105 protein-coding genes and 1 riboswitch (1 of these 106 running past the window's edge) are annotated in these 113,018 nt (G+C 65.0%); of the genes, 58 read left to right on the plus strand and 47 right to left on the minus strand.

Going from position 1 to position 113,018, the window contains the following annotated elements; all coding sequences use genetic code 11:
* The 6 genes from HGK27_RS13760 to pspF form a co-directional block, all read right to left on the minus strand.
* Nucleotides 1–605, minus strand: partial view of a DUF448 domain-containing protein gene (locus HGK27_RS13760; RefSeq protein ID WP_206241268.1) — the 5' portion only. Its footprint begins 346 nt before the window's first position; the window shows 605 of its 951 coding nt (coding positions 1–605); it begins with the start codon at nt 603–605; the stop codon falls past the left edge of the window.
* Nucleotides 586–2,256 carry a transcription termination factor NusA gene (gene nusA / locus HGK27_RS13765; RefSeq protein WP_206241269.1) on the minus strand — a complete coding sequence of 557 codons (1,671 nt, stop codon included), beginning with the start codon at nt 2,254–2,256 and terminating at the stop codon, nt 586–588. Before nusA ends, HGK27_RS13760 begins: the two co-directional genes overlap by 20 nt.
* A 3-nt stretch (nt 2,257–2,259) precedes the next feature.
* Nucleotides 2,260–2,832 (minus strand): ribosome maturation protein RimP, encoded by a 573-nt coding sequence (gene rimP / locus HGK27_RS13770; protein WP_206241270.1) that lies wholly within the window; start codon nt 2,830–2,832, stop codon nt 2,260–2,262.
* A gap of 161 nt (nt 2,833–2,993) precedes the next feature.
* Nucleotides 2,994–3,494, minus strand: coding sequence for a hypothetical protein (locus tag HGK27_RS13775; protein WP_206241271.1), 501 nt, complete (start codon nt 3,492–3,494; stop codon nt 2,994–2,996).
* Entirely contained in the window at nt 3,491–4,207 is a 717-nt protein-coding gene (locus HGK27_RS13780) for a ParA family protein (protein WP_206241272.1), read from the minus strand. The genes HGK27_RS13775 and HGK27_RS13780 overlap by 4 nt, the downstream gene beginning before the upstream one ends.
* Before the next feature lie 175 nt (nt 4,208–4,382).
* Complete coding sequence (pspF, locus tag HGK27_RS13785) at nt 4,383–5,426, minus strand: phage shock protein operon transcriptional activator (RefSeq protein ID WP_241127151.1); 1,044 nt, start codon at nt 5,424–5,426, stop codon at nt 4,383–4,385.
* 128 nt (nt 5,427–5,554) lie between these two features.
* On the opposite strand from pspF, the gene pspA reads away from it, so the two are divergent.
* Genes pspA through HGK27_RS13825 form a run of 8 tightly spaced genes read left to right on the plus strand, consistent with a single transcriptional unit; the run spans nt 5,555 to nt 8,996 of the window.
* Nucleotides 5,555–6,517, plus strand: a complete 963-nt coding sequence (gene pspA / locus HGK27_RS13790; protein ID WP_322099035.1) for a phage shock protein PspA — start codon at nt 5,555–5,557, stop codon at nt 6,515–6,517.
* Between the two features lie 4 nt (nt 6,518–6,521).
* Nucleotides 6,522–6,866 (plus strand): envelope stress response membrane protein PspB, encoded by a 345-nt coding sequence (gene pspB / locus HGK27_RS13795; protein WP_206241273.1) that lies wholly within the window; start codon nt 6,522–6,524, stop codon nt 6,864–6,866.
* On the plus strand, nt 6,863–7,240 hold the full coding sequence (gene pspC, locus HGK27_RS13800; protein WP_206241275.1) for an envelope stress response membrane protein PspC: 378 nt from the start codon (nt 6,863–6,865) through the stop codon (nt 7,238–7,240). The genes pspB and pspC overlap by 4 nt, the downstream gene beginning before the upstream one ends.
* 25 nt (nt 7,241–7,265) lie before the next feature.
* Nucleotides 7,266–7,556 carry a hypothetical protein gene (locus HGK27_RS13805; RefSeq protein WP_241127153.1) on the plus strand — a complete coding sequence of 97 codons (291 nt, stop codon included), beginning with the start codon at nt 7,266–7,268 and terminating at the stop codon, nt 7,554–7,556.
* Nucleotides 7,557–7,583: 27 nt separating this feature from the next.
* Nucleotides 7,584–7,856, plus strand: coding sequence for a hypothetical protein (locus HGK27_RS13810; protein ID WP_206241276.1), 273 nt, complete (start codon nt 7,584–7,586; stop codon nt 7,854–7,856).
* A 35-nt stretch (nt 7,857–7,891) separates the two neighbouring features.
* Complete coding sequence (locus HGK27_RS13815) at nt 7,892–8,209, plus strand: hypothetical protein (RefSeq protein ID WP_206241277.1); 318 nt, start codon at nt 7,892–7,894, stop codon at nt 8,207–8,209.
* Between the two features lie 30 nt (nt 8,210–8,239).
* Entirely contained in the window at nt 8,240–8,536 is a 297-nt protein-coding gene (locus HGK27_RS13820) for a hypothetical protein (RefSeq protein ID WP_241127154.1), read from the plus strand.
* 49 nt (nt 8,537–8,585) lie between these two features.
* Nucleotides 8,586–8,996, plus strand: coding sequence for a SufE family protein (locus HGK27_RS13825; protein WP_206243200.1), 411 nt, complete (start codon nt 8,586–8,588; stop codon nt 8,994–8,996).
* Between the two features lie 247 nt (nt 8,997–9,243).
* Here the strand turns inward: HGK27_RS13825 and HGK27_RS13830 are convergent, their stop codons facing one another.
* Entirely contained in the window at nt 9,244–9,780 is a 537-nt protein-coding gene (locus tag HGK27_RS13830; RefSeq protein WP_407674621.1) for a sterol desaturase family protein, read from the minus strand.
* Between the two features lie 311 nt (nt 9,781–10,091).
* Here HGK27_RS13830 and leuC point away from each other — a divergent pair, with 311 nt between their 5' ends.
* From leuC to HGK27_RS13865, 7 genes are all read left to right on the plus strand, one after another.
* On the plus strand, nt 10,092–11,528 hold the full coding sequence (gene leuC, locus HGK27_RS13835; RefSeq protein WP_206241278.1) for a 3-isopropylmalate dehydratase large subunit: 1,437 nt from the start codon (nt 10,092–10,094) through the stop codon (nt 11,526–11,528).
* Between the two features lie 224 nt (nt 11,529–11,752).
* Entirely contained in the window at nt 11,753–11,926 is a 174-nt protein-coding gene (locus HGK27_RS13840; protein ID WP_206241279.1) for a hypothetical protein, read from the plus strand.
* A gap of 25 nt (nt 11,927–11,951) precedes the next feature.
* The gene (gene leuD, locus HGK27_RS13845) at nt 11,952–12,545 is read left to right on the plus strand and encodes a 3-isopropylmalate dehydratase small subunit (RefSeq protein WP_206241281.1); all 594 of its coding nucleotides are present in this window, start codon (nt 11,952–11,954) and stop codon (nt 12,543–12,545) included.
* Between the two features lie 437 nt (nt 12,546–12,982).
* Nucleotides 12,983–13,297 carry a DUF1476 domain-containing protein gene (locus HGK27_RS13850; protein ID WP_206241283.1) on the plus strand — a complete coding sequence of 105 codons (315 nt, stop codon included), beginning with the start codon at nt 12,983–12,985 and terminating at the stop codon, nt 13,295–13,297.
* Between the two features lie 23 nt (nt 13,298–13,320).
* Nucleotides 13,321–13,554, plus strand: coding sequence for a BolA/IbaG family iron-sulfur metabolism protein (locus HGK27_RS13855; protein WP_068088374.1), 234 nt, complete (start codon nt 13,321–13,323; stop codon nt 13,552–13,554).
* A gap of 44 nt (nt 13,555–13,598) precedes the next feature.
* Complete coding sequence (grxD, locus tag HGK27_RS13860) at nt 13,599–13,928, plus strand: Grx4 family monothiol glutaredoxin (RefSeq protein WP_206241284.1); 330 nt, start codon at nt 13,599–13,601, stop codon at nt 13,926–13,928.
* Nucleotides 13,929–14,652: 724 nt separating this feature from the next.
* Nucleotides 14,653–15,435 (plus strand): NUDIX hydrolase, encoded by a 783-nt coding sequence (locus HGK27_RS13865; protein ID WP_206241286.1) that lies wholly within the window; start codon nt 14,653–14,655, stop codon nt 15,433–15,435.
* Nucleotides 15,436–15,546: 111 nt separating this feature from the next.
* On the opposite strand, the gene HGK27_RS13870 is transcribed toward HGK27_RS13865, so the two are convergent.
* Nucleotides 15,547–15,852, minus strand: coding sequence for a PilZ domain-containing protein (locus HGK27_RS13870; protein WP_206241287.1), 306 nt, complete (start codon nt 15,850–15,852; stop codon nt 15,547–15,549).
* 333 nt (nt 15,853–16,185) lie between these two features.
* Here HGK27_RS13870 and HGK27_RS13875 point away from each other — a divergent pair, with 333 nt between their 5' ends.
* Entirely contained in the window at nt 16,186–17,988 is a 1,803-nt protein-coding gene (locus tag HGK27_RS13875) for a gamma-glutamyltransferase family protein (RefSeq protein ID WP_241127156.1), read from the plus strand.
* Between the two features lie 713 nt (nt 17,989–18,701).
* Here the strand turns inward: HGK27_RS13875 and HGK27_RS13880 are convergent.
* A complete protein-coding gene (locus tag HGK27_RS13880) occupies nt 18,702–19,274 on the minus strand; it encodes a GNAT family N-acetyltransferase (RefSeq protein ID WP_206241288.1) in 573 nt (190 codons plus the stop codon).
* Nucleotides 19,275–19,435: 161 nt separating this feature from the next.
* On the opposite strand from HGK27_RS13880, the gene HGK27_RS13885 reads away from it, so the two are divergent.
* From HGK27_RS13885 to HGK27_RS13900, 4 genes are all read left to right on the plus strand, one after another.
* The gene (locus HGK27_RS13885) at nt 19,436–21,301 is read left to right on the plus strand and encodes a methyl-accepting chemotaxis protein (protein WP_241127157.1); all 1,866 of its coding nucleotides are present in this window, start codon (nt 19,436–19,438) and stop codon (nt 21,299–21,301) included.
* 141 nt (nt 21,302–21,442) lie between these two features.
* Nucleotides 21,443–21,802, plus strand: a complete 360-nt coding sequence (locus HGK27_RS13890) for an energy transducer TonB (RefSeq protein WP_241127158.1) — start codon at nt 21,443–21,445, stop codon at nt 21,800–21,802.
* 354 nt (nt 21,803–22,156) lie between these two features.
* On the plus strand, nt 22,157–23,692 hold the full coding sequence (locus HGK27_RS13895) for a DEAD/DEAH box helicase (RefSeq protein ID WP_206241290.1): 1,536 nt from the start codon (nt 22,157–22,159) through the stop codon (nt 23,690–23,692).
* Between the two features lie 175 nt (nt 23,693–23,867).
* Nucleotides 23,868–24,437 carry a hypothetical protein gene (locus HGK27_RS13900; protein ID WP_206241291.1) on the plus strand — a complete coding sequence of 190 codons (570 nt, stop codon included), beginning with the start codon at nt 23,868–23,870 and terminating at the stop codon, nt 24,435–24,437.
* A 109-nt stretch (nt 24,438–24,546) separates the two neighbouring features.
* Here the strand turns inward: HGK27_RS13900 and HGK27_RS13905 are convergent, their stop codons facing one another.
* Together HGK27_RS13905 and HGK27_RS13910 are read right to left on the minus strand one after the other, a co-directional pair.
* On the minus strand, nt 24,547–26,067 hold the full coding sequence (locus tag HGK27_RS13905) for an ATP-binding protein (RefSeq protein ID WP_206241293.1): 1,521 nt from the start codon (nt 26,065–26,067) through the stop codon (nt 24,547–24,549).
* A gap of 303 nt (nt 26,068–26,370) precedes the next feature.
* The gene (locus HGK27_RS13910) at nt 26,371–27,990 is read right to left on the minus strand and encodes an NAD(P)/FAD-dependent oxidoreductase (RefSeq protein WP_206241295.1); all 1,620 of its coding nucleotides are present in this window, start codon (nt 27,988–27,990) and stop codon (nt 26,371–26,373) included.
* A gap of 91 nt (nt 27,991–28,081) precedes the next feature.
* Here HGK27_RS13910 and HGK27_RS13915 point away from each other — a divergent pair, with 91 nt between their 5' ends.
* The 10 genes from HGK27_RS13915 to HGK27_RS13960 all read left to right on the plus strand — a co-directional run bounded on the left by HGK27_RS13915 (nt 28,082) and on the right by HGK27_RS13960 (nt 37,792).
* Nucleotides 28,082–28,507: a MarR family winged helix-turn-helix transcriptional regulator gene (locus HGK27_RS13915; protein WP_206241296.1), complete on the plus strand. Its 426-nt coding sequence runs from the start codon at nt 28,082–28,084 to the stop codon at nt 28,505–28,507.
* A 2-nt stretch (nt 28,508–28,509) separates the two neighbouring features.
* Nucleotides 28,510–29,775 carry an MFS transporter gene (locus tag HGK27_RS13920; RefSeq protein WP_206241297.1) on the plus strand — a complete coding sequence of 422 codons (1,266 nt, stop codon included), beginning with the start codon at nt 28,510–28,512 and terminating at the stop codon, nt 29,773–29,775.
* A 53-nt stretch (nt 29,776–29,828) separates the two neighbouring features.
* Nucleotides 29,829–30,689, plus strand: coding sequence for a bifunctional methylenetetrahydrofolate dehydrogenase/methenyltetrahydrofolate cyclohydrolase FolD (gene folD, locus HGK27_RS13925; protein ID WP_206241298.1), 861 nt, complete (start codon nt 29,829–29,831; stop codon nt 30,687–30,689).
* Between the two features lie 328 nt (nt 30,690–31,017).
* Complete coding sequence (locus tag HGK27_RS13930; protein WP_206241299.1) at nt 31,018–31,386, plus strand: hypothetical protein; 369 nt, start codon at nt 31,018–31,020, stop codon at nt 31,384–31,386.
* Nucleotides 31,387–31,522: 136 nt separating this feature from the next.
* The gene (locus tag HGK27_RS13935) at nt 31,523–32,278 is read left to right on the plus strand and encodes a response regulator transcription factor (protein WP_206243207.1); all 756 of its coding nucleotides are present in this window, start codon (nt 31,523–31,525) and stop codon (nt 32,276–32,278) included.
* Nucleotides 32,275–33,591 (plus strand): ATP-binding protein, encoded by a 1,317-nt coding sequence (locus HGK27_RS13940; protein ID WP_241127159.1) that lies wholly within the window; start codon nt 32,275–32,277, stop codon nt 33,589–33,591. Before HGK27_RS13935 ends, HGK27_RS13940 begins: the two co-directional genes overlap by 4 nt.
* 262 nt (nt 33,592–33,853) lie before the next feature.
* Nucleotides 33,854–34,525: a hypothetical protein gene (locus HGK27_RS13945; RefSeq protein ID WP_206241300.1), complete on the plus strand. Its 672-nt coding sequence runs from the start codon at nt 33,854–33,856 to the stop codon at nt 34,523–34,525.
* 461 nt (nt 34,526–34,986) lie between these two features.
* Nucleotides 34,987–35,682, plus strand: a complete 696-nt coding sequence (locus HGK27_RS13950) for a carbonic anhydrase (protein ID WP_206241301.1) — start codon at nt 34,987–34,989, stop codon at nt 35,680–35,682.
* Nucleotides 35,683–35,720: 38 nt separating this feature from the next.
* Complete coding sequence (locus HGK27_RS13955; RefSeq protein WP_206241303.1) at nt 35,721–37,229, plus strand: SulP family inorganic anion transporter; 1,509 nt, start codon at nt 35,721–35,723, stop codon at nt 37,227–37,229.
* 380 nt (nt 37,230–37,609) lie between these two features.
* Nucleotides 37,610–37,792: a hypothetical protein gene (locus HGK27_RS13960; protein ID WP_206241305.1), complete on the plus strand. Its 183-nt coding sequence runs from the start codon at nt 37,610–37,612 to the stop codon at nt 37,790–37,792.
* Nucleotides 37,793–37,900: 108 nt separating this feature from the next.
* Here the strand turns inward: HGK27_RS13960 and pcaF are convergent, their stop codons facing one another.
* From pcaF to HGK27_RS13975, 3 genes are read right to left on the minus strand one after another with little or no spacing between them, the layout of a single operon-like run.
* Nucleotides 37,901–39,109, minus strand: coding sequence for a 3-oxoadipyl-CoA thiolase (pcaF, locus tag HGK27_RS13965; protein ID WP_206241306.1), 1,209 nt, complete (start codon nt 39,107–39,109; stop codon nt 37,901–37,903).
* Between the two features lie 14 nt (nt 39,110–39,123).
* On the minus strand, nt 39,124–39,774 hold the full coding sequence (locus HGK27_RS13970) for a 3-oxoacid CoA-transferase subunit B (protein ID WP_206241307.1): 651 nt from the start codon (nt 39,772–39,774) through the stop codon (nt 39,124–39,126).
* A gap of 13 nt (nt 39,775–39,787) precedes the next feature.
* Nucleotides 39,788–40,471, minus strand: a complete 684-nt coding sequence (locus tag HGK27_RS13975) for a 3-oxoacid CoA-transferase subunit A (protein WP_206241309.1) — start codon at nt 40,469–40,471, stop codon at nt 39,788–39,790.
* A gap of 112 nt (nt 40,472–40,583) precedes the next feature.
* On the opposite strand from HGK27_RS13975, the gene HGK27_RS13980 reads away from it, so the two are divergent.
* On the plus strand, nt 40,584–41,366 hold the full coding sequence (locus tag HGK27_RS13980; RefSeq protein ID WP_206241310.1) for an IclR family transcriptional regulator domain-containing protein: 783 nt from the start codon (nt 40,584–40,586) through the stop codon (nt 41,364–41,366).
* Nucleotides 41,367–41,496: 130 nt separating this feature from the next.
* On the opposite strand, the gene HGK27_RS13985 is transcribed toward HGK27_RS13980, so the two are convergent.
* The gene (locus tag HGK27_RS13985; protein WP_206241311.1) at nt 41,497–42,429 is read right to left on the minus strand and encodes a glutaminase; all 933 of its coding nucleotides are present in this window, start codon (nt 42,427–42,429) and stop codon (nt 41,497–41,499) included.
* A 219-nt stretch (nt 42,430–42,648) separates the two neighbouring features.
* Here HGK27_RS13985 and HGK27_RS13990 point away from each other — a divergent pair, with 219 nt between their 5' ends.
* From HGK27_RS13990 to HGK27_RS14000, 3 genes are all read left to right on the plus strand, one after another.
* A complete protein-coding gene (locus HGK27_RS13990; protein WP_206241312.1) occupies nt 42,649–45,441 on the plus strand; it encodes a bifunctional diguanylate cyclase/phosphodiesterase in 2,793 nt (930 codons plus the stop codon).
* A gap of 173 nt (nt 45,442–45,614) precedes the next feature.
* Nucleotides 45,615–46,910 (plus strand): sugar MFS transporter, encoded by a 1,296-nt coding sequence (locus HGK27_RS13995; protein WP_241127160.1) that lies wholly within the window; start codon nt 45,615–45,617, stop codon nt 46,908–46,910.
* 445 nt (nt 46,911–47,355) lie between these two features.
* Nucleotides 47,356–48,456 (plus strand): hypothetical protein, encoded by a 1,101-nt coding sequence (locus HGK27_RS14000; protein ID WP_206241313.1) that lies wholly within the window; start codon nt 47,356–47,358, stop codon nt 48,454–48,456.
* 85 nt (nt 48,457–48,541) lie between these two features.
* Here HGK27_RS14000 and HGK27_RS14005 read toward each other — a convergent pair whose 3' ends face one another.
* Nucleotides 48,542–51,562 (minus strand): TonB-dependent receptor plug domain-containing protein, encoded by a 3,021-nt coding sequence (locus HGK27_RS14005; RefSeq protein ID WP_241127161.1) that lies wholly within the window; start codon nt 51,560–51,562, stop codon nt 48,542–48,544.
* Between the two features lie 597 nt (nt 51,563–52,159).
* Nucleotides 52,160–52,247: riboswitch (Fluoride riboswitch) on the plus strand.
* A 23-nt stretch (nt 52,248–52,270) separates the two neighbouring features.
* Here HGK27_RS14005 and HGK27_RS14010 point away from each other — a divergent pair.
* Both HGK27_RS14010 and ypfJ read left to right on the plus strand, forming a co-directional pair.
* Complete coding sequence (locus tag HGK27_RS14010) at nt 52,271–53,623, plus strand: voltage-gated chloride channel family protein (RefSeq protein WP_206241315.1); 1,353 nt, start codon at nt 52,271–52,273, stop codon at nt 53,621–53,623.
* Nucleotides 53,624–53,822: 199 nt separating this feature from the next.
* A complete protein-coding gene (ypfJ, locus tag HGK27_RS14015) occupies nt 53,823–54,743 on the plus strand; it encodes a KPN_02809 family neutral zinc metallopeptidase (protein ID WP_206241317.1) in 921 nt (306 codons plus the stop codon).
* A 64-nt stretch (nt 54,744–54,807) separates the two neighbouring features.
* On the opposite strand, the gene HGK27_RS14020 is transcribed toward ypfJ, so the two are convergent.
* Nucleotides 54,808–55,419, minus strand: a complete 612-nt coding sequence (locus tag HGK27_RS14020; RefSeq protein ID WP_206241319.1) for an opacity protein — start codon at nt 55,417–55,419, stop codon at nt 54,808–54,810.
* Nucleotides 55,420–55,963: 544 nt separating this feature from the next.
* On the opposite strand from HGK27_RS14020, the gene HGK27_RS14025 reads away from it, so the two are divergent.
* Nucleotides 55,964–56,926, plus strand: coding sequence for a hypothetical protein (locus HGK27_RS14025; protein ID WP_206241321.1), 963 nt, complete (start codon nt 55,964–55,966; stop codon nt 56,924–56,926).
* Nucleotides 56,927–57,194: 268 nt separating this feature from the next.
* Here the strand turns inward: HGK27_RS14025 and HGK27_RS14030 are convergent, their stop codons facing one another.
* From HGK27_RS14030 to HGK27_RS14045, 4 genes are all read right to left on the minus strand, one after another.
* A complete protein-coding gene (locus HGK27_RS14030; protein WP_206241325.1) occupies nt 57,195–57,461 on the minus strand; it encodes a metal-sensing transcriptional repressor in 267 nt (88 codons plus the stop codon).
* A gap of 11 nt (nt 57,462–57,472) precedes the next feature.
* A complete protein-coding gene (locus HGK27_RS14035; RefSeq protein WP_206241326.1) occupies nt 57,473–58,372 on the minus strand; it encodes a nickel/cobalt efflux transporter in 900 nt (299 codons plus the stop codon).
* A gap of 127 nt (nt 58,373–58,499) precedes the next feature.
* Complete coding sequence (locus HGK27_RS14040; protein ID WP_206241327.1) at nt 58,500–60,803, minus strand: beta-glucosidase; 2,304 nt, start codon at nt 60,801–60,803, stop codon at nt 58,500–58,502.
* A 153-nt stretch (nt 60,804–60,956) separates the two neighbouring features.
* A complete protein-coding gene (locus HGK27_RS14045; protein WP_206241328.1) occupies nt 60,957–63,443 on the minus strand; it encodes a TonB-dependent receptor in 2,487 nt (828 codons plus the stop codon).
* 241 nt (nt 63,444–63,684) lie between these two features.
* On the opposite strand from HGK27_RS14045, the gene HGK27_RS14050 reads away from it, so the two are divergent.
* Nucleotides 63,685–64,728, plus strand: coding sequence for a LacI family DNA-binding transcriptional regulator (locus HGK27_RS14050; RefSeq protein ID WP_241127162.1), 1,044 nt, complete (start codon nt 63,685–63,687; stop codon nt 64,726–64,728).
* Nucleotides 64,725–65,933 (plus strand): MFS transporter, encoded by a 1,209-nt coding sequence (locus HGK27_RS14055; protein WP_206241330.1) that lies wholly within the window; start codon nt 64,725–64,727, stop codon nt 65,931–65,933. Before HGK27_RS14050 ends, HGK27_RS14055 begins: the two co-directional genes overlap by 4 nt.
* Nucleotides 65,934–65,956: 23 nt before the next feature.
* Here the strand turns inward: HGK27_RS14055 and HGK27_RS14060 are convergent, their stop codons facing one another.
* On the minus strand, nt 65,957–67,378 hold the full coding sequence (locus HGK27_RS14060; protein WP_241127388.1) for a GH1 family beta-glucosidase: 1,422 nt from the start codon (nt 67,376–67,378) through the stop codon (nt 65,957–65,959).
* A 218-nt stretch (nt 67,379–67,596) separates the two neighbouring features.
* On the opposite strand from HGK27_RS14060, the gene HGK27_RS14065 reads away from it, so the two are divergent.
* On the plus strand, nt 67,597–67,773 hold the full coding sequence (locus tag HGK27_RS14065; RefSeq protein ID WP_206241332.1) for a hypothetical protein: 177 nt from the start codon (nt 67,597–67,599) through the stop codon (nt 67,771–67,773).
* 39 nt (nt 67,774–67,812) lie between these two features.
* Here HGK27_RS14065 and proP read toward each other — a convergent pair whose 3' ends face one another.
* A complete protein-coding gene (proP, locus tag HGK27_RS14070; RefSeq protein WP_206241333.1) occupies nt 67,813–69,384 on the minus strand; it encodes a glycine betaine/L-proline transporter ProP in 1,572 nt (523 codons plus the stop codon).
* 328 nt (nt 69,385–69,712) lie between these two features.
* Between proP and HGK27_RS14075 the strand changes: the two genes are divergently transcribed.
* Nucleotides 69,713–70,012: a UvrB/UvrC motif-containing protein gene (locus tag HGK27_RS14075; RefSeq protein ID WP_206241334.1), complete on the plus strand. Its 300-nt coding sequence runs from the start codon at nt 69,713–69,715 to the stop codon at nt 70,010–70,012.
* On the opposite strand, the gene rpiA is transcribed toward HGK27_RS14075, so the two are convergent.
* On the minus strand, nt 70,009–70,704 hold the full coding sequence (gene rpiA, locus HGK27_RS14080; protein ID WP_206241335.1) for a ribose-5-phosphate isomerase RpiA: 696 nt from the start codon (nt 70,702–70,704) through the stop codon (nt 70,009–70,011). The genes HGK27_RS14075 and rpiA overlap by 4 nt on opposite strands.
* Nucleotides 70,705–70,903: 199 nt before the next feature.
* Here rpiA and HGK27_RS14085 point away from each other — a divergent pair, with 199 nt between their 5' ends.
* On the plus strand, nt 70,904–73,006 hold the full coding sequence (locus HGK27_RS14085) for a catalase (RefSeq protein ID WP_241127163.1): 2,103 nt from the start codon (nt 70,904–70,906) through the stop codon (nt 73,004–73,006).
* Nucleotides 73,007–73,067: 61 nt separating this feature from the next.
* On the opposite strand, the gene HGK27_RS14090 is transcribed toward HGK27_RS14085, so the two are convergent.
* Nucleotides 73,068–73,868, minus strand: a complete 801-nt coding sequence (locus HGK27_RS14090) for an SDR family NAD(P)-dependent oxidoreductase (protein ID WP_206241338.1) — start codon at nt 73,866–73,868, stop codon at nt 73,068–73,070.
* A gap of 72 nt (nt 73,869–73,940) precedes the next feature.
* On the opposite strand from HGK27_RS14090, the gene HGK27_RS14095 reads away from it, so the two are divergent.
* Nucleotides 73,941–74,381 carry a winged helix-turn-helix transcriptional regulator gene (locus HGK27_RS14095; protein ID WP_206241340.1) on the plus strand — a complete coding sequence of 147 codons (441 nt, stop codon included), beginning with the start codon at nt 73,941–73,943 and terminating at the stop codon, nt 74,379–74,381.
* A 15-nt stretch (nt 74,382–74,396) separates the two neighbouring features.
* Here HGK27_RS14095 and fghA read toward each other — a convergent pair whose 3' ends face one another.
* Nucleotides 74,397–75,242, minus strand: coding sequence for an S-formylglutathione hydrolase (gene fghA / locus HGK27_RS14100; RefSeq protein ID WP_206241341.1), 846 nt, complete (start codon nt 75,240–75,242; stop codon nt 74,397–74,399).
* A gap of 294 nt (nt 75,243–75,536) precedes the next feature.
* Between fghA and HGK27_RS14105 the strand changes: the two genes are divergently transcribed.
* Nucleotides 75,537–77,924 (plus strand): autotransporter outer membrane beta-barrel domain-containing protein, encoded by a 2,388-nt coding sequence (locus tag HGK27_RS14105; RefSeq protein WP_206241343.1) that lies wholly within the window; start codon nt 75,537–75,539, stop codon nt 77,922–77,924.
* A gap of 249 nt (nt 77,925–78,173) precedes the next feature.
* Complete coding sequence (locus HGK27_RS14110; RefSeq protein ID WP_206241345.1) at nt 78,174–78,980, plus strand: GNAT family N-acetyltransferase; 807 nt, start codon at nt 78,174–78,176, stop codon at nt 78,978–78,980.
* Nucleotides 78,981–79,246: 266 nt separating this feature from the next.
* On the opposite strand, the gene HGK27_RS14115 is transcribed toward HGK27_RS14110, so the two are convergent.
* The 8 genes from HGK27_RS14115 to HGK27_RS14150 are packed head-to-tail and all read right to left on the minus strand — an operon-like array spanning nt 79,247 to nt 86,891.
* Entirely contained in the window at nt 79,247–79,993 is a 747-nt protein-coding gene (locus HGK27_RS14115) for a lysophospholipid acyltransferase family protein (protein ID WP_206241347.1), read from the minus strand.
* 59 nt (nt 79,994–80,052) lie between these two features.
* Nucleotides 80,053–80,421, minus strand: coding sequence for an adenosylmethionine decarboxylase (gene speD, locus HGK27_RS14120; protein WP_206241349.1), 369 nt, complete (start codon nt 80,419–80,421; stop codon nt 80,053–80,055).
* Complete coding sequence (locus tag HGK27_RS14125; RefSeq protein WP_206241350.1) at nt 80,418–82,037, minus strand: NAD(P)-binding protein; 1,620 nt, start codon at nt 82,035–82,037, stop codon at nt 80,418–80,420. The genes speD and HGK27_RS14125 overlap by 4 nt, the downstream gene beginning before the upstream one ends.
* Before the next feature lie 3 nt (nt 82,038–82,040).
* Nucleotides 82,041–83,618: a polyamine aminopropyltransferase gene (locus HGK27_RS14130; protein ID WP_407674622.1), complete on the minus strand. Its 1,578-nt coding sequence runs from the start codon at nt 83,616–83,618 to the stop codon at nt 82,041–82,043.
* A 17-nt stretch (nt 83,619–83,635) separates the two neighbouring features.
* Nucleotides 83,636–83,821 (minus strand): hypothetical protein, encoded by a 186-nt coding sequence (locus tag HGK27_RS14135; protein ID WP_206241351.1) that lies wholly within the window; start codon nt 83,819–83,821, stop codon nt 83,636–83,638.
* Nucleotides 83,818–85,224: a DUF4178 domain-containing protein gene (locus HGK27_RS14140; protein ID WP_206241352.1), complete on the minus strand. Its 1,407-nt coding sequence runs from the start codon at nt 85,222–85,224 to the stop codon at nt 83,818–83,820. The genes HGK27_RS14135 and HGK27_RS14140 overlap by 4 nt, the downstream gene beginning before the upstream one ends.
* Nucleotides 85,221–85,892, minus strand: coding sequence for a DUF4178 domain-containing protein (locus tag HGK27_RS14145; protein WP_206241353.1), 672 nt, complete (start codon nt 85,890–85,892; stop codon nt 85,221–85,223). The genes HGK27_RS14140 and HGK27_RS14145 overlap by 4 nt, the downstream gene beginning before the upstream one ends.
* Nucleotides 85,893–85,901: 9 nt before the next feature.
* The gene (locus HGK27_RS14150; RefSeq protein ID WP_206241354.1) at nt 85,902–86,891 is read right to left on the minus strand and encodes an SPFH domain-containing protein; all 990 of its coding nucleotides are present in this window, start codon (nt 86,889–86,891) and stop codon (nt 85,902–85,904) included.
* Nucleotides 86,892–87,008: 117 nt separating this feature from the next.
* On the opposite strand from HGK27_RS14150, the gene HGK27_RS14155 reads away from it, so the two are divergent.
* The 4 genes from HGK27_RS14155 to HGK27_RS14170 all read left to right on the plus strand — a co-directional run bounded on the left by HGK27_RS14155 (nt 87,009) and on the right by HGK27_RS14170 (nt 92,624).
* On the plus strand, nt 87,009–87,950 hold the full coding sequence (locus tag HGK27_RS14155; RefSeq protein ID WP_206241355.1) for a LysR family transcriptional regulator: 942 nt from the start codon (nt 87,009–87,011) through the stop codon (nt 87,948–87,950).
* 436 nt (nt 87,951–88,386) lie between these two features.
* Nucleotides 88,387–89,874, plus strand: coding sequence for an efflux transporter outer membrane subunit (locus tag HGK27_RS14160; protein ID WP_241127164.1), 1,488 nt, complete (start codon nt 88,387–88,389; stop codon nt 89,872–89,874).
* 54 nt (nt 89,875–89,928) lie between these two features.
* Entirely contained in the window at nt 89,929–91,086 is a 1,158-nt protein-coding gene (locus tag HGK27_RS14165) for an efflux RND transporter periplasmic adaptor subunit (protein WP_241127167.1), read from the plus strand.
* On the plus strand, nt 91,083–92,624 hold the full coding sequence (locus tag HGK27_RS14170) for a DHA2 family efflux MFS transporter permease subunit (protein WP_206241357.1): 1,542 nt from the start codon (nt 91,083–91,085) through the stop codon (nt 92,622–92,624). The genes HGK27_RS14165 and HGK27_RS14170 overlap by 4 nt, the downstream gene beginning before the upstream one ends.
* Before the next feature lie 267 nt (nt 92,625–92,891).
* On the opposite strand, the gene HGK27_RS14175 is transcribed toward HGK27_RS14170, so the two are convergent.
* From HGK27_RS14175 to purU, 3 genes are all read right to left on the minus strand, one after another.
* Entirely contained in the window at nt 92,892–93,527 is a 636-nt protein-coding gene (locus HGK27_RS14175; protein WP_206241358.1) for a CoA transferase subunit B, read from the minus strand.
* Nucleotides 93,527–94,237, minus strand: a complete 711-nt coding sequence (locus HGK27_RS14180) for a CoA transferase subunit A (protein ID WP_206241360.1) — start codon at nt 94,235–94,237, stop codon at nt 93,527–93,529. The genes HGK27_RS14175 and HGK27_RS14180 overlap by 1 nt, the downstream gene beginning before the upstream one ends.
* A gap of 140 nt (nt 94,238–94,377) precedes the next feature.
* A complete protein-coding gene (gene purU / locus HGK27_RS14185; RefSeq protein WP_206241361.1) occupies nt 94,378–95,235 on the minus strand; it encodes a formyltetrahydrofolate deformylase in 858 nt (285 codons plus the stop codon).
* Between the two features lie 171 nt (nt 95,236–95,406).
* Here purU and HGK27_RS14190 point away from each other — a divergent pair, with 171 nt between their 5' ends.
* The 5 genes from HGK27_RS14190 (at nt 95,407) to mtgA (ending at nt 101,138) form a co-directional block, all read left to right on the plus strand.
* On the plus strand, nt 95,407–96,726 hold the full coding sequence (locus HGK27_RS14190; RefSeq protein ID WP_206241362.1) for a thiamine pyrophosphate-dependent enzyme: 1,320 nt from the start codon (nt 95,407–95,409) through the stop codon (nt 96,724–96,726).
* A gap of 14 nt (nt 96,727–96,740) precedes the next feature.
* A complete protein-coding gene (locus HGK27_RS14195; protein WP_206243222.1) occupies nt 96,741–97,751 on the plus strand; it encodes an alpha-ketoacid dehydrogenase subunit beta in 1,011 nt (336 codons plus the stop codon).
* Nucleotides 97,752–97,756: 5 nt separating this feature from the next.
* Complete coding sequence (locus HGK27_RS14200) at nt 97,757–99,028, plus strand: dihydrolipoamide acetyltransferase family protein (RefSeq protein ID WP_206241363.1); 1,272 nt, start codon at nt 97,757–97,759, stop codon at nt 99,026–99,028.
* Nucleotides 99,029–99,160: 132 nt separating this feature from the next.
* Nucleotides 99,161–100,315, plus strand: a complete 1,155-nt coding sequence (locus HGK27_RS14205) for a hypothetical protein (protein ID WP_206241364.1) — start codon at nt 99,161–99,163, stop codon at nt 100,313–100,315.
* A gap of 103 nt (nt 100,316–100,418) precedes the next feature.
* Complete coding sequence (gene mtgA / locus HGK27_RS14210; RefSeq protein ID WP_206241366.1) at nt 100,419–101,138, plus strand: monofunctional biosynthetic peptidoglycan transglycosylase; 720 nt, start codon at nt 100,419–100,421, stop codon at nt 101,136–101,138.
* Between the two features lie 341 nt (nt 101,139–101,479).
* Here the strand turns inward: mtgA and HGK27_RS14215 are convergent, their stop codons facing one another.
* The gene (locus HGK27_RS14215; RefSeq protein WP_241127169.1) at nt 101,480–103,954 is read right to left on the minus strand and encodes a TonB-dependent receptor; all 2,475 of its coding nucleotides are present in this window, start codon (nt 103,952–103,954) and stop codon (nt 101,480–101,482) included.
* Nucleotides 103,955–104,304: 350 nt separating this feature from the next.
* Between HGK27_RS14215 and HGK27_RS14220 the strand changes: the two genes are divergently transcribed.
* Entirely contained in the window at nt 104,305–105,354 is a 1,050-nt protein-coding gene (locus HGK27_RS14220; RefSeq protein ID WP_206241369.1) for a cation diffusion facilitator family transporter, read from the plus strand.
* A gap of 325 nt (nt 105,355–105,679) precedes the next feature.
* Nucleotides 105,680–106,438 (plus strand): CAF17-like 4Fe-4S cluster assembly/insertion protein YgfZ, encoded by a 759-nt coding sequence (ygfZ, locus tag HGK27_RS14225; protein WP_206241370.1) that lies wholly within the window; start codon nt 105,680–105,682, stop codon nt 106,436–106,438.
* Here ygfZ and HGK27_RS14230 read toward each other — a convergent pair.
* Entirely contained in the window at nt 106,416–107,006 is a 591-nt protein-coding gene (locus HGK27_RS14230; protein WP_322099037.1) for a TetR/AcrR family transcriptional regulator, read from the minus strand. The genes ygfZ and HGK27_RS14230 overlap by 23 nt on opposite strands.
* Before the next feature lie 32 nt (nt 107,007–107,038).
* Here HGK27_RS14230 and HGK27_RS14235 point away from each other — a divergent pair, with 32 nt between their 5' ends.
* On the plus strand, nt 107,039–107,977 hold the full coding sequence (locus HGK27_RS14235; RefSeq protein ID WP_274617168.1) for a metal-dependent hydrolase: 939 nt from the start codon (nt 107,039–107,041) through the stop codon (nt 107,975–107,977).
* 10 nt (nt 107,978–107,987) lie between these two features.
* On the opposite strand, the gene HGK27_RS14240 is transcribed toward HGK27_RS14235, so the two are convergent.
* The 3 genes from HGK27_RS14240 to rplU all read right to left on the minus strand — a co-directional run bounded on the left by HGK27_RS14240 (nt 107,988) and on the right by rplU (nt 109,517).
* A complete protein-coding gene (locus tag HGK27_RS14240) occupies nt 107,988–108,554 on the minus strand; it encodes a GNAT family N-acetyltransferase (protein WP_206241373.1) in 567 nt (188 codons plus the stop codon).
* 369 nt (nt 108,555–108,923) lie between these two features.
* On the minus strand, nt 108,924–109,193 hold the full coding sequence (rpmA, locus tag HGK27_RS14245; RefSeq protein WP_206241374.1) for a 50S ribosomal protein L27: 270 nt from the start codon (nt 109,191–109,193) through the stop codon (nt 108,924–108,926).
* Nucleotides 109,194–109,214: 21 nt separating this feature from the next.
* The gene (rplU, locus tag HGK27_RS14250; protein WP_068092539.1) at nt 109,215–109,517 is read right to left on the minus strand and encodes a 50S ribosomal protein L21; all 303 of its coding nucleotides are present in this window, start codon (nt 109,515–109,517) and stop codon (nt 109,215–109,217) included.
* 298 nt (nt 109,518–109,815) lie between these two features.
* On the opposite strand from rplU, the gene HGK27_RS14255 reads away from it, so the two are divergent.
* Nucleotides 109,816–110,424, plus strand: a complete 609-nt coding sequence (locus HGK27_RS14255; RefSeq protein ID WP_206241375.1) for a hypothetical protein — start codon at nt 109,816–109,818, stop codon at nt 110,422–110,424.
* Here HGK27_RS14255 and HGK27_RS14260 read toward each other — a convergent pair.
* Genes HGK27_RS14260 through HGK27_RS14280 form a run of 5 tightly spaced genes read right to left on the minus strand, consistent with a single transcriptional unit; the run spans nt 110,421 to nt 112,843 of the window.
* On the minus strand, nt 110,421–110,882 hold the full coding sequence (locus HGK27_RS14260) for a molybdenum cofactor biosynthesis protein MoaE (protein WP_206241376.1): 462 nt from the start codon (nt 110,880–110,882) through the stop codon (nt 110,421–110,423). The two genes, HGK27_RS14255 and HGK27_RS14260, sit on opposite strands and share 4 nt — an antisense overlap.
* Nucleotide 110,883: 1 nt before the next feature.
* On the minus strand, nt 110,884–111,108 hold the full coding sequence (locus HGK27_RS14265) for a MoaD/ThiS family protein (RefSeq protein ID WP_206241377.1): 225 nt from the start codon (nt 111,106–111,108) through the stop codon (nt 110,884–110,886).
* Between the two features lie 3 nt (nt 111,109–111,111).
* Entirely contained in the window at nt 111,112–112,119 is a 1,008-nt protein-coding gene (gene moaA, locus HGK27_RS14270; RefSeq protein ID WP_206241378.1) for a GTP 3',8-cyclase MoaA, read from the minus strand.
* A gap of 4 nt (nt 112,120–112,123) precedes the next feature.
* Nucleotides 112,124–112,468, minus strand: a complete 345-nt coding sequence (locus HGK27_RS14275; protein WP_241127174.1) for a Rossmann fold domain-containing protein — start codon at nt 112,466–112,468, stop codon at nt 112,124–112,126.
* Nucleotides 112,469–112,471: 3 nt separating this feature from the next.
* Entirely contained in the window at nt 112,472–112,843 is a 372-nt protein-coding gene (locus HGK27_RS14280; RefSeq protein ID WP_068092474.1) for a dihydroneopterin aldolase, read from the minus strand.
* Between the last annotated feature and the right edge of the window lie 175 nt (nt 112,844–113,018).

Here is a 113,018-nt window from a genome sequence, read left to right on the forward strand (position 1 = left end):
CCGGTCAAACCGCTACCCTCAGCCTCACGTCCCACGCGCCAGGCCTGATCCAGCTTGCGGTTGCCATCGGGCGCGGCATCGGCAGCATGGGCCAGCCATGTCACCATCCCGCCACGCGCATGTTCGGCAATCCTGTCAGACCCGGTGAGCAGCTTGCCGCTGCGCATCTCCAGCCCCAGACGATCGGTGACGGCGCGGATCAGCGCGCTCTCGATCATCTCCGGCAAGTCCTGCGGGATCGACAAAGCCGCGCCCTTGAAGGCCCGCGCCAGAGCGCCCTTCAGGCGGCCCTTGGCGATGGCGGTCTCAAGCTCGCTGCGGGTGACGCCGATCCATGCCCCCCGCCCCGGCGCACGCGCCAGAACATCGGGCAGAACCAGCCCATCGGGCGAAATCGCCAGACGGATCAGCCCATCGCGCGCGTCATGCTCACCCGAGAGGATGCAACGGCGTTCGGGGCCATGAGCCCCGTCCGCTTCCTTGCGCTGCGTGTCGCGAAGCGTCTGGCGCTTCCCGGATTTGGTGTCGCGGCCGGGCGTCTTGTCGCGCCCGGTCTGCGTTGCCTCATCCTTGTCGCTCAGGCGATCATTGCGAGGTGTCCGCATCGGCGGCCTCCTCGCTTGCGGGGCCTTCACCAGCCGGTTCTTCATCGTCGAACCAGTGGGCGCGGGCGGCCATGATGATCTCGTTGCCCTGCTCTTCGTTCAGGCCATATTCGCCCAGAACGCCGCCAGCGGCACCTTCCGACTTCTCGCCACGGTCGCGGCGATCGTTGCGCTCGGGACGGTCACCGTCCTTGTTGCGGCGACGCTGCTCGGGGCCGCGCTTCTTGGCGATCAGCTCGTCGGTGGCGAGATCCGCCAGATCGTCGAGCGTCTTGATCCCCGCCTTGCCCAGCGTGACCAGCATGGCCTCGGTCAGATGCGGCAGCTCGGCCAGCGCATCTTCCACGCCCAGTTCGCGGCGCAGTTCGCGGGCGGCTTCCTCGCGGCGCTCCAGCGCTTCGTTCGCGCGGTTCTGGAGTTCCTCGGCCAGCTCCTCGTCGAAGCCCTCGATCGCGGCCAGTTCGGTCAGCTCGATGTAAGCGACCTCTTCCAGCTCGCTGAAGCCTTCGGCCACCAGCAGCTGCGAGAGCGTCTCGTCAACGTCGAGTTCTTCCTCGAACATCTTCGACTTCTCGGCGAATTCCTTCTGGCGCTTCTCGCTCGCCTCGGCCTCGGTCATGATGTCGATCTGGCGACCGGTGAGCTGGCTGGCCAGACGCACGTTCTGACCGCGACGGCCAATGGCCAGCGACAGCTGATCGTCAGGCACCACCACCTCGATGCGGCCTTCTTCCTCATCGATCACCACGCGGCTGACGGTGGCGGGCTGGAGGGCGTTGACCACGAAGGTCGCGGTGTCCTCGCTCCAGGGGATGATGTCGATCTTTTCGCCCTGCAGCTCCTGCACGACGGCCTGCACGCGGCTGCCCTTCATGCCGACGCAGGCGCCGACCGGATCGATGCTGCTGTCACGGCTGATCACGCCGATCTTGGCGCGCGAGCCCGGATCGCGGGCAGCGGCCTTGATCTCGATGATGGCATCGTAGATTTCGGGCACTTCCTGAGCGAAGAGCTTCTTCATGAACTCGGGATGGGCGCGCGAGAGGAAGATCTGCGGGCCGCGGTTCTGGCGCTCGACCTTGAGGATCAGCGCGCGGACACGCTCGCCAACGCGGACGGCTTCGCGCGGGATCTGCTGGTCGCGGCGGATCACACCCTCGGCGCGGCCGAGGTTGACGATCACATGGCCGAACTCGACCGACTTGATCACGCCCGTCACGACTTCGCCGGCGCGGTCCTTGAACTCGGCATACTGGCGGTCACGCTCGGCATCGCGCACCTTCTGGAAGATGACCTGCTTGGCGCTCTGCGCATCGATGCGGCCCAGATCAACCGGGGGCAGCGGATCGACGATGAAGTCGCCGACAGCGGCGCCCTTCTGCAGCTTTTCGGCCTGCTTGAGGTCGACCTGCTTGAAGTAATCCTCGACCACCTCGACCACTTCGACGACGCGCCACAGACGCAGATCGCCGGTGCGCGGATCGAGCTTGGCGCGAATGTCATTCTCGGCGCCATAGCGGTTGCGGGCGGACTTCTGGATCGCCTCTTCCATCGCCTCGATGACGATCGACTTGTCGATCATCTTCTCGGTGGCGACGGCGGTGGCAATCGCAAGCAGTTCGGCGCGGTTGGCGGAAATCGCACTGGCCATGGCTTAGTCTTCCTGTGCTTCGTCTTCAGCGTCGTCGATGTCGTCGGCGTCGCCCATGTCAATCGGCTTGGTGGCGGCCAGCAGCTTGTCGGTGAAGACCAGCTTGGCAAACTCTACATCCGCGAAGGGGAAGGTGACGCGGCCCGACTTCTTCTCGTCGAGCGTGATCACCTCGCCATCCAGCGCGACCAGATCGCCCTGGATGCTCTTGCGGTTGCCATCGACGGGGACGAGCAGCGTGATGCGCGCCTCATGCCCCAGCCAGTTGGCGTAATCCTTCAAACGCGTCAGCGGACGGTCGATCCCCGGCGAGGAGACTTCGAGACGATAGGCCTCGTGGATCAGCGTTTCGCCGGCTTCTTCCAGCGCATCGATCTTGTCGGAGATACGGTGCGAGAGCTGGACGCAATCTTCCATGACGAGCTGGCCAGTCTCGGGGCGTTCGGCCATGATCTGGAGCGTATGCTCTTCGTCACCAACCTCGGTCTTGCCGAACAGTCGCACACGGACGAGATCGAATCCCAGAGCCTTGACCTCGGGTTCGATGATCTCGGTGATGCGCGCGATATCCGCCATGTAAGCTCCGGTTGCTCCAGCAGGAGTTTGGTTTGAAGGCCCCAAACGGCAACAGCTTTGCTTGCCGGCCCCTTTCGGCGCCAGCCCGGCAAAGCGTCACGATGTCGGGATTGATTGGCCATATACGCGCGGTTGCAGCATATGGCAAGGGGGTGGCAGGGTCAGTTTTCCAGTGTAGCGCGGCGGATGAGCACGCGGCGGTAGAAAAACCACCACCAGAAGCCGGTGGGGGCACCGAAGATGGCGCCAACCATAAAGATGGCTGGACCTTCAAAACTCCAACCGGAAAACACAAATGAAATGATCGTCCACAACAGGCCGCCCGCAACACCGCCAGAAAATATACCTAAAAACGCACTCCACCTTGCCATCAACCTGTTCTCAAGGCGGTGCGATAACGGAATGCCGAATATGGCCAGACCCAAGGCACACAGAGCTGCCGCAGGAATAAGAAACCCTACCGCCCCCGCCACCATGTTGACGCCCATACCAATGCGGTAGCCCAATGTAACATCGGGATCGGTGATGACAGTGCCATCCAGAAAGGCGAACCAGCCAACAAAACAAGCGACTGTCGTCGCCGCGCCCGCGATAGATGCCCAGATCACCGCCCGACCGAACCCAGCCTGAACATCCTGCCGATCGGGCGAGAGGTAACTCAACCAACAGCCCCCAGCACCTGCTCCCACACGGCGTGCACCGCCTTGGCCGCCGGGCTTTTCGCCGCGAAAGTGTTCAGAGGCGCGCGCTCCAGCCCCATCTTCTCCACCACGCTGGCATGGGGAATCGCGGGCCAGCCGCCATGCTCTTCCACCATCTCGCGATGCATCGCCTTGCGGCGGTCCACCATGGAGAGCACCGGCAGCATCGGCGGAGCCTTCTTGCCGCGCGCCTCGGTCAGGCGTTCGCGGACTTGCTCAAGGGTGCGTAGCGCCAGCGGAGCGGGCAGCACCGGCACCACCAGCACATCGGCGGCGCGGAAAATCTGTTCCGACAGCGGCCCCAGCCCCGGCGGGCAATCGAGCACCACCCAGTCGTAATCATCGGCCACGCGCGAAAGCAATTTGTGCAGGCGCTTGGGGCCGACCTCGGCCAGTTCGGCGTCGAGGTGGCGCAAGGACAGGTCGGCAGCGATCAGATCCAGCCCGACATAGGCCGTCTGCTCGACCACATCGGCAGGATCGACATCGCGCGAGAAAATCTTCATCGCCTTCCCGCCACTGACCTGCCCCAGCAGGAAGGAGGCGGCACCCTGAGCATCGACGTCCCACAGCAGAGCCTTGCCGGTGCGGGCCGCCTCGAAGGCCAGATTGACGGCCAGCGAGGATTTCCCGACGCCGCCCTTCATGCTGTAGACCGCGATCACCTTACCCATCGACGTCTCCTGTATAGTCCCGCAGGGGTGCCCGCGCGCAGCGCGAAAGGCAACCCCCGGCGCCGCAGGCAACAAAGAGGCTCCCCAAGCACCCAAAAACGACGCCGCGATGACAAACAGGCCAATGCAGTAATGGGGGTGCAGGGGGCGATGGCCCCCTGCCTATCTCTTTTCTTTACAACAACCCGTGCTTCTTCATCGAATGCCGCAGCTGATCATAGGTCAGCCCCAGAGCCTTGGCCGTCTGCCGCTGGTTGAAGCGATTGCCCGCCAGAGCGCCCTCGATGATGCATTTCTCATGGGCATCGACCGCCGCGCGCAGATCGGTCACCGCAATCGCCTCGGGCAGAGCGGGCAAGGCTGGCGCGGCACCCTCTTCCTCCGGCTCGGCGGCGCGCAGGGACTGGGTGGGCTTCCACGGGCTTTCGAAGGGATCGAAGGTGATGTCGGCCACCGGCTCTTGCGCGTTATCCCAGCGGTAGACGGCGCGCTCCACCACATTGCGCAATTCGCGGACATTGCCGGGCCAGCCATAGCGCTCCATGGCGCGCAGCACGCCGGTGGCGAAGCCGGGCCAGCGCTCCCAGCCCAGTTCGCTGGCCATGCGGCGGGCGAAATGCTCGGCCAGCACGGGGACGTCTCCGGCGCGGGCGCGCAGGGGCGGCAGGGTGATGACCTCAAAGCTGAGGCGGTCGAGCAAATCCGCGCGGAACTTGCCCGCCGCCGCCATGCGCGGCAGATCCTCATTGGTGGCCGCCACGATGCGCACATCCACCCGCAGCGGGCGCGAAGAGCCGATGCGCGTCACCTCGCCATATTCCACCGCGCGCAGCAGACGCTCCTGAGCACCCATCGACAGCGTGCCGAGTTCATCGAGGAACAGCGTGCCGCGATCGGCCTCCTCGAAACGCCCGGCGCGGGCGCGGGTGGCGCCGGTGAAGGCACCCGCCTCATGGCCGAAGAGTTCCGCCTCGATCAAAGTCTCGGGCATGGCCGCGCAGTTGAGCGTAATCAGCGGCTCGTCCCAGCGCGCGGAGAGGCGGTGGAGGCGTTCCGCGATCAGCTCCTTGCCCGTGCCGCGCTCGCCGATCACCAGCACCGGGCGGCGCAGGGGGGCGGCGCGACTGGCCCGCTCCATGGCGTCCAGAAAGGCGCCGGATTGGCCGATGAATTGCGCTTCGCGGTTGCCCAGACTTGCCATGGCGAAAGATTGGCACATTTCCCCAAGCCTTGGCAAGAATTCCCACAACCCATCCCATCCACCCACGCGCCGTTTGGCGGATTTCCGGGCTTTTTCGCATTTGGCACGCGCTTTGCTGATACCCTGTCATCCAACAGGACAAGACCATGAACCACTTCGCCCCTCTCGATCCGGAAGCGCCCCTGAACGGCGCGGGAACCCAGTCCGAACTGCCCAAGACCGGCCTGACCCCGCTCGTTGCGACCGGATTCGAGTCCGGACCGAAGCGCGCCTCCACCCCCGGTCGCTCACCTCAGCCGGCGGATTTCCAGCGCGCTTCGGTCCACCCCAATCCTGCACCGCAGCCGGCACGCCGGTTTCGGCTTGACAGCGAGGTGGAAAAGTTGCGCCTCCTGTCGCAAAATTCTTCTCTGAACGGAGCCATGCCCGTGAGCATCTTTTCCCGCACCCGCGACATCATCGCCGCCAACTTCTCCGACCTGCTCGACAAGGCGGAAGACCCCTCGAAGATGATCCGCATGATCATCGTCGAAATGGAGGAAACGCTGGTGGAGGTGCGCGCCAGCGCCGCCCGCACCATCGCCGACCAGAAGGAAATGCGCCGCCACGGCATGAAGCTGGAGCGTCTGCAGGCCGACTGGGGCGAAAAGGCCCAGCTCGCCCTGTCGAAGGACCGCGAGGATCTGGCCCGCGCCGCTCTGGTGGAAAAGCGCAAGGCCGGCGACATGGCCGACCAGCTCAACCACGAGATCTCGGTGCTGGACGACAGCCTCCGCGCCTATGAAGCCGACATCGAAAAGCTGCAGACCCGCCTGCGTGAGGCCCGCAGCCGCCAGACGGCCATTGCCGCCCGCCTCGAAAGCGCCGAGAACCGCGTCAAGCTGCGCACCCTGCTCGCCAGCGAGCGTGTGGATGAGGCCATGGCCCGCTTCGATGCCCTGGAACGCCGCGTCGATTATGCCGAAGGCCGCGCCGATGCGCTGAGCCTCGCCGATGGCAACAACAAGCAGACGCTGGCCGACGAGATCGCCGCCCTCGCCCAGGGCGACAAGGTGGATGAGGAGCTGGAAGCCATGAAGCGCGCCCTGCACACTGGTAAGGAAGGCTAAGCCGATGGAGGATATCGTCGTCCCCGTCGTCGCCCTTGGCTCGCTGTTCGTCGGCCTGCCCTGGATCATCCTTCACTACATGACCAAGTGGAAGACCGCCGCCACGCTGACCAATGGCGATGAGGCCCTGCTGGAAGAACTCTATCAGTTGGCCCGCCGCCTGAGCGACCGGATGGAAACCGTGGAACGTCTGGTCGCCAGCGACCACCCCGATTTCCAGCCCGGCGTGCCGCTGGCCAACCATCCCATCGATCGCTCGCTCGATCATCCTTCCGCTCACAACGCCCTCAACGAGGTTTCCGAAGGCCTCGACCGCCTTCGCGGCCAATTCGAAAGGAATCGCCGGTGAACTCGCTCCGCACAAAGTTCTACAAGGACAAGGCCAACGGCAAGTTCATGGGCGTCTGCGCCGGGATTGCCGACTATACGGGGATCGACATCCTCTGGGCCCGGATCGGCATGCTGGTGCTGATGTGGCTCTCGGGCGGGGTGGTCTTCATGGCCTATCTGGCGCTCGGCATTCTGGCCGAGAACAAGCCCAGCGGCATGTATGCCGACCGCCGCGAGGAAAAGTTCTGGCAGGGCGTGCGCCAGTCGCCCAGCCGCACCGCCCGCGAGGTCCGCGCCGATTTCCGTGACATCGACCGCCGTCTGGCCGCTGTGGAGGCCTATTACGTCTCCTCCAACCCGCGCCTGTCGGACGAAATCGAAAAGCTGCGCTAATAAAATCAACCGGGGGAATTTCATCATGAGTACTGCCGAAATCGGAGCCTTCATCCCGATCGTGGCCATGTGTATCCCGATCAGCGCGATCTGGGCCAAGCACCGCCAGAAGATCGCTGAAATCCAGATCAGCGCCGCCACCACCCTTTCGGCCGAAAAAGCTGCGCAATATGCCCAGCACACCGCCGAACTCGAAGCCCGGGTGCGCGTGCTGGAGCGGATCGTGACCGACGGCGGCTATGACCTCTCCTCCCAGATCGAGGCCCTGCGGCATGAGGAACGCCCCCTGCCGCCCCTGCCCCGCACCGACCACTAACTGCCCTTCCCTCAACGGAGCCTTCCCATGAACTGGGCCGAAGCCATCGTCGTCATCGTTGTCGTCACCTCGGTCGCCCGGGTGGTCCGCGCCAGCTTCCTCTCGCGCAGCGACCGGCACAGCGTGACCTTCGATCACAAGGGCAACCCGATCACCGTCACCCCCGTTCCGCAGCAGGCCGACCCGGCCCTGCGCCGCGAGGTCGAGGAACTGCGCGAGCGCGTCCGCGTGCTGGAACGCATCGTCACCGACGAACGCAAGAGCCGCGACCTTTCCGACGAGATCGAGCGCCTGCGCTGACCCTTTTTTCGCCCTCCCCTCTCAAGGAACATCCCATGTTTCACGAGTTCACTCACGCCCTCGCCCCCTTCATGTGGACCGGCGTCGGCATCTTCTGGGTGGTGATGCACCACCGCCAGAAAATGGCCCGCATCGCCGCCGAACGCGGCTATGATCCCCGCCTGCGCGGCCATCACCTCACCGAGCTGGAAGCCATGGCCGCATCGCATGCCCGCGAGCATAATTGCGACCACGCCCGCGAAGTGGCCGAATTGCGTGAGCGCGTCCGCGTCCTCGAACGCATCGCCACCGATGAGGCCCGCCAGACCCCCGCCCGCCAGCTTGCCGCGCAGATCGACGCGCTCAAAGACTGACGCCCCTTTCCGCAACCGGGAACATTCGTCATGGAACCGCTTGTCACCGCCCCCGCCCTGATGGCCCCGCACGCCGTGCCGACCATCGCCCTTTCCGCCCTGCTCGCGCTGGCGATGCTGACCGCCGCCGCGCTCAAAGGCTGGCAGGGCTGGCTCTCGCTCAAATCGCGCGAACTGGACCTGCGCGCCGGGCCTGCCGCCCACGCCCCCCATGATGCCAGCTATGAGCCCGATGTCGGCCCCGCCACCGTCGCGCGCATCGAACTGGCCGATCTGAAGGAACGCATCCGCAAGCTGGAGGCCATCGCTTCGGGGGTGGATCTCTGAAGGATGGATTTGCCGCGCAAGGCAGGCTATCGGCCCCCGCATGACCGACTTGCGCACCCTCGCCGATATCCATGAGGAATATGACTTCCTCGACGCCGACGAACGCTATCGCCTGCTGATCGACCTCGGCCGCAGCCTGCCCCCCATGCCCAAAGCGCTGAAAACCGACGCGACTCTGGTGCGCGGCTGCTCGGCCAGCGTCTGGGTCTACCCCGTGCCCGGAGACGCCGGAACGCTGACCTTCCTGGCCGATTCCAACGCCGCCATCACCAAGGGTATCATCGCTCTGGTGCTGGCAGCGGTGCAGGGCAAGCCCGCCGCCGAGGTGGCCGATATGGATATCGCCGGGGCGCTGGAGCCCTTCGATCTGAAGAACCAGCTTTCCAGCAACCGCACACAGGGCGTGCCGAATATGATCGCTTTGATCAAGCAGCATGCGGGGCGGATTTCAGGGCAGTAAGTAAGGGTAATGCGAGGGTGTTACACCCTCGCGCTCCCATGAATGTCTGCGTTGCGCTTCGGGTTCGGCCAAAGAGCAACGTCGCCGCGCCGCAGGCTTTAGAGTTCATAGCCTGGTCGAGCATTGACTGCCTGCGGCGCTCCAGTTTGCGCAGGTGGATAGGCTGGGCACAACAATGCGGCGCCGCTGCGCTATCGTCGGGAGACGTTTTGGGAGCGCGAGGGGGTAACCCCCTCGCATCTTCCTTTTAAACCCCTTCAGCTTCCCGAATAACGGCAACCCCGGCCTTCCTCTGCTCGGCCAGTTCCCGCTTCAACACGGCAGGATCGCGGGCGAACACAAAGCCGAAGGACACGCCGCCCTCCTTGCCCACTGTCGCGTGATGCAGCTTGTGCGCCTGCACCAGACGCTTGGCGTAGCCCCCCCGCGGTACGTAGCGGAACCAGCGCTGGTGGACCAAGCCGTCGTGGATCAGCGTGTAGACCACGCCATAAGCCAGCACGCCCAGCCCGATCCATGTGCCGGGCCACCATGCCTGCGCGCCCATCACCAAAGGGCTCCCCACGCTGAACGCCCCGATGCTGATCGCGGCGCCGAACACCGCGTAGAGATCGTTGCGCTCAAGGAAACCATCGTGGGGTTCATGGTGATCGCGGTGCCACGCCCAGCCGAAGCCGTGCATGATGTATTTATGCGCGCTCCATGCGATCGCTTCCATCGCCAGAAAGCTGGCGATCACGATCAAAATGGCAAGAACGGCGGGCTGGCTCATCGCGAAGAGCATAGGCCCCCTGGGTGTTGCAGCAAAGCCCCACTTTGCGGCTTTCCTGAAAAGTCCATGAAACCAATCCTCTTTTCGGGAGTCTAGCTGGCATACCCATCCTGACGGTTCTGCTCCCCCGCAGGCCACCGATTCAGGCTCGTGGGGCGGTGTCCGGGCCTTTGTGCCCGGGCACCGACATATTGGATCGACGCCCCTCCACCCTACCATCAGGTGGGGCCACCGATTGGGCGGGGCGTCGGTCTTTTATGATTGCCGGATTTGGCGGCGAGACCTTGCTTTCGCGCCTCCGGATGCCTACGTGGCGAAGCATTATGACCAAACATCCGCGCACGCTGTACGAAAAGATCTGGGACGCCCATGTGGTGGAAACCCGGGATGATGGCACCAGCCTGATCTACATCGACCGCCACCTCGTTCATGAGGTGACGAGTCCGCAGGCTTTTGAGGCACTTCGTGTCTCGGGCCGCAAGGTGCGTCGCCCCGATCTAACCCTCGCGGTGCCGGATCATAACCTTCCCACCACGGCGCGACTCGATGCTTCGGGCCACCGCCTGCCCATCGCAGACGCTGAAAGCGCGCAACAGCTCGCCGCGCTGGAGCGCAATGCGCCGGAATTCGGCGTGCGTCTGATCGGCGCCACCGATGCCGAGCAGGGCATCGTCCATGTCGTCGGGCCGGAGCAGGGCTTTTCGCTGCCCGGCGCCACCATCGTCTGCGGTGACAGCCACACGGCCTGCCACGGCGGTCTGGGCGCGCTGGCCTTCGGCATCGGCACCTCCGAGGTCGAGCATGTGCTGGCCACGCAGACCCTGCTGCTCAAGCGCTCGAAAACGATGGAAGTGCGCGTTGACGGCACGCTGGCTCCGGGCGTCACCGCCAAGGATGTCGTGCTGCATATCTGCGGCACGCTGGGCGCCAGCGGCGGCACGGGCTATGTCATTGAATACACAGGCTCGGTGATCCGCGACCTGTCGATCGAGGGCCGCCTGACGGTCAGCAACATGGCCATCGAGCATGGCGCCCGCGCCGGCCTGATCGCGCCCGACAACAAGACCATCGCTTACGTCAAGGGCCGCCCCTACGCGCCCAAGGGCGAGGCGTGGGACAAGGCCGTCGACTGGTGGCACAGCCTCGCCAGCGACGCCGGTGCGATCTATGACAAGACCATCGTCATCGACGCCGCCGACATTGCGCCGACCGTCACCTGGGGCACCAGCCCGGAAGACACGATCTCGATCAGCGGCAGCGTTCCGGCGCCGGAAGATTTCGCCGATGCCTCCAAGCAGGAAGCCGCGCGCAAGTCTCTGGATTACATGGGCCTGACGCCGGGCCAGCGCATGGTCGATATCGAGATCCAGAACGTCTTCATCGGCAGCTGCACCAACAGCCGCATCGAGGATCTGCGCGCCGCCGCCGCCATCCTCAAGGGCCGCCGCAAGGCCGAGGGCGTGAAATGGGCTATCGTCGTCCCCGGCTCGGGCCTTGTGAAGGCGCAGGCCGAGGAGGAAGGTCTCGACAAGATCTTCACCGAAGCCGGTCTGGAATGGCGTGAGCCCGGCTGCTCGGCCTGCCTCGGCATGAACCCGGACAAGGTGCCCGCCGGGGAGCGCTGCGCCTCGACCAGCAACCGCAACTTCATGGGCCGCCAGGGCCCCGGAGCGCGTACCCATCTGGTCAGCCCGGCCATGGCTGCTGCCGCTGCCGTCACCGGCCATCTGACCGATGTGCGGGATCTCACCGAGGCCTGATACCATGCTGGCGGCGCCCGCAAAGGCGCCGCCAGCACAGATCAGGATTGGTTCGTTCCGGCGAAACTTTCCACCACTTGGACCATCTGCCCACTTGCCCCTGCGGCGAAAAGAGCCTTCGATCCTTGTCCGTCCATACCGGGTACAGGTAGGCCGTAGCACAAAGGGTGGCCCAACCACCCACATTTGCCTGCCCACGCGCAGGGGATCATAGGAGGACAACAGTGACCAAGCAGAACGATACGCAAGCCGAAAAGGCCAGCTGGGCCGGCGCCGCCGCGCTCGCCGGGGCCGCGCTCGGATCGGCCGCTCTGGCCGCTGTCCTGCTCTACTCATCGCGCGGCAAAGGCAAGCCTGCCGCCCCCATCCACCCCGAAGACGCCCCCGAAACGGACTAAGGCGCCGGAAGACCGAGAGACAACCATGACGCCGATTTCGCAGGTGACCGGACGGGCCATCCCCTTCGGACTGAAAAATGTCGATACCGACATCATCATCCCCGCCGCCTTCCTCAAGACCATCACACGGTCTGGGCTGGGCAAGGGCGCCTTTCAGGCGATCCGCGCCGAGCCGGGCAACATCTTCGACAACCCCACCTATGCCGGCTCGCCCACGCTGATCGCGGGCGACAACTTCGGCTGCGGCTCCTCGCGTGAGCATGCCGCATGGGCGCTGCTCGATCTGGGGATCACCTGCGTGATCGCGCCGAGCTTTTCGGACATTTTCTCGGGCAATGCCTTCAAGAACGGCATCCTGACCGTGGTTCTGCCGCAAGAGGCCATCGACCGCCTGATGGAAGTGGCCAAGACCGACGAGATCACCGTCGATCTGGAGACGCAGACCGTCACCACGCCTTTTCAGGACCGCTTCACCTTCGAGATCGACCCGTTCCGCAAGCACTGCCTGATCAACGGGCTGGATGAGGTCGGCCTGACTCTGGCGCGCGACGCGGCCATCGGCGGGTATGAGGCGAAGGCCAAGGGCGCGCTGCCGTTTTTGGCTGTTGTTCAGCACTAAGAAGGTTTGAAGGGGTGAATGCGAGGGTGAGAGCCCTTGCTGGTCGCCTGTCTCAAGAGACATGCTCCGGGCCCTCGCGCTCCCGTTCATGTCTACGTTGCGCTTCGGGTTCGGCCTTGGAACCAGGTCGCGGCGCTGCGGGCTTTAACATTCCAGACCAGTGCAAGGCGCCGGGGCTTTCTGCCTGCGGCGCCTTTCTGTCGGGCAGTTGGAGAGCCAAGGCGCACCGATACGGCTCCCCTGCCCGCGCGTCGGAAGACGTTCCGGGAGCGCGAGGGGGTAACCCCCTCGCATTTTCTTTTCCTCCCCCTGCCTGATCTTCCTTGCACCAAACCAAAGACACCCCCAATGCACCACGCGCATAGCGGGATTGCATCCCGTCTGTTACAATCCTATCTGCCGGGATTACCGCTTTTACTGCGAAGGATTCGCAACGCATGAACAGCTTTGCCGACCGTGAGCGCGCTCAGGGTGCTCAAGAGGCAGAAATGGCCTTTCGCATCCATGCGAGGCGCAACCGGCTGCTCGGCCAGTGGGCGGCTGTCCGCATGGGCCTCTCGCCCGAAGAAGCCGACACCTATGCCCGCAGCGTCGTCCATGCCGACTTCGAGGAAGCGGATGATGAGGATGTGGTCCGCAAGCTGTTGGGCGACCTGCTGCGCGCCGGCGTCGAGGCGGAGGACACCGAAGTCCGCAACGCCATGCATGAGAAAGAGGCCGAGGCCCGCCGCTCGCTGATGGGCCCCGCCTGAACCTTTTCGAGGAATTACAGACAATGCCGATGCTGGCCCAGGATATCGAAACGCTGATCCGCGCCGCCCTGCCCGACGCTCAGGTGACCATCACCGATCTGGCGGGCGACGGTGACCACTACGCCGCCGAAGTGATCTCCGCCGCTTTTGCGGGCAAGCCGCGCGTCATCCAGCACAAGATGGTGATGGAGTCGCTGGGCGGCCGCATGGGCGGCGAACTTCACGCCTTGCAGATCAAGACCGGCGTCCCCACCTGATCTTTCACGTATAGTTTACCCCCAAATCCGAAAGCGAAGCCGCCATGTCCGACACCAACGCCCGCATCGCCGAAATCGTCAACGGCAATGACATCGTCCTGTTCATGAAGGGCACGCCGCTCTTCCCGCAGTGCGGCTTCTCCAGCCGCGCCATCGCGATCCTCGACCGCATCGGCGCGCCCTACCACAGCGTGGACGTGCTGCAGGATCCGGAAATCCGCTCGGGCATCAAGGACTTCTCCGAGTGGCCGACGATCCCCCAGCTCTACATCAAGGGCGAGTTCCTGGGCGGCAGCGACATCATGATGGAAATGTACGAGGCCGGCGAACTGCAGACGCTGGTTGAGGAAAAGGGTCTGGTCGCCAAGGCCTGAGTCTTTCGATTTTAGGTTACGAAGAGCCTCCCGGTGTGATGCCGGGGGGCTTTTTCGTTTCTGAAGAAGCTTTGAAGAGAGGAAATGCGAGGGGGTTACCCCCTCGCGCTCCCGGGTTTTGTCAGCCTTGGCGCTTCGGGTTCGGCCATGGAGCGACGTCGCTGCGCCGCAGGCTTCAACGATCAAGGTGCAGAGGCATTCGCTGCCTGCGGCGCTACACGTAGCGCAGGTGGAGAGACTGGGCGCAAGAATGCGGCGCCACTGCCAATGCGTCGGAAGACGTCATGGGAGCGCGAGGGTGTAACACCCTCGCATCTTCCTTCTTCCAGACCCCGGAATCCGAAAGGGCGAATCCGGAAAGAGACTAATCGTCCGGATTCGCCCTTCATGGGTCGGGTAGACCGGCGGGGCCACAGGAGACCGGGGAGGCCCCGCCTACGGGAACACGGGATCGAAGAGGGTAAGGACTTTGCCGGGAGACTGATCGGCATTGTCCGCTTCGAGACCGTTTAGGTGACACTATCAATGCACACCCCGTGCCAATTCGCGAAAAACCAGCATTTCCGTGAGTTACGACGCAAAGCCCTTTCCTACCCTTCAACCCCACTGTCAAGAATTCCGACAGGCCTGGCCAGAAACACGCCACCAAGGTGGAAAATTTTCCGACAGGTGCCCCGCAGCAGCCCGCTCTTGCCAAGAGCGCCACAAGGCGCAAACTGCCCCGATGACCGAGACCGAACCACCCCGCCCCGCCGCCACGCTGATCGTGTTCCGCCATGCTCGGGGCGGCGGTTCGCCTCAGGTGCTGATGCAGGTCCGGGCGGCAGAGATGCGTTTTGCGGCGGGCGCTTGCGTGTTCCCGGGCGGCGCTGTCGATCCGGCGGATGCGGCGCTGGCCGAAACCCTGCCCGCCCCCGCAGGCTGGGACGGTCTGCCCGATCTGACCGCGCGCATCGCCGCCATCCGTGAAATGCTGGAGGAAACCGGCCTTGCCATCGGCCTGAAACGCGAAGACGGCCAGCCCATCGATGCAGAACAGGCCGCCAGAGCCCGCGCTTTGCTGGGCCAGCACAAGGCGCTTCACCCGGTGCTGGAAGAGATGGGCTGGCAGATCGATGCGGCGGCGCTCACACCGTTTGCGCGCTGGTGCCCGCGCTTCGCCCGCCCTTTCGACACGCGCTTCTATCTGGCCGATCTGGGCACCGGCGCGGTGGATGTGTCTCATGAGGCTCATGAAAGCCAGCAACTGCTCTGGCTTTCGCCCAGCGAGGTTCTGGCTCAGGCAGAGGCTGGCGCGCTGTCCGTGATCTTCCCCACGCGGCGCAATCTGGAGCGTTTGGCCCGCTTCGCCAGCTTCGAAGAGGTCCGCGCCCATGCGCTGGCCAGCCCTCTCGACACCATCACCCCCTCAATCGTCGAGCGCGAGGGCACCGCATGGCTGACCATCCCTGAAGGCATGGGCTATCCGGTCACGGAAGAAAGGCTGGAAACCGCAAAGCGCGGCTAGAGCGGTTTACGAGTCGCGGGGGTGATTTCACCCGGCTTGAAAACGCTTCAAATCAGAGTCCTGCGTGATCGCGTGTTCCTGGCCGCCGGGCTTCACCCGGCTCGAAAACGCTCAGTGCCGCGCGTGGCGCATGCCCAGATTCTCGACCACCGGAGCATAAAGCGGGCTGTCGAATTCGACCCCGGCACCATCCTCGCCCAGCCAGCGCACCACGCCGCTGATGGCTTCCATGCCATCGGGCTTGATCGTCACCCGCATGCCCACCGAGAGGTAGAGCGAGCGGGTTACCATCCGGCAGCCATGGGTGGAGATGTCGCACAGGTAAGCGTCATCCCGCATACCGCCCATTGTGCGGCATTTGGCGGCAAGCGTCACAGGCATCCTGCTGGCTTTGCGCGATTGAACGGGTGTCTCCATGACCTTAATTTACGCCCAACGAGGTTAACACTTTTTACGGTTTTACGGTAAGTAGAATCTTCAGCATAAACTTCCGCAACTTTCTTCCGGCTCACCGCAAAAATCTGCGCCACGGCGCCAGCCCGGTCCGCTGGGGCGACAAGCGCTTCTCATTTGACAGAACCCTGCCCCGCGCCCAGACTTTTTACCGCGCCGCATCGCGCGGGCAACGGGGACAAATAACGGGGTGCCTCGCCCCTGATCCCTGCTATGAAAATCGCGTCCGGGCTTGCTGGCGCCCGGCGCTCCCCATCCGCCAGCGCAGCTTTCGTCCCCCACAGGGAGCCTTCTATCTTGCCTCATTCCGCCCAATCCGGCCTGCGCCGCCCCCTGCTGGCCCGCGCAATCTCTGCCCTGACGCTCGGCGCGATGGTTGCCGCCACGCCGCTGCCCGCGCTGGCCCGCCCGCTTCCCGCCAAGAACGTTACCGTCAGGGCTGACGCCACCGGCCCTGCCAAGCGTGTCCAGTCGGGCGCCTCGGCCCATGCCATGGTGGCTGCCGCCAATCCGCTGGCCGTGGCCGCAGGCATGCGCGTGCTGAAGGCCGGAGGCAGCGCGGTCGATGCCGCCGTGGCGATCCAGGCGGTGCTGGGTCTGGTCGAGCCGCAGAGTTCGGGCCTTGGCGGCGGTTCCTTCATGGTGTTCTACGACGCCAAGACCCGCAAGGTCTCCGCCTATGACGGGCGCGAAACCGCTCCCGCAGGCGCCAACCCCCGGCAGTTCCTCCACCCCGACGGCACGCCCATGACCTATGCCGAGGCGGTGACGGGCGGCCAGTCCAGCGGCATTCCCGGCGCCATCGCCATGCTCGACATGGCGCAGAAGGAGCATGGCAAGCTGCCGTGGAAAATACTCTTCGGCCCGGCCCGTCAGCTGGCCACTGAAGGCTTTATCGTCTCGCCGCGTCTGGCGGGCATGATCACCAGCCGCGCGCCTCAGGCCCATATGGCCGATGCGCAGGCCTATTTCCGCAATGCCGATGGCACGCAGATGAAGGCCGGTGACCGCCTGATCAACAAGGCCTATGCCGACAGTCTCGACCTGATCGCCGCCAACCGCTCCGCCGGGCTGCTGTCGGGCCCGCTGGCCGAGGCGATCCTGCAGCGCATCCACACCGGCCCCGCGCCCTCGCCGATGACGCTGGCCGATATGGCCGCCTACAAGCCGCGCAAGACCGAGGCGCTGTGCCGCCCCTATCGCGCCTATATCATCTGCACGCCTCAAGCCCCCTCGGGCGGCTTGCCGGTGCAGGAGGCCATGGGCATCCTTGCGCATACGGACATCAACAAGCGCAGCGCCAAGGATGAAAAGGGCTGGTATCTGCTCTCGCAGGCCAGCCGCCTCGCCTATGCCGACCGCGACAAATATGAGGGCGACCCCGCCTTTGTGCCCGTGCCCACCGATGGCCTGCTGGCGCCCGACTATCTCGCCAAGCGCGCCGCGCTGATCGGCGAACAGGCCCAGCCCGTCACCTATGGCGTGCCCGCCGGCGCGCCCAAGGTCGGCCCCGACCACACGCTTGAACCGGGCGGCACCAGCCACATCGTGATCGTCGATGCCGACGGCAACGCCCTCTCCATGACCACCACCGTGGAAAGCATCTTCGGCAACGGGCACATGGTTGGCGGCTTCTTCATGAACAACCAGCTGACGGACTCCTCCTTCGCGCCCGACAATGCCGACGGCACGCCTGCCGCCAACGCCGTGGCACCGGGCAAGCGCCCGCGCTCCTCGATGGCGCCGACCATCGTGCTGGACAAGGCGACCGGCCACTTCGCCGCCGCCACCGGCTCGCCCGGCGGCACGGCCATCGTCGGCTATGTGGTCAAGGCGCTGGTCGGCATCCTCGACTGGAAGATGAGCCCGCAAGACGCCGTCGCGCTGCCCAATCTGGTGGCGATGGGCAACAAATACTCCGCCGACAAATTCCCTGACGATATCACTCAGGCGCTGGCCGCACGCGGGGAAGTGCTGGATACGCAGCGGGGTGAAAACTCCGGGCTGCAGGCCATCGTCTATCAGCCCAAGGGTACGGCGGGTATCCGCTACATCGGCGGTGCTGATCCCCGGCGTGAAGGGATTGCGCGCGGGTTTTAAGGTTGGGAAAAGGGATGGTGCGAGGGGGTTACCCCCTCGCGCTCCCATGTTTTGTCTGCGTGGCGCATCGGGTTCGGCCTTAGGGCGACGTCGCTGCGTCGCAGGCTTTTATCGCCTGCACAGACTGTCGATGCTGATGAAGCTGCCTGCGGCGCCTTATGTGATGCAGGTGGAGGGCGTGGGCCTTAGGACAGGAGGCACGGCCTTATTACCGCAAGACGTTCGGGGAACGCGAGGGCCCGGAGAATCTCTCTTGAGAGATGCGACCAACAACGCCCCCCTCGCATTGTCCTGTTCTACTTGAACGCCCTGCCACCGCCCAAAAACGAAATAAGGGCCCGGATCTTGCGACCCGGGCCCTTTATTCCAGCCACCGCTGCGATGACCGGCCGCGGAGAACAAGCCCCCCTGTTCCGCCCGGGGGAAGTGCAGATACGGCGGATCGCATGGCCCCCCATTCGATCGCACCGCATGCCCCCGGCCTTTCGGCACCGATCAGAGCCGTTTGCTGGAATGTTAGTCCAGAAATCCTGCCAGAGACTGGCGGCCCCGATTTTGTTTTTGTCGTTCACCTTGCTGGTGATCAACTGCGTTCAGTTTTGGTGAAAAACGTACTTTCGTCAAATGCATTGTTGAACGAAACGCAGCAAAATGGGGCGTCTGTGTCATCTCAGCACTAAAAATTTCATAGTAATTTTGACAAGCTCGCACCGTTAGGCAAGCGGCAGCTGCCGACGCATGATAAATTCTTCGTCAAACCAATCACCTACCGCAAAGCGGTATTCGCCGACCACCTCAAAGCCTCGCCCGGCATAGACATGGCGCGCACGATCATTGCCCTGCCACACCCCCAGCCACAGAGCACCGGGCCGCCGCGCCGCCATCCAGTCCAGAGCAAGATCCAGCAACTGCTTGCCAAGGCCCGCGCCCTGCGCCGCGCGCCGCAGATAGAGCTGGTACAGCTCCAGATCGCCCTCGCGCACATCCGCATGCGGCAGCTTGGAGGGCCCGACATGGGCATAGGCCAGCAGCTGCCCCTCACCATCCTCGGCAACCCAGCTCATATGGGCCGGGTCGGCCAGTTCGCGCGCCACGGTGGGCTGACCATAGGCCTCGACCTCGAAACGGGCGAGATCGGCGGCGGGATAGGGGATGGCAAAACCCTCGGCACCGAAGGTCTCCCGAAAGCAGGCCAGTTTCAGCGCGCTGAGCGCCGCGGCATCCTCCGGGCGGGCGGGGCGAATCGTCAGGGCAGCGGCGGCGGAAGAAGGAGCGGTCTGGTTCATGGGCCCTGCGATAGCCTTCGCCATGCCCTCAGGCAAACCTTCACCAGCCGCCACCGCCACTCCCGTACTTGCCCCTAGGCGCGCGGGCACAGCTCCTGAGTCATTCTGCTTTACCCATCCTGCGCGTGCTTGAGCATCCGCCGGGGGGCGAACTGGGGAGAATGACGTTGTCGCGCTTTGGGATTTCGACCCGGCTGCTGACTGCCTTTGCCATCCTGCTGGTGGCGATGGCCGGTTTCGGCATCTTTTCGGTGATGAAGATCGGCGAGGTCAACGCCCTCTCGCTGGACATGCGCACCCGCTGGTTGCCCGCCACGCAAGAGGTCGGCCAGATCCACGCCTTTATCTCGCAATACCGCATCCGCCAGAGCGAGATGATCGCCGCACCCGTCAAGGACAAGCCGCGCGCCGCCAAGCTGGTGCGCAACGCCGGCATGGCGATCGACGGGCTGATGATCCATTATGAAAAGCTGATCGACACCCCCCAGCAGCATGACGCCTTTCACCACGTCTATCACAACTGGCTGGCCTATAAGGCGCTGAACGAGAAGATGCTGGCTCTGGACGCCCGTCATGGCGATCAGGACGACACCGCCGTGCGCGACCTGTTCGAAGGCGATGTGCAGCAGAGCTTCTACACGGTCGAGGATTCGATCATGGCGCTGGTCGATGTCAACACGGCTGGCGCGAATGCCGTCTCTGCCGAATCCAACCGCATTCACGAAGCCGCCCGCCGCACCACGCTGATCGCGCTGAGCGCCACCGTCGCGCTGGCGCTGGCGCTGCTGGCGATGCTGATGCAGACCATCGCCCGCCCGGTGCGCCGTCTGGCCGAGGCCGTCACGCGGCTGGTCGATGGCGATATGGATGTGCGCGTCCCCGCCACCAGCCGCAAGGATGAGGTGGGCGCCCTCGCCCGTGCGCTTGATGCCTTCAAGCGGCTGGTCGCGCATGATCAGGCCCGCGCCGCCGCCGAGCTGGAGCATGCCCGCAACACGCAGCTTACCATCGATGCCATCGGCAATGGCCTTGCCGAACTGGCCGAGGGCAATCTCACGCATCGCGTCCCGGAAAACGGCCATGGCGCGCTGGGCGCCCTCCATGTCAATTTCAACGAGGCGGCACAGCGCCTTTCCGATGTGCTGAGCGAGATCGTCGAGGGCTGCGACACGATCAGCCGCGGCACACAGGACATCGCCATGGCCGGCGGCGACCTGTCGCGCCGCACGGATCATCAGGCCACATCGCTGGCCGACACCGCCCGCACGCTGGGCGAGCTGACCGGCATGGTGAAACTCACCGCCGACAATGCCCGCCAGACCTCCACGCGCCTGGCCACCACCCGCCAGACCGCCGGCGGCATGGAGGCCAAGGCCAATGATGCCATTGCCGCCATGCGCGCCATTGAGGACTCCAGCCGCCAGATGGCCGAGATCATCGGCGTGATCGACGGCATCGCTTTCCAGACCAACCTGCTGGCCCTTAACGCCGGGGTCGAGGCGGCCCGCGCGGGTGACGCCGGTCGCGGCTTTGCCGTGGTGGCCACCGAGGTGCGCGCGCTGGCCCAGCGCAGTGCCGATGCCGCCAAGGACATCAAGGCGCTGATCACCACCTCCAACGGCCAGATCGGCGGCGGCGTGGCGCTGGTGGCCTCCAGCGGCGGGGCCTTGCGCCAGATCGTGGGCGAGGTTTCGGCCATTTCCGAGCTGGTGGAGGAAATCGCCCAATCGGCCAGCAAGCAGGCCAATGCCATGGACGGCATCAGCACCATGGTCAGCGAGATGGACGAATTCACCCAGCAGAATGCGGCGATGGTCGAACAAAGCTCTGCCAGCACGGTTAATCTTTCCACTGAGACCGAGCGGCTGGTCAACCAGCTCAGCACCTTCCGCCTGACCGGGCGGCGGCAGGCCGAGGTGATCATCGCGCCATCCCAGCCGCAGCTTCAGGCGCGCCTGCATGCCTTGCCCTCGGCGCGGGGCAATGCGGCGCTCAAGCTGGCCGATGAGGATTGGTCCGCCTTCTGATCCCGCCTCCCCGCAAAACCATCTAGGTATTTCCTACGGGGCTTCGTCAACGCTCCTTTTGGTGCTTTTTCCTAGAATGCTGACGATTGCAAAACCATTGCGATCGATTCGACACACGATGCACGCAGCACCATGAGGCCGATGATGAAGATTGTTCGCCGCTCCGCCCCCGCCCTGCTGGCCTGCGCCATGCTGGCTGGTATCCTGACCGCCTCGCCGGCCATGGCGCAGAGCGACTGGAGCCGTCAGGCCGCGCGCATCATCAGCTCCAAGCAGACTTACCCCACCACCGCCCAGATGCGCGGCGAGGAAGGCACCGCGAAGGTGAAGGTCTATGTCGGCGCCGATGGCAGCGTGCAGCGCACCGAACTGGCCACCGGCTCGGGATCGCCGCTGCTGGACCGCGAGGCGCTGGCCATGCCGACCCGCGCCGGTCGCCTGCCTGCCCCTCCGGGCGGCCCCACCGTGCTGACCGTGCCGGTGACCTGGAAGCTGATTTAAGGGTCAGCGCGGCACCGGCCCGCCCCACCGCCCGGCCAAGCCGGATTTCAACCAAACGTAATTTTCTTGCTATCCACAGCAAAACCGCCTAAGGGCCGCCCCAAGCGTGACCGGCGAACGAGGGCTTCCCCCCAGCCGCAGGCCTCGCCCAGCAGGATCAGGCCGCGTGAAGGCAGCGCCGATGGGAACCCTTTTTCCGGGCCATCGCAGCGCCGTCAGCCTCCCTGCCGGGCAGAGACCGCTCGGTCACATCATCGCCACAGCGCCACCTCGTCACGCAAGGTTGCAGGAACTTCTCCTCACCTTCCCGTGCGTCGCGCGTGCGCGATGCATGGCGCTTCATGAAAGACATCCATGTCCTATTTTTCCGACCTTAACCTGGCCGAGCCCATTCTGCGCGCGCTGGCCGAAAAAGGTTACACCGACCCCACCCCCATCCAGCGCCAGTCGATCCCCTCGCTGATCGAGGGCCGCGACCTTCTCGGCCTGGCCCAGACCGGCACCGGCAAGACCGCCGCTTTCTCGCTGCCCTCGCTGCACCGTCTGGCGATGGACCCCAAGCCGCGCCGCGCCGCCTCGTGCCGCATGCTGGTGCTGAGCCCCACCCGTGAGCTGGCCGCCCAGATCGCGGACAATATGAAGTTCTACGCCAAGCATCTGCCGCTCAGCGTGCAGTGCATCTTCGGCGGCGTGCCCGCGCCCAAGCAGGCCCGCGCCCTCGTCGGCGGCACCGATATTCTGGTCGCCACCCCGGGCCGTCTGCTCGACCTGATCGACCAGCGTGCGCTGACCCTGCGCGACGTGGAAATCTTCGTGCTCGACGAAGCCGACCAGATGATGGATCTGGGCTTTATCCATGCCCTGAAGCGCGTCGCCCGCCTGCTGCCCGCACAGCGCCAGAGCCTGTTCTTCAGCGCCACCATGCCGCAGGACATCGAGGCGCTGGGCCGCCAGTTCATCAACAACCCCGTGAAGGTGGAAGTGGCCCCGCAGTCCACCACCGCCGAGCGTGTCGAGCAGTTCGCCACCTTTGTGTCGCAGGCCGAAAAGCAGGCCCTGCTGACCATCAAGCTGCGCGAAGGCCTGGCCAGCGGCGAGATCGACCGCACGCTGGTCTTCTCGCGCACCAAGCATGGCGCCGACCGCATCGTGCGCTTCCTGACTCCCGCCGGCATCGAGGCTGCCGCCATCCATGGCGACAAGTCTCAGGCCCAGCGCACCGCTGCGCTCAAGGGCTTCCGTGACGGCAAGGTCAAGGTGCTGGTCGCCACCGACATCGCCGCGCGCGGCATCGACGTGACCGGCGTGTCGCACGTCTTCAACTTCGACATCCCCAATGTCGCCGAGCAGTATGTCCACCGCATCGGCCGCACCGGCCGCGCTGGCGCCAACGGCATCGCCCTCTCCTTCGTGGCCGATGACGAAAAGCCCTACATCAAGGCCATCGAGCGCCTGACCGGCGTGAAGCTGACCATGCAGCAACTGCCCGCCAACTTCCTCGTCGAGGCCGCCCGCCTGCCCGCCCCCGCCAAGCGCGGCAATGGCCAGCCCGAGCGCGTTGATCGCGGCGCCAGCGCCGGTCGCGGCGATGGTCGCGGTCGCGGTGGCGCGGGTCGTCCGCAGGGGCAGGGCCGCGATGGTGGCCGTGGCGGCCAGCAGGAGCACAACCGCCACAACAACCGCCGCAAGGACCCGGGCGCGCAGGATCGCGTTACCCGTGACGGCCAGCGTTCCGGCCAGCAGCGCGACAACGACCGCGCCCGCGCCGAGCGCCGCCAGAACGACCCGCGTTCGACCGCGCAGCGTCCTTCCTCGGGCCCGCGTTTCGATCCGCTGAGCGATGCTTCGGGGGATGAGCGCCGGGATCGTTCGGTGCGTCGCGGGCGTTAAGAACTGAAGGGGTAAGTGCGAGGGGGTTACCCCCTCGCGCTCCCATGAATTGTCGGTGTTGGCGCTTCGGGTTCGGCCTTGGGGTAAGGTCGCTGCGGTATAGGCTGTTCATTGCCTGCGGCGCTTTCTTCTGCCCGGGAACGTTGCGTTATTGTCGGCTCAGCACGAAACAGACATGATGCGTGCCATGCATCGTCGCTCTGCCAGCATTTCACACTCAACAGGCTTGCTGCGGCTCAAGGCCGTTCTCGCGCTCGCACCGCTCCTTGTCGGTGGATGTGTCCAGGCACCGGCAATAAATTCACGCGATGCTGATGATGTGCTGGCCCTGACAGCCATTGCAGCAAGCAAGAAACTTGCTCCCGGCTATTGCGTCAGCTCCAGACTGGATATCGCAAAAGCGGAATGGGCTGGTGAAGTCGGGAAAGATGGATGGATTACGTCCCCCGGTGACAAGCCCGTCCGCTATCACCCCCTTGACGCACCAAAAGTCACATCGCTTCCACAGAACGCTCTAGCGGCTTTCACCAAGGCAAAAATCAACACCAATTGCCATCATGTCATTGTCTTCAAGAGACCCCAATTCATTGAATTCAAAACAAAGACTGAAAACTACATCGAAGCAGATGTAGACTTCAGCGATACCTGCGGCCTGTGCGGTTTTGGAGCGCAAGGCCGATTTCGCAAAATCGGCGGCGAATGGAAAATGACATCCAACGGCATCGAAGGCACCTGGATCAGCTAAGCTGGAGAGCCGGGGCATATCGTTGCGGCGCCATTGCCCTTGCGCCGGGAGACGTCATGGGAGCGCGAGGGTGTAACACCCTCGCTTTTCTCTTTTCCGCCTAAAGCCTTTAAACTGCAGCAGTAAACACGCCCAGTTCGGGAATCCCCACCGAACGCCGACCGCCGTAATCGGTCTTCACGACGATATGGCCTTCCTTTTCCAGATGCTCCAGCAACCGGCGGATGCGACCCGAGGAAGAGGTGCCATAAACGCGGGCAAGCTCATTGTCGTCAGGGCAGGCCTCACCCTCCATGGCGGCGCGGGCGAGAACAAGGAACGGCGCCAGCCATTCATCTGACACGGCGCGCGCCAGCCCCATCAGCTCAGCCCAGCGCTCTTCCTGCGGGGCGTAGATGCCCGCGACGGCCATGGCAAAGCGGCGGCGGAACTGCGCCACATCGCCCGCGTGGTGGCCGATGCGCTTCATCCGGCAACGCAGCGTAAAGTCCTGATAGAGCGAGGCGATCTGCTGATAGGTCGCGCCGGGCTCGGTAGCCATGTCCTCCATAATGGACGCGATCATGGCGTTGATTTCATCCGGCGCGATGGCGGGCGGAGCGGCGACGGCGGCAGCGGCGAAGAGGTTATCGCCACCCGCCAGCGGGTCCTCGGGCTCCTGATCGGTGCCCGGCGCCACGGCCATCACATAGGAACCGATCTGCTCCATCAGATCGCCCGCATCGGGCATCGCGGGGCGCGGCGACGGACCGTCCACGGCGGTCAGCTCTTCCAGCGTCGGCGCGGCGTGGAGCAGATCGTGCAGATCCTGCCCCGTGGCGGTCGGTGGCGGCAAAAGCCCCGTGGAAACCGCACGGCTGGTGGTCTGCACCCCGCCGATGCGCACCGCGACAGGCCGCCGCGTGATCGCCGGGCCCAGCGCCAGAAACTGGCCGCGCTCCAGATCGCGGATGGTCTCGGCCTGGCGGCGGTCCATGCCCAGCAGATCGGCGGCGCGCGCCATATCGATGTCAAGGAAGGTGCGGCCCATCAGAAAGTTGGAGGCTTCCGCCGCCACATTCTTCGCCAGCTTGGCAAGACGCTGTGTGGCGATGATCCCCGCCAGCCCGCGCTTACGGCCACGGCACATCAGGTTCGTCATCGCCGAAAGCGACAGGCGTCGCACTTCATCCGTCACATCGCCAGCGGCGGCGGGGGCGAACATCTGCGCCTCGTCCACCACCACCAGAGCCGGATACCACTGATCGCGCGGGGCATCGAACAGCGTGTTGATGAAGGTGGCTGCGCAGCGCATCTGCGCCTCGATCTCCAGCCCGTCGAGCGCCAGAATCACACTCGCCCGGTGCTGGCGCACGCGGTTGGCCAGCCGGATCAGGTCGTTGTTCGAATAGGCCGCGCCATCGACGACGATATGCCCGAAAGGCTCGGCCAGCGTGACGAAATCGCCCTCAGGGTCGATCACCACCTGCTGGACCAGCGCGGCGCTTTCCTCCAGCAGACGGCGCAGCAAATGGCTCTTGCCCGAGCCCGAATTGCCTTGAACCAGCAAACGGGTCGCCAAAAGTTCCTCGATGTCGATTTGCAGAGGTTTGCCGCTCTGCTGTTCGCCGATGATAACCGATGCGCTCACGGTGGCGGGGTTTACCGGTTGGGCCGGGTTGGGCCTAGGGGCGGAAGGCGGGTTTTCCAGAGGTTTTCGGTAGGAGGAAAGAGAAGATGCGAGGGTGTTACACCCTCGCGCTCCCGGGTTTGTCTACGTTGCGCATCGGGTTCGGCCTTGCGCCCAGTTTGCCGCGCCGCAGGCAGGGAAATTGAATGCCTGCGGCGCCTTATGTGGCGCAGGTGGATAGCCAAGGCACAAGGATTCGGCGCCACTGCCCGTGCGTCGGGAGACGTTATGGGAGCGCGAGGGGATAATCCCCTCGCATCTTCCTTACTTCACCAATTCTGCTGCCAAGGCTTCCGCCACCCGAATCCCATCCACCGCCGCAGACAGAATCCCGCCAGCATAACCGGCCCCCTCACCCGCCGGATACAGCCCGCGCGTGTTCAGAGACTGCAAATCCTTCCCCCGCGTAATGCGCAAAGGAGACGAAGTGCGCGTTTCCACGCCGGTCATGATAACATCGGGATGGTCGTAACCGGGCACCTGACGGCCAAACACCGGCAGCGCCTCGCGGATCGAGTCGATCACATAATCGGGCAGACATTCGCGCAGATCGGTCAGGTGGACGCCCGGCTTGTAGCTGGGGATCACCGCGCCAAAATCGCCTGACGAAGCCCGCCCCGCCAGCAGATCGCCCAGCTTCTGCCCCGGCGCCTGATAGTTGCTGCCCCCGGCGATATAGGCCAGATCCTCCCAGTGGCGCTGGAAGGCGATGCCCGCCAGAGGCCCACCCGGATAGTCCTTGCCCGGATCGATCGTCACCACCAGCCCCGAGTTGGCGTTGAATTCCGCGCGCGAATACTGGCTCATGCCGTTGGTGACGACGCGGCCTTCCTCGCTGGTCGCGGCCACCACGCGCCCGCCGGGGCACATGCAGAAGGAATAAACCGTGCGCCCGTTCGAGCATTGATGAGACAGCGAATAGGCCGCCGCGCCCAGAATCTCGTTCCCGGCGCAGGGGCCGAAGCGGGCCTTGTCGATCCAGCTTTGCGGATGCTCGATCCGCACGCCGATGGCGAAGGGCTTGGCCTCCATAAAGATCCCCGCGTCATGCAGGGCATGGAAGGTGTCGCGGCTGGAGTGGCCCACCGCCATGATCACATGGCTGGTTTCAAGGTAACCGCCATCGGCCAGATGCAGACCGCGCAGCTTTCGATCCTCGCCCTCGCCCTGCACATCGAAGCCCGAAACGCGGGTGCTGAAACGATATTCGCCGCCCAGCTTCTCGATGGTGTCGCGCATGCTCATCACCATGGTGACGAGGCGGAAGGTGCCGATATGCGGATGCGCTTCGTAGAGGATATCGTCGGGCGCACCGGCCTTCACGAACTCCACCAGCACTTTGCGGCCCAGATGACGCGGGTCCTTGATACGGCTGTAGAGCTTGCCATCGGAGAAGGTGCCCGCACCGCCCTCGCCATATTGCACGTTGGATTCCGGATCGAGCACGCCCTTGCGCCACAGGCCCCAGGTGTCCTTGGTGCGTTCGCGCACGGCCTTGCCACGCTCGATGATGATCGGTTTCAGCCCCATCTGCGCCAGAATCAGCGCCGCCAGCAGACCGCAAGGCCCAGCGCCGATCACCACCGGGCGCGGGCCCTTGTAATCGGCAGGCGCCATCACCGGGAAGTGGTAGGAGGTGTCGGGCGTGGCCCGCACATGCTGATCCTCGGCGAAACCGGTGAGGATGCCAGCTTCGTCATCCACTTCGACATCCAGCACATAGACCAGCTTGATCGCGCTTTTCTTGCGCGCGTCATTGCCCCGGCGGACCATATGCACGCGGTGCAGCGCTTCGGGTTTGATCCCCAGCCTGGCGCAGACGGCGCGCTCCAGATCCTCGGGGGCGTGGTCGAGCGGCAGGATGATGTCGGAGAGGCGTAGCATCGCCGCCCCATACGCCGCTTGCCCCTTTTTCGCCACCCCTGCCTGATCCTTGGCGCTTGACCGGAAGCCTTGCCACTCATAGATGATGCATATGCATCAAAGACTCTGCGTCTGCACCACCATGCGCCGCGCCACCCGCGCGCTCACCCGCGCCTATGACGAAGCGCTGGCCCCTTTCGGCATCACGGTGCAACAATTCGCCATCCTGCGCGACATCCAGCGCGCCGGCACCATCCCCCTGCCCCGCCTTGCCGAGGGTCTGGTGATGGACCGCACCAGCCTCTACCGCGCCCTGCCCCCGCTGGAGCGCGAGGGCCTGCTGGTGCTGGAAAGCCCATCCCCGCGCAGCCGCACCGCCACCCTCACCCCGGCAGGCCAGCAGCGGGTGGCGGATGCCAACCCGGCATGGGAATCCCTGCAAACCCGCATCCTCAGCGCCATGCAACCGGGCGAATGGGACCAGATGCAATCCAGCGCCGACCGCCTCGCCACCCAGCTTGTCTCAGGAACCATCTGACCATGACCACGCCGCAAACCGCCACAAGCACCAAGAGGCTGGCGATTCAGGTCACCGCGATCACCTTCCTCGCCCTGCTGGTTTCGGCGGGGCTACGCTCGGCGCCCGGGGTGATGATGGTGCCGCTGGGACTGCATTTCGGCTGGGACCGGGCGACGGTTTCGCTCACCTCGGCCATCGGCATCTTTCTCTATGGTCTGGTCGGGCCCTTTGCCGCCGCGCTGATGCTCTCCATCGGCATAAGGCGCACCATGATGGGCGGGCTGGCGCTGATGGCGGCGGGCACGCTGGCCAGCCATTGGATGAGCCAGAGCTGGCACTATCTGCTGACATGGGGCGTCATCTCGGGGTTTGGCAGCGGCGCCGTTGCAAATGTGCTGGGCGCCACCGTCACCAACCGCTGGTTCGCCAAAAGGCAGGGGCTGGTGATGGGGCTGTTCTCGGCCTCCACCGCGACGGGCTCGCTGGTGTTCCTGCCCTTTCTGGCATGGCTGACGCGTGACGGCGCATGGCAGCCGGTGGTGGATACGGTGGGACTCGCCAGCCTGATCATGATCCCGCTGGTGATGCTGCTTTTGCCCGAAAGCCCGGCCTCGCGCGGCATCGCCCGCTTTGGCGAGGCCCCCGGCACGCCCCCGCCGCCCCCGCGTCAGGCCAGCGCGATGCTGGCGCTGGAAGCTCTGGCCCGCGCCAGCAAGTCCGGCACCTTCTGGCTGTTGTTCGGCACCTTCTTCGTCTGCGGGGCGACCACCAACGGCCTCGTCGGCACGCATCTGATCGCTTACTGCGGCGACCATGGCATTGCCCCCGTCGCCGCTGCCGGACTGCTCTCCACCATGGGCATCTTCGATCTGTTCGGCACCACCGCCTCGGGCTGGCTGACCGACCGTTTCGATCCGCGCCGGTTGCTCTTTGTCTATTACGGACTGCGCGGCCTCTCGCTGATCGTGCTGCCCTTCCTCGATTTCGGCCCCATCGGCCTTGGCGTCTTCGCGGTGTTCTACGGGCTCGACTGGATCGCCACTGTGCCCCCCACGCTGGCCATCGCCAACCGCGCCTTTGGCGAGCGCGAGGCCCCGATCATCTTCGGCTGGGTCGTCGCCGGGCACCAGCTTGGCGCCGCCTGTGCGGCGCTGGGCGCGGGCCTCGTGCGGCAGGAATGGGGCTCCTACGGCCCCGCCTTTGCCGGAGCGGGCGTGCTGGGCCTGATCGCGGCGCTTGCTGCGCTGGCCCTGCCCCATGCGCGGACACAGCTTCGCCCGGCTTGATGCAATCGTCCCTACCCCCTAAAGGCACCTCAGCTTTCAGGGGAACGGACACCATGGCACAGATCATCGACGGCAAGGCCCTCGCCGCAAGGCTGATGGAAGACACCCGCAAGGGCGTCGCCGACATCATCGCGGCCACCGGCAACCCGCCCGGCCTCGCCGTGGTGCTGGTGGGCAGCGATCCGGCCAGCGAGGTCTATGTCGGCCGCAAGATCAGCCAGTGCCGCAAGGCCGGAATCAACTCGATCGAACATCGCCTGCCCGCCGACACCTCCCAGGCCGATCTGCTCGCCCTGATCGACAGCCTGAACGCCGACGCGGGCATCCACGGCATCCTCGTCCAACTGCCCCTCCCCAAGGGCCTCGACGCCGCCCCCATCCTCGACCGCATCAGCCCCGACAAGGATGTCGACGGCTTCCACCCCGTAAACGTCGGGCGCCTGTCCACCGGCACCGGCGGCCTTGTGCCCTGCACCCCGCTGGGCATCATGATGCTGCTCGACAGCGTGATCGACGACTATCGCGGCCTCAACGCCGTGGTCATCGGCAAGTCGAACATCGTGGGTAAGCCGGTCTCCATGCTGCTGCTGGAACGCGAGGCGACCGTCACCGTCACCCATATCGAAACCAAGGACCTGCCCGATGTGGCCCGCAAGGCGGACATCATCGTGGCGGCAGCTGGCGCCCCCCATCTGGTGCGCGGCTATTGGGTGAAGCCCGGCGCCGTGGTGATCGATGTGGGCATCACCCGCATCACCGACCACGATGGCACGACCAAGCTGGTCGGCGACTGCGCGACTCACGAGCTGGAGCACGCCCGCGCGGTGACGCCTGTGCCGGGGGGTGTTGGGCCGATGACGATTGCCTGTCTGTTGGCCAATACGGTCAAGGCGGCCAAGATGGGGTTGAAGTAAGAAAAGATAATGCGAGGGTGTTACACCCTCGCGCTCCCATGAATGTCTACCTCAGCGCCACGGGTTCAGCCACAGAGCAACGCCGCCGTGCCGCAGGCAGGACATTCAATGCCTGCGGCGCCTGAGGTGGCGCAGGTGGAGAGCCGGAGCGCAACAATTCGGCCCCCCTGCCCTCTCGTCGGGAGACGTAATGGGAGCGCGAGGGGATAATCCCCTCGCATCTTTCTGCCTTCTTTATCTCCCTCAGAAACACTTCGTCACACTCGGGACGATCAAGGGCAAAGCGCAGGCTCTATCTCCAATTCATCACGGAATTTGGAGCACACCCATGTTGTTCACCCTCTTCGCGACGATGGCGCTGAGCGCCTCCGCCCCCATCGACCAGCCCCTTCAGGCCATTGGCTGCCACCCGCAGCCGGGCAAGGTGATGGGCTGCGTTACCAGCAGCCATGTCGTGGCGCAGCAGCGCGCGATGGGCACCACCCCGGTGGTGGTAGCCAAGGCGGAGAACACCGCCGTCGAGCGCACCATCGCCTGCCACCCCGATCCCAGCCGCAACCGTGGCTGCTTCCGCGCCGCGCCCGCTGCGCAGGTGAAGCCAGCTCTGGCCAAGGCCAAGGCCCAGCCCGCGCAGGAAAGCGCCGAGGCTGACACCGCAACCACGTCCCAGGGCAGCAGCCTCCCCAAGGTTGGCTGATGTCCTGCCGGGCGGCGGTTAAACCGCACCGCCTCCTTCAAGCGTCGTGCCCTGACGTTAGGTGTGGCAGCGCCGCCGCCCGGCTATCTTCTCTTCCCCTTGAAAAGCGAGCGCAAGCGTGACACTTCGTGCCTTGATGCCTGATATCGCCGCCCCTGATGCCATTCCCGGCTCGGCACCCTCGATCTTGCTGGTCGAGGATGACACCGCATTGCGCGTGCTGACGGCGCGCGCGCTCAAGGCCCATGGCTATGACGTGCGCACGGCCTGCAGCGGCGCGGAGATGTGGGTGGCGCTGGAAGCCGCCCCTGCCGACCTGCTGGTGCTGGACATCATGCTGCCCGGCACGAATGGCATCGAGCTGTTCCGCCGCATCCGCAAGACCAGCGAAGTGCCGATCATCTTCGTCTCCGCGCGCGGCAGCGAGGAAGACCGCGTGCTGGGCCTTGAGCTGGGCGCTGACGATTATCTGGCCAAGCCCTTCGGCACGCGTGAGCTGATCGCGCGGATCGGCGCGGTGCTGCGCCGCGGCGGCAACAGTGGCGAGAACACCAGCGGCGAGCGCGACCTGGGCCGTCGCGATGTGGAGTTCGACGGCTGGCGCCTCTCCATGGCCCGCCACGAACTGACCGCGCCGGATGGCACCATTGTGGATCTGACGGGCGCGGAGTTCGATCTGCTCTGCACCTTCGTCAGCCAGCCGCAGCGTGTGATCGGGCGGCAGCGTCTGATCGAACTGTCGCGCACCCGCATCGGCGATTCCTCGGATCGTTCGATTGACGTGCTGGTCAGCCGTCTGCGCCGCAAGCTGACCGATACGGGCGGTACGGCTCCGCTGGTGACGGTGCGCGGCGTGGGTTACATGTTCAACCTGCCGGTCACGCGTTCTTGATCCATCGCCTGCGCCAATGGGCGGGCCATATCGGCCTGTTCGGGCGCCTGCTGGCGCTGCTGGTGCTGGTGATGGCGGTGGATTTCGCCGCCAATGCGCTGATCTTCGAGAAAGCCAGCGACTTCGCCCTGCATCAGGAGGATGCCGCGCGTCTGGCCGAAAGGCTGGTGGTGGCCGACCAGGTGCTGGAGACCGAGCCGCTGATCTCCCGCCCCCGCGTGGCCGGGGAACTGAGCAGCGAAACGCTGAAAATCAGCTGGTCCCCGGCGCGTGAACGACCGCTGGCGGCGCTGACTCTGGCGGCGCTGCAGGGGCAGATCCTGTCCGCCCAGCCGTCTCTGGCGCAGCGCAATCTGCAACTGCACCTCTCGACCTTTTCCGAGGACATCGGCGGATCGCTGACGCTGAGCGACGGATCGCTGGTCAGCTTTCACAACCACAGCCGCAGGGCATGGCCGCTCAAGGCCGGGCGCCTGATCTCGCTGGTGCTGCCCTCGCTGGTGCTGGTGGGGCTGGCGCTGGTGATGATGCAGGCGATCCTCCACCCGCTGCGCCGCCTTGTGCTGGCCACGCGGCGCGTCGGCACCTCGCAATCCTCCGCGCTGGAGCCTGCCGGGCCTGCCGAGGTGCGCAACCTGATTCACGCCTTCAACGCCATGCAGAGCCGCATCGACAGCCTGCTGGCCACCGGCGCCCAGACCATGCTGGCCATCGGCCACGATCTGCGCACGCCTCTGGCCCGCCTGCATCTGCGCCTCGACGAGGCCCCGCTCGACCCCGCCGCGCGTGAGGCGATGCAGGGCGACATCGGCGAGATGCGCGACCTGCTCTCCTCGCTGCAGACCTGCGTGGAGCCGCGCAGCGCCGAGCCGCCCCGCCGCATCGATATCGCCGCCATGGTGCAGACTCTGGTGGACAATGCGCAGGATCAGGGCAGCGATGCCAGCTATGACGGGCCCGACACGCTGGTGGTGATGGGCCGTGCGGTGCCTCTGCGCCGGGCCTTGTCCAATCTGGTGACCAATGCGCTGCATTATGGCGGCAATGCCGAGGTGTCGCTGGCGGTGGTGGGCGGCCATGTCACCGTGACCATTGCGGACCATGGCCCCGGCATTCCCGAGGAAGAGCTGGCCCATGTGATCCAGCCTTTCGTGCGGTTGGATCATGCCCGGTCGCGCGATACGCCGGGCATGGGTCTGGGGCTGGCCATCGTTGAGAAGTCGCTGAGCGGTGAAGGAGCGACGGTGGTGCTGGCCAATCGCGAAGGCGGTGGGCTGGTGGCGACGGTGACTTTGGCCGGTGGGGCCTGTTAGAAGGTTAAAGCGGGCCTCCGGCGGGCAAAGGGCCATCGCCCTTTGCAATCCCTTTCTTGTCTGCCTTGCGTTACAGGTTCGGCGTTAGGTGTTGGCTGTTTCAAATCGCTTCGCGACACAGAGGTGAGTTGAAAGGGTGAATAGCACTCGGGTGTTTTTCACGAATGCTCCCAGGAATTCGTCATCCCGCGCCTGTCTTTTCAGCACGCTTGTAGCTGTCACACATTTGAGCTTTACTCTTGGCAAGACAAGGGGATGACGAATGCGAAGCTGGATCGTTGCCGCGGGTATTTTGATGATTCCGGGAATCGCTTTCGCTCAACAACCATCCAAAAATGCTTTGGCCAGCCTGGGCATCAAGATGGTCGAGCCGATGACGGCAAAGGAACTGGCTGACACCAAACTCCGCATTGATGCCGAGCTGGTGAAATCCGGCGCAGCCGCATTCTTCGATAACGTCAGCGACGCAAATGGCGGCAAGGCCCGGCACCGGGCGTCTGGTCTGGTGTGCGCTCTTGGCAAAAAGGGGCAGCGCGTCCTTACAGCTTCGGTGGACCAGGCATCGTGCGAAACCAAAGATGGCAGCACGATCTATGAAAGAACCGTGGAAAAGGCACCCGAAGGCGCGACCCTCGAAACGGTTGCCGCAAAAGCTCTGGCCGACGCGCGGAGAGAGCCGGGGTATGCCGCCGCGACCGGCGTATCGATCACCGGGCACCCCAGACCGGGGTCTGGTCTGCCAGACCATCAGACTCTGCGCTTTCTAAGCCGAATTGACGGGCACGAACGCGTTAGTCGCCTTCAAATAGGCATTGTGCGGGGCTGGGTCCTCACAGAACGTCAGGAAACCCCAAAAACAAACGCGCAGCCCTCGGGCATGGGCGACGTTTTGGCCGAAGCCACGTTCGGCACGGGAATGACCACGCAACAGTAGGTGCGAAGCCCCCTTCCCAAGGCCTGCGACGACCACTAGCGGGGGCGATGACTGCCACGCCACATGGCGTCGGCAAGGCAGAAGCGGGATGCCCGCTTCCGCTTCATCCTGACGAAAACCCGAGCCGGCCTTGGCGCCGCAGGCAGGCTTATGCCTGCACGTCAAACCACGCCAGCGATGGCAGCACATCTGCCCCGGGAACCCGCAACAAACGCCACAAACAAGGCGCACACGCCGCCATATAAAGGGAGCGCGAGGGCGATGGCCCTCGCATTATATTCTTAATTTCCCTAAAATTTCAAAACACTAACTCCATACCGCACCGCAGCAACACTTCCTTACACATCAGCGGATCGCGGGCAAAACACGCACCCTAAATTCATGGACAAGGCTCGGGTGGGAGTACCCCATTTCCCCTCTCATTCGGGCCGCCCCATTGATAACAAACAAGAGGTGCTACCATGAACGACCTCATCGGCCGCGTGTTCAGCTTCGAAAAGACCACTTTCCCCCAGAGCGGCGAGCTGTTCGCCAAGCTCACCAGCGAAGGGCAGGAGCCCAAGGCGCTGATGATCTCCTGCGCGGATTCGCGCATCGTGCCCGAGCAGATCCTGCAGGCCCAGCCCGGCGATCTGTTCGTCTGCCGCAACGCGGGCAACATGGTGCCCCCCTTCGCCACGATGAACGGCGGCGTGTCCTCCACGGTGGAATATGCCGTGGTGGCGCTGGGCGTGCGTGACATCATCGTCTGCGGCCACTCGGACTGCGGCGCGATGAAGGCGCTGTCCAACCCCGTCGGTCTGGAGGCCATGCCCAATGTCGCCGCCTGGCTGCGCCATGGTTCGGCTGCCGAGCACATCGTCACCACCACCTCGCCGCATCTGCATGACAAGGCCCGCGTGCGCGCCGTCAGCCTTGAGAACATCATCGCCCAGATCGCGCATCTGCGCACCCATCCTTCGGTGGCCGCCGCCATCGCCAAGGGCGAGATGGCGCTGCATGGCTGGTTCGTGGACATCCACGCCGGGCAGGTGCTGGGTCTGGACGGCGACACCGGCCAGTTCGTGCCCCTGCGCGAAGACCAGCCGCTGCCCGTGGCCCTGCATGCCGCCCGCCGCATCGCGACCGACGCCCAATTGGCGGAAGCCGCTGAATGAGCGGGCCCTCCGCCCCCTCCGCATCAACGAAGCCCGGCATGAAAGTGCCGGGCCTTTCGGTGCGTGACCTCACCGCATCCATCGTGGTGTTTCTGGTGGCCATGCCCTTGTGCATGGGCATCGCCATCGCCTCTGGCGTGCCGCCCGAAAAGGGCCTCGTCACCGGCATCATCGGCGGCATCGTCGTCGGCATGCTGGCCGGTTCGCCGTTGCAGGTCAGCGGGCCTGCGGCGGGTCTGGCCGTCATCATCTTCGAATTTGTGCGCGATCACGGGCTTTCGGCGCTGGGGCCGATGCTGGTTCTGGCGGGCGTGATCCAGTTCGTGGCCGGAGTGGCGCGTCTGGGCGGATTGTTCCGCGCGGTTTCGCCTGCCGTGGTGCATGGCATGCTGGCGGGCATTGGCGCGCTGATCGTGGCGGGCCAGTTCCACATCCTGTTCGACGCCAAGCCGATGTCGAACGGGCTGGCCAACCTCTCGGCGATGCCGGGCCGCGTGCTGGGCCTGAACTTCTCCGACATGCATTCCACCGAGATCGCGCTGGGCCTCGGCCTGCTGACCATCGCGGTGATGCTGGGCTGGGAAAAGCTGCGCCCTGCCTCGCTGAAGCTGGTTCCGGGCGCGCTGCTGGGCGTGGTTGCCGCCACGGCGGTTGCCGCCTCGCTGGGGCTGCAGGTCGCGCGCATCAGCGTGCCGGAATCGATCTCGGCGGCCTTTGCCATGCCGGGCGCGGACTTCTTCGCCCCGATCCTCGCCAATCCCGCGATCGCCACCGCCGCCATCGCCATCGCCTTTATCGCCAGCGCGGAAACGCTGCTGTCGGCGGCGGCTGTGGACCGTATGCATGACGGCGTGCGCACCGATTACAACAAGGAGCTGCGCGCGCAGGGCGTGGGCAATCTGCTCTGCGGTCTGGTCGGCGCCCTCCCGATGACCGGCGTGATCGTGCGTTCCTCCGCCAATGTGCAGGCTGGGGCCCAGACCCGCGCCTCGGCGATCTTGCATGGCGTGTGGATTCTCGGCCTTGTCGCGCTGCTCCCCTGGGTGCTGCGTGAGGTGCCCATGGCCGCGCTGGGCGGCATCCTTGTGGTGACGGGCTGGCGCCTGATCAGCCTCAAGCATGTGCGCCATCTCTTCGAGAACTACGGCCCCGTGCCCGCCGGCATCTGGGCCGCCACCTTCGCGCTGGTGATCACCACCGATCTGCTGACCGGCGTGCTGGTGGGCCTTGGCCTCTCGCTGATCGAGGTTGTGCCGCATATCTCGCGCCTCAAGCTGGGGATCGAGCATGGCACGGCGCCTGAAGGCGAGGCGCGTCTGGTCCGCCTCTCCGGCGCGGCCACCTTCCTCACCCTGCCGCGCCTGACCCGCGCGCTGGAGGATGTGCCCGCCGACAAGCCCGTCCACCTCGACCTCGATTCCCTCGCCGGGCTCGACCACACCAGCGCCGAAATGCTTGGCGAATGGCTGGGTCGCCGCCGCCGCGCGGGGCTGGCCGCCTCGGTCAGCGGGCGCGAGGAGATGGTGCGGACCTTTGCCCATGCATGAAGCATCGTGCGGAAAAGTGGGAACCGGTTTTTCGCAAGAACGATGCGACAACATATTGAAATTTCAGAGCTGAACCCGGCACGGCTTATGACCTGCGTCTGAGCCGTCTCGCAACTCAAGGCCATCCCCGCCAGTCCGGGGGTGGCCTTTTTTTTGAGTTCGAAGGGAATGACGCCGGAGGCGTTACGCCCCCCGGCACCCCCGTTACATCTCCCGGCGATATGGTGTGTAGCGCGGTAACCCTGCGCCCTGCCTTTTCGTCAGGCTTTTAGCAGTTCCCTAAGGGGCAGCTTGAGATAAGCCACCAAAATGGCTCTATTTAAAATGAAAGCTGAAACCAAATCCGATTAAATGAGTTAGAAGCTGTAGAGGAGGTTCTTATGCCCGATCGAAAAGCCGTCAGAACACTCATTGGAAGTTCAAAAACCTCCATTGACGGGAATTTCATTCTCCCGCGCTCTGAACGCAAAATTGGCCAGGACGCCGGCGCCCTTGAGCATCTGGGCACCAGCGATCTCAGCATCTCCGCCGCCATGCGCCATTATATGAACTTCCGAAAATAACGTGGCGGGAAGCAGGCGGTGAATGATCCGAAATGATCCGATCATCCTGTTACGCTGACCGCACCATGGCCGCCGGATAAACCGGCGACCATCATCCCGCAAAAGCGTTCAGACCCGCTCGACCGCCAGCGCCAGACCGATGCCGACGCCCACGCAAAGCGTCGCCAGCCCGCGTTTGCCGCCAGTCTTCTCCAACTGATGCACCAAAGTCAGCGCAAGGCGCGCGCCCGACATGCCCAGCGGATGGCCCAACGCGATGGCACCGCCATTGGCATTCACCTGCGGCGCATCGTCGGCCAGCCCCAGATCGCGCATCACCGCCAGTGACTGGCTGGCAAAGGCCTCATTCAGCTCGATGGCGTCGAAGTCATGGATACTCAGGCCCAGCTTCGCCAGCAGCTTGCGCGTGGCCGGGATCGGGCCGATGCCCATCACCCGCGGCTCCACGCCCGCCGAGGCAAGGCCCAGAATGCGCGCGCGCGGCGTCAGCCCATGGGCCTTCACCGCCGCCTCGCTGGCGATGATCAAAGCCGCCGCGCCATCGTTGATGCCCGAGGCATTGCCCGCCGTCACCGTGCCCGAAGGCCCGAACAAGGGCTTCAGACCGGAAAGCGCCTCAAGCGTGGTGTCGGCACGCGGATGTTCGTCCTGCGTGACCTGCATCACCTCACCGCGCTTGCGGCCCGGCACGCTGACCGGCACGATCTCCTCGGCATGGAAGCCAGAGGCCTGCGCCGCCGCCGTGCGCTGCTGGCTACGCAGCGCAAAGGCATCCTGATCCGCGCGGCATATGCCGTAATCCTCGGCGACATTCTCGCCGGTGCGCGGCATGGTCTCGGTGCCATAGGCGGCATTGAGCGCGGGATTGACGAAGCGCCAGCCCATCGTCGTGTCTTCCAGCGTCTGGGCGCGCCCGAAGGCGGTGTCCGACTTGCCCATCACGAAAGGCGCGCGGGTCATGCTTTCCACGCCGCCCGCAAAGGCCAGATCCATCTCGCCAAGGCGGATGGCGCGGGCCGCCTGCCCCACCGCCTCAAGCCCGGAGGCGCAGAGGCGATTGAGCGTCACGCCCGGCACGGTAGAGGGCAGGCCCGCCAGCAGCAGGCTCATGCGCGCGACATTGCGGTTGTCCTCGCCCGACTGGTTGGCACAGCCATAGAAAACTTCCTCGATGGCAGCAGGATCGAGGCCCGGGTTGCGCTCCAGCAGGGCTTTCAAGGGCACCGCACCCAGATCGTCGGCACGGATGCGGGAGAGGCCGCCATTGTAACGGCCGATGGGCGTGCGGATGGCGTCGCAGATAAAGGCTTCGGTCATGTCGGAATGTCCTTTCAGGCGGCCAGAGCGGCGGCGTCCAGCGCCAGACCGGTGGCAGCGCGCGCATCCTCGATGCTGAAACCGGGAACCAGATCCACGATGCCCGCCCCCTGAGGCCCCACGCTGAAGGTGCCCAGATCGGTGTAGACGCGCGAAATGCAGCCGATGCCGGTCAGCGGATAGGTGCAGCGCTCCACCAGCTTGCTCTCACCGCCCTTGGTGAGCAGCTCCATCATCACGAAGATCTGCTTGGCGCCGATGGCCAGATCCATCGCCCCGCCCACCGCCGGGATCGCTCCGGGAGCCCCGGTATGCCAATTGGCGATATCGCCCGTGGCCGAGACCTGAAAGGCGCCCAGCACGCAGATGTCCAGATGCCCGCCGCGCATCATCGCAAAGCTGTCGGCATGGTGGAAGAAGCAGCCGCCATCCAGCAGCGTGACGGGCTGCTTGCCCGCATTGATCAGTTCGGGGTCTTCAAAGCCCGGCGCGGGCGCGGGGCCCATGCCCAGCACGCCGTTTTCGCTCTGCAGAAAGATGTCCTTCTCGGCGGGCAGATAGTTGGCCACCATCGTGGGCAGGCCGATGCCGAGGTTCACATAGGCGCCCTCGGGAATGTCGCGGGCGACGCGGGCGGCCATCGCCTTGCGGTCCAGTCGTTCCATTGTTTCTCTCCCTTCAGGCAGCCAGAGCGGCGGCAGGCACAATCGGCACCACGCGCTGCACGAAGATGCCCGGCGTCACCACGGCTTCGGGGTCGAGGGCGCCCAGCGGCACGATTTCGCTCACCTGCGCGATGGCGGTTTTGGCGGCCATGGCCATGATCGGGCCGAAGTTGCGGGCCGTCTTGCGATAGACCAGATTGCCCCAGCGATCGCCCTGCTGCGCCTTGATCAGCGCGAAATCGGCGTGGATGGGGTATTCCAGCACATAGTCGCGCCCATCGATCTTGCGGGTTTCCTTGCCCTGCGCCAGCTGCGTGCCGAAGCCGGTGGGGGTGAAGATCGCCCCCAGCCCCGCGCCCGCCGCCTGAATGCGCGCGGCCAGATTGCCCTGCGGCACCAGCTCCAGCTCGATCTCTCCGGCGTGATAGAGCGCGTCGAAATGATGCGAATCCGCCTGTCGCGGGAAAGAGCAGATGATCTTGCGCACCCGCTTTTCCCGCATCAGCGCGGCCACGCCGGTCTCGCCGTTCCCGGCATTGTTGCTGATGACGGTGAGGTCGCGCAAGCCGCGCGCGATCAGCGCCTCGATCAGCTCATCGGGCATGCCGGCCGTGCCGAACCCTCCGATCATGATGGAGGCGCCATCCTGAATATCGGCGACGGCAGCGGCCGCGTCGCTCACGCTTTTATCGATCACGGGACTCTCTCCTGAAACCTGTGTCCTTGCCTTCGGGTTCTGCCTGGGCCCCTCTTGAGTCAATCGATAAACGGTATATTGTACGGTAATCGGTTATTGCGAGGACCAAAGTATGATGGAAGAGCTGCTCGAAGTTCCGGGTGATCCGGAGTTCATGGCCTCGCTGGCGCGCGGTCTGGCGGTGATGCGCTGCTTTGCCGAGCAGGAACGCCCGATGACCATCGCCCAGGCCAGCAAGCTGACGGGCCTCTCCCGCCCCGCCGTGCGGCGCTGCCTGCTCACGCTGGTGAAGCTGGGCTATGCCGCGCAGGATGGCAGCCATTATGCGCTGCGGCCCAAGGTGATGACGTTGGGCTATGCCTATCTCTCCTCCACGCCGCTGGCGCTGCGTGCGCAGCCGCTGCTGGATCAGCTGCGGGATGAGTTGGGCGAATCCTGCTCACTGGGCATCGTGGATGACGATCAGGTCTTTTACATCGCGCGGGCGGAGGTTTCGCGCATCATGTCGATCGCGCTGCGGGTGGGGAGCCGGTTACCGCTCTACACCACATCGATGGGGCGGGTGCTGCTGGCCGATATGCCGAGGGAAAAGCGCGCCGCCTATTTCCGCCGCATCGATCTGGCCGCGCACACCGATCTGACCGAGATCGAACCCAACCGCCTGCAAGCCATCTGCGACAAGGTGGCGGAGGAAGGCTATGCGATCATCGATCAGGAGCTGGAGATGGGGCTGCGCTCGGTGGCGGTGCCGGTGCGCGGGATGTCTGGCCGGGTGGTGGCGGCGGTGAATGTGGGGACGCAGGCCTCGCGCGTATCGGTGGTCGATTTGCGCACGCATTTTCTACCCGCGCTGAGGCGCTGCGCCCGCGAACTGACAGCCACCGGCCTGCTGTAACGAGGAGTTCTGGCTGCCAGGTTCCGGCCTGACACAAGCTATCGCCGGGAGACGTAATGGGGGTGCAGGGGAGTCAACCGATTTCTCTTGAGACATCGGCACTCAAAACGCCGCCCCCTGCTTTCAGCCCTTATCCCCCTTCAAACACCGACCACCCCGCCCCGGCAGCCAACCTTTCCAAAGCCAGAGACCCGAGCAAAGAATTCCCCTGAGCGTTCAACCCCGGCGCCCACACCGCAATCGAAGCGACGCCCGGCGCCACCACCAGAATGCCGCCGCCCACGCCAGACTTCCCCGGCAGGCCGACACGGAAGGCGAACTCCCCGGAATTGTCGTAATGGCCGCAGGTCATCATCAGCGCATTGATGCGGCGGGTGCGGTGGGCGGAAAGCACCTGCCGCCCGGTCTCGGGATTGCGCCCGCCCAGCATCAGATAGCGCCCGGCCAAGGCCAGCTGGCGGCAGCTCATGGTGATGGAACAGCAGTGCGAATAGACCCCCAACACGCGGTCGACATCATTGTGCAGATTGCCGAAGGCCTTGGTGTAATTGGCCAGCGCCTGATTGCGAAAGCCGGTCTCCAGCTCGGCGCGGGCGACATGCTCGTCAATGGCAATGGTGTCATCGCCCGCCAGATCGCGCACGAGGCGCAGCACCTGCCCGATGGCCTCGCGCGGTTCGTGGCGGGCAAGGATCATGTCGGAGACGACAATGGCCCCGGCGTTGATGAAGGGGTTGCGCGGCACGCCCTGCTCGTTTTCGAGCTGGACGATGGAGTTGAAAGGGCTGCCCGATGGCTCCTTGCTCACGCGGCGCCACAGCTGGTCGCCCGCCGTGCCCAGCGCCAGCGTGAGGGTGAAAACCTTGGAGATGCTCTGGATCGAAAAGGGCTCCTCGGCATCGCCGCCGGTCAGCACCTGCCCATCGGCCAGCACCACCGCCAGACCGAACTTGTCCGGCGAGACCTGCGCCAGCGGCGGAATGTAATCCGCCACGCGGCCCTTGTCCTCCATCTTGCGCATGTCCGAGACAATGGAATCGATCAGCGGTTGCAGGGCAGTCATGACAGGTTCTTTCACAAGATCAGCCGCGTGATTAAGCCGCCCCAACGCGGCGGATCAAGCGTGAAGCGCGATTAGGGCCAGCAGACCCCTGATGTAAAACCGGTACAAATTCACCATGCCGGGCGAACATACTTTCCCAATTGTTAACCTTCTTAACGGCAGGGTTCCCTATCGGTCCGGCCCGTGCGTGGCGGTGATTCGGCCCTTCGGAACCCCTTGATGCCCTCTGTCTACCTTTGCCTTGTCGATCAGCATCAACCCTCGCTCGTTCTGTTGGCGATCACCATCTGCCTGTTGACGGCAACGGGCGGTCTGGTGCTGCTGCGCCATGCCCATCAGCATGACAGCGACTTATGGGCGCTGGTGGCCGGGGTCTCGACAGGGTTCGGCGTCTGGGCGATGCATTTCGTGGCCATGCTGGGCTATATGCCGGGGCTGGACATGTCCTATCGCCCGGGGCTGACGGCAGCCTCGCTGGCGGTGGCGGTGCTGGGCGTCACAGCCGGGCTGATCGCCGCCTTGCGCTTTCCCTCTCAGCGCGGCATCGCGGCAGCGGCCTGCATCGCGGGCGGCAGCGTGGCCGCCATGCATTATATCGGCGCCAGTGCGCTCAACCTGCCCGCGCGGATGGTGTGGCAGCCTGTCATGGTCGTCGGCTCGGTGGTGATGGCGGTGGGGCTGCTTTATCCGGCGCTGCGTCTGGCCCTGGGGCGCGACCGCTTGTGGCAGGCCTGCCTGCTGCTCAGCCTTGGGGTGACGAGCCTGCATTTCACCGGCATGGCCGCTTTCACGCTGATCCCGCAACGGATGGCGCCCCATGAAGGCCTGCTGCTGATGCCCGAAACGATGTCGGCGCTGGTCGGGCTGGCCACCTGCCTCGTTCTGCTGTCCGCCATGGTAGCGCTACTGCTCAGCCGGCGCGCGGCAGCGGCGATCCACAGCAGCGAACGTGCCTTCTCGATCCTGGTCGAGGGGATTTCCGATTGCGCGCTCTATATGCTCACCAATGAGGGCCGCATCGCCTATTGGAACCCCGGCGCCGAGCGCCTCAAAGGCTACAGCGGCGCCGAGGCCATCGGCCTGCCGCTCTCCTGCTTCTACACGCTTCAGGATCGCGCGGCAGGCCTGCCCGAACGCGCGCTGAGCATTGCCACCACCCAGGGCAAGTTTACCAGCGAGGGCTGGCGCTGCCGCAAGGATGGCAGCCAGTTCTGGGCCCATGTCACCATCGAGCGCATCTTCGACAAGGATGGCGCGCCGCTGGGCTTTGCCAAGATCACCCGCGACATGACGCGGCTGAAGGAAGAGCAGGACGGCCATGCCGCGATGCGCGCCCAGCTCAACACCGCGCTGGACAACATGCATCAGGGTCTGGCGCTGTTCGACAGCGATCACCGGCTGGTGCTGGCCAATTCGCGGCTCTGCGCCATGTGGGGCATTCCGCAAGGCATGCTGCTGCCCGGCACCGGCTGCGGCCCCATCATCGAGCAATTGATGGAAGGCCAGCGCGTGACCGAGCGCAGCGCCATCCGCTCGCTGCTGGAACAGGCGCTTCACACCGCTGACGGCCAGCGCATCATGGTGGAATGCCACGGCGATTTCCATGTCGGCATCACCAGCCGCGCGCTGGAGGATGGCGGCCGCGTCGTCACCTTCGAGGATGTGACCGAACGCCGCCGCAATGAGGCGCGCATCGCCCATCTGGCCGCGCATGACCCGCTGACCGGCCTGCCCAACCGCGCCCGCTTCAACGAATGGTGTGGGCGCGAAATGCCGCATGCCGCGCGCCATGGCCGGCATGTCGCGGTGGTGGCGCTGGATCTGGACCGCTTCAAGGAAATCAACGACCGCCTCGGCCATGCCGCCGGCGACCGCGCCATCATCGAGGCAGCGCAGCGCCTGACCGCGGCCTGTCGCGAAGGCGAGATTGTCGCGCGACTGGGCGGTGACGAATTCGCAGCCGCCTGCCTCTATGACAGCCAATCCGAACTGAGCGATTTCGTCGAACGTCTCTCGGCCTGCTTCCGGGCGCATGAATCGGATATGCCGCTGCGTGCCAGCTTCGGCGTCGCCATCTTCCCCGAGGATGGGCGCGACCGTGAGACGCTGCTCAACAACGCCGATCTGGCGATGCTGCGCGCCAAGACCAGCCGGGGCGAGGCGATCTGCTATTACGAGCAGGGCATGGACGAGCATGCCCGCACCCGCCGCCGCATCGCGGGCGATCTGCACAATGCGCTGGAGCATGACGAGCTGTGCCTGTTCTACCAGCCCCAGCATGCGATCCGCAGCGGCGCGCTGACCGGCTATGAGGCGCTGGTGCGCTGGCGCCATCCGCTGCGCGGCATGATCCCGCCGCTCGATTTCATCCCCGTCGCCGAGGAAACCGGCGCCATTTTCGCCATCGGCGAATGGGTGCTGCGCCGCGCCGCGCGCGATGCCGCGCGCTGGGCCAGCGACATCAAGGTGGCGGTCAATGTCTCGCCGGTGCAGCTGCAACAGCCCGATCTGGCGCAGCGCATCGCCCAGATCCTGATCGATACGGGTCTGCCCGCACACCGGCTGGAGCTGGAAATCACCGAAAGCGCGATCATCGCCGACAAGGCCCGCGCACTGCATGTGCTGCGCCAGATCAAGGCTTTGGGCATCGCCATTGCCATGGATGATTTCGGTACCGGCTATGCCTCGCTGGAAACGCTGCATGCCTTCCCCTTCGACAAGCTGAAGATCGACAAATCCCTGCTGCACACCGCCGCCGCCAGCCCGCAGGGCGCGGCGATCATGCGCACCGTGCTGGCGCTGGGCCGCAGTCTGGAGATCCCGGTGCTGTGCGAAGGCGTGGAAACCGAGGACCAGCTCGACCTGCTGCGCCGCGAAGGCTGCGACGAGGGTCAGGGCTATCTCTTCGGCTATCCCAAGCCGCTGGCCGGGGTGAGCCCCGCGACGGCGATCAGCAGGGTGGATGGCAACAGGGTGGATGAAGGCCTGCCTCAGGCCGATGTCGCTGCCTGATTGCGCTACCTGCAGACCTATTCCTTAGGCAACAAGGCTCTCGCGCCAAGAAAGCTCTGGCCATCCTCTGGCAAACCGGCGATGTGATTGCCGGAAACCGACCATGGACAGACCATGGCGCACAGCATGTTTCCCGGTGGCCTCGCGCCCGCCGGGCAGAGAGGAGTAACCCTGTGGCCCTGATGCCCAATGCATCGTCCAGCACCGATCATGCCGCCAGCGATGAGGGCAATGTCAACGCGCCTCAGCTGCGCATGTTCGTGATGGGCCTGTTCTTCATCTTCGGCGGCATCACCAGCCTGAACGATGTGATCATCCCCAAGCTGAAGGAACTCTTCACGCTTGATTACATGCAGGCCATGTTCGTGCAGACGGCCTTCTTCGCCGCCTATGCCATCATCGGCCTGCCCGGCGCAGCGCTGGTCAAGCGCATCGGCTATATGCGCGGCGCGGTGGTCGGCCTGCTGACCATGACGGCGGGCTGCCTGCTGTTCATTCCCGCCTCGCAGCATGCCACCTATGGGCTGTTTCTGGCCGCGCTCTTCGTGCTGGCCGCCGGCGTGGTGATGGTGCAGATCGTCACCAATCCGCTGATCTCGCTGCTGGGCCCGGCCAAGACCGCGTCGAGCCGCCTGACCTTCGCGCAGGCCTTCAACTCGCTGGGCACGGTGCTGTTCCCGCTGGTGGGCGGCGCGCTGATCCTGGGCCAGCTGGCCAAGGTGAAGGCCGAGGATCTGACCGGCCCGGCGCTCGACCTCTACCGCATCGCCGAGACCCAGACTGTGGTCCACACCTACATCGGCCTCGCCATTGCGCTGGCGGTGGTGGCGCTGGTCGTCTGGGGCAACCGCAATGCGCTGAAGAACGAGCATCACGCCCACAGCAGCTTTGTCGATGGGCTCAAGCTGCTGGGTCAGCCGCGCTTCGCTTTCGGCGCGGCCTGCATCTTCCTTTATGTGGGCGCGGAAGTGTCGGTCGGCTCGCTGATCGTCAACTATTTCCAGCTGCCTTCGGTGCTGGGCGTGACGGCTGCCGCCGCCGCCACCTATATCCCCTATTACTGGGGTGGCGCGCTGGTCGGTCGTTTCGCCGGTTCGGGCCTGCTGCGCATGGTGAGCCCCGCCAAGGTGCTGGCCTGCAACGCGGTGGGCTCGATCCTGCTGATCGTGATCTCGGCCAATGCCAGCGGTCCGGTCGCGGCCTACAGCCTGCTGCTGATCGGCCTGATGAACTCGATCATGTTCCCCACCATCTTCTCGCTGGCCTGCGAAGGCCTTGGCGAGGCCGCTGCCGACGGTTCGGGCATCATCAATGTCGCCATCGTGGGCGGCGCGATCATCCCGCCGCTGACCGGCAAGTTCGCCGACGTCACCCACAGCCTGCAGCTGGCGCTGGCGCTGCCCGCCGTGTGCTATGCGATCATCGCGGCATTCGGCCTGTTTGCCAGCCGGACGCGGGTGCAGAACTGATGCCCCTCTGATCACCATGCCCCGCGTCGGCCACGGCTGGCGCGGGGCATCGATCATCTGTGAACCGATGGCCCCCGAATCACGGGGGCTTTTTTGTGCCCGAAGGCCGCCTGAACCTCTGCTTCATCCCCTTGCGCCCCGTGGCGGGATGGCAGCCTGCCAGATCTGTCCGATAAACCTGATTTATCTCATGTTTTCATTCGGTCCGGGGGATCGCAGCCTGGCCCTCATGCAGATTTCCCAAGACTTACAGGCGATTAATTCTATGACCTGACTGCATCGTAGCAGGCCCGGGCGATTGATCCCCCTCCCTGCGGCGATAGCTCTCTCCCCATCGCAGAAGCGGCTGCCCCCACAGGCCGCGCGTGATCCTGGAGAGTTCGCCATTCGTATCCCCCCGAAGAGGTGCATCAGCACCCTCGTCACCACCCTGGTCGCCCCCACTGTGTTCGCCACCTGTCTCGCCCTGAGTGCTCCTGCCGCTCAGGCCGACACCGCCCCCGCATCCGACGCCATCGCCACCGCCGATGCCCCCGCCCCCTGGGCCCCCGGCGATGGCGCCGCGGCCTCGCCCAACCAGAAGCTGGTGCGCGAATTCGGCGTGATCGGCCTGACCGGCGAGATGAACAGCGACGAGCATTTCGGATCGCTTCAGGCCCGCCTCGGCGCCTACACCGCCCTGCCCGCCACCGACACGCATCCTGATGTCTCGCTGCAAAATCTGGTGATCCCGGCCCATGCGGTCGTCTCGCTGGACAGCGCCGGCCACTGGTTCGTCAAGCTGGGCGCCGCCGCGATCAAGAACTGGGCAGACGACCATGGCAGCTTTCTGGAGACCACCACCACCTTCACCTCGCTGGCGCAGCTGCAATACCGCCCCCGCCCGGGCACGCTGATCGGCCTTGGCCCCACCTATGAGACCAACATCGTCCATCTGGCCGGCGGCGGACGCATCGTGGTGCCGGGCGCGGGCCTGCGCTTCGACCTGCTGCAGCGCATCAGCCCCACCATTGGCTTTGCCGCCAAGGCGACATGGTTCGACGGCACCACCACCACAACCATCCCGCTGGGCGGCGACCTGACCCTGCATGACCGCGCCTCCACCCCGCGCAGCTATCTGCAACTGGGGCTGATCGGCATGTTCCAGCATCAGGACAGCCCGCTGGTCCCCAAGGGATGGAGCCTGCGCCCCGCTGTGCATCTCATCCTGCAACGCACCGCCATCCAGACCTCGACCACCAATCTGGGCACGGTGGAAGCGGGCCAGCATCAGGATTACGGCGAGGTGCTGTTCTCCACCCGCCTGCAAAAGGAAGAGTTCCGCTCGGCTCATCCTGCGCCCTTTGTGGAGCTGGGCGGGGAATTCCAGATCCACAACACACTCCCCACGCCGATCTCCGCCCCCAACACCGCCTATGCCAAGGCCGGGGCGACGATGCGCGTGGGCGGCTGGGGCTTCTTCGACGCCTATTACGCCTGGCGCGATTCCCTGGATGGCACCTATCGCTCCGGCACGGCGGAGGTGCTGCTCAGCGTTACCTACTGAGTGGCGCCGTGGCGCATGAAAAAAGGGGCGGCCCGCAAAGGCCGCCCCTCTCTTTGTGTCCAGTCGTCAGACCGAAGATCGGGCTTTAGAAGTCGATCTTGGCACCCACGCGGAAGTAACGACCGATGAAGTTCGAGTCGTCCCAGGCAGGGTTGAACTGATACAGACCGTAACCAGCAGCCGGATCGTAGACCGGGCCGGAGTTCAGCAGGTTCTTCACATCCATGTAGATGAGGAAGTGCTTGTCGATACGGGCCTGCGTATGCATGTCGATCGTGAAGGTCGGATGCGTCGAGCAGATCACCGGAGTGCCATCGGGATAGCCCACCGTATCGCCCTTGCCGGCGGTGCAGCCACCATAGACCGCGCCGTCATCGGTGGCGCTGTCGGTGTAGCCGCTGGTGTAGTTGCCAGTCAGGGTCACAGCATACTTGCGCTCCGGACCGAATTCCAGCGTGTTCGCCCACACCGCGCGGAAGTGCGGAGCACCCGAGCAAGAGGTGGTTTCGCAGGGACCCAGCGTGCCGTCATAACGGTATTCGACCCCGTCGGCGGTCAGCGCCAGCTTGGTCAGCCACGAGCCGTTCATCTGGCTGGTGAAGCGCATGCCATGGCCCAGCTCGTAGCGCGCGGTGGCCGAGATATCGACGCCCGAGGCCACTTCCGAGTTGGCGTTGGTGTAGGACGCCACGATCGTGCGGGGCAGCGCCAGCGCGGTCGGGTTGGCGGTGTCGATGCCCGCCGAGGTCGCGCTCAGGCCAGGCAGAGTGACCACACCATTGTTGGCGAAATACTGTTCCAGCGCCGGCGTGGTGTCGGTCACCGAGACGATGATGTCGGTGATCTTGGTGTGCCAGAAATCGGCGGTGAAGGTCAGGTGGCGGTTCGGCGTGAAGACCGTGCCCAGCGTGAAGCTGGTCGACTTCTCAGGCTTCAGATTGGGGTTGCCCACAGCCGTCACGCCCAGTGAGTAGCTACCGCTGCCCTGGGTCGGATCGGTACGGCTGGTGCCAACACCGTTGAAATAGCCCGGAGCGCTGGAGTGCGCCGCGCAGAAGGCGGTATAGACCGGATCGCTGCACTGGAAGCCAATCGTCGAGTAACCCGTCGTCGGCAGACCGTTCGACTGGTTGAAGCTGGGGATCTTGAAGCCCTTCGAGAAGGTGCCGCGGATCTTCAGCTGCTTGACCGGCTGGAACTGTGCTTCGAACTTGGGCGAGAAGTTGCTCTGACCGCTCGAATAGCTGTCATAGCGACCATCGGCCTTCAGCTTCAGGAAGGAGAACACCGGCGCCGCGACTTCATAGAAGCCCGAATAGACGCGGCGCGAACCCGACACGGCCACACCGTTGACGCCGAAGTAGCTGTCATCGGGGTTGGCGCTGGGCTGATAAACGCTCTCGAAGCGGTAGGCGGCGCCAACCGCGATGTTGAGCTGGCCGCCGGGCATCTGCAGGAAGTCACGGTTCACCGTGCCCTGGATCTGCGTCAGCTTCGAGCGGTCCGTCGTGTGGACGGCGGGCGCGATGAAGTCGCGGGCAGCCTGGGTGTTCGTGCTCTGGTCACCGAAATTGTAGGTGCCTTCGGCCACCGCAGTCTGGAGATTCACCGCATTGACATAGTTGAGCTGGTTGACATCGAGGTTGATCCACGAGGTCGTGCCTTCAAGGTTGAAGTTCCAGCCCTTGCCGAAGTCGCCGCTGATGCCGCCCGAGAAGCGGTAGGTCTTGGCGTTGGTGTAGGTTTCGGTCGGCAGGTCATAGGTGCCCGAAAGCAGCGCTTGCTGGCCGCTGGCGGCAAACGGGTTGTTCTTGGTGTTGAGCACGCCGTTGCTGGCGTTGCAGTTCACACCCGTCGCGCAGGTGTAGACCGGCAGCAGCAGCTGGGTGGTGTCATAGGTGCCACCATCCGTCTGGGTGTTGAACGATATGGGGTTGCCCGAGCTGAAGGTCTTCGTCTCGGCAAAGTTGAACATGCCGTAGACCTGGATGTGATCGTTCACATTGGCGGTCAGACGTGCATTTGCGCCGATACGGGTGATCTCGGGCGAATACATCGCATATTGCGACGTGCGGTCCTGCTGACAGGCCACACTGGGCGAGGCGGTGTCGGTGGAAGCGAGATGGCCGGCGGTGTTGATCGCGGTCAGCCCCTGGCACCCGGCCGAAGGCGTGATCATCGTCCACTGGCCGGTGCCGCCACCGGCGCCATTGTTGGCGGTTGGATCCCAGGCCTGAGCAAAGCCGACCGGGGTGGCCGACTTGGTCACGTCATAGGCCTTGATCAGGCCGGTCGACTGCACGCCGTTGCGGATGCCATTGTTCAGGCACGAACCCGAAGCGTCGCAGATGGTCGACTGGTTGGCGGTGCCCCAGATGCCGCCGCGCTGGTTCTGCATCACAGCGGCGTTATGCTGATATTCGCCGTTGATGTAGAAGTTGTAGCCGTCTTCAGCGAGGCGGCCCTTGCCGTAGGTGGCATCGAAGCGCGCTTCACCGGCATGGCCCAGCTGCGAAATGCCGCCCGAAGCATTCGCGTGGAAACCGACGATTTCCTTCTTCACGATCACGTTGACCACACCGGCCACCGCGTCGGCGCCGTAGGTCGAGGAAGCGCCGTCCTGCAGCACGTCCACGCGATCGACGATCGATTCAGGAATGGTGTTGAGGTCGACGAAGTTGCGCACGCCGTCGTCAGCCAGCGGATAGACCGCGCTGCGCAGACCATCGAAGGTGGTCAGCGTGTAGCCGTCGTTCAGACCGCGCAGCGACGGAGCGCTGGCGCCGGTGGCGAAGCCATAGCTCGACCAGCTGGTCGGCATGGTGCCTGCGTTGTTGGCCGGCAGAGTCTGCAACGCGTCAGACACGGTGTTGATGCCGCGCTGGGTCAGACTCTCGGAAGACAACACCACGAGCGGCGAGGCCGTGGCGGCCGCCGGATTCTTGGTGATCGAGCCGGTGACCACGATGGTCGGACCGGTGTCTTCGGCAGGCTTTGCCGCCGGAGCCGGAGTCGGCTGGCTGGCGTCCTGCGCGAAAGCCGAAGTGGCGATCAGCGCCGTACCCAGGACAAGCGTAGCGACGCCCGTCTTGAGCACATGATTCATGCGAGTATTCATTGTCACCTCATGAAGTGGATAGAGTCCCAAGTCTCTTTCCGCCCCCTGTTAACCCTCCCCAACTCGTTGAATGATCACGTCCATGCATGTGCCCAGCATGCGGGAGCGAAATCCGAGTCCGTTCAGGTCCGTGACAGCTTCATGGCTTAATCTGATGGACTTACGCCAGCCACTTACAGCGCTGTTAGCAGGTTGGCCTTGTTCATGTTGCGCGTTTAACACAGTGGCCGACATGGCAGTCACAGCAGTCCGACTCGGGTTATTTCACAGAATTGAAATAAAGTTTCCGTGACTTGGTCATTTGTGTGGCAATTTTAGACATTTCGTCCTGAAAATGTCACTTTTGGCCGCTGGAGCACTGTGTAAACTCGGCGATCTTTCGCGCAAGCGGCGCTGTCCATTTGTTGCTGTTGCGTGAAAAATTGCAACTCTGCACAAAATACCAATTGACACCGCTTCACAGGGTGATCCGCCCCTTAGTCGATGAAGCCTGAGTCCGGCAAGCCCTTATTGCACTGCAACATACAAAACACATAGCAACGCCAACGCCCTAACCTTGACGTCAAAGGGCTTCTGGGGCATTTGCGGCCTTACGGCGATGGATTTCCGCCGGGCATCATGCCGAACCGCCTGCCCAGTCAAACCTTGGCAGGCTGATGATTCCTACCTTTCGCCGTCTGGCAACAAGGAGGAATCATGCGCGCTACATTCCAACGTCTTTTCCATGCCCTGGCCCATATCGGGCTGCATCGCGCCCTTGCCGCCTTACGCCTGCTGCTGGTGCTGATCGCGATGGCCGCTGTGGTGGGCTCGCTCTGCGCCGCTTTCCTCTGGAGCCTGGATGCGGCGACCCACTTGCGTTTTGCGCATCCGTGGTTGCTGTTTTTGCTACCTTTGGGCGGTGCGGTGGTCAGCCTGCTCTATCGCTGGCTGGGGCAGAGCGTGGAGGCCGGCAACAATCTGCTGATCGACCAGATCCATGAGCCCGGCGGCGGCGTGCCCTTGCGCATGGCGCCGCTGATCTTCGCGGGCACGGTGATCACCCATCTGTTTGGCGGATCGGCGGGGCGCGAGGGCACGGCGGTGCAGTTGGGCGGATCGCTGGCCAGCACAGCGGCAAGGCTGGCACGGCTCAATGCACGGGGGCTGCGGCTGATGCTGATGGCGGGCATTGCGGCGGGTTTTGGTGCCGTGTTCGGCACGCCGCTGGCTGGCGCGGTCTTCGCGCTGGAGGTGCTGGCGGTGGGGCGGATCGAAATGGCCGCCCTGATCCCCTGCCTGATCGCCGCGCTGGTGGGGGATTGGGTCTGCGGGCTGTGGGGCATTCAGCACACCGCCTATCGCATTCCCTTTATGGCCTGGCCCAATGGCGCGGCGCCGCTCGATCCGCTGCTGGTGATCAAGGCCGGATTGGCGGGCGTGGCTTTCGGCCTGGCGGGGCTGGCTTTTGCCGAGGCCAATCATGCGCTGGGCGGCTGGCTCAAGAAGGCGATGCCGCATCCTGCGCTGCGCAGCATTGTCGGCGGGCTGGCGGTGATCGGCCTGACCTATGCGGTGGGCACAAGGGCTTACCTTGGGCTGGGCGTGTGGTCGCCCGATCCGAACATGCCGACGATTGCCGGCTTCTTCACCGCACCTGCCGGGCCGTGGGATTGGGCGCTCAAAATGCTGTTCACGGTGGTCACACTGTCAAGCGGCTTCAAGGGCGGCGAGGTGACGCCGCTGTTCTTTATCGGTGCGGCGCTGGGCAATGCTCTGGGCGTGGCGCTGGGGGCTCCGGTGGATCTGTTCGCGGGTCTGGGCTTTGTGGCGGTGTTCGCGGGGGCGGCCAACACGCCGCTGGCCTGCACGATCATGGGGCTGGAGCTGTTCGGCGCGACGCATATGGTGCCGATCGCGGTGGCCTGCTTCGTCGCCTGCCTGTGCTCGGGCCATAATGGCATCTATCTCTCGCAGCGGATTGCCCTGCCGAAATTTATGGGCCGCCCGGTGCCGCAAGGCACGACCTTGCGCGACGTGCGAGGCCGCAGACACCGCCGCAAGAGCTGATGGAGCGGTCGGACGGAACGACAGGGCGCCACTGAGGTTTCGTCGGGAGACGTTATGGGAGCGCGAGGGCCCGGAGCATGTCTCTTGAGATATGCGACCAACCAAAGACTCTCCCCTCGCATTTTTCTTCCTTCTTACTTGCCTACCCCTTCGCTTCTTCCCAAACCTGACCCTCCCTCCAATCGCAGGACCTGAACGCATGCGGCTCGACGATTTCGACCCTAACGACGTGGATGTCGAGGATCAGCGCGGCAAAAGCGGCGGCTTTGGCGGCTTCGGAGGCTTTTCCGGACAGGGCTTCCAGCTAGGCGGCGGCAGTCTGGGGATTGGCGGCATTGCCCTGCTGATGGTGGGCGCCTGGGCGCTGGGGATCAATCCGCTCAGCGTGCTGGGGCTGGTGAGCGGCGGCGGCGAGCAGCAAGCCTATGCCCCTGCCCCGCAACGCGCGCCCGTGGAGAGCGGCAAAGACGCCGCCAGCAGCTGCACGGTGGATGCCTTCAGCAAGGAAAGCTGCAATGCGCTCTCCTCGCTCAACAAGACATGGCGCACGCTGTTCGCCAGCCGCAACCACAGCTTCGACAAGCCGAGGCTGGTGTTCTATTCGCAGCGCGGCTCATCGGGCTGCGGCGCGGCGCAGAGCGCGATGGGGCCCTTTTACTGCCCGGCGGATCAGGGCATCTATCTCGACACCGATTTCTACCGCGAGATGGATCAGAAGCTGGGCGCGGGCGGCCAATTCGCGCGCGACTATGTGATCGCCCATGAATATGGCCATCATGTGCAGAAGCTGCTGGGCACCTCGACCAAGGTCACGCGCCTGCAACAGGCCGATCCCGATCAGGCCAATCCGCTCTCGGTGCGGCTGGAGCTGCAGGCCGATTGCTATGCCGGTGTCTGGGCGGCGCGCAACAAGGACCGGATGGAAGCGGGCGATATGGAAAGCGGCCTCAACGCCGCGCATCAGATCGGCGACGATGTGCTGCTGAAGGCAGCGGGCCGCACGCCGGTGGAGGCGGCCTTCACCCATGGTTCCTCGGAACAGCGGATGCGCTGGCTGCGCAAAGGTATGGAAACCGGCGATCCGGGCCAGTGTGACACGTTCAAGGCGGCAGTGCTCTAACCCCGAACAAAGAGAGGCGGCCCGGCAGCAGAACCGGACCGCCTTGAAGGTTGGGGGTATCAGATCAGAAGTGGAAGATCACACCGCCCATCGGGCGCAGGCTGTGGAAGTCCACCGTATCGAGCTGGAGGCGCAGGCGCGGCCCGGCGCGTCCGGTGGCCCCCTTCAGGCCGATGTCCTTGGGGCCGACTTCGACACCCACGCCATAGACCCAGTTGCTGTGGTCGCTGAAACCGCGGTTGCTGTGCGGGTTGATCCACTCGTAACCGGCCGAGACATAGATCAGCCCGCTGTCACCGGCGCGGGCGCCGACACGGCCCTTCACGCCATATTCCCAGTTGATGTCGTTGAAGCCCTTGGTGCCATTGCCTTCAACGCCGACGAACACCGGCCCCAGCGGCACGTTCACACCGGCCACGCCGCTGATCAGCGCACCATTGAGCGTGCCGTGATTGGGCGAAGTGCCGAACTGGCTGCGATGGTCGAAGCTTTCGTAGCCGCCGAGCACGCCGACATAAGGCTCGATGCCAAAAGCCTTGGAGCCGTCGGGCGACCTGGGGCCGCTGTCGTCGGGCGCGGGGGCGTCAGCGGCGGGAGGCGGGGCGCTGTCCTGCGCGAAAGCGGCAGCGGGCACAAGGCTGACGCATGCAGCCGCCAGAAGAGCGAATTTTTTCATTTGCACAACTCCAATAACGCTGAACAATGTCCAGCATCCTGCGAACTATCCAGATCATCTGGTTACATATTGAGATAGAAGGAGAGCGGCCCGATCATCGGCCAATCCTTCCGGCAGGCGCACCTGCAAAACGTCAAACCTATTTCATTCCTTGCTCCACAATCACCGGTTCATCATGGAATCGGTGCGTCGGGTCATCAGGACCGTCATGGGATGAAGCCCAGGGGACAGCGCTGGTTCCCCCTTCAGGCAAAGCCGCGCACAACTGTGACATTTATGCTGCAACTGCAATTTTGACTGAAAAGCTTGGGAAAGTTGGCGCGTATTACCGTGCGAAACCCCCGTTTTCCGGGCGAAAAGGCCGCCTCCCCAACCCCGGCCTGCCACATGCACGGCCGGAATTGTAACCTGAACGGCTCGTTGTCCTGCGCGGAAAGCGCGGCGGATGGATGGAACCTTCCGGCGACAAAGAAAGACGCAGATGAATGATTTGCGACGGATCAGGCGATTGCACGGCGGCGCGGGGCCGGGCATAGCAGGGCTCGTGAAACGCTTTACGCCCCCCCATCGCTCGATGAGCCTGGCCCTGTGCCTGATGGCTCTTTCCGTCACCAGCGGCTGCGCCCATTTCCGCGAGGGCGCCGAGCGCGCGCGGGGGCAAGACGACACCGCAACCCGGCCCGAGGCACAGCCCGAACCGGCACCGGCGCCTGAACCGGCCCCCGTCGCGCCTCCGCAGCAGCCGCGCCGGGCCGAGCCCGCGCCGACGCCTCCCCCGCCCCCTGCTCCTGCTCCTGCGGCACCGGAGCCTGCGCCTGTTACGCCTGCTCCCACTGCGGAACCGGCTCCTGCTCCTGCGCCCGACACCAGCAAGGCCGATGCCGCCGCGCGCAAGGCCGAGGCTCGCGACCGCAAGGCTCAGGCCGCCGCAGACGCCAAGGCCCAGCGCGCTCAGGATAAGGCGGCGCGCCACGCCGAAAAGGCCGCCCCCGAGGCTCCCGCCCCAGTGCGCGAACCCATTCCGGACGCGGCTCCGGTTGCCGCAGCCCCCCCGCCACCGCCCCCCGCTGCCCCGGCAGAGGCAGCCGCTCCGGGCAGCGCCAATGCTATCGTCACTTTCGCCAGCACCCCCGGCACCCATTGCGGCGCCTGCGAGACGCTGAAAATTTCCGTCTCCCCCGGCGGCAAGGTGCTGATCGAGCGCGGGCACTTCTCCGGCGGCAGTGACTGGCGCTATCGCCGCTACACCGCCCGGGTGAAGCCCGAACAGGCCGCAGCCTTCTCCGCCAGGCTGACCGCCTATCGCCCGCAGGGGCGCCAGCTCGCCGCTTGCACCGCTCCGGCAGGGCGCGACAGCGGCGTGGTCGTGGAGTGGTTCGAGATGGGCCGCCATGACCAGCTCAACGTCAGCTTCGCCTGCAATGCGCAGATCGCCGAGGCAATGCGTTCTGCGCCCGATCTGCTGGGGTTGAAGCAGTTGGACTTCCCCTGGAAGCCTTCACGGTAATGAAGTTAGAAGGGTAGATGCGAGGGTGTTACACCCTCGCGCTCCCATGACGTCTCCCGACGATAAGGCAGTGGCGCCGAAATGGAGTGCCCGGGCTCTCCACCTGCGCAACATGGGGCGCCGCAAGCATGAACACCCTAAAGTGTTGCACCATCATGTCCTGCCTGCGGCGCGGCAATCTGGGCGCAAGGCCGAACCCGATGCGCCACGTAGACAGTAAAGGGAGCGCGAGGGTTATGACCCTCGCATCTTCTCTACCTGCAACCCCTTACAGATAACGCGCCAGCTCACCCAGCTTGGCCAGTTCCTCACGCGTAGCCCGCGGCAGCGGCCCGACCAGATCTTCCAGATGGTGTTCGATATGGTCGGTCACCAGCAGCGTCTTGGTCTTGTCCAGCGCCGAGACCACCGCCTGCATCTGCTGCGCGATCTGCAACCCGTCGCGCCCTTCGCTGACCATCTCGATGATCTTGGCGAGATGGCCCTGAGCGCGTTTCAGCCGGTTGAGCAGATCGGGGTTGGCGGCATGGCTCATGGTGGGTCTCGTCAGCGGGGGATATCGAGCCAGCCATGCACCGCGACATAGAGGCCGACAACCAGAATCAGCAGCCCCGAGGCATAGGGCGCGCGGCGCACCAACTCCCCGAAACCATCCCAACGGCGCGCGATATGCTTGATGCTGAGGGCGGCGATCACGCCTGAGCTGACCATGGTGAGCGCAAGGCCGACGCTGAAGCCCAGCACCAGCACCGCCCCCAGCACCAGCCGCTTGAGTTGCAGGCAGAGCAGCAGCACGGTGATCGCGCCGGGGCATGGCACAAGACCGCCGGTGAGGCCGAAGATCACGATCTGGCCGGTGGTGACATTGCGGCTGGCAAAGCGGCGGCGGATATCCTCGGCATGGGCGCGTTCATGGGCATCGGCGTGATGGCCAGTGATGAGTTCGAGGCCGTGTTCCTCATCCGCTGTCATGGCGGAGGCGTGGTGGTGGTCATGATCGTGGTGATGGTGCCCGTGCCCATTATGACGATGGTCGTGCCCATGCGCATGGCTGTGTCCATGGTGGTGGTCATGTCCATGATCGTGGTGGTGATGGCCGTGCTGCTCGCGATGGATACGCCACAACATCCACAGCGCCATTGCCGCGATCATCAGACCTGAGGCGAGCTGAAAATAGGGCTGGGTGCTTTCGGCGTTCAGCCCGCCAAGCAGCCACATGCCGCCCAGCGCCACCAGCCAGACCACCAGCGTATGCGAAAGCGTCGCGGCCAGACCCAGCAGCACCGCCTGTCTCACCGTGCCGCGCACAGCGATGATGAAAGCGGCCATCATCGTCTTGGAATGGCCCGGCTCCAGCCCGTGGAGCGCGCCCAGCAGAATGGCGATGGGAATGAACAGCCAGCTGTGCGTGGCGCCCTGTTGCAGAAGCTCGGTCAGATTCGTCATGCCGGTGGCCTAGCAGCATCACGGCATGAATCCTATCCCCCTGGGGGGGATATATCGATGGGCCAAAAAAACGCTCCGGGGCGGCGGAGGGATGCCACCCCGGAGCGTATTCTGCGCCGCCAGCGCCTCAGCGCACGGCGGCGGGGAGCGTCTCTTGAGCCAGATGCAGCACCTTGCTGGCCTGCTCGTCACCGGCCTGAGCGCCCAGAGTCAGGCGATAATCGCCCGCCTCGATGCGCCAGTTGCGCGTGGCCGCCTGCCAATGGGCCAACGCATGGATTTCGACCGGCAGGGTGAGATGGCGCGTCTCGCCCGGGGCCAGCTGCACGCGGCCATAGGCCACCAGTCGCGCCGTGCCGCCGCCCGGCAGCGTGGCATAGATCTGCGGCACGGCGGCGCCCGCCACCTGCCCCTTGTTGGTGACATCGAGGCTGACCATCGGGCCCTTGGCGCCTTGCGTCACCGCAAAGCCGCCGAAGGCGAATTGCGTGTAGCTCAGGCCGTAACCGAAGGGGAACAGCGGCTTCAGGCCCTGCTTGGCGTACCAGCGATAGCCGACATCGGCGCCCTCGCGGTAATCCACCACGAAGCTCTTGGCCTGACCGCCCGCCGAACCGGCGTTGGAGGCTGCATCATCCGCCTTCACGATCTCCAGACCGATGGGCGCCGGACGCGGAGCCTGCGCCTCGCTGGCCGGGAAGGTGATCGGCAGATGACCCGAGGGATTGACCTTGCCCAGCAGGATGTTGGCGATGGCCTCGCCGCCGCGCTGGCCGGGATACCATGCCGCCAGCACCGCGCTCACCTTGTCGAGCCAGGGCATCAGCACCGGGCCGCCGCTTTCCACCACCACCACGGTCTTGGGCTGGGCGCCCGCAACCTGCGTGATCAGGCCATCCTGATCGCCCGGCAGCTTGAGGTCGAGAATATCCTCGGCCTCGGTGCGCCATTGCGTCGCGAAGACCAGCGCCAGATCGGCCTGCTGTGCAGCCTGAGCCGCCGCAGCCGGATCGCTGCCATCGACATAGGTGATCTGCGCCGAGGGCAGCAGCGCGCGCAGCGCTTGCAGCGGCGAGGAATTGTGCCATGTGGTGCGCGCGAAACCGGCAGCCGGTCCGCCCTTCAGCGGAATTTCCACCGGCACGCCGCCGACCGAACGCACCTGCGAGGAACCGCCGCCCGACAGCACGCCGACATCGGCATGGCCGCCGATCAGCACGATCTTCCTGGCGCTGGCGGCCAGCGGGAGCACACCCGCGTTCTTGAGCAGCACGATGCCCTCTTCCGCCGCCTTCTGCGCCACATCCGCGTGAGCGGTGTAGTCGATGGGCTGGGCCGTCACCGGCGTGGGATTGTCGTAAAGGCCGCTGGCGAAGATGCCGGTCAGCACGTTGCGCGCCATGGCGTCCAGCTGGCTGGCGGGCACCTCGCCCTTCTCCAGCGCGGCCTTCAAAGGCTCGCCGAAGTAGATTTCCTTGTCCAGCTCCTCACCCGACTGCTGGTCGAGGCCGGACATCGCGGCTTTCACCGTCGAATGCACCGCGCCCCAGTCAGACATGACGAAACCCTGATACTTCCAGTCGCCGCGCAGGATGGTCGTCAGCAGCTCATGGCTTTCGCAGGCATGGTCGGTGTTGACCAGATTGTAGGCGCACATCACCGAGGCGGGCTTGCCGCGCGCGATGGCTATGTTGAAGGCCAGCAGGTCGCTTTCGTGAAGCGCGGTCCAGTCGAGGTGCGAATCCGCGATCATCCGCCCCGTCTCCTGCGCGTTGAGCGCGAAATGCTTGACGGTGGAGATGATGTGGTTGCTCTGCACGCCCGCGATGCTCGCCCCGGCAAGGTTGCCCGCCAGCACCGGGTCTTCGCCCAGATATTCGAAGTCGCGGCCACCCCACGGGTCGCGCGTCAGATTGACGCCGCCGGCCAGCAGCACATTGAAGGTTTTCGCGCGCGCCTCGGCGCCAGCCATCCGTCCGCCTTCATAGGCAACGGTGCTGTCAAAGCTGGCGGCGGTGGCAAGGCTGGAGGGCAGAGCGGTGGCGACATCGCCCTTGCGCTGCTCGACCTGGTTGGCGACGCCAAGGCTGGCATCGCTCTCACGCAGGGTCGGGATGCCCAGATGCGGGATGCCCGGCATATAGCCTGCCGAGGGGATCATGTCCGTCGGCATGCCCGGCTTGCCCATGGTGAAGGGCGGAAAATAGGTGCGGACCAGCTGAAGCTTTTCAGCGCGACTCATCACGGCCAGCAGAGCGGTGGCGCGGGCCTGCGCATCCAGCTTGCGGTCCTGCCAGATGGGGTTGGTCTTCGCGGCGGTGGCGGGTTTGGCCGCAACGGGTTTGGCGGCAACCGGCGTGGCGCCAACAGGTAGGGCAATGGCCAAAGCGGCCAGCGCGATGGAGGCGAAAGTGATCGCGGGCAGGCGCATGGTCGGGCCTCATCAGGATGTAAGGAAAAAGCTCTCCGGCCCAGGAAAGGGCCGGAGAAAAGGGCACAGCCACCGCCGACGGGGGGGATCAAAACCGGCGGTGGCTGTGCAGGGCATCCGGGGAAGCTGGGCGCACCCCGGATGCAACATGGCTTAGAAGCTGCCGCGCAGGCGAACGCCCCAGGTGCGCGGCGGCTCATAGTTCGACAGATAGACCGGGCTCAGACCGTTCGTCGGGCCCGACACGCTGGCGCTGGTGCGGATGCGATGGTCGGTCAGGTTCTGGGCAAAGGCCTCAACCATATATTTGCCACCGGGCATGGTATAGGCCAGAGCGATGTCGATCTTGGCAAACGCCTTCTGCTGATCGAAGGCAGTGCCCAGCAGACCCTTGCCCGCCTGATCGGCAGGAGCATAGCGGCTGGCAACGTCACCGTTGAAGTAGGTCAGCCAGCTGCGGGTCTCATAGTGCAGGGTGAAGCGGGGCGTCAGCTTGCCGCCATTGTCCATCACAACATCATGCTCATAGGTCGCGGTTGCGGAGAAACGCGGCGCATGCGGCAGTTCGTTGCCCTTGAGGTTCTCGTAATTGGCCGGATCGTTGTTGTAGATGCGGTTGTCGACGGTGATCAGGTCGTCCAGCTTGGTCTTCTGCACCGTGGCCGCCAGGTTCAGGCGGTCATTGCGGGTGATGTTGGCCGTCAGTTCCGCCTCGATGCCGTAGGACTTGGCGCCCTTGGCATTGGTGGTCACGATCTGGCTGCCCACGATGTTGCCGTTGGCATCACGCGTGGTGATCGCCTGGTTGACCTGATAGCCGGTGAACTTGCTGTAATAGGCAGCAAGGTTCAGCGTGGCGCGGCCACCGAAGAAGCGCGACTTCGAACCGATTTCATAGTTGGTCAGCGTCTCGGGGCCGGCGAGCAGACCGCCGTCCTCGATGTTGCCCGACTTGAAGCCGGTGCTGACGCTGGCATAGGCCAGGGTGGTGTCGGTCACCTGAGCGTCGGCGCGAGCCAGCCACGTCACCTTGTTCCACGAACCATGCGTGTCGTTGGGCGAGATCGACCAGAGGTTGCCATACTGCGAGGTCTGGGCGTTCAACTGGTTGACCACATCCTGCGCATTGCCCGCACCGTTGAGGTCGATGCCGTAGATGCCCTGAATGTTCGGAATGGCAGCGGCGCAGGCAGCGGCCTGAGCGCCGGTCAGGGTCGAGGGGCAACCCGCGAAGGTCACGTTACGGCCGCCGACGTCACGCTTCTGGTCATGCGTGAAGCGCAGACCGCCGGTGAAGTTGATCTTGTCCGTCGCGTGCCAGATGGCCTGACCGAAAGCAGCAGCGGAGTCGATCGAACGGTCGGCCTGGATGAAGGTGCCGGCCCAGTTGAAGGTGCCGTCACGATAGCCGTTGCGCTGGTCGATGTCGAAGCGGATCTTGTTGACTTCGTGGCTGTAGTAGCCACCCAGAATCCAGTCGATGGCGTTCTTGCCGGTCGACTTGATCTGCAGTTCGTGGCTCCAGAAGTCATAGCGCGAGAAAGCCGTGCGGTTCTCGCCATAGGCGTCGACGGGGGCCGTCGGACCGGTGGGAGGGAAAGCGCCGGCATCGGCGTCGGAATCCGCCGTGCCGCCCACGCGCGACCAGCCGGCGATGTAGGTGATGCCGATGTGATCGGTCAGATCATAGCCCATGTTCGAGCGGATGCCGACCGAGTAGCGATCGGTCTGCGGCGCGGTGTCGATCTGGGCCGACCAGAACGACGTGCCGGGGCGCGGCGTCTGCAGCAGCGACAGGATCGGCGAACCATCGTCCTTGTAATATTCGGTGGTCAGATCCCAGTGGAACTTGGGCAGTTCCCAACGGGCGCTCAGGCGGGCCGACTTCTGGTCGCCGGCGTAGTAACGCTTGCCGCTGGTGACATAGGCCGAGGGGTTCACGCCCGGCACGTTGGGGGCGGGCTGATAGGCGATGTAGCCGTCATGACGATCGGTGATGAAGGCCGCACGCAGAGCGAAATTGTCGGTGACGGGGATGTTCAGCATGCCACGGATGCCGAAGCGGTTGTAGGCGCCGCCCACCACTTCAACCTCGGCCGACATCTTGTCGAACTTGGGCTTGGCGGTGACGAGGCTGACCGCGCCGACGGTGGCGTTGCGGCCGAACAGCGTGCCCTGCGGGCCGCGCAGCACTTCGACGCGCTCCATATCATACATCAGCGCCGAGGCGCCCTGGGCGCGCGGGCTGTAGATGCCGTCGACATAGATGGCGACTTCGGGGTCGGCCACTTCGGTGTAGGCGCTGTCGTTACCGATGCCGCGCATGGTCAGCAGGATCGCGCCCTGGTCGCCCTGCTGGGCGAAGTGAAGGCTGGGCACATACTGGGCCAGACCCGTCACATCCTTAACCTGCTGCTTGTTGAGCAGATCCTGGCTGAAGGCCGAGATGGCGATCGGCGTCTTGGAAAGGCTGGTTTCGCGCTTGGTGGCGGTCACCACGATTTCGGCGACCTGCGTGCCGTCATTGGACTGAGCCGAAGCAGGTGCCGTTGCGTTGAGTGTGTCCTGGGCGTGCAGAGCGGGCGTGAAAGCCACAACAGCCGCAAGCGCCGTGCTTGCGGCAAGCATATGCCGAACCATGTATCATCTCCCTGTTCCATGCCCGTTGGCATGTCTGATGGGCGATCTGTCTTGATTTGACATCGATGTCAACATGAGCGCATACGTTTCCGACATCGATGTCAAACATTCGCCACCAAGCGATGCAAAGCTGCCACACCGCTTGCACCGTGCTAGAAAGCGCCTAATCTGGCCCCGCCTGCCCTACAAAGGGCACGGGCGGGCGCCAGAAACGGGTCAAAAGGAAAGCATCGGGTCTATCGTGATCGTTACCATCAAGGATGTGGCGCAGCGCGCAGGGGTCTCGCCCAAAACCGTCTCGCGCGTGCTCAACAACGAGACGCATGTGCGTCCGCAACTGCGCGAGACCGTGCTGCGGGTGATCGAGGAGCTGAATTACAAGCCGAATATGTTCGCGCGCGGGCTGTCGAGTGCGCGTTCCTATCTGATTGGTCTGTTTATCTACGATCCCTATTGGTCGGGCTATGCCACGGATATTCAGCTGGGTGCGCTGCGCCGCTGCCGCGAACTGGGCTACCACCTGGTCATCGAACCGATCGATCCCTTTGTGGAGGGCGCTGCCGAGCAGGTGGTCGATGGCGTGGCCGGGCTGCGGCTGGACGGGGTGATTCTCCCCCCGCCGCTCTGCACCTTCGAGCCGCTGCTCAACCGAATCGAGGAGATCGGCCTGCCCTATGTCCGCATCTCGCCCGGGCAGGAGATGGATCGTTCCGCGCTGGTGGAGATCGATGAATTCGCCGCCGCCCATGATATGACCCGCCATCTGATCCAGCTGGGCCATCGCGACATCGGCTTTGTCGAGGGCATCCCGACTCACGCCGCCGCCGCCCGCCGCTATGCCGGTTTCGAGGCGGCAATGGCCGAGGCGGGCCTCACCGTGAACCGCGACTGGGTGATGCCCGGCATGTTCACCTTCCAGACCGGCTTTGCCGCCGCGGATGAGCTGCTGTCACGCAAGGGGCCCCTGCCCACCGCGCTGTTCTGTGCCAATGATGATATGGCGCTGGGCGCGGTCTCCGCCGCGCGCAAGCATGGGCTGGAGGCGCCTGCCGATCTCTCCATCGTCGGTTTCGACGATGCGCCCGCCGCGCGTTTCTCCTGGCCGCCGATCACCACCATGCGCCAGCCGGTCAGCGATATGGTGGCCGCCGCCGTGGATATGCTGGTCGATCCCAAATATCGCCGCGGCGTCAGCACCCATGGGGGCAAGGATGGCGACAAGCCGACCCCGCGCCTCCAGCTGCCCTTCGCGCTGGTGCAGCGCCAGAGTGCCGCCGCCCCGTGACATCTGCCGAGGCTGCGCCCCCTCCCCGCAAGCTGCGTTTCCTGCTGGCTTTCGCGCTGGCCTATGCCGGGGGCGTGCTCAGCTATATGCCGCTGCTCGGCTTCCTGCTGCCCGAGCGGATCGAGGCCATGGCGCATCAGGGCCGGATCGAGGCGCTCTCCACTGTGCTGGTGGCAGGCGCGGTGGTGGCCAGCCTGTCGAACATCGTGGCGGGCATGCTCAGCGACCGCGCTGTTGCGGCGGGACGCAGCCGGCGCGGCTGGATCGGCATCGGGCTGGCGGGAACGGCGCTGGCCTATGGCTGGGTCTGGGCCGCTCACGGGGCCGCTGAACTGCTGCTGGCGGTCTGCGCGGTGCAGGCGGCGATCAACTTTGTGCTGGCCCCGCTGCTGGCGATGCTGGCCGATGAGGTGCCCGATGCGCAGAAGGGGCTGGCCAGCGGCCTCACCACCGTGGCCCAGCCGCTCTCGATGGGGCTGAGCGCGGCGCTGGTGGCGCTGGAGCTGCATAGCGAGGCGCTGGCCTATCTGGCGCTGACGCTGCTGATCACCGGCATGGTGCTGCCGCTGCTGGCGACGCAGGCAAGATTGCTGCCCACTGCTCCCGCAACCGGGCAGATGCTGCAGCAACCCCTGCAGCAGCAGATCTGGCTATGGATCGCCCGCTTCCTGCCGCAGACGGCGATGAACGTCCTGTCCTACTATCTGATCTATTATTTCGAGGAGGTGAGCCATGGCCTGCCCGCCTCCGCACTGGTCCAGCAGGTCAGCATTCTGAGCGCCATCGCCACCACGCTGGCGGTGCCCTTGTCGGTTTTCGCCGGGCATTGGGCGCGCCAGCAATCACGCCGCCGTTTGCTGGCGCAGATCGCGGTGCTGGCCGCTGCCGCCGGTCTGCTGGTGATGCGTCTGGGTTATGACTGGCACTGGGGCTGGCAGGGCGCGGCCCTGGGCTATGGACTGTTTGCCGTGGGCACCCATGTGTTTCTGGCGATGCATGCCGCGCTGCTGGTGCAGGCCCTGCCCTCGCCGCGCCATCGCGGGCGCGATATGGGGCTGCAGAATCTCTCCAACACCGTGCCCTCGCTGGTCGGCCCGGCGCTGGCGGTGTCTCTGGCCTCAGGCGGGCATTTCGCCCTGCTGCTGGGCGTGCTGGCGCCGATGGTGGTGCTCAGCGCGCTGTCGCTGGGGCTGGCGAAGGTTTAGCACCCGCCAGCCCCGCGCGGGCCTTACACCAGAGCGTTGCGTTTGATCACCTCGCGATACCATGCCGCGCTCAGCTTGGGGGTGCGCTTCTGGGTGGCGAAATCGACGTAATGGATGCCGAAGCGCTTGGTGTAGCCATCGGCCCATTCGAAATTGTCCATCAGGCTCCAGAGGAAATAGCCCTTGAGCGGATAGCCCTCATTGGCGGCGCGGTGGAACTGGCCCAGATAATTGCGCAGATACATGATGCGGTCCACGTCATCCACGCGGCCCTCATGCACCGGGTCATCGGCAGAGGCGCCGTTTTCCGAAATGTAGACCGCCTTGGGCCGCCACATCTCGCTGACCTGACGCACGCCCCAATAGGCCACCTCCGGCCCGACGACCAGCCACGGCGAGGCCATGCGCGGCGAGGAGGCGATATGCGGGATCACCTCGTAACCCTTGGCATTGTCGGCAGCGCGCGCCCATTCCGGGGCGTAGACATTGATCGCCAGAAAATCGAGCGGGCTGCCAATGGCCGCCATATCGCCTGCCTGCACCTTGGGCGCATCCGCCCCGGCCTCGGTCAGATAGGAGTCGAGATAGCGCCCCTCCATGATCGCGGTGAGGAACATGGCATTGCGGTCGCGCGTGGCGCGCTTGGCGGCCTCAATATGCTCGGGGGTTTCGATGGCGGGCACATGGAAGACGGTGTTGTCAGCCAGACCGACCTGCACGTCCTTGGGCGCATGAGCGCGCACCGCCTGCACGCCCAGCCCGTGGGCCAGAATACCATGGTGGCGCACCTGATTGACCAGCTTGGGCGGCAGCTTCAGCCCCGGCGCATGGATGCCGTCCTGATGGCCCAGATCGGTGAAGCAGCGCAACTCGTTCACCGTCATGAAGTTCTTCACGCGGTCGCCCAGCGCCTTGGCCATCACACCGGCGTAATCGGCATAGGCATGGACGGTGTCGCGGTTCTGCCAGCCGCCGGGCAGCGCCTGAGGCAGATCCCAGTGGAACAGCGTGACGTAAGGCGTGATCCCCGCCGCCAGCAGTCCGTCGATCACGCGGTTGTAGTAATCCAGCCCGCGCTGGTTGAGCGTGCCCTTCCCCTCCGGAAAGATGCGCGACCAGGCGATGGACATGCGATAGGTCGACACACCCAGCCCCTTGAGCAGCGCAATATCCTCGCCGAAACGGTGATAGCTGTCGCAGGCCACATCGCCCGTCGAGCCGTCAGCGATCTTGCCCGGCGTATGGCTGAAGGTGTCCCAGATGCTGGGGCCGCGCCCGTCTTCCTTCACCGCGCCCTCGACCTGATAGCTGGCCGTGGCGCAGCCCCAGCGGAACCCCTCGGGGAAGGCCTGAGGTGCGGCGGCCGCAAAGGCACCCGGCCCATCCAGCGCCAGCCCCGCCGCCCCGGCAACACCCAGCGCGCGGGCCATATCGCGGCGGCTCAGCATGGTGGAACGGGCAAAGGTCTCGGGCGGCATATCAGGCATCCTTGTTCTTATGGAAACGGTTCGCCGGATGGCTCTGCGAAACTGACATCGATGTCAAGACTTGATTGGTGTAGAAGGATCAGCCTGTCACCAGCCCCCCGGCAGGAGCGCAAAACCGCTGTCACCTCCTGTTCAGGCCGAGGGTCTAGAAGGCAGTCATGAACGGAGTTCTGTGCATGCGCGGAGTGATCTTTGCCATACCGCTGTCTCTGGCGCTCTGGGCGGTGATCTATGGCATCGCCCATTGCGCCATCCCGGCGCCCGAGCGCCATGCCTTCGTCGCTCAGGCCTATGACGATCTGGCCGTGGCGCGCCATGATATGCACCGGATGCTGGTGCCGCGGGCCTCATAGAAACCGGCCCCGCATGGGCTGCGGAGCCGGTCTGTCAGATCAGGGGCAGAGCGGTGCCAGCGCATCGCGCCGTGGCTCCGGCGCTTGCTCGACCGCCGGCATGGAGGCCAGAACCGGGTCCGGCAGCTCCTCATCCACCGTCACCGGATCGTCGCCGATCACCAGCGCCAGCGCCTCGGCGCGGGTTTCCACCGCAGGCGGCGAGCCACGCAGCGGCAGACCGGCGGTTTCCCGCACCGTCAGCATGGTGACCAGACCGATCAGCGCCGCGCCCATCATGTAATAGGCGGGCATCATCGGATCGCCGGTGCGCTCCACCAGCCAGGCGGTGAAGAGCGGCGTCGTGCCGCCGAACAGCGTCACCGAGATGTTGAAGGCGATCGACAGCGCACTGTAACGCACCGGCGTGTAGAACAGCGCGGGCAGCGTGGAGGGCATGGTGCTGGTGAAGCAGACCAGCGCCAGACCCAGCACCATCAGCCCCAGAAAGATCAACACATCATTGCCCGATGCGATCAGATGCATGCAGGGAATGGCCAGCAGCAGGATCGCCGCGCAGGCGCCGATCACCATCGGGCGGCGGCCCAGCCGGTCGCTGAAGAGCCCGCCCAGAATGTTGAGCGGCATCAGCACCAGCATCACCAGCACGATCAGCAGCAGCCCCTTGCTCTCGGCATAGCCCAGCGTCACGCTGAGATAGTTGGGCATATAGGTCAGCAGCATATAGTCGGTGACGTTGAAGACCAGCACCAGACCCATGCATTTGACCAGCTGAGGCCAATGGGTGGTGAACAGCTCGCGCAGGCGGGGGCGGGTCAGCTCGCGCTTGTCGGCTTCCTCGCTATAGGCCTGAAACGCCGGAGTTTCCTCAAGCTTGAGGCGCATATAGAGGCCCAGCAGACCCAGCGGCCCGGCGATCAGGAAGGGAATGCGCCAGCCCCAGTCCAGCATGTCATGCGTGCTGAGCATCCGCTGCAATCCAGCCACCATGGCCGCGCCAAGGATAAAGCCGCCCAGCGTGCCGAACTCCAGCCAGCTGCCCATCAGGCCGCGGCGCCGGTCGGTGGAATATTCGGCCACGAAGGTCGCCGCGCCGCCATATTCGCCGCCGGTGGAAAAGCCCTGTACCAGCCGCGCGACCAGCAGCAGCACCGGCGCCGCCATGCCGATCCGCGCATAGGAGGGGATCAGGCCGATGGCAAAGGTGCCCAGCGCCATCATCACCATGGTGAGCGCCAGAATCTTGTGCCGCCCATAACGGTCGCCCAGCGGCCCGAAGACGAAGCCGCCCAGCGGGCGGGCGACAAAGGCGGCGGTGAAGGCGCCCATGGTGGCGATCAGCTGGATCGAAGGGCTGCTGGAGGGGAAAAAGACCTTGCCCAGCGTGACAGCCAGATAGCCGTAAACGCCAAAATCGAACCATTCCATGGCATTGCCCAGCGCGGCGGCACCCGCCGCACGGTTGAGCGTTGCGCGATCGACAAGGGTGACTTCATGCAGCTTGAGCTGGTCGCTGCTTTTGAACCAGCCGAAATGGGCGCGCCGTTTCTGGTGCGCAGGCGCACGATGGGCGTGACGTGTCGACACGCTTTGCGCGTGGCTTGCGGACATGCATATCTCCGGTTCCGCCGAAAGCCCGCGCGCAAAGGGCACAGACACATGGCAGAGGGGGCCGAAACAACGACCGTGAATGAAGCGACGCCGAATGTGGCATCAAGCGGTGTGAGCAGGCGCTTAAACCGTTCATCGACCTCATGGGGAAAGAGATGGACGAACTGTGCATCAGGCAGGGCGGGGTGTGCCCAAAAGGCCAAAATCGCGCCCTCGACCCGGTTTTTTGCGGCAATGCAGCAATCCCAAATCGTTTATTTGATGGACAAAGCCGCCCCTCAGCGCGATCCCTTTCGGCACTGCAACCAGCCATAAGCGTTGAAGCCTCATGACCGACAGCATCGAAAGCCTGCAGGCCCGCATGGAGGCCGCCGCCGCTGCCCTCGATTTCGAGGAAGCCAAGCGCCTGCGTGACAGGATCAGTCTGATGCGCGGCGGCGCCAGCGCGGAGGAAGCCCGTCAGGCCGACACCTCGGGCCTGACGCGTCAGCAGCCCGGCGCGATGGGTCTGGGCACCAGCCAGCAGCGCATGACGCCCCCGCCCGGCTGGAAGAAACCCGCCAAGCCGGACCCGATGACAAAGGGCCGCAACCGAAGCCCGTCACGCGGCAAGAAGGATCAGGATTAAGGCCTTTCCGTCAGCACCGCGCCATCGGCGGTGCCGAGGCATAGCGTCTGCACCTCGTCCAGAAACAGCCCATGGCCCAGCAGGCCGGGAATGGCATCCATCCGCGCCGCAATCGCCCGCCAGTCCTGCGCGCCGGTAAAATGGGCGTCGAGGATGATGTTGTCCTGGTCGGTTTTCACCAGAGCCCCTGCGCCATCGATGCGCGGCACCGGATCACCGCCCAGATCCTGCACAGCCCGCGCCACAAAGGCCTGCGCCAAGGGCAGCACCTCCACCGGCACGGGATGGCCGCCCAGCCGCGCCACGGCCTTGCTGTCATCGGCGATGGCGATCATCCGCGCGGCCATGCCCGCCACGATCTTTTCGCGCAGCATCGCCCCGCCCGCGCCCTTGATGGCAAGGAAGGCGGGGTCGATCTCGTCCACACCATCAATGCACAGATCGATCCGCGACACGGTATGCGGTTTCAACACCGCAATGCCCAGCCGCGCCGCATGGGTCGCCGTGGCGCGCGAGGTGGCCACGGCACGGACATCCAGCCCCTCCGCCACCGCCCGCCCCAGGGCCTCCACCGCATGGGCCGCCGTGCTGCCGGTGCCCAGCCCCACCAGCATGCCGGGCTGGATCAGCGCGACGGCAGCCTCGGCAGCGGCGCGTTTGCGGTCATCGGGCGTGGGATAGGCGTGGGTCATGCTGCGTCCTGCTGCGGGGGTACAGGCAGGACATGGGCCATCCCCGCGCCTGTCTCAACCCCGGCGATCACGGCATGGCGCATGGGGCGCTCCGCTGACCCTTATGGGGGAACACCGGCAGCTCCCGGCACTTGGACAGGACGAGCCGCGACTGCCGCAACGGCAGCCCTCTTTCCGCCAGACCACAGGGATGCCCATCATGCCCAAGAAGCCTGCCCAGCCCGCTTTCGAAACCAGGATCGGCGCCGGAGGTGAAACCCATCAGGCCGTGCCGCCCAAAGGCGCTCACGAGTCCGCCGAGGCCCATCTCACCACCAATCAGGGCATCCGCGTCAGCGACAATCAGAACAGTCTGAAAGCCGGTCCGCGCGGTCCGGTGCTGCTGGAAGATTTCGTGCTGCGCGAAAAGATCTTCCATTTCGACCATGAGCGCATTCCCGAACGCATCGTCCACGCGCGCGGTTCGGGCGCGCATGGGGTGTTCGAATGCACCGATCCCATCCCCGAGCTGACCAGCGCCGGACTCTTCGCGAAGAAGGGCAAGCAGACGCCGGTCTTCACCCGTTTCTCCACCGTGGCGGGCGGCGCGGGCAGCGTCGATACGCCGCGCGATGTGCGCGGCTTCGCGGTGAAATTCTACACCGATGAAGGCAATTGGGATCTGGTTGGCAACAACATCCCGGTCTTCTTCATTCAGGACGCGATGAAATTCCCCGATCTGGTCCATGCCGTGAAGATGGAGGCTGACCGGGGCTATCCGCAGGCCGCCAGCGCGCATGACACCTTCTGGGATTTCGTGGGCCTGATGCCCGAGACGATCCATATGATCATGTGGGCGATGTCTGACCGGGCGATCCCGCGCTCGCTGCGCTTTATCGAGGGGTTTGGGGTTCACACCTTCCGGCTGGTCAATGCCAGAGGCGAGAGCAAGCTGGTGAAGTTCCACTGGAAGCCGGTGCAGGGCCTGCAATCGACCTGCTGGGATGAGGCGGTGAAGATCGCGGGCGCCGATCCCGATTACCACCGTCGCGACCTCTATGAAGCCATCGCCAGCGGAGACTTCCCCGCCTGGGATCTGGGCGTGCAGATCTTCGAGGAAGATTGGGCCATGGAGCAGGCCTATGACGTGCTCGACGCCACCAAGCTGATCCCCGAAGAGGTGGTGCCGGTGCGGATCATCGGGCGCATGACGCTCAACCGCAATCCCGACAATTTCTTCGCCGAGACCGAGCAGGTCGCCTTCTGCCCCGGCAACATCGTGCCCGGCATCGACTTTACCGCCGATCCGCTGCTGCAGGGGCGCCTGTTCTCCTATCTCGACACGCAGAAGTCACGGTTGGGGACGGCGAACTTCCACCAGATCCCGGTGAACGCGCCCAAATGCCCCTTCCACAACTTCCAGCGCGACGGGATGATGCAGACGCAGGTCCCCAAGGGCCGTGCCAATTACGAGCCCAACAGCCTTGCCGAGGCGGGCGAAGAGGGCGGCCCGCGCGAATGCCCGGCGACCGGTTTCACCTCCTTCCCGCGCAATCTGGGCGAGAATGAGGGCGATACGCGCATCCGCATCAGGCCCGATCTGTTTGCCGATCACTACAGCCATGCGCGGCTGTTTTACCGCTCGCAAACGCCGATCGAGCAGGCGCATCTGGCCAGCGCCATCGTCTTTGAACTCTCCAAGGTGGGGCTGGACCATGTGCGCAGCCGGGTGCTCTCACGCCTGCGCAATGTGGATGAGGATCTGTCCAAACGCGTCGCCGATGGGCTGGCCATCGATCTGCCCGCAGCCGCAGAAGCGGCGCGCGAGCCGGTGGATATGGCCCCCTCGCCCGCGCTCTCGATCCTTGAGCAGGGGCAGCCTTCGCTCTCTGGCCGCAAGGTGGCGATCCTCTTCGCCGAGGGATCGAACCTTGAGGCCATCGAAAAGCTGAAGGGCCAGATCGAAAAGGCCGGGGGCACCGCCTTCCTCGTGGCGCCCAGGGTGGGTGGCATCAAGGTGAAGGGCGGCACGCTGAAGGCCGATGGGCAATTGGCGGGCAGTCCTTCAGTGCTGTTCGATGCGGTGGCCTCGATCATCATGCCCGATGCCTCGCAAAAGCTGGCCAAGGACAGTGCGGCGCATGGCTGGTTCGCCGATGCCTATGCTCATTGCAAGACCATCGGCGCCTGCCCTGCCACCAGGGCCCTGCTGGAGCAATGGGGCCTTGAACCCGACGAAGGCGTGGTGGAGATCAACGCCTTTACCAAAACCGCCCCCGCCCGCCATTGGGACCGCGAGCCAAAGGTGCGCCTGCTGGCCTGAGGCTCCGCGTCCCGCAACCGGCCGCCATGCCCGAAACGGGGTGGCGGCCGGTTTTCGCTGCTTACGCTTCGGCGCTTTGACGATAGCGCGGCGCCACATCGCGGCGCGACAGGCCCGGCCCCATGGCCAGCCGTGCCGCCTGCAGAGCCTCCCACTGGCTTTCATCGGCCAGCGGCGGAATGGTCACCACCTCGCCGCGATCCAGCCCCAGCAGCGCGGCATCGACCAGATCGCCAACCTCCATCACCATCTCGGCGGGGAAGGCGTCGATATCCTTGCCCGAACGCTCCCAGATTTCGGTGCGGGTGGCGCCGGGCAGCACGGCCTGCACATGCACGCCCTTGCCGCTCAGCTGCTGCGCCATCGACTGGCTGAGGTTCAGCACATAGGCCTTGGTACCGCTGTAGACGCCATCGAACATCTCGGGCGCCAGCGCCAGCACCGAGGCGATGTTGACGATGCCCCCCTTCTCACGCACCGCAAAGGCCTTGCCCGCAGCCGAAGCCAGTCGCGTGGGTGCGGTGATGTTGAGGGCGATGATGCGCTCCAGCTGCTCGGGCCCGTTGTCGAGAATGCCGCCGTTGAGCGACATGCCCGCATTGTTGATCAGCAGGGTGATGTCATTCCCGCTCAGACGCTGCTCCACGGCTTCCAGATCGGCCTGAGCGGTCAGATCGGCGCGCAGCACCTCCACGGTGACGCCCTGCTCGGCGCGCAATGCGCTGGCCAGTGCCTGCAGACGGGCCTCGTCGCGGGCAACCAGCACCAGATCGTAACCGCGCGCCGCCAGACGGCGGGCATAGGTGGCGCCAATGCCCGTGGAGGCGCCGGTAATCAGGGCTGTTCCAAGATTCTTGCTCATGATCGTTCTCCTGCGAGACCCGTCGCTTCCGAGTCACTTGCAAAATGATAGTAACGTCGCTATCATTCTGCAATGGACAATGAGAAATTTTCGCAAGGCCCCTGCCCCGTCGGCCGCGCGCTGACCCTGGTGGGTGATGCCTGGAGCATGATGATCCTGCGCGATGCCGGGCTTGGCATCACGCGTTTCGACCAGTTTCGCGCCAGTCTGGGGATCGCGCCCAACATCCTCACGCGCCGTCTGGCCGCGCTGGTGGACCATGGCCTGCTGGAAAAGCGCCGCTATTGCGAGCAGCCCCCGCGCGACGAATATGTGCTGACGCCCAAGGGCCGCGATTTCCTGCCCGTGCTGCTGGCCATCGGCGCCTGGGGCCGCCAGCATTGTGAGGCCCCCGCCACCAGCACCACCATCGATGCAGACACGCAAAAGCCGGTCGACCCCGTGGTGATCGACCGGCTCTCAGGGCGCCTGTTGGCGGAGATGAATCTGAAGCAGGTGCCGCCGTCAGGCTGACACCTCAATCCGCCTTCAGAGGTCAGCTTTCAGGCGGGCGGCATGCCAGTCGATATGGTTCTCCATAAAGCTGGAGATGAAATAGTAGGAATGATCGTAACCCGGCTGCATGCGGATGGTGGCCGGGATGCCCGCCGCCTTGCAGGCCTGAGCCAGCAGATGGGTTTTGAGCTGCCCTTCGAGGAAATTATCCGCCTCGCCCTGATCGACCAGCAGGTCGGGCAGGCGCGCGCCATCCTCGATCAGCGCCACGGCGTCATAGGGGCGCCAGTCCGCCCGATCCTCGCCCAGATAGGCGGTCAGCGCCTTCTCGCCCCAGGGACATTGCAGCGGCGCCACGATCGGCGAAAAGGCGCTGACGCTGCGGAAGCGCCCGGGATTACGCAGCCCGATGGTCAGCGCGCCATGGCCGCCCATCGAATGGCCGGTGATCCCCTGCCGCGAGAGATCCGCCGGGAAATGCTGGGCCAGCAGCGCGGGCAACTCCTGCTCGATGTAGGAGCGCATGCGGAAATGCGGGCCCCATGGCGCCTGCGTCGCATCGACATAGAAACCCGCGCCCTGCCCCAGATCATAGGCCTCATCATCGGCCACACCCTCACCACGCGGAGACGTATCTGGCGCCACAAAAATGATGCCATGCCGCACACAGGCCCGGCGATACTCGCCCTTTTCGGTGACATTGGCATGGGTGCAGGTCAGCCCCGAGAGATACCACAGTACCGGCAGCTTCTCGCCGGGCTTATGCTCCGGAACGAAAACGGAAAAACGCATGGAGGTGCCTGTTTCGCGCGATGCATGCTGCCACACGCCCTGCTCGCCGCCAAAAGCCTTATTCAGACTCACCTGTTCGAGCGTCATCCTGTCATCCGCCTTTCATCATGGGTTCACGCTGGCCCCCATAGGCCAAAGCCGCGAAACGGGCTACCTTGCCAACCCCCGGGCCCGACCCATCGCAAACAGCGGCCTTTTTCCCCAAAGTCCGCGCCCTGACATGGTTTTTGCCATTGCCTTTGCCCGCCTTTCAGTGCAGCGGATGGCGCGCTACGTTCATTCATTCGGGGTTCACGCTCCGGACGCCACTCGGCTGGGTGCCGGGATGGCGACACAGTAAGACAAGGGACACGACGGGTAATGGCAAGGTCCACCTCTCGCATGCGCGCGGCTCGCCGCGTTGCCGCGACCACGATTACCTCTACGGCGCTTCTGCTGCCCGCCGCCGCATGGGCGCAGTGCTCCGCCAGCGGTTCGACGGTCACCTGCTCGGGCACCTCGACCTCCTACACCTACACGGGCACGTCGGCAGCCAACATCACCGTGAATTCGGGCGCGACGGTTACCGCGCCGATCACGGCCACCGTTTCGGGCTCCACGCTGACCAACGCGGGCACCATCAGCAACACCGCAGCCGCCGGCGGCGTGGTGCTGGGTGACAGCGCCACCGTGACCAACAACGGCACGATCACCTCGACGGGCACCACCAGCGGCGCGACCGCCATCACCGTGGGCGCCAACAGCACCGTCACCAACAATGGCACGCTGACCGCCACCTCGGGCACGCCCGCCGTGAACTTCACCGGCGTGAACGGCACCTTCATCAACAACACCGCTTCGGCGGCGGCGGTGACGGGCACGATCCAGTTCGGCACGAACTCGGGCAGCAATGTCGGCAGCTTCTACAATTACAACACCGCCTATGGCATCACCGGTTCGGTGACCGGCTCGGGCAACATGTATGCCTATAACAACGGCATCTTCACCGGCAACTTCCAGCAGTCGGCCGTGTCGGGCACCACCGTCACCTTCGTGAACGACACTTCGGGCACCTTCGCCGGCATCATCAACACCGGCAACGCCACCACGCTGACCAACAACGGCACGATGAGCCTCTATGGCACCACCGGCCTGGCCAGCGCGCTGGGCACGCTGCAGGATGCCGTCTCGACGCTGACCAACAACGGCACGCTCTACATCGGCACGCAGGCCGCGCCGACGCAGGTCACCGTCTATGGTAATGTCGTGCTCAACAGCGGCAGCACGCTGAATGTGGCGATCGCCTCGGCCGGGGCCTCGCTGCCCACCGCCGGCACCAGCTACAGCCAGCTCTACGCCTCGAACGCCAGCGGCAATCTGAGCAGCGGCGGCAACATCACGCTGGCCGGCACGCTCAACGTCAACGTCGCGGCGGGCTTCTACCCCTCGGGCTCGACCTACAATCTGCTGCTGGCTGACAAGTCGATCACCGGCAGCTTCTCGACGGTCAACGCCACCACGCTGGTCACCACCAGCACGACCGACAGCTCGGGCGTGACCACCACGACCACCAGCTCCAACCCGCTGGCTTTCGTGACCTTCTCGACCGGCAGCATCGTCAACCTGTCGACCGGTCAGGTGGCCTATCAGGTCACCGCGACCCACCTCAAATATTCCGACGTGATGAAGGCGGCAGGCGCCACCACCAACCAGCTGGCCGTGGCCAAGGGTCTGGACCCGATGATCACCACCGCCACCAATGCGGTGAACTCCTCGACCTCGGACCCGTCGATCACCCTGCTCTCGATGGTGGACGTGATGGACACCACGCAGGCCAAGGTGTTCTTCGACACCGTCTCGCCTGAGGGTTACTACGGCTATGCCACCGCGCTGCGCGATCAGGCCAACTCCTTCGCGCGCACCGTCGATCTGCGCATGAACGACCAGAACTCCAACCATCCCGAGGATGGCTGGTGGATGACCGGTCAGGGCCAGTTCCAGGTCGGCGGCATCAAGGACACGTCGAAGGGCTTCAAGACCCGCGACAATCTCTTCGGCTTCGCCGCCGGTTACGATCTGTCGGGCCCCAACCATGTGATCGGTCTGGCCTTCAACGCCAGCTTCGATTCGCTGACCTTCGGCGCCAACAACCTGACCGGTACCAACCGCGATCTGGCCATCGCCGCCTATGCCGCCCAGAACTTCGGCAAGCTGCGCCTGTCGGGTCAGCTGGCCTATAACTATGGCCATCTGAGCGCGACCCATATCGCCACCATCGGCTCCTACTCGACGACGGCCAATGCCAGCACCAGCGAAGGCCTGTTCAAGGCCACCGCGAACCTGGGCTACAACATCGAGGCGGGCAGCTACAAGCTGACCCCCTTCGTGGGCATCGACTTCAACAAGGGCCAGGTGAACAGCTTCACCGAACAGAACGCGGGCGCCGCCGACCTCACCGTCGGCAGCATCAAGGCCGACCGCACCGACGCACTGGCCGGCGTCAGCTTCACGCGCAACAAGGGCATCTTCCGCCCCTATGCGCGCTTTGCCTATCGCCATAAGGTCGGCGGCGGCGACAACAACATCATCAACGCCTATTTCGACGGCGATCCCAACACCGCCTTCCAGGTGACCGCTCTGGCCACCGGCAAGAGCGAATATGACGCCAATCTCGGCGTCAACTGGGTCTTCGATGACGCCGGCGCGCTCTTCGTGGGCTATCAGGGCACGCTGCGCGAGAACAACTACAGCGCACATGGCATCAACCTGGGCATCCGCCTGGAGTTCTGATCCAGCCTGATACGCTTCAAGCGTTTCATCAGGGGCGGTGCCGCAAGGCGCCGCCCCTTTTACATGGCGTCCCGCATTGGGACTGTTCATGACAAGGCCGCTGTCATCATCGCGCCATAAGACGCCGTCCTGCCATCGCTCCGTCACATCACCGTCGCTTTTTCCACCCCGCCTGTCACAGAGGCTTCACGCGATGGACGCTGCCCTGTCACATCCCCCTGCTAACCGATGGGGATCAGGAGGAGCCCGATGGCCGAGCCGCAGACTTCGCTTCAGTCCGCCCCCAATACCCGTGGAAGCCGCCGCCTTTCCGTGCGTCTGGCCCGCGATGCCCATGATCTGGCCGCCGTTCAGCGGCTGCGCTGGCAGGTGTTTTTCACCGAGATGGGCGCTCATGCCGCGCATGATGCCCCCACCCCCGGCCTCGACAGCGACGCCTATGACGCCGTCTGCGACCACCTGCTGGTGATCGACGAAGGCGCGCCCGAGGATATGCAGGTCGTCGGCACCTACCGCCTGCTGCGTGAGAGCGTGGCGCGGGGCGCCGGTGGCTTCTACTCCGCAGGCGAGTTCGACCTCACCCCGTTGATCGCCAGTGCCCAGCCGGGCCGCGAGCTGCTGGAACTGGGCCGCTCCTGCGTGCTACCCGCCTATCGCACCAGCGCCACGATCCAGCTGCTGTGGCGCGGCATCGCCGACTACATCGGCCAGCATTCCATCGGCGCGCTCTTCGGTTGCGCCTCTTTCCCCGGCATCGACCCCGATGCCCATGCCGAGGCGCTCTCCTGCCTTGCGCACCATCACCTCGCCCCGGTCGAGTGCCGCCCCGTGGTGAAGGATGGCGTGGCTCTGGAGCGCCTGCCGCGCGGCAGCTATGACCAGCGCCGCGCGCTGTTCCTGCTGCCGCCTCTGGTGAAGGGCTATATGCGGGTGGGCGCGCAGTTTGGTGACGGCGCCTATATCGATCACGCCTTCAACACCGTTGACGTTTGCGTGCTGATGCCGGTGGAAGCCATCGCCGGGCGGTATGCTACGCGGTTTAGCGTCGCGGCTTGAAGAAGGTCTGAAGGGGAAGGTGCGAGGGTGTTACACCCTCGCGCTCCCGTGAATGTCTGCGTGGGCGCTATGGGTTCAGCCAAAGTGCCAAGGTTGCAGCGCCGCAGGCTCTAAAAATGCCAGCCTATCGCATGGCGCCGGGGCTTTCTGCCTGCGGCGCCTTTTCGTTGCACTGGCGGAGAGCCGGGGCGCAATGAAGCGGTGCCACCGCCCTTGCGTCGGGAGACGAAATGGGAGCGCGAGGGGGTAACCCCCTCGCTTTTCCCTTACTTTCTGCTTTCTTCCAACCTGCCTTCAATCACGTCGAAACAGGCGCGCGTCAAAGCCTTGCGCTCCCCCGCCGGGATCGGTTCATCGAACCACAGCTTCGCCAACAACCCGTCGCTTTTGGCCAGAGCCAGAGCGTGAGGCGCCAACTCATCATCCCCGATCCACGAGACCGCACGACGCTCGGCAGCATCCAAAGGCGATCCATCCGCGTGGTAATAACGCAAGGTCACCGGCTGCACCGGCGTTCCGGGCGGGATCAGCGCGAAGAGGCTGGAGCGGAAGGGCAGACAGGCATCCCCTTCGCCGGTGGTGCCCTCGGGGAAGAGGATCAGGCTGCGGCCATGGGAGAGAAGCGCTGCCAGCGCGCCGGCCTGCTCGCCCGCCTTGCCGCGCGCCTCGCGCGAGACGAAGAGGCAGCCATAGGCGGCGGTGAGGCGGCCGATTAACGGCCAGTCGGCCACATCATCCTTGGCCACGAAACCGGCATCCACCGTGCGGCCGAAGACGGGAATGTCGATCCATGAAACATGATTGGCGACGATCAGCGCGCCGGGCATGGGCTTGCCGTGAACCTCGATGCGGATGCCGAAGCCGCCCAGCAGCGCGCGCCATGCCAGCACGCCCAGACCGCGCCGGAGACGTGAGGATTTGGGCAGCAGCAGCCACGGGCCGGCCAGCACCAGCAGTGCGCCAAACCCCAGCGCGGCGCGCGCCAGCCTCCATCGATCACGCAAAGCGCTCACAAGCCCCCTTTTCGTGTGCCACCCAACACGGGAAGCCTATGACATCAAAAGCGATCTTATCAAGTGCGCGCGCCAAGGCGGGGGATCGCCTGCGCATGGGTGGAGCGCATCGCCAGCCCCTCTTCGATGGCGCGCAGGGCTGCCCAGGCATCGGCGCCCTCGCCGCAGACGAAGATGTCGATGGCGGCCACGCCTTCCTCGGGCCAGCTGTGGATCGAGATATGGGATTCCGCCAGCAGCGCCACGCCGGTCACGCCCTGCTCCACGCCGAAATGGTGGAGGTTGAGGCCGACGATGCGCACCTTCGCCGCATCCGCCGCCGCGCGCAGCACGCGCTCGATCAGCGCGGGATCGCTGAGCGGCGCGGGGGCGCCTCCGGCCAGATCGGCGATCAGATGGAGGCCTTTGGCGGGATGATGGGCGGTCACAGCAGGCTCTCGTAAGGCGTATCGAGGAAGGACAGGGCGGCTTCGGCGGCGACCACCCCGCGATAATGCGCTTCCTCGAACAGCGACAGGCCGGAGAGGTCCGAATGGGCGTGAAACACCGGGCCGGACAGCGCCTCTCCGGCCAGCCGCGCGGGGTTGGTGAGGAAACCGGGCGTGGGGCGGATCATGGCATGGCCCCAGCGCCAGACGTCGATGCTCTGGATCGCGCCCTCCAGATCGGGGTTCATGGCGAGCAGGTCGGTGGCGATCAGGCGCTGCCACTCGGCCAGCGGGCGGGTGAGCATCATACGGCGCTGATCCTCCGGTTTGCCCTGAGAGAGCGCCGTATACCATGTCAGCACGGTAGGCCCATCGGCGCCCGAGGCGGTCTGATGCGTGGCCACCACATAGCCCAGATGATCGGAGGCCGCCGAAACATTGTCCCACGCCAGGGGCACCCCCGGCCCCTCGGGGCAGCGCGAGGTGGTGATGTTGGCCACCACCCATGGTGCATAGGTCAGGCCCTGAGCGCTGATCCCGGCCACCAGATGGCGCGCCACGAACTGCGGCATGGCCAGAACCAGCGCATCGGCGCGATAGCGGCGCAGGGCTTTGGCGCGATGGTCATAGGCCAGCGCCAGCACGCCGCCGCCCTCCTGAGGCACGGCATGGACAAGGCTCTGCCCGCTGCGGATATGCGGGGCGATGTGCTTGCCCATCTCATGCGAGAGGCGCGTGTTGCCCTCGGGCCAGACCAGTTCGCGGTCGCTGATGCCGCGCGCGGCCCAGCCCCGGCGGCAGGCGAAATAGCGGATGCCCGCCCAGGCCGAGACATGCTCCAGCTCGGCGCCATAATCGTCGCGGCAGCAGTAGCGGATGTAGGCGCGCAAGGGGCCGCTGGTGAAGTGCTGCTGGTCCAGCCATGCAGCGAAACTGGTGCGATCCAGCGCGGTATAGGCTTCGTCCCGGCTGGACAGCGCCATGGGGCTGGCGAAGGCCGGGCGGCCATCCTTGCCTGTCGCCTTGGAGAAACCGGCCATCATCGTGCTGAAACGGTCGCGCTGGGCGGTGTCGTCCGCCGAGAGGCCGGTGGTGGGGTAGAGGCCTTCCTGCCAGGCGCCTTGCCAGAACAGGCGCTCCTCCAGATCGGCGCAGATCTGATAGGGGTCGTAGACGGGGGCGCCGCCCTCCTCGCCGATGATCATGCCGAATTGCTTCAGCATATGGATCAGCGCCTTGGCTTCCCTGTTGGGGATCGGCAGGTAATGCGCGCCCCATGGGAAGGCGCTGACCGCATTGGCCCCACCGCGCGCATTGCCGCCGATGTCGTCTTCCAGTTCCAGCAGGGTGAAACTGTCGAAACCGGCCTCGGCCAGCCGCCAGCCGGTCGCCAGCCCTGCCACACCGCCGCCCGCGATCAGCACGCCAACGCGCTCTTCCGGGCCGGTTTCCGCCACGGCTCGCGCCGGATCGAGATCACGCAGCGCATGGCCGCGATCGAAATCCGCGCCCAGCAGCTTGCCGGGGTACGTCTTTTCGCTTTCGCCGGCACATCCGGCGAGGCTGGCCGCCAATCCCCCGGCCAAAACGCCGCGACGGCCAATATCGAGGGTCATGCCTCAGCCTTCATAATGCGACCATTCTTCCGAAAAGCTGCGCACCAGAGCCTGGTTGTCCAGCCGGTTCACCGGCGTGGCGCGGCGGGCCATATCGGGGGGAAAATCGAACATCAGCCTTTCGGTGGCGGGCGTCAGGAATTTCAGCCCGGCAGGCAGCACCGCCGCGCTGGCCAGCCGCGCCGGATCATGCGCCGCCAGCGTATAGCCCCACTCGCCAAAGCTGGGAACGTAAACATGATAGCCCCGCGCGGCCAGACCCGAGGCCTCCAACGTGCTGGCCACCGTCCAGTAGGAACGCGGCGCCACAAGGGGGCTGGTCGACTGCACCACCATCACCCCATCGGGGGCCAGCAGGCGCGAGACCTCGCGGTAGAAGCTTTCGGTGTAGAGCTTGCCCAGCGAATATTCGGTGGGATCGGGAAAATCGATGATCACCGCATCATAGGGTCCGCGCGCCTGCCTCACCCAGCGGAAGGCATCGGCATTGGTCACCGTCAGGCGCGGATCGGACAGCGACCCGCGATTGAGTGCCACCAGCTGCGCCGTCTGGCGGAACATGCGGGTCATCTCCGGGTCCAGATCGACCAGATCGATATGCTGGACGGTGCGGTCTTTCAAAACCTCGCGCGCGGCAAGGCCGTCGCCGCCGCCAAGGATCAGCACATGGCGCGGGGTGGCAACCCGGCCCAGCACCGGCCAGACCAACGCCTCGTGATAGCGATACTCGTCGCGCGAGGAGAATTGCAGATTGCCGTTGAGATAGAGCCGCAGCTCGCCCCCACGCCGCGTCAGCACGATGCGCTGATAGGGCGTGGAGCGGGCATGGATCACCCCCTCGCCATAATAGGCGACCTCCGAATAGCGCTGGATACGCTCGGCCAGACACAGGCCGACGATCAGGCTAACGGCTACCAGCGCCGAGGCCAGCAGATCCCCGCCCACGCGCCGCTGTTCGCGCAGCACCAGCAGCAGGGCGATGGCCACCGCCACATTGGCAAGGCCAAACACCATCCCCGTGCGGATCATCCCCAGATGCGGCACCAGAAACAGCGGAAAGGCCAGCGAAGCGATCAGCGCGCCGACATAATCATAGGTCAGCACATTGGAGACCAGCTCGCGAAAGGCGAAGCGCCCGCGCAGGATGCGGATCAGCAGCGGAATTTCCAGCCCCACCAGCATGCCGATCAGCAGCACCAGCGCATAGAGCAGCAGCCGGAAATCATCGGCCAGCGGATAGGCCAGAAACAGCCCCGCCGCGCTCCACCCGCCCAGCAGGGCGATCATCACCTCGACACGGATAAAGGCGCCCAGCTCATCGCCGCGCACATAGCGCGAGAGGTAGCTGCCCACCCCCATGGCGAAGAGATAGGTGCCGATCACCGTCGAGAACTGGGTCACGCTGTCACCCAGCAGATAGCTGGCCAGCGTGCTCGCCAGCAATTCGTAGATCAGCCCGCAGGTGGCCACCACCAGCACGGAAAGCAGCAGGATCGCGGCATGGGTGCGCGACCATCCCTCGGCAGGGGCAGCACCCATGCCAGCACCCGCAGGCGTCACATCATCTTGAAAATCGTTCATTGGTTCACTTGGGAGCTTCACTTGTGCATCGGGCCGTACCAGTGGCCGCCATAGTAACCGCCATGGCTGCTCCCGCCATGCGGACCGCTGCGCGCCCCGCCATCATCGTCGCCATAGGGCGACCAGCCCGTCCAGGCCGCCGCGCCCGAGGCCAGCACCAGCAGAGCGCACCACAGCGCGAAGAGGATCATGCGCTGGCTCATCGCTGACCTCCCCCGCTCAGGCGGTAGATCAGGATCACGCAGGGCACGCCCAGGATCAACACGGCAAAGGTGGAGAACAAGGGCCAGTCCATCCCGCCATCCTCCACCACAAACCGCATCGCGATCTGCTCGGGCGGCGGCTTCACCGCCAGTCCCCACGGGTTGGCGGGATCGGGGGTGGGCAGGCCATTGGGCATCAGCGGATCGGGCATCAGGCTCGACGTGGTGATGGCATTGGGATCATGCCAGTCATGGGCCCGCGCCTCGATCAGCAGATTGTAGCTGCCGCGCGGCACATCATAGAGATGGAGCGTGGCATCACGGTCGCCATCGCTCCAGTCGCCATCGGAATCGGTGCCGCTGTAATGCTCCAGCGTGGCTTCGGCGGGGATGGCCTGATGCGTGGCGCGATTGACCAGCGAGAGCTGCACATTCACCCATTTGTTGGTGAAACCCTGCCCTTCCAGCCGGATCGTCACCATCTGGGTGGCACGGTTGACGGTAACCGGGCCATAATTGCCATGCGCCCCGCCGCCATCGACCTCCACCTGCATCGTGCCCGACATGCCCGCACGGTCGCCCGCCAGCGTGGCCATCACCACCAGCATCACCACCAGCGCGACCAGCCCCCAGCCCAGCATCCGCCGCACATCGCCCTGAGCGGAGAAAGGCCGATCCGACCAGCTGCTGTAAGGGCCTTGCGGGGCAGCAGCCGCAGCTTTGGACTTGCCCTTGGGCCCGGCCTTGCCTTTGGGGCCTGCGGTGCCCTTCGGCCCGAAGGCCTCGCCCACCTTGCGGCCGGTGAGCGGGACCATCTGGGTCCACTGCGTCTCCTCGGCATTCCATTCGCAGGAGAGTTGTTCGCGCCCGCGCGTGAAGACGGCGGCATCGACCTGATCGCCCGCCCGCACCCGCCAGTAGAACTCGCCCAGCACGCGCCGCGTGGCGATGCGATAGGGTTCGTCATCCAGCTCATAGCCATTGCCGCGCCAGCGCACGACCTCATCCGAGACCGTTTCGGGCCGGTCCGTCAGCATGGTGCCGAATTGCCAGTCGCCCTCGCTCAGCACCAGCCAGCGGTAGCCGGCATAGGGGTTGAACAGGAGATATTCCTGCCAGACCGCTCCCGCGCCGGAACGCTCCAGCCAGCCGATGGCCTCCCATTCCACGCCAAACAGGGTGCCGCGCGTGCCCAGCGGAATGTCGAGCCTGGCCACCGCCTGATGGTACTCGGCGATGATCCGCACATCGTCATGGGCGACATCCAGCACGGTGCCGCAATAGAGGCAGGCCACCGAAACGGTGTAGCCCGCCGCCTTGATGCCGATGGTGCCCCCGCAGGAGGGGCAGGTAATGGCGCGTGCCGACGGGCTTGCGGCTTGGGGTTTTGGCGCGTCGGTCACCGCAGGGCCTCCGGCAGGGTCCAGCCCTCGATCTGGCGCAGGCCTTTGGGCTTGAGCGCGCCAAGATCGATGTAGGCCCCGGCATAGGCCGAGACGCCATCGGGATCGCGCTGGATCGAGAGCGCCGCGCCCAGCGGTTCACGAAAGTCGATGCTGTCGATGGCCAGACCGATGGGGGTGGCGAAAGGCAGGTCGCCCTCGCTGCCAAGGCAGGTGGCGCGCTTCACATCCGTGGCAGTGAAGATCCGCCCGTCCAGCTCGATCACCGCGCCGAGTGGCAGGGAACCGCCCGCAGCGACATCGCGCAGCAGCGGGTGATCGAGCAGATCCTTGCGCTCGGTGAGATATTGGAACTGCCCCATCGCCTCACCCAGCCAGGCATAACCGCCACCCGGCAGCGCCAGCAGCCATTCATTCCACGCGCCATCGCCCCAGCCCCAGCGCACGCGCCCGGCCACGGTGAAAGGCGCGCCATCGGGCGCCGTGCCGCGCGTGCCCAGCTCGATGGGCGAGACATCGAAAGGCAGGCTGGCTGCCTCGCCGATGCGCGTGGCGGCGTCTCCCTCACGCAGGATCACGCTCTGGCAATGGCCGCAGACGGCATAGGGCATGGCGGCGCTGCGCAGCGGCACCGGGGCGCCGCATTGCGGGCAGAGAAGGTCGGACATGCTGGCCTGTTACTTTACGCGCGCCAGGATTTCGGCCTTCTTGCCGTCGAACTCTTCCTGACTGATCGCGCCGATGGTCAGCAGCTTGTGCAGCTTTTCCAGCAAAGCGAAGGGGTCTTCCGCAGGCGCCGCCGGGGCTGCCGCCGCAGCAGCCTGCCCCAGCCCGGCGCTCATCGCGCCGCCCAGCGCCGCAGCGGCCGCCGCCCCGGCGCCGATCCCGGCCACGCCGCCATCGCTGCCAGCCGCCGCCTCGATCGCCTCGGCTGCCTGAAAGCGGGTGTAGCTGCCCATGTCTCCCAGCACGCGCATCGAGGAGCCCTTGTCGAGATGCGCCTGCACCTCATCGGGCAGCGACACGCTTTCGACATAGAAGGTCAGGCAGACCAGACCCCATTGCGCAAAGGCCTTGTCGACCTCGGCCTTGATCGTGTCCGAGAGCTTCTGCTGATTGCCCGCCAGATCGAGGAAGGGAATGCCCCCGCCGCCCAGCGCCGTGGCAATCGCCGTCACGATGGCCGAGCGCAGCTGGTTCTCCAGCCCCTGCGCCCAGACCTCGGTGGTGGTGCCCAGCACGCGCTCCAGAAACAGCTTGAGATCGCCGACCTTGAAGGAATAGCTGCCAAAGGCCCGCAGACGGATCGCGCCGAATTCGGCATCGCGCACCGTGATCGGCTGAGGCGTCCCCCATTTCAGCCCCGCCTGCTCCTTCAGGCTGACGAACACCACATCGGACTTGAAGGGCGAATTGAACCCCTTGTCCCAGTTCATCAGCGTGGTCAGCACCGGCAGATTGCCGGTTTCCAGCGTGTGCAGGCCGGGGCCGAAATAGTCGCCCAGCTGGCCTTCGTTCATGAAAGCAGCGATCTGGCCGTCGCGCACCGTCAGCTGCGCGCCATTCTTGATCTCATGCCCGTCGAAAGGCACGCGCCAGGCCACCTGACCCGGGCTTTCATGCCATTCGATAACGTCAATGAACTGTTTGCGCAGGAAATCGAACATGGTCGCATCCTTGGATCGGTGTCTGCCCCAACGAGGTGTCATCCTAGGACAACACACCTCGCCCGCCAAGCAAATTGCGACAGGACGGACACGGGATGCCATGCTAGGCAGGCCGCCATGTCCACTCTCCCCGATTTCGAAGGCTGGGCCATTTTCGCCAAGGTCGCCCAGCGCGGCAGCTTTTCGCGCGCCGCAGAGGAGCTGGGGCTGGCCAAGACCACCGTCTCCAAGGCCGTCGCAAGGCTGGAGGCGCGCATGCGCACCAACCTCTTCCAGCGCACCACCCGCAAGCTGACGCTGACCGAAAGCGGGCGCCTCTCCCTCGCCCGCGCCACCCGCATCCTCTCCGACGGCGCCGCCATCGAGGCCGATATCATCGAGGAGGCGGTGTCCCCGCGCGGCCTTGTGCGCCTTGCCACCCTCAGCGCCATGGGCATCGAGATCATCGCCCCCGCCCTCCCCGATTTTCTGGAGCGCTACCCGGAGATCGAGGTCGATCTGGTCCTCACCGAAAATCAGGTGGACATCGTGGCCGAGGGCTTCGACGCCGCCGTGCAGCTTGAGGTCGTCAGCGCCTCCACCCTGCACGCCACCCGCCTGTGGACGCTGCGCCGCCCGCTGGTGGCCGCGCCCAGCCTGATCGAGCGCCTCGGCATGCCGCAGGGGCCCGAGGATCTGGCCCGCTACCCCACGGTGGTCGCCAGCCATATCCCCGACGCCACCGAATGGACCTTCGCCCACCAGAACGCCGGCCCCGACAGCGAGCCGATCAACGTCCGCGTGCAACCCCGCTTCCGCGCCAACAACGCCGATGCGATGATCCCGGCCTTGGTCAGCGGCGTGGGCATCGGGGTGATGGCCGACTACTTCATCATGCCTCACCTGAAAGACGGCCGCCTGATCGAACTGCTGCCGGAATGGAACGTGCCGCCACGCCCGATCTATCTGGTGACACCGCCGGGGCGCGCTCGACCGGCCCGGGTGCGGGTGCTGCTGGATTTCCTGCAGGAGCGGCTGGCGCATGAGGTGCTGGCCAATCAGGCGCGGAAAGTCAGTTAGGAAGACAAGAGAAGATGCGAGGGTGTTACACCCTCGCGCTCCCATGAATGTCTACGTTGCGTTTCGGGTTCGGCCTTGCGCTCAGATTGCCGCGCCGCAGTCAGGTCCCGATAGCCCAATGCGGAGGTTCCGGGATTTGATTGCCTGCGGCGCCTGGCAGGTGGAGAGTTGGCGCGCAGGGATCGGGTGACACTGCCCTTGCGTCGGAAGACGTTATGGGAGCGCGAGGGGGTACCCCCCTCGCATTGTCCTTTCTACCCCCTTGATTGGCACGCAATTATCATTTCTATTATGACGCCGTGGGGGATAATCATCTCCCATTCCATCTTCTATATCCTGCTCACGCCCTTCCTCCCCCCTTGAGGCGCGCGCGGCTGAGCGTCCTGCCAGTCTGCGTTACGACAGATTGTCGCCTGACAAACGGAAACCCGTGTTGATGACCGATCCACATTCGCGCCGGGCCGGCGTCCCCCCCGTGGCCCGCGCAACGCCCGCCAGCCTGCGCAGCCTTGCCGCGCTGGCGGGCGTCATCTTGCTGGCCGGCTGCGCGGCGGTGCCGCATGACCAGCCGAAGCTGAAAGTCGCCGATGCCCCCGCCATGGGGCTCACCGGGCCCGAAGCCGCGACCATCGCGCCCGAGTGGTGGACCGCGCTGGATGACCCGCAACTGAACCGCATCATGAGCGACGCTCTGGCCGGCAGCCCCACGCTGGAACAGGCGATGGCGCGCATCGATCTGGCGCAGAGCGCGATCCGCTACACCAAGGCGGGGCTGCTGCCTCAGGTCAGCGCGCAGGGCTCCTTTACCGAAGAGCGCTTTTCGAACCGCTCGATCTATCCCGCGCCGCTGGGTGGATCATGGAATTCGATGAACAACCTTGAGGCCGACCTTAGCTGGTCGCTCGATCTGGCGGGCAAGCAGAAGGCGCTGATCGGCATCGCCCGGACCTTTGCACGCGGATCGGCGCTCGATGTGGCGGCGGCGCGTGTATCGCTGTCGGGCGCGGTGGCGCAGGCCTATGTCAATCTGGCGCGGGCCGAGGCGCTGACCAAACTCTCCGTCGATTTCGTGCAGGCACGGCAGAAGCAGCTCGATCTGACTCAGGCGCGGGTCAATGCCAAACTCGCCAGCGAGCTGGATATGGCCGCCGCCCGCACCCTGCTGGCCGAAGCGCAGCAGGCCCAGACCCGCGCCGAAGGGCAGCGGCTGATGGCGGTGTATGCGCTGGCGGCTCTGGCCGGGCGCGGGGCGGATTATTACGCCACGATCCAGCCCGCCACCCTGCATTTCGACAGCGCCCTGCCGGTGCCCGATGCCCTGCCCATCGACCTGTTGGCCCGCCGCGCGGACATCGCCTCGGCCCTCACCCATGTGGAGATGGCGCAAGGCGGCGTGAAATATTCACGCGCCGCCTTCTACCCCGATGTGAACATTCAGGCCTTTATCGGCACCAGCGCGCTTGGCCTGTCGCATCTGCTGACCGGAGCCGCCATGACTGGCGGCGGCGGCCCGGCGATCCATCTGCCCATCTTCGAGGGCGGCGCTCTGCGCGCCAGCTATCGCGCCTCGGTAACGGGGGTGGATATCTCCATCGCGCAATACAATGATGCGGTGGTGAAGGCGGTGAAGGAAGCAGCAGACGCGCTCTCCACCGTGGCCACCAACAAGGCCGATCTGGAAGAGCAGGGCCGCGTGGTCGCGGGGCTGGAGCAGACCCAGCGGCTCGATCAGGTGCGGCTGCGCAGCGGCCTTGGCACGCGGTTCGACACGCTATCTTCGGCGCAGCGCCTGCTGACCGCGCGTCAGGCCCAGACAGGTCTGGCCGCCGATGGCCTGTCGGCGCGTGTGCAGCTGGTGGTGGCGATGGGCGGCGGCTTCACGCCGATCCCTGACACATCTGCCGCGCCAAAAGCCAATCCATAACAGGGCGCCCGCCCGCCAAGCCGTTCAGACCAAATCCATAAAGGGGCCAACCCTGTGAGTGATGAAACCACGCTTTCTTCCGCCAAAACCACCCGCAAGCGCGGCCTGCTGCTGCTGGGCGCCGCTGTGGTGATCGCCGGGCTGGGCTGGGGCGGCTACACGCTGTTCTTCGCCCCCGCCAGCGAAGAGACCGACGACGCCTATGTCGCGGGTGACATCGTGCAGGTGACCGCGCGCGAGCAGGGCACCGTCATCGCCCTCCACGCCGACAACACCCAGAGCGTGAAGGCGGGCGAGCCGCTGGTCGATTTCGACCCGGCGCTGGTGGGCGCCCAGATGGCCGCCGCCGAAGCCGATCTGGCCAAGGCCGTGCGCGGCGTGCGCGGCGGCTTCACGCAGGTGGATGAGGCCGATGCCGAAATCGCCCGCGCTCAGGCCGCGCTCTCCACCGCGAAAAGCGATCTTGCCCGCCGTCAGGATGCGGTGAAGCAGGGCGCAGTTTCCGGCGAAGAAGCGGCCCACGCCGCCGATGCCATCCGCACCGCGCAGGCAGGCCTCGCGCTTGCGCAGAGCCACAAGGCCAATGCTTTGTCCGCCGTGCAGGGCGCCGATGTGGCGCATAACCCGCAGGTGCTGGCCGCCATCGCTCAGGTGCGGCGCATGGCGATTGCCGAGGGCCACTTGCGGCTTTCCGCGCCGGTCGATGGCGTGGTGGCGCAGCGCTCGGTGCAGCTGGGCCAGCAGGTCGGGCCCGGCACGCCGCTGATGGCGGTGGTGCCGCTCAACAAGGTGTGGGTGGATGCGAACTTCCGCGAGACCCAACTGGCCGATATCCGCGTCGGCCAGCCTGTCACGCTTCACTCGGACGCCTATGGCAAGAAGGTGACCTTCCACGGCAAGGTCATCGGGCTTTCCGCCGGTTCGGGCAGCGCCTTTGCCCTGCTGCCCGCGCAGAATGCCAGCGGCAACTGGATCAAGATCGTGCAGCGCCTGCCCGTCCGCATCGGGCTTGACCCCAACGAGCTGGCCAAGACCCCGCTGCGCATCGGCCTTTCGGTGACGGTGGATGTCGACACGCGCGACACCTCCGGCACGCCGGTCGCCGCAGCTGTGGCCAACAAGCTTTCCGTGCAGCAGACCGATCAGGCCAACCCCGAGGTGGAAGCCCGCATCCGCCAGATCATCGCGGCCAACGGCGGCTCGGCAAAATGAGCGAGCAGGCAGCGCCCCCGCCCCTCCACGGGCTGGAGCTGACCATGGTGGCGCTGGCGCTGGCGCTGGGCACCTTTATGCAGGTGCTCGATTCGACCATCGCCAACGTCTCGCTGCAGACCATCGCGGGCAATCTGGGCGAGAGCAGCGACACCGCCACATGGGTCATCACCGCCTTCGCCATGGCCAATGGCGTCACCGTGCCGCTGACCGGCTGGTTCATGCGCCGCTTCGGCGTGGTGACCACCTTCACCACCAGCGTGGCGCTGTTCACCGTGGCCTCGGGGCTTTGCGGCATCGCATGGTCGCTGCCCTCACTGGTGATCTTCCGCCTGCTGCAGGGCGCGGTCTCCGGGCCGATGATCCCGGGCAGTCAGGCGCTGCTGATGGCGGTGTTCCCGCCCGAAAAGCGCAACCTTGCCCTCTCGATCTGGTCGATGACGGCGCTGATCGGCCCGGTGATGGGCCCGATCCTTGGCGGCTATATCTCCGACCACTATCACTGGGGCTGGATCTTCCTGATCAACGTGCCGATCGGTTTCCTCACCGTGGGCGCGCTGATCACCAAGCTGCGTCCCTACAACACCGCGCCGATGAAGCTGCCCATCGATGTCGTGGGCCTGGCGCTGCTGATCACCTGGGTCGGCACGCTGCAGGTGGTGCTGGACCTTGGCAACGATCGCGACTGGTTCAACAACCAGATGATCGTCGCCATGGCAATCATCTCGGGCATCGCCTTCATCGCCTGGATCATCTGGGAACTGACCGAGGAGAACCCGGCGGTCGACCTGACCCTGTTCAAGGGCCGCAACTTCGCGCTGGGCACGATCTGCTTCACACTGGGCTATGCCTGCTTCTTCGCCAACAATCTGCTGATGCCGCTGTGGCTGCAGACCCAGCAGGGCTACACCGCGACATGGGCTGGCCTTGTCGCCGCCCCTGCCGGTGTGGTCTCGGTGCTGATCTCGCCCATCAACGCGCGTCTTTCCAGCAAGATCGACATCCGCTGGCTGGCCAGCTTCTCGCTGGGGGCCTTCGGCGTCTCCTTCCTGATGCGCACCGGCTTCACCTCGGACACCGACCTCTGGCACTATATCCTGCCGATTCTGGTGCAGGGGCTGGCGATGGGCGTGTTCTTCATCTCCATGACCACGATCTGTATCGACAAGCTGCCCCCTCACCGCATCCCCGCCGCCACGGGCCTGACCAACTTCGCCCGCATCACCGGCGGCGGCTTCGCGGCCAGCGCCACCACCACCTTCTGGGACCACCGCGAGATCCTGCACCAAAGCCGCCTCGCCGAGGCCGCCAATCTGGGCAACCCGGCCTATAACGCCTCGGTAACGCAGATGCAGGGCATGGGGATCGACAAGGCCCACGGGCTGGGGGTGATGACGCAAGAGCTGATCCATCAGGCCTATACGCTGTCGTCGATCGATATCTTCTACATCAGCGGCATCGGCTCGCTGGTGATGATGGGGCTGGTGTGGTTCACCCGCCGTCCCGCACCCGCGACGGGGCCTGTTGCGGCGGATTGATGTGAAGGGGATTGAAGGGAGGATAATGCGAGGGTGTTACACCCTCGCGCTCCCTTTAGTGTCTGCGTTGCGCTTCGGGTTCGGCCTTGCGCCCAGTTTGCGGCGCCGCAGGTAGATATTGATGGGGCAGCGCTGATCTTCCGGGCTTCGATTGCCTGCGGCGCTGCGCAGGTGGAGAGGTTGGGCGCTCGACTTCGGCGCCACTGCCCTTGCGTCGGAAGACGTTATGGGAGCGCGAGGGGGTAACCCCCTCGCACTTTCCTTTTCTTACTCGACAAACGTGGCCGAAGTCTTCTCGCGAACCTCTTCCACGGTCACCCCCGGCGCCAGCTCCACCAGCTTGAAGGGCGAGCTGTGATCCGGACGCTGGAACACCGCCAGATCGGTCACGATCATGTCCACCACGCCAAGGCCTGTCAGCGGCAGGGTGCAGGCGGGGATGAACTTGGGGCTGCCGTCCTTGGCGTTATGCTCCATCACCACGATGATCTTCTTGACGCCTGCCACGAGGTCCATCGCCCCGCCCATGCCCTTGATCATCTTGCCGGGGATCATCCAGTTGGCGATGTCACCGTTTTCGGAGACCTCCATCGCGCCAAGGACGGTCAGGTCGATATGGCCGCCGCGGATCATGCCGAAGCTGGTGGCGCTGTCGAAATAGGCCGACTGCGGCAGTTCGCTGATGGTCTGCTTGCCCGCGTTGATGAGGTCGGCGTCTTCCTCGCCTTCGTAGGGGAAGGGGCCGATGCCGAGCATGCCGTTTTCGCTCTGCAGCGTCACGGTCACGCCCTGCGGCACATGGTTGGCGACCAGCGTGGGGATGCCGATGCCAAGGTTCACATAGAAGCCGTCTTGCAGTTCGCGCGCGGCGCGGGCGGCCATATCATCTCTGGTCCAGGGCATTATGCGTCCTCCCGCTTGCGCGTGGTGCGGAATTCGATCTTCTTGTCGTAAGGCGCGCCCAGCACGAGGCGCTGCACGAAGACACCGGGCAGATGGATGGCATCGGGGTCAAGCTGACCCGGTTCGACGATCTCTTCCACTTCCACCACGGTGATCTTGCCGCAGGTGGCGGCAGGCACGTTGAAGTTGCGGGCGGTCTTGCGGAAGATGACGTTGCCGGTGGTGTCGGCCTTCCAGCCCTTCACGATGGCGAGGTCGGCAAAGATGCCTTCTTCGAGGATATAATCCTGACCGTTGAAGCTTTTGACTTCCTTGCCTTCGGCCACCAGCGTGCCGACGCCGGTCTTGGTGTAGAAGCCGGGGATGCCCGCACCGCCAGCGCGCATGCGTTCGGCCAGCGTGCCTTGCGGGGTGAATTCGACCTCCAGTTCGCCCGCCAGATATTGCCGTTCGAACTCCTTGTTCTCGCCCACATAGGAGGAGATCATCTTCTTGACCTGCTTGGTGCGCAGCAGCTTGCCGATGCCCTCATTGTCGATACCGGCATTGTTGCTCGCGAAGGTGAGATCCTTCGTGCCGGCGGCCTGAATGGCATCGATCAGGCGCTCGGGCAGGCCGCTGAGGCCGAAGCCTCCGCTTGCGATCAGCATGCCGTCGAACAGCACGCCTTCCAAGGCAGCAGCAGCGTCGGGGTAAATCTTGCCGGGCATAGGCTCTCCCTTCCGGACACGCGCCGGGCCACCCGGCGCCTTGCCCGTAATCTAGCCTCAGCGCGCCGCCTTTCAACCCGCGATTGTGCAGGGCAGCATGGGAAAATTGTAAAATGCGTCAGACGGATGGCGGCCCCGGCCTAACCGGGGAAGACCACCGTGCGCGTGCCGTTCAGGAACACGCGGTCCTCCAGATGCGCCGCCACGGCATGGGCCAGCACGCGGCGCTCGATATCGCGGCCCTTGCTGACCAGATCCTCGGGCGTGTCGGCATGGCTGATGGCCACCACCTCCTGAGCGATGATCGGGCCCTCATCCAGATCGGCGGTGACGTAATGCGCCGTCGCGCCGATCATCTTCACGCCGCGATCATGGGCCTGATGATAGGGCTTGGCGCCTTTGAAGCCCGGCAAAAACGAGTGATGGATGTTGATGCAGCGGCCCGACAGCCACCCCGCCATCTCATCCGACAAGATCTGCATATATCGCGCCAGCACCACCAGATCGGCGCCCAGATCCTCGGCCAGAGCGCGGATGCGCGCCTCCTGCTCGGGCTTGGTGCCCTTGGTGATCGGCAGGTGATGGAAGGGCACATCGCCAATGGCGGCGGTGGTCAGATGCGCGGCCTCATGGTTGGAAACGATGCCCACCACATCCATCGCCAGCTCACCAATGCGCCAGCGATAGAGCAGATCGGCGAGGCAATGGTCGAACTTGCTGACCAGCAGCAGCACCTTCTTGCGCTCGCCGGGCGCGCGCAGGCGCCAGTCCATGCCGTCCTGAGCGGCGGGTACCGCAAAGCCCGCGCGCCAGTCCTCGGGCGAATCGCCCTCGCCCAGCGAAAAGTCCACGCGCATGAAGAAGCGCTGGTTCAGCCCGTCATTGAACTGCTGCGCATCGACGATGTTGCCGCCGCGCCCCGCAATGTAACCGGCCACCCGCGCCACCAGACCGGGTTTGTCATCGCAGGCGAGGCTCAGCGTGCAGATATCTTTCATCTTGATCCCTGAAGTCGTCATTTTGTGTCCCATGCGTCAGTCCGCCGGGTGGCGCAAGGCATTGGCCGCAATCCTCGCGAAAACCCTCAAAGACCGCTTGCGGGTCGTGAAATATAATTGCATAATCGCGTAATCATCAGTCGCCCATGTGAGGCGCCGGTGAGGAGCAGGATGATGGCGACAACGCCCGAAAACCCCGTCTGGACTGGCGCAAACCGCCCGCCTCTACGCTTGCACGTACCCCAGCCGCCCGCCCGCCCCGGCGAGGCGCCGAACTTCTCCGCGCTGGAAATCCCCGCCGTGGACGCAGGGCACCGCCCCGATCCTGACACCCCCGCCGCGCAGATGCAGGGCCATGCTTTTGGCCTCGTGCGCGTGCTGGATCTGGACGGCACCGCCAGCGGCCCGTGGGACCCGCAAGTCTCGCCGGAAACGGCGCTGGCCATGCTGCGCGCCATGGCGCTGACCCGTGCCTTCGATGATCGCATGTTCCGCGCCCAGCGTCAGGGCAAGACCAGCTTCTATATGAAATCTTTGGGAGAAGAGGCCGTCTCCATCGCCGCCGCCTTTGCGCTGGACGATGCGGACATGCTCTTCCCCTCCTATCGCCAGCAGGGCCTGCTGATCGCGCGGGATCACGATCTGGTCGATATGATGAACCAGATCTACTCCAACCGCGCCGACCGCATGAAGGGCCGCCAGCTGCCGATCATGTATTCGGTGAAGGCCAAGGGCTTCTTCTCGATCTCCGGCAACCTTGCTACCCAGTTGCCGCAGGCGGTGGGCTGGGCCATGGCCAGCGCGGCGCGCGGCGACACGCGCATTGCCGCGGCATGGCTGGGCGAAGGCTCGACGGCGGAGGGCGATTTCCACTCGGCCTGCACCTTTGCCAGCGTCTATCGCGCGCCGGTGATCCTCAATGTGGTCAACAACCAGTGGGCGATTTCCAGCTTCTCCGGCATGGCGGGCGGCGACGAAACCACCTTTGCCGCACGCGGTCTGGGCTATGGCATCGCTACCTTGCGGGTCGACGGCAATGACGTGCTGGCCGTGCTGGCCGCCACGCGCTGGGCCGCCGAACGCGCACGCGGCAACCACGGCCCGACCATGATCGAGCATGTCACCTACCGCGCCGAGGGCCACTCCACCAGCGACGACCCCTCGGCCTATCGCAGCGCCGGGGAGGCCGCCGCATGGCCGCTGGGCGATCCGCTGACCCGCCTGAAGGATCATCTGATCAAGCAGGGCCATTGGGATGAGGACCGCCACGCCACCATGCTGGCCGAAGTGATGGAGCAGGTCCGCACCGCGCAGAAGGCTTCGGAACGCTACGGCATTCTGGGCCATGGCTTCAACCAGCCGCTCGACACCATGTTCGAGGGCGTTTTCGAGCAGATGCCCTGGCATCTCGCCGAACAGGAGGCCCAGATGCTGGCCGAATGGCGCGCCGCCGGACTTCCTGACATCAAGCGCGAGGAGCCCGGCGCATGAGCGATGCTCGCGATATGACCATGATTCAGGCGATCAATGACGCGCTCGATGTCGCCATGCAGCGTGACGACACCGTCACCGTGATGGGCGAGGATGTCGGCTATTTCGGCGGCGTGTTCCGCGCCACGGCGGGCTTGCAGGCCAAATACGGCACGTCGCGCGTGTTCGACACGCCGATCAGCGAATGCGGCATCATCGGCGTGGCCATCGGCATGGGCGCCTATGGGTTGCGCCCGGTGCCCGAAATCCAGTTCGCCGATTACATCTATCCCGCGCTGGATCAGCTTGTCAGCGAGGCGGCGCGCCTGCGCTACCGCTCGGCGGGTGAGTTCACCGCGCCGCTCACCCTGCGCTCGCCCTTTGGCGGCGGCATCTTCGGCGGCCAGACGCACAGCCAGAGCCCGGAAGGCATCTTCACCCATTGCTCGGGCCTGAAAACGGTCATCCCCTCGACGCCCTATGACGCCAAGGGGCTGCTGATCGCCTCGATCGAGGACAATGACCCCGTCCTCTTCTTCGAGCCCAAGCGCCTCTACAATGGCCCCTTCCACGGCCATTACGACCGCCCCGCCAAGGGCTGGGCCGGTCACCCCGATGCCAAGGTGCCCGAAGGCCATTACCGCGTCGAGATCGGCAAGGCCCGCGTGGTGCGTGAAGGGTCCGACCTCACCATCCTCACCTATGGCACGATGGTGCATGTGGTCGCCTCCACGCTCGACGAGCTGGAGGATGCCCCCAAGGCCGAGCTGATCGACCTGCGCAGCCTGATCCCGCTCGACATCGAGACCATCGAGGCCAGCGTCAAGAAGACCGGCCGCTGCCTGATCGTCCATGAGGCGACGCGCACCTCCGGCTTTGGCGCGGAACTCTCCGCTTTGGTTCAGGAACGCTGCTTCCACCATCTGGAGGCGCCCGTGCAGCGCGTCACCGGCTTCGACACGCCTTACCCGCACGCGCTGGAATGGGCCTATTTCCCCGGCCCCGTGCGCCTCGCTCAGGCGTTCAAACAGATCATGAAGGACTGACACAGATGGCAACCTTCACCTTCACCCTGCCCGACATTGGCGAAGGCATCGCGAGCGCGGAAATCACCCGCTGGCATGTGGCCGAGGGCGACACCATCAGCGAAGACCAGCCGCTGGCCGATATGATGACCGACAAGGCCACGGTGGAAATCGAGAGCCCCGTTTCGGGCCGCATCGTGCAGCTGGCAGGCAAGCTGGGCGACGCCGTCGCCATCGGCGCCATGCTGGCGGTGATCGAGACCGAAGGCGAGGTCGAAACCCACCACACACCTTCCGCATCCGAGCCCACCACCACCCGGGCACAGGATGCGGCGCCCGCGCCCACAGAAGAAGCGGCAGTCGTGGCACCGGAGCCTGTCAAACCGGCTCCGGCCCCCGCACCTGTGGCGGCGACACCCGAATTGTCGTCTCACAAGGTGCTGGCCTCGCCAGCCGTCCGGGCGCGGGCGAAGGCTCTGGGCGTCGATCTGCGCCAAGTGAAGGGCGATGGCCCGCACATCCGCCACGCCGATCTCGATGCCTTTCTGAGCTATGGTTCGGCTCAGGGCTATCGCCCTCAGGCGAGCGGCGCCTGGGCCGATGAGGAGGTGCCGGTGATCGGCATGCGCCGCCGCATCGCCCAGAACATGGCCGAATCCAAGCGCCATATCCCCCACTTCACCTATGTGGAGGAGGTTGAGGTCACCGCGCTGGAAGAGATGCGCGGCCAGCTCAACAGCAGCCATGACGGACAGGCCCGCAAACGCCTGACCCTGCTGCCCTTCCTGATCACGGCCCTGTGCCGCGCCCTGCCGCATCACCCGATGCTCAATGCGCGCTATGATGACGAAGCGGGCGTGGTCACGCGCCATGGCCGCGTCCATCTGGGCCTTGCCACCCAAACCCCGCAGGGCCTGATGGTGCCGGTGATCCGCGATGCTCAGGATATGAACATCTGGCAGCTGGCCCAGGCCATCGCCGATCTGGCGCAGGCCGCGCGCGATGGTTCGATCCGCCGCGAGGACCTGTCGGGCTCGACCTTCACCCTTTCCTCGCTGGGTCCGCTGGCGGGCGTGGCCTCCACCCCCGTGATCAACCGGCCCGAAGTGGCGATTCTCGCCCCCAACCGCATCGTCGAGCGCCCGGTTTTTGCGGACGACTCCGACCGTATCCGCCGCGCCAAGATGATGAATCTGTCGATCAGCTGCGACCATCGCGTGGTCGATGGCCATGATGCCGCCAGCTTCGTCGCTCAGGTGAAACGGCTGATCGAGGCTCCGGCGCATTTGCTCGCCTGAGCCAAACGCCGGAAAAGATTAAATTTCACAAGAATTATCGTGTCACTTCGGCACAGAACGGGAATTCCGGGGTTAACGTTCTTTCAACCATCATCAAAAGCGGGGATACTCCGTGCAGCTACGGAGTCCCCTATGTCCATCCCGCCGCCCGCCCCCCGGCTGAAGGAAAAGGCCATCACGTTCGAGGCCTTGCTGCTGGTCGTGCTGGTCATGCGCGTTGCCGCGCACTTCGCCCTGCCCCAGCCGCTCTCCGGCGAGGAGCTGACCAGCTTCACCGCCGCGCGTGAGCTGGCCAGCGGGCATTGGCCGAGCTGGGGTCTGGGCGCTCAGGCCCTGCATGCGCTGGGCTATCCGCTGCTGCTGGCCCCGGTGATGGCGGTGGCGGGCGCGACGCCGGATGTGGCCTTCTCGGTCAATCTGGTGCTGGCGATGATCTCGGCCATTCTGGTCTGGCAGGTGGCGCGCCAGATGGGCCTGCGTGACACCGGGCAGAAGCTGTCGATCCTGGGCTATGCGCTGTGGCTGCCCGGCATCTGGAACTGCACGCTGGTGACGCGCGAGAATCTGGGCTCCACGCTGCTGCTGCTCTCCGCCTGGCTGGCGCTGCGCCTGCTGCGCGAAGGGCCGCGCATGATGCTGGCCCTTGCGGCAGGCGCCACATGGGCCGCCGGGCTGCTGACCGAACCCTCCCTGCTGCCCGTGATCAGCGCCCCGGTGCTGGCGCTGGTGCTTGCCGGATACGGCTGGCGCCTGCCCGCCTCCGCGCTGGCTCTGGCCGCAGGCGCCGCGCTGATGCTCGGCCCATGGAGCCTGATCAGCGGCGCCATGGTAGAAATCCCCGGCACCGTGCTGGCCACGCTGGCCGCCGCCACCGATGCCGCCAGCACGCCTGCGGCAGATCATGCCGCCTTCGGGCTGCTGCCCTGGGATGTCGCCATCGGGCGGCTCGCGCTGTTCTGGATGCCGCATATGCCCGATGGCGGCGCCCATGCCGTCGCGCGCGCGATCACCTTCGTGCGCATCGGCGAGGTGACGCAATATGTGCTGATCTTCACGCTGGGCCTTGCCGGATTGGTCGCCGCTCACACCATGAAGCGCCAGCGCGCCGTGCTGGGCGTGCTGATCGCCGCCTTCTGGGTGGTCAACGGATCGCTGGCGATGGACAGCTCCTATCGCGATCCGCTGATGCCGCTGCTGATCGTGCTGGCCGCCGCCGTGCTTTCCGAACTGGTCTACAGCCGCCCGGCGAAGCCGCGCGCCAAGCTGACACCCCTTACGCCGCGCTAAAGGCCCCTCTTTTCCCACCTGCACGCCGCAAACTTTTGCGGCTCGCATCGTTCATGCGAAAAACCGGTACTCACTTTTTCGCACGATGCTCTAAAGAAGCGCCATGCGCATTCTGCCCCGGCGGCCCGGCCCCACCCACAGCTTTCCCTATCGCTTTGCCTGGTGGGTGGCGATGGCGATCATCTGGTTCGTGTTGCTCTCGTTTGGCTGGGCGCTGCTCTATCGCGTGGTGCCCGCGCCCATCACCGCCACCATGGTGATGGACCCCAACGGCTTCAGCAAGTCATGGACCCCGATCAGCCGGATCGACCGCGCCATGGTCGATTCGGTGATTGCCGGGGAAGATGCCCGCTTTTGCCAGCACCACGGCTTTGACGGCGACGGCATCGCCTATGCCCTGCGCCGCGACATGAGCGGCGGCAAGCTGCGCGGCGGCTCCACCATCAGCCAGCAGACCGCCAAGAACGTCTTCCTGTGGCAGGGCACCGGCTGGACACGCTATCTGCGCAAGGTGCTGGAAACCTGGTTCACCATCGTGATCGAGACCGTCTGGCCCAAGCGGCGCATCATGGAGATGTACCTCAACGTGGCCGAGACCGGGATCGGCACCTATGGTGTTGAAGCGGCCTCTCAGCGCTATTTCGGCCATGGCGCGACGCATCTCTCGCCCATCGAGGCAGGCCGCATCGCCGCCGCCCTGCCCAGCCCCAAGAAACGCGCCGTGATCGATCCGAGCGGCTTTACGCGGCGCCATGGCAACGCGATTGCCAAGCGCAGCGGCGTGGTGCGCCGGGGCGATCTGGATGATTGCGTCTATCCCTGAGGGTCAGGAAGGAAGAGAGAATGCGAGGGTGTTACACCCTCGCGCTCCCATGAATGTCTGCGTTGCGCAACGGGTTCGGCCAAAGAGCAACGTCGCAGCGCCGCAGGCTTTAAAATCGCCAGCATGGTTTTGGGTCATAAGGTGTCTGCCTGCGGCGCTTTCGGTCACGCAGGTGGAGAGACTGGGCACGCCAATCGGAAACCACTGCCCGCTCTTCGGAAGACGTTATGGGAGCGCGAGGGGGTAACCCCCTCGCTTCTTTCTTTCCCCCTTACAAACCAAAACGAAAAAGGGCGCCCCTTGCGGAGCGCCCTTCCTCAAACCGAATGATCTGCCAGAGATCAGAAGGCCATGTTGATCGAACCGATGAAGGTCCGGGGCGAGCCCATGTAGACATAGCCCAGGTTGTTGTTGGTGTAGCCCGTGCTGGAAGCCAGCGAGGCAACGTGGAAGTCGTTGAACAGGTTGGTGACGTTCAGCTGCAGGAAGGTGCGGTCGTTCAGACCGGCCCAACCCATCTTCACCTTGGCGTTCAGGTCGATCACCGTGAAGGGCTTCAGCTTGGCATCGTTGATCAACGTTGCCGCGGTCGGCGTCGCCGGGTTGCTGTACTGCGGCAGGTTCTGGTCGTTCTCCCAGCGCGAGCCGGTGTACTTGCCCTGAATGCCCAGATCGAACGGACCGAAGTGACCGTCCAGACGGCCGCCGACCATCCATTCGGGGATGCCCGATTCAAACTTGCCGGCAGTCTGGTAATAGGTCGTGGCGGTGGCCTGCGAGTTGTCGCGGATCTTGGAGTGCAGCCAGGAACCGAACAGATAGGCCGAAGCATGCTCGTCGATCTTGTACGAGATGCTGCCGTCGATGCCGTAGCGGTCGACGCGGCCCAGGTTGGTGTAGATGCTGGCGTTGGCATCCGGGTCATAGGCGCTGGTGATACGGTTGCTCAGGATCGTGTACCAGAAACCGGCCTGTGCCGCGATGCGGCTCGACTTGTAGCGCACGCCCGAGTCGAAGTTGTTGCCCATCTCCTTGCGCGGCGCGGCGATCGACTTGCCCGCATAGAAGGTGTTGTACAACGTATCCGTACCCGGCACCTGCAGCGTGCGGGAGTAGTTGAAGTACAGCGAGGTGGACGGAGCCACGCGCAGGGTGAAACCAGCGCTGGGCAGCGGAGCGTTGAAGGTGAAGATCTTCTGCTGCGGCGCACCATAGGTGGGGTTGGCGGCCAGAACGGCAGCCGTGGTCGTCGCCGAATTGTAGCAGGCATAGCCCGTCGACGCCGTGGTGGTGATGCAGTTGTTGGTCAGGTTGCGCTTGAAGAAGGGCATGCGCAGGCCGACCACGACGTTCAGCGCGTCGTTCAGGAACTTGCCGCTGTACTCACCCGAAACCTGATGCAGGATCGCATAGGACAGACGGTTGCGCTTCTCGAGCGGAATGCCGTTCACATCGCGGATCGGATTGTCGCTAGGGAAATAGGCGGTGCCGGTACCATCGGGATTGTAGGTGCTCAGCTCGCCGGTCTGCTTGTGGCGGCCGCGATCATAGGTGTAGGCCAGACGCACGATCTGATTGGGCGTGAATTCATAACGCAGCGAGGCCATCACGCCGAAACGGTAGGTCTGCGTCATGCTGGGGCCGTACAGATAGGTCGGCGTGGTGTCGATCACACCGTTCTTGTTGAAATCATAGCCCAGATACATGTTGGAACCGTTGTAGCCGGTGCCACCTGCAGGCGCGCTGGTTTCATAGGCGGCATAGGCCGAACCGCCGCCGTTCGCCTTGCTGTATTCCAGATAGGGATCGACGTTGAGGACCATCTTGTCGGTCAGCGTGAAGCGCGAGTTGGCGCGCAGGTTCGCCGTGTCCGAAGGGTTGTAGCGACGCTCATAGCAGGACGCGCCCGTGGTGGCCGCGGTGCAGGCCGAAGCGGTGTAATAGGCTTCGCTGAAGTTGGTCGGGAAGCGGTTGCCCGAGCCCGAACCCACGGTCAGGCCGTTGGTGTTCAGCGTGCGCAGCGGCATCGAGGTCGACGAGAAATTGCGGTTCTGGTTCCAGTGACCGGCGAAGGTGATGAAGTCACCGGCGCTGCCCAGCGGCTGGTACAGCTTGAAGTTGTATTCCTTCTTGTTGATCTTGCCGACGCCGCCGTACCACACATCGTTGGTGGCGCTGCTGGCCGACAGCCAGGCGCGCAGACCGCCCGCAGTGATGTTGCCGGTGTCGATGATGCCGATCACGCGCTGGAAGTTGAAGCTGCCGACGCTGCCCTGCAGGCGGACATGGAAGTCCTCGGTGGGGTTGCGCGAGCGGTAGTTCACGGTCGAACCGGTGGCCGAAGCGGTCGGGCTGTCAACGTCGGTGGTGCCCAGGTTGACGCTGACGGTGTCGATCAGCTCAGGGTCGAGCATCTGGTTCGAATACAGGGCATAGTTGCCGGTGTCGTTCAGCGGAATACCGTCGAAGGTTTCCGAGATACGGCTGGAATCGAAGCCGCGAATATACAGCGTGCCGCCCTGCGAACCGAACGGATCCTGGTTGGCGAAGCTGACGCCCGGGATCTGGTTGATCGTCTCGTTGATCGACTGACCGGGCACCTGGGCCTGGATGAATTCGGCGTTCAGAACCTGCTTGGCCTTGGGCGTGTCAGGAATATCGACGCCGGCCACGGCCCTGTTGGCCTTGCCGCTCACCACGATATCCTTTTCGAACTCGACCGCGCCCGAAGACTGCGCGAAAACGGGGGTGGCCACGGCCGCGACGGCCACGGCAATGGTGCTGGCCGCGAAGGCCATCTTGGAAATAGGACGCATGCTTGTTTGCCCCTGCATGACGAAATTATGTGTACTGAGACACGTCGAAGTCAGCGTGGATTCGGATTCGTCGAATCCGGCCCCCCGCGCTGGCTGGCGGCACTCATACCGCCGCTGGGGTCGCTTCTAAACAGCAGGTTGTGACAAGTATTTGACACTAAAGGTGTAAAAAGAGCATAAAAATTCTTACTTTCGGCAATTTTATTGCTCAATTATTTTCTTTGTCGTAAACATCTTACCCGAACGAGCCACCATGATGCCCAAACCGCCCCGCTCCATCGATCCTGACGCGCCCGAATTCTGCTGCAGTGCGACATTTGTGCAACGCAGCAGACCCGAAAGGAACCCTTATGGCTCATGATCACACCCACGATGCCCATGCCGACTCCGCCGGACAGGGGCATGATCACCATGATGGTGACCATGATCATGATCACGATCATGACCATGGACATAGCCACGGGCACGGGCACGCCCATGGCCATCATCACCACGGCCATGGTCATGGCCACGGGCATCACCATCATGGTGTCGGCCATGGCAAGGCCTTTGCCATTGCGGTCGGCCTCAACACCGTCTTCGTGGTGGTCGAGGGGATCGCCGGCTTCATCGGGCATTCGGTGGCGCTGCTGGCCGATGCCGGGCACAATCTCTCCGATGTGCTCTCGCTGCTGCTCGCCTGGGGGGCCAGCCATCTCGCCCAGAAGCCGCCCTCGGCGCGCTTTACCTATGGTCTGAAAAGCTCCTCCATTCTGGCGGCGCTGGCCAATGCGGCGCTGCTGTGGGTGGCGCTGGGCGCGATCCTGATCGAAACCATCCGTGCCCTCTTCACCCCCGAAACCGTTGAGGCCCCGCTGATGATCGGCGTCGCCGCTGCGGGCATTGCGGTGAACGGCCTCTCGGCAGTGCTTTTCGCGCGTGGCAGCAAGGAAGACATCAATCTGCGCGCCGCCTTCCAGCACCTCATGGCCGATGCGCTGGTCTCGGCAGGCGTGGTCGTGGCGGGCATCGTGGTGGCCTACACCGGCTGGCGCTGGCTCGATCCCGTCACCAGTCTGGTGATCACCGCCATGATCGGGCTGGGCAGCTGGTCGCTGCTGCGCGAGTCCGTGCATATGGGCCTGCTCGCCGTGCCAGAGGGGATCAATGAGGAGAAGGTCCGCGCCTACCTCGCCTCGCAAGAGGGGGTGAGCGCCGTCCACGACCTCCATATCTGGCCCATGAGCACCACCGAAACCGCCCTCACCGCCCATCTGGTGATTCCCGGCGGACATCCGGGGGATGCGTTCCTCCACGGACTGGCTGAGACGCTGGAGAAGAAATTCCGCATCGGTCATTCCACCATTCAGGTGGAGTGCAATGCAGAGGTCTGCTCGCTGCATCCGGAAGGGGTGGTTTAAAAAAGAGAGAATGCGAGGGTGTTACACCCTCGCGCTCCCATGAATGTGCGCCTTGCGCTTTGGGTTCAGCCAAAGAGCAATGCCGCTGCGCCGCAGGCTTTAAAATCGCCAGCATGGTTTTGAGACACAAGGTGTCTGCCTGCGGCGCTTTCGGTCACGCAGGTGGAGAGGCTGGGCACGCCAATCGGGAACCACTGCCCTCTCTTCGGAAGACGTTATGGCAGCGCGAGGGCCCGGAGCATGTCTCTTGAGACATGCGACCAACAAGGACTCCCCCTCGCTTTTTCCTCTTCCTTTTTCCCCCTCCCTTCCCCACCTTACTGATATGTCTACCCTCACCACCCGCGCCCTGATCCGCCTGACCCCGCAAGACCCGCAGGAAAACCCCCGCAGCTTCCTGCAAGGCCTGATCACCAGTGACGTGCTGATGACACCTTTGCCCGTCTGGGCCGGCTTGCTGAGCCCGCAAGGCAAGGCGCTGTTCGACTTCTTCGTCTGGGCCGATGGCGAGGATCTGCTGATCGACTGCGAGGCAGATCAGGCCGAAGCGCTGGCCAAGCGCCTCTCCCTCTATCGCCTGCGCCGCAAGATCGCGATCGCCCGGGACGACACGCTGGCCATTCACTGGAGCGCTCAGGAACCGGGCCACCCCGCCTCGCCCGATCCGCGCCTGCATGCGCTGGGCTGGCGCTGGCTGGCCCCTGCCGATGATGTCGCCGTGGATGCCGACTATCTGGCCCATCGCCTGCTGCTGGGCGTCACCGAAACCCATGCCGAGCTGGGCGATCTGCTGTGGCTGGAGACCAATGCGGCCGAGCTGAACGGCGTCAGCTTCACCAAGGGCTGCTATGTCGGGCAGGAGAACACCGCGCGGATGAACTGGCGGCAGAAGGTCAATCGGCGGCTGGTGGTGGTGCCGCTGGAGGATTCGCGGGACGATCGCCGCCGCACGGCCTATCCGCAGCTGGCGCTGGCCGTGGACCATCGCCGGGTGGAAGACATTCAGCCGATTGCGGTGCCAAGCTGGCTCGCCCCCGCCCTGCAGAGCGAGGACGCGGAGGTTACCCCAGCACCGGGGTCATGATCACACCGGCCCGGGCGCGCTCGGCCACCAGCAGGCGCTCGGCCACGTCGCGACCGCAATCGCGGGGCAGATGCAGTGCGCGGGTCATCGGGGCGCCCAGCAGGCCGTCGCCCACCGCCAGCAGCACCAGCGAATGCGAGACATGGCGCATCGCCTCGGAGCCCAGATCGTGGAGTTCCTCCAGCATCGTCTCGATGGCTTCGATGATCGGCTCCAGCGCATGGGCATCGCCGGTCAGCCGCAACCAGACCGCCAGCGAGGCCGCGCCCTGATGCTCGAAACTGTCGAAGATGATGTCCACCAGCTCACGCGGGGTCAGGGCGCCAAGGCGGCTGGCCAGCACCGCTTGGCCGATCGTCTCGCACAGGGCGCCAGCCATATGCTGAGCCAGAGCCCGCCACAGATCGCTGACGCTGCCGAAGTGATGCAACAGATTGGCATGCGTGCGGCCGATGCGCGCGGCCACGGCCTTGAGCGTAACGGCGTGAGGGCCTTGCTCGATCAGCAGCAGGCGCGCCGCTTCAAGGGCGGCAGCCCGGCTCTCATGAGGCGAAAGACGCTTTTTCATCGACATCGGTTCGGCTAACCCACCCTTAGATTATGACCACCGCGACCCACCGATTTTTCGCCCGCGTAAAGACGGGATTAACCGCTGACAAGGGGGGTTTTGCGTCGCCCTACGCAATAAATGTACGCAATCATCGATTCTTGCGAAATTCTGAAATTAAAAGATGGTGGTTGGGTAACAATCCTGTCGCGACGGCATGGCATAATGCGCTCTCCGCGACCTTCCCGCGCGGCGAAGCCTTCTTCATCGACTCGCTGAAGGTGTTTCGCGAGGGTGCGAGTCCCGAACTGGCGATAGAGATTCGCAATTTCATCGCGCAGGAGGCCCATCACAGCCGCGAGCATCTGCACTTCAACCGCCATATCGAAGCCTCGGGATTCGATCTTTCCGCCATCGATGCGCGGCTGGCCCTCTTCATCGCCAAGACGCGGGTGAAGTCGGATCTGGTCAATCTGATCGTCACCGCCGTGCTGGAGCATCTGACCACGATCATCGCACGCGAGGTGCTGGGCGAGACGCCTGTCTACCGCGACGCCGATGCACAGGTGCTGGCCCTGTGGCGCTGGCATGCCGTGGAGGAGATCGAGCACAAGGCCGTCGCCTATGACACCTTCCTGCACGCCACCCGCCGCTGGAGCGCCTGGCGCCGCTGGCGGGTGCGCTGCATCATCGCCATTCTGGTGACGCGCACCTTTGTGGCTCACCGCTGGCGCGATACGCTGGAGTTGCTGGCGCAGGATGGCATCACCGGCTGGCGCGCACGCGGGAGCCTACTGGCCTATCTGGTGCTCAAGCCGGGGGTGCTGAGGCGTATTCTGCCCGATTGGCTCAGTTTCCTGAAACCGGGCTATCATCCGGCAAAGCGCGACGATTCGCGTCTGCTCGCCGCCTATGAAGCAGGCGCCGCTTTGCAGGGCGAACATCCTGCGCTGGCCGGGGCGGAGACAGAGGCCCCGGCCAGCGTGGATTAAGCGGCGCGGGTCAGGCCGCCCGGCGGGTCGGGCCCCCGCCCAGATCGTCGTCACAATCGCTGGGCACGCCCAGATCGACCGCATAGGTCATGGAAGAGGTCAGCACGGGCAGGCCATGGCCCGCATCCGCCCTTACCCCGTCCACCGACAGCGGCGAGAAGCCGAGCTTGCGCAGCACACGCGCCGAGGCCGGATTGTCGAGATAATGGCGCGCCACGATATGGCGATGCCCCAGGGTGCGCGCCAGCGACAGCACGGCCCGGCCCGCCTCGGTGGCGTAACCCTGCCCGCGATGCGCGCGCGCGATCCAGTAACCCAGATGCAGCTGGCCATCGATCTTGATCATGCCGATCATGCCCAGCACATCCACGCCATGGTTGCCGCGCGGCAGGGTGATCATGAAATGCGGCAGACGCGGATCGAGGCCCGCGCCATTGCGCAGCTCCTCGGGCGAATAGGGCCAGCCCATGCGCAGGAAGTTGCGTTCAACCTCCGCGTCGCTCAGGCCAGCGTGCAGGTCCTGCCAATCCTCGGCCCAGATGGGGCGCAGGAACAGCCTTTCACTGCGAATGAACATGTGTCTCTCCAATCCTCGGCCCCTGCCGCGCCTAGCGCTGCAGGGTGACAGCATGGTGACGGTTCCGGCATCAAAAAAACCGGCTCGTTCCATGCACTTTGCCCGGGCTCCACAACCCCTGTCACTTGGCTTAACGCCGTAGGCGGGGTTTGGTTTCCGATGGTTGCGACGGAATGTTCTGGTACAAAGGCCAGACAATCGCGATCCATATCGGAACCAAAATGGACGATCCGAACGGTGGGAAGGGAGACACGAAAAAAGGGAGACGGGTTGGCCCCTCTCCCTTTGTTGGCCGCTGATTTCAGGCGTTTAACCTGAGACCTGCGGCGGGGGCCATCCGTGTGGATGGCCCTTTATCGACCATCCGATTTATTCGGCGGCGAGTGCCGGTACGTCGACCGACACATATTTGCGGCCGAGCTTGCCGGCGTGGAAGCGAACCTTGCCCTCGGCCAGCGAGAACAGGGTGTGATCCTTGCCGATGCCGACGTTCACGCCGGGGTACACGCGGGTGCCGCGCTGACGGATGATAATGTTACCACCCACCACGTCCTGGCCACCGAACTTCTTCACGCCGAGGCGCTTGGACTGCGAATCGCGACCGTTGCGCGAAGAGCCGCCAGCTTTCTTATGTGCCATCTGTCAAACTCCTCGAAGATCTTAGGCCGCAGCGACCGAGGTGATGCGCAGCAGGGTGAGCTGCTGGCGGTGGCCGTTCTTGCGACGGTAGTTGTGACGACGACGCTTCTTGAAAACCGTCACCTTCTCGCTCTTGGCCTGAGCGATGATCTCGGCCGAGACCACCACGCCCTTGGCGTCAGCGATCTGACCGTCATTGCCGGCCAGCAGAACGTCACCCAGCGTAATCGTCTCACCGGCTTCACCAGCCAGCTTTTCGACCGCGATCTTGTCTCCGGCGGCGACCCGATACTGCTTGCCGCCTGTGCGCACCACTGCGAACATGATTTCCATCCAATAAATCTAGTGCCTGTCGCCCCGCCGAAGGTCTGCCGAATTCCTGCCGAAACAAGACATCCATCAGGCCGCGGGCGACGCGCCGAGGCCCCATCGTTTCCGACAGGGGCTCGAATGAAGCGACGCCGTTAGTGGAAGAGGGGGTGCCTGTCAATCCGCTGGCGCCCGATGCTGTGTGAAAAGCATGGCGCCCGGCCCCGCGCAAAGCCCCGGGAAAGCGGGTAAACCGCGCATCTGCGCTGATCGATGCTCTGGCGCTGGCGGTGTGGCATGCTATGGCCTGCCCATGGTCAGCATGCAAGACTCCTCGGCCCGCCCCCCGCGCCGAATCGCCCCCTCCGGCCAGATCACGCGATTCGCTCGCGCAGGCCGAGCGCCTGGCGCCCCGGCGCGACTCGTTCTTGTCGCGGCGCTGCTCGCGCTGGCGGGATGCTCCTCCGGGCCCTATCCCTCGCTCAGCCGCTGGTCGACCGACCATGCGGGCAACCAGCCGCCGCCCAAGGACAAGCCCGCCCCGCCCACCACGCCTGTCGCCATGACCTGCGACGAGGCTGCGGCGGATCGCATCGACGCCGAGTTCAAGAAGACGCTGCCCGGCTCCGAAGTGGTGCTGCGCGGCGTGGGCGATGCGGCAACCGGCAGCCCGGCATGGTCGAAGGGCAATCTGGCGCTGGCCGATCTGCAGAACATCCGCGCGCGGCTCGGCAAGGTGCTGGCCCCGGCGGAGGAGGCCTATGTCGCCGATACGCAGAACCATGCGCAGATCGATGCCCGCGACGGTATCATGAACCGGCCCGATGGTGCGCGCCTGTCCTCCTGCTATGCCCATATCGATTCGCTGGCCAGCGCCGAGGACAGTGAGATCGAGCGGCTGCACACGATGCTGCCGGATTAATCCTTCGACGAATCGTTCCAGCGCGCCAGATCGGTGTGATCCTGAGCGCGCGGTTCGATCCAGCGCCATTGGCCGCCGCGCTTCTCGCGCTTCCAGAACCAGCTTTGGCTCTTGAGATGGTCCATGGCGTAATCGGCGGCCTCGAAGGCATCCCGGCGATGGCGGGCCGCGGCGGCGACCAGCACAATGGGGTCGCCCGGCAGCATCTCGCCCACACGATGCCAGATCAGCAGGCCATCGAGCGGCCAGCGGGCCAGCACATCTTCGCCCAGCCGCTCCATGCCGGGAAGGGTCAGCGGGGCGTAATGCTGGAGATCGAGCGCCTCGACATCATCGCCGCCCCTCACCTGCCCCAGAAAGCTGGTCACGCCACCAGCCTGATGGTGCGCGTTGGCAAAAATGGTGAGCGCCGCGCCGGGATCGAAGCCCTTGTCCAGCAGGCGGATATCTGCGGCCATCTCAGCCTCCGCTGACGGGCGGCAAGAACGCCAGCTCATCGCCGGGGGCCAGCACCAGACCCTCGGCCTGCACCAGCACGCCATTGAGCGCCAGTTTCACGCGCGGGCCCAGCAGGCCCTCGGGCAGGTCGCGCAGCAGGTCGGCCAGCGCGCCGGGCGCAACCTCTCTGGCACTCGCACCAACCACCTCGGCCAGACGGCCCAGAAACACCAGTCGCACGCTCATGCCCTAGCCGCCCGTCATCGACATATGGCGGGCCAGGGCAGGCTCTGCGCCGGGGCGGTCGATGGTGAAATGATGCTTTTCCGGCTTGATGGCCATGGCCTGATCCAAAGCATGATCCAGAGCGGCTTCGGGATCGGCGCTGCGCAAGGCCGCACGCAGATCGACCTGCTCACGCCCGCCGAGGCAGGCGAAGAGCTGCCCCGTCGCCGTCACGCGAACCCGGTTGCAGCCATCGCAGAAATTGCCGGTCAGCGGGGTGATCAGGCCCAGACGGCCGCCGGTCTCGGCCACATGCACGTAACGCGCCGGGCCGCCACTGCGATGCGTATCAGGCAGCAAGGTCCAGCGGCGCTCCAGATCGGCGCGCACCTGGGACAGGGGCAGGTAATGATCGAAGCGATCCCCATCCACCACACCCAGCGGCATCACCTCGATCAGCGTGATCTCGAAACCCTGACCATGCGCCCAGGCGATCAGATCGGGGAGTTCATCCTCTTTCTGGCCCTTTAACGCCACGGTGTTGATCTTCACCGCCAGCCCCGCTTCCCGCGCGGCGGCAATGCCCTCCAGCACGGCGGGCAAAGCATCGCGCCGGGCGATCCGGGCAAAACGCGCCCGATCCAGCGTATCGAGCGAGATGTTCACCCGCCTCACCCCCGCCCCGGCCAGCGCATCGGCATGCTGGGCCAGTTGGGTGGCGTTGGTGGTGAGCGTCAACTCATCCAAGCCATCACCGATATGCCGCCCCAGAGCGCGCACCAGATCGACCATATCCCGGCGCACCAGCGGCTCACCCCCGGTCAGGCGGATTTTGCGCAAGCCCCGCGCCATAAAACCCAGCGACAGGCGGTGGAGTTCATCGAGGCTCAACACCTCGGATTTGGGGAGGAAAGTCTGCCGCTCGGGCATGCAATAGGTGCAGCGCAGATCGCAGCGGTCGATCACGCTCAGCCGCAGATAGGTGATCGCGCGGTTGTAGCGATCGACCAGAGGAGAAGACGAAACCGCCATCGCGCTAGTCTAGCACTTCGCCCGCCCTGGCGCCATCCAGCGGCAGCACCTGCCCCGTCAGCCCCGGCGCCCCGGCGACAAAAGCCAAAGCCCGCTCGCGCGCTGCTGCATCGCCCCCCGCCAGAGCATTGATCCGCGCCGGAGCCAAAGCCCGCGCCAGAGCCCCCAGCGCCGCCGCACGCCACGCCCGATGCGTGTCATCCGCAGCAGGCAGCAGCAGCGTGACACCCAGAGCGCCCCGCGCCCGAGCCTCTATCTGCGGCACAACAGAGGTATGGAAATGCGCCGCCGCCGCCAAGGGCGCAGCGGGCAGGTCATCCACCCGGATCACCTGCATTGCGCCACTCACGCTTTAGCGCCGCTCACGCGTCAGGGTCATGCCGATCTGCTCGCTGCCCTCGGCAATCGCCAGCTTGACGATCTTCACCGTCACCTGCTCGATGCGGTCATCCTGAAGGAACAGCGTTTCGGCGATATGGTCACCCACCGCCTCGATCAGTGTGAAATGCACGCCCTGAGGCAGCGCCCCGCTCGCCGCGAACTTCAGATCCATATAATTCTTCGACGCCGAAAGCGGCGTATCGGGCAGATAGCGCTCCGCCGGCTTCAGCCGCACCTGAATGCTGATGCGCAAAGGCTGCGGCTTGCCCGTCTCCTCCGAGTAAATGCCCGTGAGGACATCAACTTCAAAATCGGCGACTTCAAGGATCAGGCTGTCGGCCACGGTCGGTGCATTCCATGTGTTGGGGAGAGAGGTTGCGCTTGGCAAATTGTGGGGGGTGAGTCCAGTGGTTGCAAGGGGTGCCAAGGTAGGAAGGAAGAAGATGCGAGGGGGTTACCCCCTCGCGCTCCCATGACGTCTTCCGACGCAAAGGCAGTGGCGCCGCGATGATGCGCCC

Source organism: Novosphingobium terrae (assembly GCF_017163935.1).
GTDB classification, from domain to species: Bacteria; Pseudomonadota; Alphaproteobacteria; order Sphingomonadales; family Sphingomonadaceae; genus Novosphingobium; species Novosphingobium terrae.

What these genes read in the sequence shown, in the direction of transcription:
- HGK27_RS13920 (WP_206241297.1), top strand. Translation starts at nt 28,510, where the DNA reads ATGACCACGCCGCAAACCGCCACAAGCACCAAGAGGCTGGCGATTCAG.
- HGK27_RS14040 (WP_206241327.1), bottom strand. Translation starts at nt 60,803, where the DNA reads ATGCGCCTGCCCGCGATCACTTTCGCCTCCATCGCGCTGGCCGCTTTG.
- HGK27_RS13880 (WP_206241288.1), bottom strand. Translation starts at nt 19,274, where the DNA reads ATGAACCAGACCGCTCCTTCTTCCGCCGCCGCTGCCCTGACGATTCGC.
- HGK27_RS13930 (WP_206241299.1), top strand. Translation starts at nt 31,018, where the DNA reads ATGTTGTTCACCCTCTTCGCGACGATGGCGCTGAGCGCCTCCGCCCCC.
- HGK27_RS13810 (WP_206241276.1), top strand. Translation starts at nt 7,584, where the DNA reads ATGAACTGGGCCGAAGCCATCGTCGTCATCGTTGTCGTCACCTCGGTC.
- HGK27_RS14195 (WP_206243222.1), top strand. Translation starts at nt 96,741, where the DNA reads ATGACCATGATTCAGGCGATCAATGACGCGCTCGATGTCGCCATGCAG.
- HGK27_RS14215 (WP_241127169.1), bottom strand. Translation starts at nt 103,954, where the DNA reads ATGCGTCCTATTTCCAAGATGGCCTTCGCGGCCAGCACCATTGCCGTG.
- HGK27_RS14160 (WP_241127164.1), top strand. Translation starts at nt 88,387, where the DNA reads ATGACCGATCCACATTCGCGCCGGGCCGGCGTCCCCCCCGTGGCCCGC.
- HGK27_RS14265 (WP_206241377.1), bottom strand. Translation starts at nt 111,108, where the DNA reads ATGAGCGTGCGACTGGTGTTTCTGGGCCGTCTGGCCGAGGTGGTTGGT.
- HGK27_RS13805 (WP_241127153.1), top strand. Translation starts at nt 7,266, where the DNA reads ATGAGTACTGCCGAAATCGGAGCCTTCATCCCGATCGTGGCCATGTGT.
- HGK27_RS14255 (WP_206241375.1), top strand. Translation starts at nt 109,816, where the DNA reads ATGGTCAGCATGCAAGACTCCTCGGCCCGCCCCCCGCGCCGAATCGCC.
- HGK27_RS14125 (WP_206241350.1), bottom strand. Translation starts at nt 82,037, where the DNA reads ATGACCCTCGATATTGGCCGTCGCGGCGTTTTGGCCGGGGGATTGGCG.
- HGK27_RS14175 (WP_206241358.1), bottom strand. Translation starts at nt 93,527, where the DNA reads ATGCCCTGGACCAGAGATGATATGGCCGCCCGCGCCGCGCGCGAACTG.
- purU (WP_206241361.1), bottom strand. Translation starts at nt 95,235, where the DNA reads ATGAAAGATATCTGCACGCTGAGCCTCGCCTGCGATGACAAACCCGGT.
- HGK27_RS13885 (WP_241127157.1), top strand. Translation starts at nt 19,436, where the DNA reads ATGACGTTGTCGCGCTTTGGGATTTCGACCCGGCTGCTGACTGCCTTT.
- proP (WP_206241333.1), bottom strand. Translation starts at nt 69,384, where the DNA reads ATGTCCGCAAGCCACGCGCAAAGCGTGTCGACACGTCACGCCCATCGT.
- HGK27_RS14020 (WP_206241319.1), bottom strand. Translation starts at nt 55,419, where the DNA reads ATGAAAAAATTCGCTCTTCTGGCGGCTGCATGCGTCAGCCTTGTGCCC.
- HGK27_RS14260 (WP_206241376.1), bottom strand. Translation starts at nt 110,882, where the DNA reads ATGGCCGCAGATATCCGCCTGCTGGACAAGGGCTTCGATCCCGGCGCG.
- HGK27_RS14090 (WP_206241338.1), bottom strand. Translation starts at nt 73,868, where the DNA reads ATGAGCAAGAATCTTGGAACAGCCCTGATTACCGGCGCCTCCACGGGC.
- HGK27_RS14030 (WP_206241325.1), bottom strand. Translation starts at nt 57,461, where the DNA reads ATGAGCCATGCCGCCAACCCCGATCTGCTCAACCGGCTGAAACGCGCT.
- HGK27_RS13870 (WP_206241287.1), bottom strand. Translation starts at nt 15,852, where the DNA reads ATGGAGACACCCGTTCAATCGCGCAAAGCCAGCAGGATGCCTGTGACG.
- HGK27_RS14155 (WP_206241355.1), top strand. Translation starts at nt 87,009, where the DNA reads ATGTCCACTCTCCCCGATTTCGAAGGCTGGGCCATTTTCGCCAAGGTC.
- mtgA (WP_206241366.1), top strand. Translation starts at nt 100,419, where the DNA reads ATGCGCATTCTGCCCCGGCGGCCCGGCCCCACCCACAGCTTTCCCTAT.
- HGK27_RS14180 (WP_206241360.1), bottom strand. Translation starts at nt 94,237, where the DNA reads ATGCCCGGCAAGATTTACCCCGACGCTGCTGCTGCCTTGGAAGGCGTG.
- pspF (WP_241127151.1), bottom strand. Translation starts at nt 5,426, where the DNA reads ATGTGCCAATCTTTCGCCATGGCAAGTCTGGGCAACCGCGAAGCGCAA.
- leuD (WP_206241281.1), top strand. Translation starts at nt 11,952, where the DNA reads ATGACGCCGATTTCGCAGGTGACCGGACGGGCCATCCCCTTCGGACTG.
- HGK27_RS14145 (WP_206241353.1), bottom strand. Translation starts at nt 85,892, where the DNA reads ATGTCCGACCTTCTCTGCCCGCAATGCGGCGCCCCGGTGCCGCTGCGC.
- HGK27_RS13915 (WP_206241296.1), top strand. Translation starts at nt 28,082, where the DNA reads ATGCATCAAAGACTCTGCGTCTGCACCACCATGCGCCGCGCCACCCGC.
- HGK27_RS13945 (WP_206241300.1), top strand. Translation starts at nt 33,854, where the DNA reads ATGCGAAGCTGGATCGTTGCCGCGGGTATTTTGATGATTCCGGGAATC.
- fghA (WP_206241341.1), bottom strand. Translation starts at nt 75,242, where the DNA reads ATGACGCTCGAACAGGTGAGTCTGAATAAGGCTTTTGGCGGCGAGCAG.
- HGK27_RS14085 (WP_241127163.1), top strand. Translation starts at nt 70,904, where the DNA reads ATGCCCAAGAAGCCTGCCCAGCCCGCTTTCGAAACCAGGATCGGCGCC.
- HGK27_RS14035 (WP_206241326.1), bottom strand. Translation starts at nt 58,372, where the DNA reads ATGACGAATCTGACCGAGCTTCTGCAACAGGGCGCCACGCACAGCTGG.
- HGK27_RS14230 (WP_322099037.1), bottom strand. Translation starts at nt 107,006, where the DNA reads ATGAAAAAGCGTCTTTCGCCTCATGAGAGCCGGGCTGCCGCCCTTGAA.
- grxD (WP_206241284.1), top strand. Translation starts at nt 13,599, where the DNA reads ATGTCCGACACCAACGCCCGCATCGCCGAAATCGTCAACGGCAATGAC.
- HGK27_RS13990 (WP_206241312.1), top strand. Translation starts at nt 42,649, where the DNA reads ATGCCCTCTGTCTACCTTTGCCTTGTCGATCAGCATCAACCCTCGCTC.
- moaA (WP_206241378.1), bottom strand. Translation starts at nt 112,119, where the DNA reads ATGGCGGTTTCGTCTTCTCCTCTGGTCGATCGCTACAACCGCGCGATC.
- HGK27_RS13820 (WP_241127154.1), top strand. Translation starts at nt 8,240, where the DNA reads ATGGAACCGCTTGTCACCGCCCCCGCCCTGATGGCCCCGCACGCCGTG.
- HGK27_RS14205 (WP_206241364.1), top strand. Translation starts at nt 99,161, where the DNA reads ATGTCCATCCCGCCGCCCGCCCCCCGGCTGAAGGAAAAGGCCATCACG.
- HGK27_RS13980 (WP_206241310.1), top strand. Translation starts at nt 40,584, where the DNA reads ATGATGGAAGAGCTGCTCGAAGTTCCGGGTGATCCGGAGTTCATGGCC.
- HGK27_RS13970 (WP_206241307.1), bottom strand. Translation starts at nt 39,774, where the DNA reads ATGGAACGACTGGACCGCAAGGCGATGGCCGCCCGCGTCGCCCGCGAC.
- rplU (WP_068092539.1), bottom strand. Translation starts at nt 109,517, where the DNA reads ATGTTCGCAGTGGTGCGCACAGGCGGCAAGCAGTATCGGGTCGCCGCC.
- HGK27_RS14005 (WP_241127161.1), bottom strand. Translation starts at nt 51,562, where the DNA reads ATGAATCATGTGCTCAAGACGGGCGTCGCTACGCTTGTCCTGGGTACG.
- HGK27_RS14240 (WP_206241373.1), bottom strand. Translation starts at nt 108,554, where the DNA reads ATGTTCATTCGCAGTGAAAGGCTGTTCCTGCGCCCCATCTGGGCCGAG.
- HGK27_RS14200 (WP_206241363.1), top strand. Translation starts at nt 97,757, where the DNA reads ATGGCAACCTTCACCTTCACCCTGCCCGACATTGGCGAAGGCATCGCG.
- HGK27_RS14235 (WP_274617168.1), top strand. Translation starts at nt 107,039, where the DNA reads ATGACCACCGCGACCCACCGATTTTTCGCCCGCGTAAAGACGGGATTA.
- HGK27_RS13865 (WP_206241286.1), top strand. Translation starts at nt 14,653, where the DNA reads ATGACCGAGACCGAACCACCCCGCCCCGCCGCCACGCTGATCGTGTTC.
- HGK27_RS13955 (WP_206241303.1), top strand. Translation starts at nt 35,721, where the DNA reads ATGAAAGTGCCGGGCCTTTCGGTGCGTGACCTCACCGCATCCATCGTG.
- ygfZ (WP_206241370.1), top strand. Translation starts at nt 105,680, where the DNA reads ATGTCTACCCTCACCACCCGCGCCCTGATCCGCCTGACCCCGCAAGAC.
- HGK27_RS14065 (WP_206241332.1), top strand. Translation starts at nt 67,597, where the DNA reads ATGCGCGGAGTGATCTTTGCCATACCGCTGTCTCTGGCGCTCTGGGCG.
- HGK27_RS14135 (WP_206241351.1), bottom strand. Translation starts at nt 83,821, where the DNA reads ATGAGCCAGCGCATGATCCTCTTCGCGCTGTGGTGCGCTCTGCTGGTG.
- HGK27_RS13830 (WP_407674621.1), bottom strand. Translation starts at nt 9,780, where the DNA reads ATGCTCTTCGCGATGAGCCAGCCCGCCGTTCTTGCCATTTTGATCGTG.
- folD (WP_206241298.1), top strand. Translation starts at nt 29,829, where the DNA reads ATGGCACAGATCATCGACGGCAAGGCCCTCGCCGCAAGGCTGATGGAA.
- HGK27_RS13935 (WP_206243207.1), top strand. Translation starts at nt 31,523, where the DNA reads ATGCCTGATATCGCCGCCCCTGATGCCATTCCCGGCTCGGCACCCTCG.
- rpiA (WP_206241335.1), bottom strand. Translation starts at nt 70,704, where the DNA reads ATGACCCACGCCTATCCCACGCCCGATGACCGCAAACGCGCCGCTGCC.
- rimP (WP_206241270.1), bottom strand. Translation starts at nt 2,832, where the DNA reads ATGGCGGATATCGCGCGCATCACCGAGATCATCGAACCCGAGGTCAAG.
- HGK27_RS13850 (WP_206241283.1), top strand. Translation starts at nt 12,983, where the DNA reads ATGAACAGCTTTGCCGACCGTGAGCGCGCTCAGGGTGCTCAAGAGGCA.
- HGK27_RS14105 (WP_206241343.1), top strand. Translation starts at nt 75,537, where the DNA reads ATGCGCGCGGCTCGCCGCGTTGCCGCGACCACGATTACCTCTACGGCG.
- HGK27_RS14075 (WP_206241334.1), top strand. Translation starts at nt 69,713, where the DNA reads ATGACCGACAGCATCGAAAGCCTGCAGGCCCGCATGGAGGCCGCCGCC.
- HGK27_RS14130 (WP_407674622.1), bottom strand. Translation starts at nt 83,618, where the DNA reads ATGAACGATTTTCAAGATGATGTGACGCCTGCGGGTGCTGGCATGGGT.
- HGK27_RS14220 (WP_206241369.1), top strand. Translation starts at nt 104,305, where the DNA reads ATGGCTCATGATCACACCCACGATGCCCATGCCGACTCCGCCGGACAG.
- HGK27_RS14045 (WP_206241328.1), bottom strand. Translation starts at nt 63,443, where the DNA reads ATGGTTCGGCATATGCTTGCCGCAAGCACGGCGCTTGCGGCTGTTGTG.
- nusA (WP_206241269.1), bottom strand. Translation starts at nt 2,256, where the DNA reads ATGGCCAGTGCGATTTCCGCCAACCGCGCCGAACTGCTTGCGATTGCC.
- rpmA (WP_206241374.1), bottom strand. Translation starts at nt 109,193, where the DNA reads ATGGCACATAAGAAAGCTGGCGGCTCTTCGCGCAACGGTCGCGATTCG.
- HGK27_RS13960 (WP_206241305.1), top strand. Translation starts at nt 37,610, where the DNA reads ATGCCCGATCGAAAAGCCGTCAGAACACTCATTGGAAGTTCAAAAACC.
- HGK27_RS13985 (WP_206241311.1), bottom strand. Translation starts at nt 42,429, where the DNA reads ATGACTGCCCTGCAACCGCTGATCGATTCCATTGTCTCGGACATGCGC.
- ypfJ (WP_206241317.1), top strand. Translation starts at nt 53,823, where the DNA reads ATGCGGCTCGACGATTTCGACCCTAACGACGTGGATGTCGAGGATCAG.
- HGK27_RS13900 (WP_206241291.1), top strand. Translation starts at nt 23,868, where the DNA reads ATGATGCGTGCCATGCATCGTCGCTCTGCCAGCATTTCACACTCAACA.
- pspB (WP_206241273.1), top strand. Translation starts at nt 6,522, where the DNA reads ATGGAGGATATCGTCGTCCCCGTCGTCGCCCTTGGCTCGCTGTTCGTC.
- pspA (WP_322099035.1), top strand. Translation starts at nt 5,555, where the DNA reads ATGAACCACTTCGCCCCTCTCGATCCGGAAGCGCCCCTGAACGGCGCG.
- pcaF (WP_206241306.1), bottom strand. Translation starts at nt 39,109, where the DNA reads ATGACCGAAGCCTTTATCTGCGACGCCATCCGCACGCCCATCGGCCGT.
- leuC (WP_206241278.1), top strand. Translation starts at nt 10,092, where the DNA reads ATGACCAAACATCCGCGCACGCTGTACGAAAAGATCTGGGACGCCCAT.
- HGK27_RS14170 (WP_206241357.1), top strand. Translation starts at nt 91,083, where the DNA reads ATGAGCGAGCAGGCAGCGCCCCCGCCCCTCCACGGGCTGGAGCTGACC.
- HGK27_RS14010 (WP_206241315.1), top strand. Translation starts at nt 52,271, where the DNA reads ATGCGCGCTACATTCCAACGTCTTTTCCATGCCCTGGCCCATATCGGG.
- HGK27_RS13855 (WP_068088374.1), top strand. Translation starts at nt 13,321, where the DNA reads ATGCCGATGCTGGCCCAGGATATCGAAACGCTGATCCGCGCCGCCCTG.
- HGK27_RS13890 (WP_241127158.1), top strand. Translation starts at nt 21,443, where the DNA reads ATGATGAAGATTGTTCGCCGCTCCGCCCCCGCCCTGCTGGCCTGCGCC.
- HGK27_RS13895 (WP_206241290.1), top strand. Translation starts at nt 22,157, where the DNA reads ATGTCCTATTTTTCCGACCTTAACCTGGCCGAGCCCATTCTGCGCGCG.
- HGK27_RS14095 (WP_206241340.1), top strand. Translation starts at nt 73,941, where the DNA reads ATGGACAATGAGAAATTTTCGCAAGGCCCCTGCCCCGTCGGCCGCGCG.
- HGK27_RS14110 (WP_206241345.1), top strand. Translation starts at nt 78,174, where the DNA reads ATGGCCGAGCCGCAGACTTCGCTTCAGTCCGCCCCCAATACCCGTGGA.
- HGK27_RS14150 (WP_206241354.1), bottom strand. Translation starts at nt 86,891, where the DNA reads ATGTTCGATTTCCTGCGCAAACAGTTCATTGACGTTATCGAATGGCAT.
- HGK27_RS13950 (WP_206241301.1), top strand. Translation starts at nt 34,987, where the DNA reads ATGAACGACCTCATCGGCCGCGTGTTCAGCTTCGAAAAGACCACTTTC.
- HGK27_RS13780 (WP_206241272.1), bottom strand. Translation starts at nt 4,207, where the DNA reads ATGGGTAAGGTGATCGCGGTCTACAGCATGAAGGGCGGCGTCGGGAAA.
- HGK27_RS13910 (WP_206241295.1), bottom strand. Translation starts at nt 27,990, where the DNA reads ATGCTACGCCTCTCCGACATCATCCTGCCGCTCGACCACGCCCCCGAG.
- HGK27_RS14190 (WP_206241362.1), top strand. Translation starts at nt 95,407, where the DNA reads ATGATGGCGACAACGCCCGAAAACCCCGTCTGGACTGGCGCAAACCGC.
- HGK27_RS13815 (WP_206241277.1), top strand. Translation starts at nt 7,892, where the DNA reads ATGTTTCACGAGTTCACTCACGCCCTCGCCCCCTTCATGTGGACCGGC.